Origin of the sequence: Ectothiorhodospira mobilis (assembly GCF_016584115.1) — a bacterium.
In the GTDB taxonomy this organism is placed as follows: Bacteria; Pseudomonadota; Gammaproteobacteria; order Ectothiorhodospirales; family Ectothiorhodospiraceae; genus Ectothiorhodospira; species Ectothiorhodospira mobilis.
This window is the reverse complement of record NZ_NRSK01000005.1, coordinates 1-111,177: the sequence shown is the minus strand read 5'-3', so window position 1 is coordinate 111,177 and position 111,177 is coordinate 1. Positions and strand designations below refer to the sequence as shown.

The 111,177-nt window shown below is 68.1% G+C and carries 108 protein-coding genes, 2 tRNA genes, 2 pseudogenes and 1 CRISPR repeat array (1 of these 113 only partly in view); of the genes and pseudogenes, 70 read left to right on the top strand and 42 right to left on the bottom strand.

The features are described from left to right. The 6 genes from clpB to CKO33_RS03715 form a co-directional block, all read left to right on the top strand. Window positions 1-182, top strand: partial view of an ATP-dependent chaperone ClpB gene (clpB, locus tag CKO33_RS03740; RefSeq protein ID WP_200179432.1) — the 3' portion only. The gene continues 2,407 nt to the left of window position 1, outside the view; 182 of the gene's 2,589 nt are visible here — the last part of the coding sequence; its start codon lies beyond the left edge, outside the window; the stop codon is at window positions 180-182. Window positions 183-239: 57 nt separating this feature from the next. After that, on the top strand, window positions 240-509 hold the full coding sequence (locus tag CKO33_RS03735) for a hypothetical protein (RefSeq protein ID WP_200179430.1): 270 nt from the start codon (window positions 240-242) through the stop codon (window positions 507-509). Between the two features lie 164 nt (window positions 510-673). Continuing rightward, window positions 674-1,597, top strand: a complete 924-nt coding sequence (locus CKO33_RS03730) for a LysR family transcriptional regulator (RefSeq protein ID WP_200179424.1) — start codon at window positions 674-676, stop codon at window positions 1,595-1,597. Window positions 1,598-1,629: 32 nt separating this feature from the next. Further along, entirely contained in the window at window positions 1,630-2,349 is a 720-nt protein-coding gene (locus CKO33_RS03725; protein WP_200179422.1) for a type 1 glutamine amidotransferase family protein, read from the top strand. Between the two features lie 9 nt (window positions 2,350-2,358). Then, on the top strand, window positions 2,359-2,727 hold the full coding sequence (locus tag CKO33_RS03720; protein ID WP_200179420.1) for a Crp/Fnr family transcriptional regulator: 369 nt from the start codon (window positions 2,359-2,361) through the stop codon (window positions 2,725-2,727). Further along, a complete protein-coding gene (locus tag CKO33_RS03715) occupies window positions 2,724-3,806 on the top strand; it encodes an AI-2E family transporter (RefSeq protein ID WP_200179418.1) in 1,083 nt (360 codons plus the stop codon). The genes CKO33_RS03720 and CKO33_RS03715 overlap by 4 nt, the downstream gene beginning before the upstream one ends. Window positions 3,807-3,810: 4 nt before the next feature. Here CKO33_RS03715 and CKO33_RS03710 read toward each other — a convergent pair whose 3' ends face one another. Continuing rightward, window positions 3,811-5,226: a PhoH family protein gene (locus CKO33_RS03710; protein ID WP_200179412.1), complete on the bottom strand. Its 1,416-nt coding sequence runs from the start codon at window positions 5,224-5,226 to the stop codon at window positions 3,811-3,813. 93 nt (window positions 5,227-5,319) lie between these two features. Between CKO33_RS03710 and CKO33_RS03705 the strand changes: the two are divergent. After that, window positions 5,320-5,643, top strand: a pseudogene (locus tag CKO33_RS03705) (AI-2E family transporter); the annotation flags it as partial. Window positions 5,644-5,647: 4 nt separating this feature from the next. On the opposite strand, the gene CKO33_RS03700 reads toward CKO33_RS03705, so the two are convergent. Genes CKO33_RS03700 through CKO33_RS03690 form a run of 3 tightly spaced genes read right to left on the bottom strand, consistent with a single transcriptional unit; the run spans window position 5,648 to window position 8,180 of the window. Further along, window positions 5,648-7,063: a PhoH family protein gene (locus tag CKO33_RS03700; RefSeq protein ID WP_200179412.1), complete on the bottom strand. Its 1,416-nt coding sequence runs from the start codon at window positions 7,061-7,063 to the stop codon at window positions 5,648-5,650. 36 nt (window positions 7,064-7,099) lie between these two features. Then, window positions 7,100-7,570, bottom strand: coding sequence for a peroxiredoxin (locus CKO33_RS03695; RefSeq protein ID WP_200179410.1), 471 nt, complete (start codon window positions 7,568-7,570; stop codon window positions 7,100-7,102). A 58-nt stretch (window positions 7,571-7,628) separates the two neighbouring features. Beyond that, window positions 7,629-8,180, bottom strand: a complete 552-nt coding sequence (locus tag CKO33_RS03690) for a glycine cleavage system transcriptional repressor (protein ID WP_200179408.1) — start codon at window positions 8,178-8,180, stop codon at window positions 7,629-7,631. A 168-nt stretch (window positions 8,181-8,348) separates the two neighbouring features. Between CKO33_RS03690 and dapA the strand changes: the two genes are divergently transcribed. Both dapA and bamC read left to right on the top strand, forming a co-directional pair. Continuing rightward, window positions 8,349-9,233 carry a 4-hydroxy-tetrahydrodipicolinate synthase gene (gene dapA, locus CKO33_RS03685; protein ID WP_200179406.1) on the top strand — a complete coding sequence of 295 codons (885 nt, stop codon included), beginning with the start codon at window positions 8,349-8,351 and terminating at the stop codon, window positions 9,231-9,233. A gap of 5 nt (window positions 9,234-9,238) precedes the next feature. Beyond that, window positions 9,239-10,363, top strand: a complete 1,125-nt coding sequence (gene bamC / locus CKO33_RS03680) for an NlpB/DapX family lipoprotein (protein WP_200179404.1) — start codon at window positions 9,239-9,241, stop codon at window positions 10,361-10,363. Window positions 10,364-10,383: 20 nt separating this feature from the next. On the opposite strand, the gene folE2 is transcribed toward bamC, so the two are convergent. From folE2 to CKO33_RS03655, 5 genes are all read right to left on the bottom strand, one after another. Further along, window positions 10,384-11,211 carry a GTP cyclohydrolase FolE2 gene (folE2, locus tag CKO33_RS03675; RefSeq protein WP_200179402.1) on the bottom strand — a complete coding sequence of 276 codons (828 nt, stop codon included), beginning with the start codon at window positions 11,209-11,211 and terminating at the stop codon, window positions 10,384-10,386. Between the two features lie 14 nt (window positions 11,212-11,225). Beyond that, window positions 11,226-11,606: a 6-carboxytetrahydropterin synthase QueD gene (queD, locus tag CKO33_RS03670; protein WP_200179401.1), complete on the bottom strand. Its 381-nt coding sequence runs from the start codon at window positions 11,604-11,606 to the stop codon at window positions 11,226-11,228. A gap of 20 nt (window positions 11,607-11,626) precedes the next feature. After that, a complete protein-coding gene (dxs, locus tag CKO33_RS03665; protein WP_200179399.1) occupies window positions 11,627-13,531 on the bottom strand; it encodes a 1-deoxy-D-xylulose-5-phosphate synthase in 1,905 nt (634 codons plus the stop codon). Between the two features lie 63 nt (window positions 13,532-13,594). Further along, window positions 13,595-14,479, bottom strand: a complete 885-nt coding sequence (ispA, locus tag CKO33_RS03660) for a (2E,6E)-farnesyl diphosphate synthase (RefSeq protein ID WP_200179397.1) — start codon at window positions 14,477-14,479, stop codon at window positions 13,595-13,597. Then, the gene (locus CKO33_RS03655) at window positions 14,480-14,755 is read right to left on the bottom strand and encodes an exodeoxyribonuclease VII small subunit (RefSeq protein WP_200179395.1); all 276 of its coding nucleotides are present in this window, start codon (window positions 14,753-14,755) and stop codon (window positions 14,480-14,482) included. A 147-nt stretch (window positions 14,756-14,902) separates the two neighbouring features. On the opposite strand from CKO33_RS03655, the gene CKO33_RS03650 reads away from it, so the two are divergent. Further along, window positions 14,903-15,205 carry an encapsulin-associated ferritin-like protein gene (locus CKO33_RS03650; RefSeq protein ID WP_200179394.1) on the top strand — a complete coding sequence of 101 codons (303 nt, stop codon included), beginning with the start codon at window positions 14,903-14,905 and terminating at the stop codon, window positions 15,203-15,205. A gap of 17 nt (window positions 15,206-15,222) precedes the next feature. Here CKO33_RS03650 and radA read toward each other — a convergent pair whose 3' ends face one another. The 3 genes from radA to CKO33_RS03635 all read right to left on the bottom strand — a co-directional run bounded on the left by radA (window position 15,223) and on the right by CKO33_RS03635 (window position 18,774). Further along, window positions 15,223-16,578, bottom strand: a complete 1,356-nt coding sequence (gene radA / locus CKO33_RS03645; RefSeq protein ID WP_200179392.1) for a DNA repair protein RadA — start codon at window positions 16,576-16,578, stop codon at window positions 15,223-15,225. Between the two features lie 5 nt (window positions 16,579-16,583). Next, a complete protein-coding gene (locus CKO33_RS03640; RefSeq protein ID WP_200179390.1) occupies window positions 16,584-17,870 on the bottom strand; it encodes an HlyC/CorC family transporter in 1,287 nt (428 codons plus the stop codon). A gap of 85 nt (window positions 17,871-17,955) precedes the next feature. Continuing rightward, entirely contained in the window at window positions 17,956-18,774 is an 819-nt protein-coding gene (locus tag CKO33_RS03635; protein ID WP_200179388.1) for a cytochrome C assembly family protein, read from the bottom strand. A 143-nt stretch (window positions 18,775-18,917) separates the two neighbouring features. Here CKO33_RS03635 and ffh point away from each other — a divergent pair, with 143 nt between their 5' ends. The 11 genes from ffh (at window position 18,918) to CKO33_RS03580 (ending at window position 29,969) form a co-directional block, all read left to right on the top strand. Beyond that, window positions 18,918-20,279 (top strand): signal recognition particle protein, encoded by a 1,362-nt coding sequence (ffh, locus tag CKO33_RS03630; RefSeq protein WP_200179380.1) that lies wholly within the window; start codon window positions 18,918-18,920, stop codon window positions 20,277-20,279. A gap of 110 nt (window positions 20,280-20,389) precedes the next feature. Next, complete coding sequence (gene rpsP, locus CKO33_RS03625) at window positions 20,390-20,647, top strand: 30S ribosomal protein S16 (RefSeq protein WP_090487033.1); 258 nt, start codon at window positions 20,390-20,392, stop codon at window positions 20,645-20,647. A 28-nt stretch (window positions 20,648-20,675) separates the two neighbouring features. Then, window positions 20,676-21,173, top strand: a complete 498-nt coding sequence (gene rimM / locus CKO33_RS03620) for a ribosome maturation factor RimM (protein ID WP_200179378.1) — start codon at window positions 20,676-20,678, stop codon at window positions 21,171-21,173. A gap of 2 nt (window positions 21,174-21,175) precedes the next feature. Further along, window positions 21,176-21,940, top strand: a complete 765-nt coding sequence (gene trmD / locus CKO33_RS03615; RefSeq protein ID WP_200179376.1) for a tRNA (guanosine(37)-N1)-methyltransferase TrmD — start codon at window positions 21,176-21,178, stop codon at window positions 21,938-21,940. A gap of 13 nt (window positions 21,941-21,953) precedes the next feature. Beyond that, window positions 21,954-22,301: a 50S ribosomal protein L19 gene (gene rplS, locus CKO33_RS03610; RefSeq protein WP_200179374.1), complete on the top strand. Its 348-nt coding sequence runs from the start codon at window positions 21,954-21,956 to the stop codon at window positions 22,299-22,301. A gap of 115 nt (window positions 22,302-22,416) precedes the next feature. Then, entirely contained in the window at window positions 22,417-22,923 is a 507-nt protein-coding gene (locus tag CKO33_RS03605; protein ID WP_200179372.1) for a methylated-DNA--[protein]-cysteine S-methyltransferase, read from the top strand. A gap of 193 nt (window positions 22,924-23,116) precedes the next feature. Continuing rightward, complete coding sequence (soxA, locus tag CKO33_RS03600; protein ID WP_200179370.1) at window positions 23,117-23,923, top strand: sulfur oxidation c-type cytochrome SoxA; 807 nt, start codon at window positions 23,117-23,119, stop codon at window positions 23,921-23,923. Window positions 23,924-23,963: 40 nt separating this feature from the next. Then, window positions 23,964-24,662 (top strand): sulfur oxidation c-type cytochrome SoxX, encoded by a 699-nt coding sequence (soxX, locus tag CKO33_RS03595; protein ID WP_200179473.1) that lies wholly within the window; start codon window positions 23,964-23,966, stop codon window positions 24,660-24,662. A gap of 108 nt (window positions 24,663-24,770) precedes the next feature. After that, window positions 24,771-26,699, top strand: a complete 1,929-nt coding sequence (gene htpG, locus CKO33_RS03590; RefSeq protein WP_439099416.1) for a molecular chaperone HtpG — start codon at window positions 24,771-24,773, stop codon at window positions 26,697-26,699. 343 nt (window positions 26,700-27,042) lie between these two features. Continuing rightward, window positions 27,043-29,199 (top strand): adenosylcobalamin-dependent ribonucleoside-diphosphate reductase, encoded by a 2,157-nt coding sequence (locus CKO33_RS03585; RefSeq protein WP_242472446.1) that lies wholly within the window; start codon window positions 27,043-27,045, stop codon window positions 29,197-29,199. Between the two features lie 17 nt (window positions 29,200-29,216). Beyond that, a complete protein-coding gene (locus tag CKO33_RS03580; RefSeq protein ID WP_200179367.1) occupies window positions 29,217-29,969 on the top strand; it encodes a TSCPD domain-containing protein in 753 nt (250 codons plus the stop codon). Between the two features lie 99 nt (window positions 29,970-30,068). Here the strand turns inward: CKO33_RS03580 and glk are convergent, their stop codons facing one another. The 8 genes from glk to CKO33_RS03540 form a co-directional block, all read right to left on the bottom strand. Continuing rightward, complete coding sequence (glk, locus tag CKO33_RS03575) at window positions 30,069-31,076, bottom strand: glucokinase (protein WP_200179366.1); 1,008 nt, start codon at window positions 31,074-31,076, stop codon at window positions 30,069-30,071. Between the two features lie 111 nt (window positions 31,077-31,187). After that, window positions 31,188-32,312, bottom strand: coding sequence for a transaldolase (gene tal, locus CKO33_RS03570; RefSeq protein WP_200179365.1), 1,125 nt, complete (start codon window positions 32,310-32,312; stop codon window positions 31,188-31,190). A 78-nt stretch (window positions 32,313-32,390) separates the two neighbouring features. Next, window positions 32,391-33,176 (bottom strand): 16S rRNA (adenine(1518)-N(6)/adenine(1519)-N(6))-dimethyltransferase RsmA, encoded by a 786-nt coding sequence (gene rsmA, locus CKO33_RS03565; protein WP_242472445.1) that lies wholly within the window; start codon window positions 33,174-33,176, stop codon window positions 32,391-32,393. A 10-nt stretch (window positions 33,177-33,186) separates the two neighbouring features. Then, window positions 33,187-33,507, bottom strand: a complete 321-nt coding sequence (locus CKO33_RS03560) for a DUF4156 domain-containing protein (RefSeq protein WP_200179363.1) — start codon at window positions 33,505-33,507, stop codon at window positions 33,187-33,189. Further along, the gene (gene pdxA / locus CKO33_RS03555) at window positions 33,504-34,535 is read right to left on the bottom strand and encodes a 4-hydroxythreonine-4-phosphate dehydrogenase PdxA (protein WP_200179362.1); all 1,032 of its coding nucleotides are present in this window, start codon (window positions 34,533-34,535) and stop codon (window positions 33,504-33,506) included. The genes CKO33_RS03560 and pdxA overlap by 4 nt, the downstream gene beginning before the upstream one ends. Before the next feature lie 5 nt (window positions 34,536-34,540). Then, window positions 34,541-35,866 (bottom strand): peptidylprolyl isomerase, encoded by a 1,326-nt coding sequence (locus CKO33_RS03550; RefSeq protein WP_200179360.1) that lies wholly within the window; start codon window positions 35,864-35,866, stop codon window positions 34,541-34,543. Next, window positions 35,850-38,030, bottom strand: coding sequence for an LPS-assembly protein LptD (locus tag CKO33_RS03545; protein WP_338081722.1), 2,181 nt, complete (start codon window positions 38,028-38,030; stop codon window positions 35,850-35,852). Before CKO33_RS03545 ends, CKO33_RS03550 begins: the two co-directional genes overlap by 17 nt. A gap of 101 nt (window positions 38,031-38,131) precedes the next feature. After that, the gene (locus CKO33_RS03540; RefSeq protein WP_200179358.1) at window positions 38,132-38,791 is read right to left on the bottom strand and encodes an adenylate kinase; all 660 of its coding nucleotides are present in this window, start codon (window positions 38,789-38,791) and stop codon (window positions 38,132-38,134) included. Window positions 38,792-38,968: 177 nt separating this feature from the next. Here CKO33_RS03540 and ppa point away from each other — a divergent pair, with 177 nt between their 5' ends. From ppa to lipB, 9 genes are all read left to right on the top strand, one after another. After that, window positions 38,969-39,502, top strand: coding sequence for an inorganic diphosphatase (gene ppa, locus CKO33_RS03535; protein WP_200179356.1), 534 nt, complete (start codon window positions 38,969-38,971; stop codon window positions 39,500-39,502). A 65-nt stretch (window positions 39,503-39,567) separates the two neighbouring features. Next, window positions 39,568-41,415, top strand: a complete 1,848-nt coding sequence (gene mrdA, locus CKO33_RS03530; protein ID WP_200179355.1) for a penicillin-binding protein 2 — start codon at window positions 39,568-39,570, stop codon at window positions 41,413-41,415. Then, a complete protein-coding gene (gene rodA / locus CKO33_RS03525) occupies window positions 41,415-42,536 on the top strand; it encodes a rod shape-determining protein RodA (protein WP_200179353.1) in 1,122 nt (373 codons plus the stop codon). Before mrdA ends, rodA begins: the two co-directional genes overlap by 1 nt. After that, window positions 42,533-43,585 (top strand): lytic murein transglycosylase B, encoded by a 1,053-nt coding sequence (mltB, locus tag CKO33_RS03520; protein ID WP_200179351.1) that lies wholly within the window; start codon window positions 42,533-42,535, stop codon window positions 43,583-43,585. Before rodA ends, mltB begins: the two co-directional genes overlap by 4 nt. Further along, the gene (locus tag CKO33_RS03515; RefSeq protein ID WP_200179349.1) at window positions 43,582-44,451 is read left to right on the top strand and encodes a septal ring lytic transglycosylase RlpA family protein; all 870 of its coding nucleotides are present in this window, start codon (window positions 43,582-43,584) and stop codon (window positions 44,449-44,451) included. The genes mltB and CKO33_RS03515 overlap by 4 nt, the downstream gene beginning before the upstream one ends. A gap of 81 nt (window positions 44,452-44,532) precedes the next feature. Next, window positions 44,533-45,705, top strand: a complete 1,173-nt coding sequence (locus CKO33_RS03510; RefSeq protein ID WP_200179347.1) for a D-alanyl-D-alanine carboxypeptidase family protein — start codon at window positions 44,533-44,535, stop codon at window positions 45,703-45,705. A 46-nt stretch (window positions 45,706-45,751) separates the two neighbouring features. Further along, window positions 45,752-46,621, top strand: a complete 870-nt coding sequence (locus CKO33_RS03505; protein ID WP_200179345.1) for a D-amino acid aminotransferase — start codon at window positions 45,752-45,754, stop codon at window positions 46,619-46,621. Further along, entirely contained in the window at window positions 46,618-46,887 is a 270-nt protein-coding gene (locus tag CKO33_RS03500) for a YbeD family protein (RefSeq protein WP_200179343.1), read from the top strand. The genes CKO33_RS03505 and CKO33_RS03500 overlap by 4 nt, the downstream gene beginning before the upstream one ends. 8 nt (window positions 46,888-46,895) lie before the next feature. Further along, window positions 46,896-47,594, top strand: coding sequence for a lipoyl(octanoyl) transferase LipB (gene lipB / locus CKO33_RS03495; protein WP_200179342.1), 699 nt, complete (start codon window positions 46,896-46,898; stop codon window positions 47,592-47,594). Here the strand turns inward: lipB and CKO33_RS03490 are convergent. From CKO33_RS03490 to hemA, 4 genes are all read right to left on the bottom strand, one after another. After that, complete coding sequence (locus CKO33_RS03490; protein WP_200179341.1) at window positions 47,561-47,977, bottom strand: hypothetical protein; 417 nt, start codon at window positions 47,975-47,977, stop codon at window positions 47,561-47,563. The two genes, lipB and CKO33_RS03490, sit on opposite strands and share 34 nt — an antisense overlap. Window positions 47,978-48,045: 68 nt before the next feature. Further along, window positions 48,046-48,879 (bottom strand): peptide chain release factor N(5)-glutamine methyltransferase, encoded by an 834-nt coding sequence (gene prmC, locus CKO33_RS03485; RefSeq protein WP_200179340.1) that lies wholly within the window; start codon window positions 48,877-48,879, stop codon window positions 48,046-48,048. Between the two features lie 34 nt (window positions 48,880-48,913). Then, a complete protein-coding gene (prfA, locus tag CKO33_RS03480; RefSeq protein WP_200179339.1) occupies window positions 48,914-50,002 on the bottom strand; it encodes a peptide chain release factor 1 in 1,089 nt (362 codons plus the stop codon). Then, window positions 49,999-51,282 (bottom strand): glutamyl-tRNA reductase, encoded by a 1,284-nt coding sequence (hemA, locus tag CKO33_RS03475; RefSeq protein ID WP_200179338.1) that lies wholly within the window; start codon window positions 51,280-51,282, stop codon window positions 49,999-50,001. Before hemA ends, prfA begins: the two co-directional genes overlap by 4 nt. A gap of 387 nt (window positions 51,283-51,669) precedes the next feature. Between hemA and CKO33_RS03470 the strand changes: the two genes are divergently transcribed. The 21 genes and pseudogenes from CKO33_RS03470 (at window position 51,670) to CKO33_RS13465 (ending at window position 72,300) form a co-directional block, all read left to right on the top strand. Next, window positions 51,670-53,391 carry a tetratricopeptide repeat protein gene (locus tag CKO33_RS03470; protein ID WP_200179336.1) on the top strand — a complete coding sequence of 574 codons (1,722 nt, stop codon included), beginning with the start codon at window positions 51,670-51,672 and terminating at the stop codon, window positions 53,389-53,391. Continuing rightward, the gene (lolB, locus tag CKO33_RS03465) at window positions 53,388-54,005 is read left to right on the top strand and encodes a lipoprotein insertase outer membrane protein LolB (RefSeq protein WP_200179334.1); all 618 of its coding nucleotides are present in this window, start codon (window positions 53,388-53,390) and stop codon (window positions 54,003-54,005) included. Before CKO33_RS03470 ends, lolB begins: the two co-directional genes overlap by 4 nt. Then, window positions 54,002-54,856, top strand: coding sequence for a 4-(cytidine 5'-diphospho)-2-C-methyl-D-erythritol kinase (gene ispE, locus CKO33_RS03460; protein WP_200179332.1), 855 nt, complete (start codon window positions 54,002-54,004; stop codon window positions 54,854-54,856). The genes lolB and ispE overlap by 4 nt, the downstream gene beginning before the upstream one ends. A 34-nt stretch (window positions 54,857-54,890) precedes the next feature. Beyond that, window positions 54,891-54,965: transfer RNA gene (locus CKO33_RS03455), tRNA-Gln, on the top strand. 207 nt (window positions 54,966-55,172) lie between these two features. Next, the gene (locus tag CKO33_RS03450) at window positions 55,173-56,129 is read left to right on the top strand and encodes a ribose-phosphate diphosphokinase (protein WP_090487481.1); all 957 of its coding nucleotides are present in this window, start codon (window positions 55,173-55,175) and stop codon (window positions 56,127-56,129) included. A 106-nt stretch (window positions 56,130-56,235) separates the two neighbouring features. After that, complete coding sequence (locus CKO33_RS03445; protein ID WP_200179330.1) at window positions 56,236-56,862, top strand: 50S ribosomal protein L25/general stress protein Ctc; 627 nt, start codon at window positions 56,236-56,238, stop codon at window positions 56,860-56,862. A 25-nt stretch (window positions 56,863-56,887) separates the two neighbouring features. Next, a complete protein-coding gene (gene pth / locus CKO33_RS03440) occupies window positions 56,888-57,466 on the top strand; it encodes an aminoacyl-tRNA hydrolase (protein ID WP_338081721.1) in 579 nt (192 codons plus the stop codon). Window positions 57,467-57,556: 90 nt separating this feature from the next. Further along, the gene (gene ychF, locus CKO33_RS03435) at window positions 57,557-58,648 is read left to right on the top strand and encodes a redox-regulated ATPase YchF (RefSeq protein ID WP_200179327.1); all 1,092 of its coding nucleotides are present in this window, start codon (window positions 57,557-57,559) and stop codon (window positions 58,646-58,648) included. A 59-nt stretch (window positions 58,649-58,707) separates the two neighbouring features. Continuing rightward, window positions 58,708-58,784: transfer RNA gene (locus CKO33_RS03430), tRNA-Met, on the top strand. A 306-nt stretch (window positions 58,785-59,090) separates the two neighbouring features. Next, a complete protein-coding gene (gene cas3 / locus CKO33_RS03425) occupies window positions 59,091-61,808 on the top strand; it encodes a CRISPR-associated helicase Cas3' (RefSeq protein ID WP_200179325.1) in 2,718 nt (905 codons plus the stop codon). A gap of 201 nt (window positions 61,809-62,009) precedes the next feature. Further along, window positions 62,010-63,605 carry a type I-E CRISPR-associated protein Cse1/CasA gene (casA, locus tag CKO33_RS03420; protein ID WP_200179318.1) on the top strand — a complete coding sequence of 532 codons (1,596 nt, stop codon included), beginning with the start codon at window positions 62,010-62,012 and terminating at the stop codon, window positions 63,603-63,605. Beyond that, window positions 63,602-64,201, top strand: a complete 600-nt coding sequence (gene casB / locus CKO33_RS03415) for a type I-E CRISPR-associated protein Cse2/CasB (protein WP_200179316.1) — start codon at window positions 63,602-63,604, stop codon at window positions 64,199-64,201. Before casA ends, casB begins: the two co-directional genes overlap by 4 nt. 58 nt (window positions 64,202-64,259) lie before the next feature. Next, the gene (cas7e, locus tag CKO33_RS03410; protein ID WP_200179309.1) at window positions 64,260-65,297 is read left to right on the top strand and encodes a type I-E CRISPR-associated protein Cas7/Cse4/CasC; all 1,038 of its coding nucleotides are present in this window, start codon (window positions 64,260-64,262) and stop codon (window positions 65,295-65,297) included. Window positions 65,298-65,311: 14 nt separating this feature from the next. Beyond that, window positions 65,312-66,046: a type I-E CRISPR-associated protein Cas5/CasD gene (cas5e, locus tag CKO33_RS03405; RefSeq protein ID WP_200179306.1), complete on the top strand. Its 735-nt coding sequence runs from the start codon at window positions 65,312-65,314 to the stop codon at window positions 66,044-66,046. Beyond that, window positions 66,046-66,750: a type I-E CRISPR-associated protein Cas6/Cse3/CasE gene (gene cas6e / locus CKO33_RS03400; protein WP_200179305.1), complete on the top strand. Its 705-nt coding sequence runs from the start codon at window positions 66,046-66,048 to the stop codon at window positions 66,748-66,750. The genes cas5e and cas6e overlap by 1 nt, the downstream gene beginning before the upstream one ends. Next, window positions 66,747-67,673 carry a type I-E CRISPR-associated endonuclease Cas1e gene (gene cas1e / locus CKO33_RS03395; RefSeq protein WP_200179303.1) on the top strand — a complete coding sequence of 309 codons (927 nt, stop codon included), beginning with the start codon at window positions 66,747-66,749 and terminating at the stop codon, window positions 67,671-67,673. Before cas6e ends, cas1e begins: the two co-directional genes overlap by 4 nt. Before the next feature lie 6 nt (window positions 67,674-67,679). Then, the gene (cas2e, locus tag CKO33_RS03390; RefSeq protein WP_369128161.1) at window positions 67,680-67,973 is read left to right on the top strand and encodes a type I-E CRISPR-associated endoribonuclease Cas2e; all 294 of its coding nucleotides are present in this window, start codon (window positions 67,680-67,682) and stop codon (window positions 67,971-67,973) included. A gap of 114 nt (window positions 67,974-68,087) precedes the next feature. Continuing rightward, window positions 68,088-71,044: direct repeats of the CRISPR family, unit length 29 nt; unit sequence CCGTTCCCCGCGCCCGCGGGGCTGAACCG. Window positions 71,045-71,077: 33 nt separating this feature from the next. Next, window positions 71,078-71,275 carry a PBECR2 nuclease fold domain-containing protein gene (locus tag CKO33_RS13985; protein WP_369128160.1) on the top strand — a complete coding sequence of 66 codons (198 nt, stop codon included), beginning with the start codon at window positions 71,078-71,080 and terminating at the stop codon, window positions 71,273-71,275. A gap of 22 nt (window positions 71,276-71,297) precedes the next feature. After that, complete coding sequence (locus CKO33_RS03380; RefSeq protein WP_200179298.1) at window positions 71,298-71,603, top strand: hypothetical protein; 306 nt, start codon at window positions 71,298-71,300, stop codon at window positions 71,601-71,603. Window positions 71,604-71,738: 135 nt separating this feature from the next. Continuing rightward, window positions 71,739-71,981: pseudogene (locus CKO33_RS13980) on the top strand (phage major tail tube protein); the annotation flags it as partial. A 28-nt stretch (window positions 71,982-72,009) separates the two neighbouring features. Further along, the gene (locus CKO33_RS13465) at window positions 72,010-72,300 is read left to right on the top strand and encodes a phage tail assembly protein (protein ID WP_242472444.1); all 291 of its coding nucleotides are present in this window, start codon (window positions 72,010-72,012) and stop codon (window positions 72,298-72,300) included. A gap of 124 nt (window positions 72,301-72,424) precedes the next feature. Here the strand turns inward: CKO33_RS13465 and CKO33_RS03370 are convergent, their stop codons facing one another. Further along, a complete protein-coding gene (locus CKO33_RS03370) occupies window positions 72,425-72,661 on the bottom strand; it encodes a hypothetical protein (protein ID WP_200179297.1) in 237 nt (78 codons plus the stop codon). Window positions 72,662-72,679: 18 nt separating this feature from the next. Between CKO33_RS03370 and CKO33_RS03365 the strand changes: the two genes are divergently transcribed. The 6 genes from CKO33_RS03365 to CKO33_RS03340 all read left to right on the top strand — a co-directional run bounded on the left by CKO33_RS03365 (window position 72,680) and on the right by CKO33_RS03340 (window position 77,983). After that, complete coding sequence (locus CKO33_RS03365) at window positions 72,680-72,844, top strand: hypothetical protein (RefSeq protein WP_200179295.1); 165 nt, start codon at window positions 72,680-72,682, stop codon at window positions 72,842-72,844. A gap of 674 nt (window positions 72,845-73,518) precedes the next feature. Continuing rightward, entirely contained in the window at window positions 73,519-73,797 is a 279-nt protein-coding gene (locus CKO33_RS03360; RefSeq protein WP_200179294.1) for a phage virion morphogenesis family protein, read from the top strand. Between the two features lie 278 nt (window positions 73,798-74,075). Further along, window positions 74,076-74,498 carry a hypothetical protein gene (locus tag CKO33_RS03355; RefSeq protein ID WP_200179292.1) on the top strand — a complete coding sequence of 141 codons (423 nt, stop codon included), beginning with the start codon at window positions 74,076-74,078 and terminating at the stop codon, window positions 74,496-74,498. Window positions 74,499-74,649: 151 nt separating this feature from the next. Next, on the top strand, window positions 74,650-75,804 hold the full coding sequence (locus CKO33_RS03350; protein WP_200179290.1) for an NAD(P)/FAD-dependent oxidoreductase: 1,155 nt from the start codon (window positions 74,650-74,652) through the stop codon (window positions 75,802-75,804). 99 nt (window positions 75,805-75,903) lie between these two features. Continuing rightward, window positions 75,904-76,803 (top strand): glycine betaine ABC transporter substrate-binding protein, encoded by a 900-nt coding sequence (locus tag CKO33_RS03345; protein ID WP_200179288.1) that lies wholly within the window; start codon window positions 75,904-75,906, stop codon window positions 76,801-76,803. Continuing rightward, complete coding sequence (locus tag CKO33_RS03340; RefSeq protein WP_200179286.1) at window positions 76,796-77,983, top strand: GGDEF domain-containing protein; 1,188 nt, start codon at window positions 76,796-76,798, stop codon at window positions 77,981-77,983. Before CKO33_RS03345 ends, CKO33_RS03340 begins: the two co-directional genes overlap by 8 nt. 27 nt (window positions 77,984-78,010) lie before the next feature. On the opposite strand, the gene CKO33_RS03335 is transcribed toward CKO33_RS03340, so the two are convergent. Together CKO33_RS03335 and CKO33_RS03330 are read right to left on the bottom strand one after the other, a co-directional pair. Beyond that, on the bottom strand, window positions 78,011-79,432 hold the full coding sequence (locus CKO33_RS03335; RefSeq protein WP_207146431.1) for an MATE family efflux transporter: 1,422 nt from the start codon (window positions 79,430-79,432) through the stop codon (window positions 78,011-78,013). 74 nt (window positions 79,433-79,506) lie between these two features. Further along, window positions 79,507-80,943 (bottom strand): aminotransferase-like domain-containing protein, encoded by a 1,437-nt coding sequence (locus CKO33_RS03330; protein WP_200179284.1) that lies wholly within the window; start codon window positions 80,941-80,943, stop codon window positions 79,507-79,509. 119 nt (window positions 80,944-81,062) lie between these two features. Between CKO33_RS03330 and CKO33_RS03325 the strand changes: the two genes are divergently transcribed. Next, on the top strand, window positions 81,063-81,839 hold the full coding sequence (locus CKO33_RS03325; RefSeq protein ID WP_200179282.1) for a class I SAM-dependent methyltransferase: 777 nt from the start codon (window positions 81,063-81,065) through the stop codon (window positions 81,837-81,839). Between the two features lie 226 nt (window positions 81,840-82,065). Then, the gene (locus CKO33_RS03320) at window positions 82,066-83,511 is read left to right on the top strand and encodes an OmpP1/FadL family transporter (RefSeq protein WP_200179280.1); all 1,446 of its coding nucleotides are present in this window, start codon (window positions 82,066-82,068) and stop codon (window positions 83,509-83,511) included. Window positions 83,512-83,544: 33 nt separating this feature from the next. Here the strand turns inward: CKO33_RS03320 and CKO33_RS03315 are convergent, their stop codons facing one another. Continuing rightward, a complete protein-coding gene (locus CKO33_RS03315; protein WP_200179273.1) occupies window positions 83,545-85,446 on the bottom strand; it encodes a polysaccharide biosynthesis protein in 1,902 nt (633 codons plus the stop codon). Between the two features lie 71 nt (window positions 85,447-85,517). Between CKO33_RS03315 and CKO33_RS03310 the strand changes: the two genes are divergently transcribed. Beyond that, complete coding sequence (locus CKO33_RS03310) at window positions 85,518-85,721, top strand: hypothetical protein (RefSeq protein ID WP_200179271.1); 204 nt, start codon at window positions 85,518-85,520, stop codon at window positions 85,719-85,721. Window positions 85,722-85,736: 15 nt separating this feature from the next. On the opposite strand, the gene CKO33_RS03305 is transcribed toward CKO33_RS03310, so the two are convergent. Together CKO33_RS03305 and CKO33_RS03300 are read right to left on the bottom strand one after the other, a co-directional pair. Beyond that, entirely contained in the window at window positions 85,737-86,771 is a 1,035-nt protein-coding gene (locus CKO33_RS03305; protein ID WP_200179269.1) for a M14 family metallopeptidase, read from the bottom strand. 10 nt (window positions 86,772-86,781) lie between these two features. Continuing rightward, window positions 86,782-88,230, bottom strand: coding sequence for a glutamate-cysteine ligase family protein (locus CKO33_RS03300; protein ID WP_200179267.1), 1,449 nt, complete (start codon window positions 88,228-88,230; stop codon window positions 86,782-86,784). A gap of 263 nt (window positions 88,231-88,493) precedes the next feature. Here CKO33_RS03300 and CKO33_RS03295 point away from each other — a divergent pair, with 263 nt between their 5' ends. Genes CKO33_RS03295 through CKO33_RS03270 form a run of 6 tightly spaced genes read left to right on the top strand, consistent with a single transcriptional unit; the run spans window position 88,494 to window position 94,486 of the window. Beyond that, window positions 88,494-91,352, top strand: coding sequence for a monovalent cation/H+ antiporter subunit A (locus CKO33_RS03295; protein ID WP_200179266.1), 2,859 nt, complete (start codon window positions 88,494-88,496; stop codon window positions 91,350-91,352). A 26-nt stretch (window positions 91,353-91,378) separates the two neighbouring features. Next, entirely contained in the window at window positions 91,379-91,732 is a 354-nt protein-coding gene (locus CKO33_RS03290) for a Na+/H+ antiporter subunit C (protein ID WP_200179264.1), read from the top strand. Next, entirely contained in the window at window positions 91,729-93,279 is a 1,551-nt protein-coding gene (locus CKO33_RS03285; RefSeq protein WP_200179262.1) for a monovalent cation/H+ antiporter subunit D, read from the top strand. Before CKO33_RS03290 ends, CKO33_RS03285 begins: the two co-directional genes overlap by 4 nt. Further along, the gene (locus CKO33_RS03280) at window positions 93,266-93,787 is read left to right on the top strand and encodes a Na+/H+ antiporter subunit E (RefSeq protein ID WP_200179260.1); all 522 of its coding nucleotides are present in this window, start codon (window positions 93,266-93,268) and stop codon (window positions 93,785-93,787) included. Before CKO33_RS03285 ends, CKO33_RS03280 begins: the two co-directional genes overlap by 14 nt. Next, the gene (locus CKO33_RS03275; RefSeq protein WP_090483719.1) at window positions 93,784-94,053 is read left to right on the top strand and encodes a K+/H+ antiporter subunit F; all 270 of its coding nucleotides are present in this window, start codon (window positions 93,784-93,786) and stop codon (window positions 94,051-94,053) included. Before CKO33_RS03280 ends, CKO33_RS03275 begins: the two co-directional genes overlap by 4 nt. A 19-nt stretch (window positions 94,054-94,072) precedes the next feature. Then, a complete protein-coding gene (locus CKO33_RS03270) occupies window positions 94,073-94,486 on the top strand; it encodes a Na+/H+ antiporter subunit G (RefSeq protein ID WP_200179258.1) in 414 nt (137 codons plus the stop codon). A gap of 40 nt (window positions 94,487-94,526) precedes the next feature. On the opposite strand, the gene fabA is transcribed toward CKO33_RS03270, so the two are convergent. Both fabA and CKO33_RS03260 read right to left on the bottom strand, forming a co-directional pair. Further along, on the bottom strand, window positions 94,527-95,039 hold the full coding sequence (fabA, locus tag CKO33_RS03265) for a 3-hydroxyacyl-[acyl-carrier-protein] dehydratase FabA (protein WP_200179256.1): 513 nt from the start codon (window positions 95,037-95,039) through the stop codon (window positions 94,527-94,529). A 99-nt stretch (window positions 95,040-95,138) separates the two neighbouring features. Beyond that, on the bottom strand, window positions 95,139-95,462 hold the full coding sequence (locus tag CKO33_RS03260; protein ID WP_200179254.1) for a hypothetical protein: 324 nt from the start codon (window positions 95,460-95,462) through the stop codon (window positions 95,139-95,141). 1,137 nt (window positions 95,463-96,599) lie between these two features. On the opposite strand from CKO33_RS03260, the gene CKO33_RS03255 reads away from it, so the two are divergent. Further along, on the top strand, window positions 96,600-97,106 hold the full coding sequence (locus CKO33_RS03255) for a hypothetical protein (protein ID WP_200179252.1): 507 nt from the start codon (window positions 96,600-96,602) through the stop codon (window positions 97,104-97,106). Here CKO33_RS03255 and CKO33_RS03250 read toward each other — a convergent pair whose 3' ends face one another. Further along, window positions 97,107-97,535, bottom strand: coding sequence for a rhodanese-like domain-containing protein (locus tag CKO33_RS03250; protein WP_200179250.1), 429 nt, complete (start codon window positions 97,533-97,535; stop codon window positions 97,107-97,109). It abuts the gene before it with no gap. Window positions 97,536-97,689: 154 nt separating this feature from the next. Between CKO33_RS03250 and CKO33_RS03245 the strand changes: the two genes are divergently transcribed. The 3 genes from CKO33_RS03245 (at window position 97,690) to mazG (ending at window position 99,828) form a co-directional block, all read left to right on the top strand. Continuing rightward, complete coding sequence (locus CKO33_RS03245) at window positions 97,690-98,382, top strand: TIGR04211 family SH3 domain-containing protein (protein ID WP_200179248.1); 693 nt, start codon at window positions 97,690-97,692, stop codon at window positions 98,380-98,382. 66 nt (window positions 98,383-98,448) lie between these two features. Further along, window positions 98,449-99,015 carry a YfaZ family outer membrane protein gene (locus tag CKO33_RS03240; protein ID WP_242472443.1) on the top strand — a complete coding sequence of 189 codons (567 nt, stop codon included), beginning with the start codon at window positions 98,449-98,451 and terminating at the stop codon, window positions 99,013-99,015. Between the two features lie 6 nt (window positions 99,016-99,021). Then, entirely contained in the window at window positions 99,022-99,828 is an 807-nt protein-coding gene (gene mazG / locus CKO33_RS03235; RefSeq protein ID WP_200179246.1) for a nucleoside triphosphate pyrophosphohydrolase, read from the top strand. A 45-nt stretch (window positions 99,829-99,873) separates the two neighbouring features. Here mazG and nadC read toward each other — a convergent pair whose 3' ends face one another. From nadC to CKO33_RS03190, 9 genes are all read right to left on the bottom strand, one after another. Further along, a complete protein-coding gene (nadC, locus tag CKO33_RS03230; RefSeq protein WP_200179245.1) occupies window positions 99,874-100,707 on the bottom strand; it encodes a carboxylating nicotinate-nucleotide diphosphorylase in 834 nt (277 codons plus the stop codon). A gap of 90 nt (window positions 100,708-100,797) precedes the next feature. Further along, entirely contained in the window at window positions 100,798-102,414 is a 1,617-nt protein-coding gene (locus CKO33_RS03225; protein WP_200179244.1) for a methyl-accepting chemotaxis protein, read from the bottom strand. 288 nt (window positions 102,415-102,702) lie between these two features. Then, complete coding sequence (locus CKO33_RS03220; RefSeq protein ID WP_200179243.1) at window positions 102,703-104,013, bottom strand: DUF3422 family protein; 1,311 nt, start codon at window positions 104,011-104,013, stop codon at window positions 102,703-102,705. A 17-nt stretch (window positions 104,014-104,030) separates the two neighbouring features. Next, on the bottom strand, window positions 104,031-104,468 hold the full coding sequence (locus tag CKO33_RS03215; RefSeq protein WP_200179242.1) for an ACT domain-containing protein: 438 nt from the start codon (window positions 104,466-104,468) through the stop codon (window positions 104,031-104,033). Window positions 104,469-104,501: 33 nt separating this feature from the next. Further along, entirely contained in the window at window positions 104,502-105,836 is a 1,335-nt protein-coding gene (locus CKO33_RS03210) for a phenylacetate--CoA ligase family protein (protein ID WP_200179241.1), read from the bottom strand. Then, complete coding sequence (locus CKO33_RS03205; RefSeq protein WP_200179240.1) at window positions 105,837-106,343, bottom strand: indolepyruvate oxidoreductase subunit beta; 507 nt, start codon at window positions 106,341-106,343, stop codon at window positions 105,837-105,839. Window positions 106,344-106,412: 69 nt separating this feature from the next. Beyond that, window positions 106,413-108,038, bottom strand: coding sequence for a thiamine pyrophosphate-dependent enzyme (locus tag CKO33_RS03200; RefSeq protein WP_200179239.1), 1,626 nt, complete (start codon window positions 108,036-108,038; stop codon window positions 106,413-106,415). A 237-nt stretch (window positions 108,039-108,275) separates the two neighbouring features. After that, complete coding sequence (locus tag CKO33_RS03195; protein ID WP_200179238.1) at window positions 108,276-108,611, bottom strand: high-potential iron-sulfur protein; 336 nt, start codon at window positions 108,609-108,611, stop codon at window positions 108,276-108,278. A 114-nt stretch (window positions 108,612-108,725) separates the two neighbouring features. Continuing rightward, window positions 108,726-110,996: a mechanosensitive ion channel domain-containing protein gene (locus CKO33_RS03190; RefSeq protein WP_200179234.1), complete on the bottom strand. Its 2,271-nt coding sequence runs from the start codon at window positions 110,994-110,996 to the stop codon at window positions 108,726-108,728. Between the last annotated feature and the right edge of the window lie 181 nt (window positions 110,997-111,177).

The following is a 111,177-nucleotide window of genomic DNA, read 5'->3' as shown; positions in this document are numbered from 1 at the left end:
TGGGCGAGGCCGGTTTCGATCCGGTCTACGGGGCACGGCCCCTCAAGCGGGCCATCCAGCAGCAGCTGGAGAACCCCCTGGCCCAGCGCCTGCTGCAGGGGGCATACGGTCCCGGCGACACCATCCGGGTGGACGCCGACGAGCAGGGGCTCACCTTCCCCGAGGCGGCCCGGGCCGCCTGAACGCGGCGGGCCGCCCGGCCTTGAGCCGGGTGGCCCGCCCCCTGTACCCTCACCCCCATGAGCGAGACACTGCAACTGACCGGGGAACTGGTCCAGAAACTCCAGGAAGTCCTGGTGGCCCACGACGAACGCTGCCACGATCCCCTCGTGGCCGTGCAGTACATGGCCGCCGTCACCGGCTATCTCCTGGCGGCGCAACCGGTACCCGAAGAGAAGCGTGCGGAATTCCTGGACCATCTGGACGCCTTCATGCGCCAGGTGCACGCGGACCTGCGCGCCCAGCAGGCGGCACCGTCCGGGGACGGCCAGGGACCCGGGGCCCCCTGAGGCGCCGCTCTCCCTCTCCGTCCGGGATCGTCTTCCCGTGGCGGGGGGGACGCAGGCGGGCCCCCGCCTGCGGCGGCATTTCAACCCCGCAGCCCCGCCCCCGCGGGGCCGCAGCATCCGGCAGCCCTCATTCCCCGGCCCCCGGGCCGGCTGGTTTCGGCATCATGGCAGATCGAAGACTGAAGGTGTTCTACACGGTGGCGCGGCTGCTGTCCTTCACCCGGGCGGCGGAGGCCCTGCACATGACCCAGCCGGCGGTCACCTTCCAGGTGCGCCAGCTGGAGGAGTATTTCAACACCCGCCTGTTCGACCGTGCCCACAACCGGGTGAGCCTCACCGAGGCGGGGCGCACCGCCTATTCCTATGCCGAACGCATCTTCGAGATCTACGAGGAGATGGAGAACGCCATCCGGGAGATCACCGGGGACGTCAGCGGTGCCCTGTCCCTGGGGGCCAGCACCACCATCGCCGAGTACATGCTCCCGGCCCTGCTGGGCCAGTTCAAGCGCAGGTATCCGGAGGTGAACGTGCGCCTGCGGGTCTCCAACTCCGAGGGCATCCTCTCCATGGTGGAGAACAATGTCATCGACCTGGGGGTGGTGGAGGGGCCGGTACAGAACCGCAACCTGCACGTGGAGCGCTGCCGTCTGGACCAGCTGGTGGCCATCGTGCCGCCGGGGCATCCTTTGGCCGACCGGTCGGTGCTCGGCGTTGCCGAACTCATGCCCCATCCCTTCATCTGCCGGGAGGAGGGGTCCGGGACCCGGGAGGTGATCGCGGACTATCTGCAGCAGCAGGGCCTGGGCCGCAACGCCCTGGCCGTCTGCCTGGAGCTGGGCAGCCCGGAGGCCATCAAGGGGGCCGTGGAGGCGGGCATGGGGGTCTCCATCCTCTCCCGCGCCACCCTGGACAAGGAGCTGGCCCTGGGGCGCCTGGTGGCCATCCCGCTGGATCCGCCCCTGACGCGGCAATTCTCCTTCGTGCATCAGCGCCAGAAGTTCCGCGTGCGGGCCATGGAGGAACTTCTGGGCTTTGCGCGCGACTACTGTGAGGGACAGACCGGGGCACCGCAACCGCCCGCCCCCTGAGGCCGGGGCCCCGAAGGACGCAGGAGCCGGTGATGAAGCAGTATGCGGTGGTGCAGCACAGCCATGCGGAGTTCCTGGGGCTGATCGAGACCCAGCTGGAGCAGCGGGACATCGGCTTTCGGTACTTCCGGCCCTTCGTGGGGCCGGACCTGCCCGGGGCGGCGGCCCAGTTCGATGGGTTGTGGCTCCTGGGCGGACCGCAATGGCCGGCCGACCTGGAGGAGGAACTGGGCCTGATCCAGGCCTTCCGCGCGGCTCGGCGCCCTGTGGTGGGACTGGGTCTGGGGGGGCTCCTGGTGGCCCGGGCGGCTGGCGGCCTCCCCCGGGAGGACGCGGGATCCACCTGCGGCTTTTGCACCGCCCGCCGTACCGAAGCCGGGGCGGGGGATGCCCTGGCCGAGGCCCTGGACGGCCGTGAGGTGCTGGTGCTGCGCCAGGGCGGGGTGGACCTGCCGCCGGGACTGGAACCCCTGCTGGTGGATGATCAGGGCCGCTGGCTGGCCATACGCCCCGATGCACTCACCTATGGCCTGTTGTGTCGGCCGGAGATGAAGCCGGGTATGCTGGAGGACTTGGTCATGGACCCGCACCATGAGCCGCCTGCGGACATCGGCGATTGCCTGGACCAGGCCCGGACCCGATGGCCCGCCATGCAGGAGACCACGGACAGGGTGGTGGCGGCCCTGGTGTCGGAGTTGCAGTTGATGCGGGAGCGCCGCAAGATGCCGGTCTTCAGCCTGAAGGTGGAGTGAATCCTGGTGATGTCCGCAAACCATGCCGCCCCCAGGGATCCGGAGACGCGCCTGCGACGGATCCTGCGGCGTCTCCCCCAGGCGCAGCGGGAGACCCTGGTCTCCTTCGCCGAGTTCCTGGCCCAACGCCATCCCCCAGAGGAGGCCCCGTTGCCGGAACCGGAGGCGATCCCGCGGCCCCGGGAGGAGACGGTGGTCAAGGCCATGAAACGACTCTCCGCCACCTATCCCATGCTGGACAAGTCCCGGCTGCTGAACGAGACCTCGGCACTCATGAGCCAGCACGTGATGCAGGGGCGCCCGGCGCAGGAGGTGATCGACGAACTGGAGACCCTCTTCGCCCGCCATTACCGCCGGTTGTGCGGGGAGGAAGAATGATGCATATCCTGCGGCGCTGGTATGACCGCCATTTCTCCGATCCCCAGGTGGTGATCCTGGCCTTCTTGCTGACGCTGGGGTTCGCCGTGGTCATCTTTGCCGGCCGGCTCCTGGCCCCGCTGCTGGCCAGCATCGTCTTCGCCTATCTGCTGGAGGGGGCCGTGCGTCATCTGCAGATGTGGCGCCTCCCGCGCATGGTGGCAGTGATCCTGGTGTTTCTGGTGTTCCTGGCCCTGCTGGTGGCCACCCTGCTGCTGGTGGTGCCCGTGCTCGGCCAGCAGATCACCCAGCTGGTGGAGGAACTGCCCAACATGGTGGCCCACGGCCAGAACCTGCTGCTGCAGCTGCCCGAGCGTTATCCCCAGATCGTCTCCGAGGAACAGGTGCGGGAGATCATGGGTGCGATCCGCGCCCAGACCATCGCCCTGGGGCAGCAGGTGGTGAACCTGACCCTGGCCTCGGCCATGCACATCGCCACCATCATGGTCTACCTGGTGATCGTGCCCCTGATGGTCTTCTTCCTGCTCAAGGACCGGGATGCCATCCTGGGCTGGATCACCGGTTTCCTGCCCCGGGACCGCGGCCTGGCCAACGAGGTGTGGGAGGAGGTGAACCTGAAGATCGCCAGCTACGTGCGCGGCAAGTTCATCGAGATCCTCATCGTTTGGGCCGCCAGTTACCTGACCTTCATCTTCCTGGATCTCAACTACGCCCTGCTGCTCTCCTTCATGGTGGGGATCTCGGTGATCATCCCCTATGTGGGGGCGGCGGTGGTCACCCTGCCGGTGGCCATGGTGGCCTACTTCCAGTGGGGGCTGGGCAACGAGTTCACCTACGTGCTGGTGGCCTATGCCATCATCCAGTTCCTGGACGGCAACGTGCTGGTGCCGCTGCTGTTCTCGGAGGTGGTAAATCTGCACCCCGTGGCCATCATCGCGGCGGTGATCCTCTTCGGCGGGCTGTGGGGGCTCTGGGGGGTCTTCTTCGCCATCCCCCTGGCCACCCTCATCCAGGCGGTGATCCGTTCCTGGCCCCGCTACGGCGACGAGGACCGGCCCCGGGAGGAGGGGCCCGTCTAGGCCCCTAGAGGGTCTCCGAGGCGTAGTCCGCCAGGCGGGAGCGTTCGCCCCGCAGCAGGGTGACGTGTCCGGCATGGGCCCAGGGGCGGAAGCGGTCCACCACGTAGGTGAGGCCCGAGGAGGTCTCGGTGAGATAGGGGGTGTCGATCTGGGCGATGTTGCCCAGGCAGATCACCTTGGTACCGGGGCCGGCCCGGGTGATGAGGGTCTTCATCTGCTTGGCGGTGAGGTTCTGGGCCTCGTCCAGGATGATGAAGCGGTTGAGGAAGGTGCGCCCGCGCATGAAATTCATGGAGCGGATCTTCACCCGGTTCATCAGCAGTTCGTTGGTGGCGGCGCGCCCCCAGTCGCCGCCGCTCTCCGAATGGGTAAGGACCTCCAGGTTGTCCATCAGGGCCCCCATCCAGGGGGTCATCTTCTCCTCCTCCGTCCCCGGCAAAAAGCCGATGTCCTCCCCCACCGGTACGGTCACCCGGGTCATGATGATCTCCCGGTAGCGGTTCTCCTCCAGGGTCTGGGCCAGGCCCGCCGCCAGGGTGAGCAGGGTCTTGCCGGTGCCGGCGGTCCCCACCAGGGTGACGAAGTCCACCTCCGGGTCCATGAGCAGGTTCAGGGCGAAGTTCTGCTCCCGGTTGCGGGCGTTGATCCCCCACACCGTGTGGCGTGCCCCGGTGTAGTCCCGGGCCATCTCCACCCGGGCGGTGTCCCCCTGGATCTCCCTTACCACCGCCACAAAGGCGGGGTCGTCAGGCCGGTAGAGGAACTGGTTGGGATGCCACTGCTCGGTGATGGGACCGCTGATGCGGTAGAAGGTGCGCCCCTCCTCCTGCCAGGAGTCCATGGTCTGCACGTGGCGGTCCCAGAAGTCCGCCGGCAACTCGCAGGTGCCGGTGTACAGCAGGTTGACGTCGTCCAGCACCTGGTCGTTGTAGTAGTCCTCGGCGTGGATCCCCAGGACCGCGGCCTTGATGCGCAGGTTGATGTCCTTGGACACCAGGGTGACGCACTGGTCGGGACGCTCCTTCTGCAGCGACAGGGCGGTGTTGAGGATGGTGTTGTCCGGAGTGGTGCCCGGCAGGGTGTCCGGCAGCTGGCCGGTGAGGCTTCGGGTCTGGAAGTGCAGATGCCCGCTGGCGCCGAAGGCGGCGGGACCTTCAAAGTGCCCGGCATCCAGGGGCAGCCCCCGGGCGATGTCCGAGTGGCTGGCCTCCTCCATGAGGTCGTCGATGAAGCGGCTCACCTGGCGTACGTTGCGCGCCACCTCGGAGACCCCCTTCTTGCCCCGGTCCAGCTCCTCCAGCACCACCATGGGCAGGTAGATGTCGTGTTCCTTGAAACGGAACAGGGCGGTGGGGTCGTGCATGAGCACATTGGTGTCCAGGACGAACAGGCGCCGGCCGTGGATGTCCTTCTTCACCATGTGGTTTCCACCATGGTCGGGGTCTCCGGGGTTGGGCTACAGGGTCTTCAGGGCCGCGAGCACCTGCTCCACGTGTCCCGGCACCTTCACCTTTATGTGGGGGCGGCGGTGGTCACCCTGCCGGTGGCCATGGTGGCCTACTTCCAGTGGGGGCTGGGCAACGAGTTCACCTACGTGCTGGTGGCCTATGCCATCATCCAGTTCCTGGACGGCAACGTGCTGGTGCCGCTGCTGTTCTCGGAGGTGGTAAATCTGCACCCCGTGGCCATCATCGCGGCGGTGATCCTCTTCGGCGGGCTGTGGGGGCTCTGGGGGGTCTTCTTCGCCATCCCCCTGGCCACCCTCATCCAGGCGGTGATCCGTTCCTGGCCCCGCTACGGCGACGAGGACCGGCCCCGGGAGGAGGGGCCCGTCTAGGCCCCTAGAGGGTCTCCGAGGCGTAGTCCGCCAGGCGGGAGCGTTCGCCCCGCAGCAGGGTGACGTGTCCGGCATGGGCCCAGGGGCGGAAGCGGTCCACCACGTAGGTGAGGCCCGAGGAGGTCTCGGTGAGATAGGGGGTGTCGATCTGGGCGATGTTGCCCAGGCAGATCACCTTGGTACCGGGGCCGGCCCGGGTGATGAGGGTCTTCATCTGCTTGGCGGTGAGGTTCTGGGCCTCGTCCAGGATGATGAAGCGGTTGAGGAAGGTGCGCCCGCGCATGAAATTCATGGAGCGGATCTTCACCCGGTTCATCAGCAGTTCGTTGGTGGCGGCGCGCCCCCAGTCGCCGCCGCTCTCCGAATGGGTAAGGACCTCCAGGTTGTCCATCAGGGCCCCCATCCAGGGGGTCATCTTCTCCTCCTCCGTCCCCGGCAAAAAGCCGATGTCCTCCCCCACCGGTACGGTCACCCGGGTCATGATGATCTCCCGGTAGCGGTTCTCCTCCAGGGTCTGGGCCAGGCCCGCCGCCAGGGTGAGCAGGGTCTTGCCGGTGCCGGCGGTCCCCACCAGGGTGACGAAGTCCACCTCCGGGTCCATGAGCAGGTTCAGGGCGAAGTTCTGCTCCCGGTTGCGGGCGTTGATCCCCCACACCGTGTGGCGTGCCCCGGTGTAGTCCCGGGCCATCTCCACCCGGGCGGTGTCCCCCTGGATCTCCCTTACCACCGCCACAAAGGCGGGGTCGTCAGGCCGGTAGAGGAACTGGTTGGGATGCCACTGCTCGGTGATGGGACCGCTGATGCGGTAGAAGGTGCGCCCCTCCTCCTGCCAGGAGTCCATGGTCTGCACGTGGCGGTCCCAGAAGTCCGCCGGCAACTCGCAGGTGCCGGTGTACAGCAGGTTGACGTCGTCCAGCACCTGGTCGTTGTAGTAGTCCTCGGCGTGGATCCCCAGGACCGCGGCCTTGATGCGCAGGTTGATGTCCTTGGACACCAGGGTGACGCACTGGTCGGGACGCTCCTTCTGCAGCGACAGGGCGGTGTTGAGGATGGTGTTGTCCGGAGTGGTGCCCGGCAGGGTGTCCGGCAGCTGGCCGGTGAGGCTTCGGGTCTGGAAGTGCAGATGCCCGCTGGCGCCGAAGGCGGCGGGACCTTCAAAGTGCCCGGCATCCAGGGGCAGCCCCCGGGCGATGTCCGAGTGGCTGGCCTCCTCCATGAGGTCGTCGATGAAGCGGCTCACCTGGCGTACGTTGCGCGCCACCTCGGAGACCCCCTTCTTGCCCCGGTCCAGCTCCTCCAGCACCACCATGGGCAGGTAGATGTCGTGTTCCTTGAAACGGAACAGGGCGGTGGGGTCGTGCATGAGCACATTGGTGTCCAGGACGAACAGGCGCCGGCCGTGGATGTCCTTCTTCACCATGTGGTTTCCACCATGGTCGGGGTCTCCGGGGTTGGGCTACAGGGTCTTCAGGGCCGCGAGCACCTGCTCCACGTGTCCCGGCACCTTCACCTTGCGCCATTCGTGTCGCAGGATGCCGTCCCGGTCCACCAGGAAGGTGCTGCGCTCGACGCCTCGCACCGGTTTACCGTACATGTTTTTCTGTTTCATGACGCCGAACAGCTCGCATACGGTCTCCTGCTCGTCGGAGAGCAACTGGAAGGGGAAGCCGTACTTGTCCTTGAAGCGTTCGTGGGAGCGGATGCCGTCCCGGGAGATGCCCAGCACCGTGGCCCCCGCCTCGGTGAGCCGGGCGTAGTGCTCGGTGAAGTCCCGGCCCTCGGTGGTGCATCCGGGGGTGTCGTCCCGGGGGTAGAAGTAGAGTACCAGGTGTTGCGACCCCAAAAGGTCCGAGAGACGGAGTTCGCCACCCCCCGTGGCCGGTAGGGTGAAATCGGGTACGGGCTTGCCCACTTCCACCTGAGACATGGTCCGAAGGCCTCCTCTTTGGGCTTGGCGGCCGCAGCCCGGGGCGGATCCCGGGGCTTCAGGCCTTGTAGGGTTCGATCACTCCGTCCAGGTTGAGTTCGTCGCACAGGTCGAGAAAGTCATCCCGCAGGGCGGCGATGTGCTCGCTGACGGGGATCTCCACCCCCAGGTGGGCCGTGAACATGGGGGTCCCGGAGGGGGCGGCGGTGTAGCTGCGGGTGTCCATCTCCTGCACGCTGACCCCGCGCGCGGAAAAGAAGGCCACCAGCTGGTGCAGGATGCCCGGCTGATCCAGGGCGATGACATCCACGGAATAGGGCAGGCTGTGGTTCTCCCGGGGCGGTGGCGCGGTGCGCCGCCACTGGATCTCCAGACCCTGGGAGCGCAGCCCCTCCAGGGCCCCTTCCAGCTTGCTCAGGGTGTTCCAGTTGCCCGAGACCAGGAGCGTGGCGGAGAAGGCGTCGTCCAGAAGGGCGCTGTGTCCGTCCCGGATGTGACAACCGGCCTCCATGACCGCCCGGGTCAGGCGGTCCAGCAGGCCGGGGCGGTAGTCCCCCATGACGTTGATGAGGAGGCGGTTGGCGCGGTGATGACGGGCGGCATGGGGCATGGGGGCTGAAGCGGGTTCCTTGCGGCTGGTGGGGGGGGACCGGCGGGGCATGTGCCGGCATCCGAGGTCAAGGGTAGCAGTTCGCCGGGGGACTGCCTACGGGGCGGCGCTTGATGGGGGCAGGGGGGCACTTTACTATGTGAGGCTGCTTTTGGTGCGGAGGTTTCGATGTTTCACGGCAGCATGGTGGCCCTGGTCACGCCCATGAACGAGGACGGTTCCCTGAACCGGGAGGCGCTGGAGGGGTTGGTGGAGTTCCACGTGGAGGGTGGCACGGATGCCATCGTCGCGGTGGGCACCACCGGTGAGTCGGCCACCCTGGACGTCTCCGAACATTGTGCCGTGGTGCGCCAGGTGGTGGCGTGTGCGCGCGGCCGTGTGCCGGTGATCGCCGGCACCGGGGCCAATGCCACCGCGGAGGCCGTGGAACTCACGCGCCTGGCCATGGAGGCCGGGGCCGATGCCTGCCTGTTGGTGACCCCGTATTACAACAAGCCCACCCAGGAGGGGCTCTACCGCCACTTCAAGACGGTGGCGGAGGCGGTGCCCATCCCCCAGATCCTGTACAACGTCCCCGGCCGCACGGGGGTGGATCTGTTGCCGGAGACGGTGGCGCGCCTGGCCCCCGTGTCCAACATCGTGGGCATCAAGGAGGCCACGGGGGATCTGGAGCGTGTCCCCCGTCTGTTGAAGTTGTGTGGTGATCGCCTGGATCTGTACAGCGGTGAGGATCCCACCTCCCGGGAATTCATGCTGGCCGGTGGACGGGGCAGCATCTCGGTGACGGCCAATGTGGCCCCCGCGGCCATGCATGCCATGTGCCGGGCGGCCGTGGCCGGGGACCGGGACGCCGCCGGGGCGGCGGAGGCCCCGATCCGGGATCTGCACCGGGCCCTGTTCGTGGAATCCAATCCCATCCCGGTGAAATGGGCACTGTACGAGATGGGCCGCATCCCCCCGGGCATCCGGCTGCCCCTGACCCCGCTCTCGGAAACACACCGTGAACCCCTGCGCCGCGCCCTGCAGGCGGCGGACATCCCCCTGACCCGTTGAGATTCATGAACGTATCCCCGCTGCTTGCAGTGTCCCGGCCCCTGTGGCCGGCATTGGCCGCTGCCCTCCTGGCATCCGGTTGTGGAACCCTGGGTGAACGCGACAGCGCCGGCCGGGAGGGACTCGATCCCGACCTGGTGGTGCCCCCGGATCTGGTCATGCCGCAGACGGATCCCGCCTTCCGCATCCCGGAGGTGGGCGGCGCCCCGGTGGCATCCGGCGGTGTGGACGAGGGCGACGGGAGCAGGCGGGTCCTGCCCGAGCCTGAGGGCATGACCCTGCACCGCGAGGGCAGTGTGCGCTGGCTGGAGGTGGAGGATCTGCCCCCCGAGGCCCTGTGGGGGCGTCTGGTGGCGTTCTTCGACTCCGAGGGGATTGAGTTGCAGCGCAATGACCCCCGTCGGGGGATCCTGGAGACCGTCTGGCTCGAGTCCGGCGCGGATGCCCCCGTGGAGGGTGGGTTGCGCCGGCTCTTCGCCGGGATCTTCGGCAACACCTACGACGCCGGTGTGCGTCATCGCTATCGCCTGCGGGTGGAACCCACGGGTGCCGGGGCCGCGGTCTTCGTCAGCCATCGCGGCCTCGTGGAGGTGGCCGAGCGGGAGGATCTGGTGCGCTGGGCCGTGGCCCCGCCGGACCCGGAGGCGGAGGCGCGCATGCTGGTGCGCATCATGGTATCCCTGGGCGAGGATCCGCAGCAGGCGGCCGAAGCGGTGACAGGGGCCGCCGACGGGGCACCGGAGGCGGTGCTGCGGGACGGGGAAGAGGGCACCGAGCTGTTGGTGCGCGGGGACTATGATCCGGTCTGGCGGCGCATGGGGGTGGTCCTGGACCGGGCATCCCTCCTGGTGCAGGACTACGACCGGGAGGCCGGGCGCTACGAGGTGATCTACCGCCCCGTGGAGCAGGAACGCCCGTCGGGCGGTTTCCTCTCCCGGCTCCTTGGGAACGGGGACGGCCCCGCCCTGGAGGACGGTGGCCGTTACCGGCTCCACCTGCAGCGTCAGGACGATGGGGTGGCGGTCTCCGCCCGTGGTGGCGACGGCGGGGCCCTGTCCGCGGAGATGTCCCGGGCCCTGCTGGAGCGGGTGCGGGATGCCTTCCGCGGCGAGGGGACGGCGACCCGCTGATCCCGGTCCCCGGGATGACCTCAGGCCGCCGGGGGATCGCTCTCCTTGTCCCGCTCGATGAGGGCGTAGGCCGAGTGATTGTGGATGGACTCGAAGTTCTCCGAGGCCACGGAATAGGCCGCGATGCGGTCATCGGCATTGAGACGCACGGCGATGTCCCGCACCAGGTCCTCCACGAACTTGGGGTTGTCGTAGGCGTGTTCGGTGACGTACTTCTCGTCGGGGCGTTTGAGCAGTCCCCAGAGCTCGCAGGAGCCTTCCTCCTCCACCAGATCGATGAGTTCCTCCACCCAGACGAAATCCCGGATGCGCGCCTCCACGGTGACGTGGGAGCGCTGGTTGTGTGCGCCGTAGTCGGAGATGCCCTTGGAGCAGGGGCAGAGGCTGGTGACCGGCACCAGCACCCGGATGGTCAGCTGCGGCTGGCCGTCACGGATCTCCCCGATGAAGGTCACGTCGTAGTCCATCAGGCTGCACACGCCGGAGACCGGGGCGGGCTTGTTGACGAAGTAGGGGAAGCTCATCTCGATGTGCCCCGCCTGTGCCTCCAGGCGCCGCGCCACCTCATGCAGCATGAGCTTGAAGGTCTCCACGGTGATCTCCCGCTCGTGGGCGTTGAGGATCTCCACGAAGCGGGACATGTGGGTCCCCTTGAAGTCATGGGGCAGGTTCACGTACATGGCGAAACGGGCCACGGTGTGCTGCTCCCCGCCACTGCGGTCGCGGACCCGCACCGGATGGCGGATGTCCTTGATGCCCACCTTGTTGATGGGGATGCGCCGGGTGTCGGCGCTGGACTGCACGTCCGGTATGGCGGACTGGATGACTTTGGGGACGAGGGTGCTCATATGGGGGCTTTTCCTCAGGAGTCTTCCGAGTAGCGGACGCAGGCGCGCTCCGTCTCCCAGAGGGTGACGGCGCTGACCTGCACCCCGGGGGCGTCCAGACGCCCGGCCATCTCCTGGAAGAACCACGCCGCGATATGCTCCGCGGTGGGGTTGATGTCCCGGAAGGGCTCCAGGTCGTTGAGGTAGCGGTGGTCCAGGTGGCCGGCGATCTCCCGGGCCAGGGCCTTGACGGTCTTGAAATCCACCGCCATGCCCAGGCGGTCCAGGCGTGTGGCCCGCACCTCCACCTCCACCTTCCAGTTGTGGCCGTGGAGCCGGGCGCAGTCACCGGGATAATCTCTTAGGGTGTGCGCCGAGGCAAAGTCGGTCAGCACCTTGAGGGTGTATGTGGGCACTGCAGGGATGCTTTAGTGTATTACTTGGATAATACGCGGCCGGCGGGGTGGGCACAAGCCCGGTCCGTCCCCAGTCGGGCGACGATGGCGGCCTCCACGTCGTCCGCGGTGAGGCCTGCATCCTGCAGGAGTTCCTCCCGCGTGCCCTGGCCCTGGAAGCGGTCCGGCAGGCCCAGTTGCAGCAGCGGCACGGAGAAGGCATGGGCGCTCAGGCACTCGGCCACGGCGCTGCCGGCGCCTCCGGCCACCACGTTGTCCTCCACGGTAACCAGGAGTTCGTGGTTTCGGGCCGCCTCCAGCACACGGGCCTCGTCCAAAGGCTTGACGAAGCGCATGTTGATCACCGTGGCATCCAGCCGTTCCCCCGCCTCCAGTGCCGCCGCCAGGGGGGTGCCGAAGGCCAGGATGGCCACCCGGCGCCCCTCGCGGCGTACCTGGGCCTGGCCCAGAGGCAGGGGGATGAGGCCCTCTTCCGGCAGGGCGCCCGGACCGCGGCCGCGGGGGTAGCGCACGGCGCAGGGGCGTTCCAGCAGGAAGCCGGTGGAGAGCATGCGCCGGCATTCCGCCTCGTCCGCCGGGGCCATGACCACCAGGTCCGGGATGCAGCGCAGGAAGGACAGGTCGAAGCTGCCGGCATGGGTGGGCCCGTCGGGGCCCACCACCCCGGCGCGGTCCACCCCCAGGACCACCGGCAGCCCCTGCAGGGCGATATCGTGCACCAGCTGGTCATAGGCTCGCTGCAGGAAGGAGGAGTAGATGGCCACCACCGGCCGCATCCCCTCGCAGGCCATGCCGGCCGCCAGGGTGAGGGCGTGCTGCTCGGCGATGCCCACGTCGATGTAGCGTTCGGGGAAGCGCCGGGCGAACTCGGTCATGCCCGAGCCCTCGCACATGGCGGGGGTGATCCCCACCAGGCGCTCGTCCGCGGCGGCCTGATCGCACAGCCACTGGCCGAAGACCTCGGTGTAGGTGGGGGCCGCGCTCCCCTTGCCGTTCTGGACCCCACGCTCGGGATCGAAGCGGCCCACGCCGTGGTAGGTGCACGGATCCTTCTCCGCCGGTTCATAGCCGTGACCCTTGTGGGTGACCACATGCAGCAGCTGCGGCCCCTCCATGGAATGGAGGTTGCGCAGCATCTTCACCAGCCCCTCCAGGTCGTGACCGTCCACGGGGCCGTAGTAGTTCAGTCCCAGTTCCTCGAACAGGGTGCCCGGGGTGATCATGCCCTTGACGTGCTCCTCGGCGCGGCGCATGAACTCGCGCATGGGGGGCAGCCGGTCCAGCACCCGCTTGCTGCCCTCGCGCATGGAGGAGTAGATGGGGCCGGAGAGCAGGCGCGCCAGGTAGCGGTTCATCGCCCCCACGTTGGGGGAGATGGACATCTTGTTGTCGTTGAGCACCACCAGCAGGTCGGCCTTCTCGTCGCCGGCGTGGTTCAGGGCCTCGAAGGCCATGCCCGCGGTCATGGCGCCATCGCCGATGATGGCCACCGCCTTGCGCCGTTCCCCCTGTTGGCGTGCCGCCAGGGCCATGCCCAGGGCGGCGCTGATGGAGGTGCTGGAATGGCCCACGCCGAAGGTGTCGTAGGGGCTCTCGTCGCGTTTGGGAAATCCGGAGAGACCGTCCTTCTGGCGCAGGGTGGGCATCCCCTCCCTGCGACCGGTGAGGATCTTGTGGGTGTAGCTCTGATGGCCCACGTCCCACACCAGCCGGTCGTGGGGGGTGTGGAAGGCGTAGTGCAGGGCGAGGGTCAGCTCCACCGTCCCCAGATTGGCCGCCAGGTGGCCCCCGGTGCGGGAGACGGATTCCAGCAGGAAGGCGCGCAGTTCATCCGCCAGGGCGGGCAGCTCGTCCACCGGCCAGTCGCGAAAGTCCTCCGGCGAGTGGATGCGGGAGAGCAGGGGGTAGGGATCCGTCGGGGTCATTGCTCTGCCATCGGGCGAAAACCTTCATTATCAGCGGGGGCGTGCGGGTGTGCAAGCAGCGGGTCAGTGGATGCGCTCGACAATGTAGCGGGCGATCCAGCGCAGCAGTTCCGCCTCGTCCCCCAGCGGGGAGACCGCCTCCAGGGCCCGGTCCACCAACTCCCGCGCCTGCGCCTTGGAATCCTCCAGGCCGATGAGGGCCGGATAGGTGGCCTTGTCCCGGGCCTGGTCGGAGCCCTGGGTCTTGCCCAGGGTCTGGGTGTCCCCTTCCACGTCCAGGATGTCGTCCTGGATCTGGAAGGCCAGGCCGATGCACTTGGCGAAGCGGTCCAGACCCTTCAGCACCTCCGGCGTCGTCTCCGGCTGGCTCAGGGCCCCCAGGGCGACGGCGGACCGGATGAGGGCGCCGGTCTTGTGGATGTGCATGTCCTCCAGCTCGGCGATGTCCAGCTGCCGCCCCGCCGAGACCAGATCGATCCCCTGGCCCCCCACCATGCCGCGGGAACCGGCGGCCTGGGCCAGTCGTCCGACCATGCGCAGGCGGGCCGCCGGGTCCGGCACCATGGCGGGGTCGGTGGCCAGGATCTGGAAGGCCAGGGCCTGCAGGGCATCCCCCACCAGGATGGCGGTGGCGTCGTCGTAGGCCTTGTGGCAGGTGGGTTTGCCGCGGCGCAGGTCGTCATCGTCCATGGCCGGGAGGTCGTCGTGCACCAGGGAATAGACATGGATCAGTTCCACGGCGCAGGCGGGCCCATCCAGCTGTTCCAGCGGGACCCCCAGCGCCATGCCGGTGGCATAGGTGAGCACGGGACGGATGCGCTTGCCCCCGTCCAGGGCGCTGTAGCGCATGGCCTCATGCAGGCGTCCGGGGAGGATGTGGCTTTCGGGAAGCCACCCCTCCAGGGTGTTCTCGAGCCGCTGTTGCAGTTCGGGGATGCGTGGATGCACTCAGTCTTCTCCGTCCGGGCCCGGCTGTGCGGGCGTGTCGAAATCGGTTTCCGCATCCTCCCCGGTGAGCTGGCGCACCTTCTGTTCCGCCTGCTGCAGTGCCTGCTGACAGCGCCGGGTGAGGGCGATCCCCCGCTCGAATTCCTGCAGGGCGGTCTCCAGGGGAAGTTCCCCCTGTTCCATGCGCTCCACCAACTGTTCCAGCGCCTCCAGGTCCTTCTCGAATCCGGCCAGATCGTCCGGCGGGGTGTCGCATGCGGTTGCGTCAGAGGTCATGCGGATCTCGTCTTGCAAAAGGATAATACGGTATCCAAATCGCCCCGCATCGAAAACCCCGCGCATGGAGGCGCCGGGTTGGTTGACGCCATGGCCGGAAATGGGTCTGAATGGCCTTTATCCATTCCGAACCCTGGAGGAGGCATCATGGCAAGCGAAGGGTACCACGAACCGGTGGAGGATCTGACGGCCCATACCCGGGACATGCACCGGGCGATCGTGTCCCTCATGGAGGAACTGGAAGCGGTGGACTGGTACCAGCAGCGGGTGGATGCCTGCACCGACTCGGAGCTGTCCGCTATCCTCGCCCACAACCGGGATGAGGAGAAGGAGCATGCCGCCATGCTGCTGGAGTGGATCCGCCGCCGGGATCCCGCCTTCGATCGCCATCTGCGGGACTACCTGTTCACGGACCGGCCCATCGCCGATCTGGAGAAGCACGCCGGGTAGGGATCGCCGCCAGGGGGTCAGATCACCTCCAGCACCTCCGCCAGGCGCCGGGCGGGGGTGATCTCCATGTCCCGGATGCCCTTGCGGGGCAGGTTGGCGGCCGGCACCACGGCCCGGGTGAAGCCGTGCTTGACCGCCTCCCGCAGCCGCTCCTCGCCATTGGGCACGGGGCGGATCTCCCCCGCCAGGCCCACTTCACCGAAACTGACCATATCGTGGGGCAGGGGCCGGTCGCGGAAGCTGGAGAGGGCGGCCAGGAGCATGGGCAGGTCGGCGGCGGTCTCGCTCACCCGCACCCCGCCCACCACGTTGACGAACACATCCTGGTCGAACAGGGCAAGGCCTCCATGGCGGTGCAGCACCGCCAGGAGCATGGCCAGCCGGTTCTGTTCCAGCCCCACGGTGATGCGCCGTGGCTGTGGTGCATGACTCTCCGCCACCAGGGCCTGCACCTCCACCATGAGGGGGCGGGTGCCTTCCCGGGTGACCATGATGACACTGCCCGGCACGGGTTCCTCGTGGCGGGAGAGGAAGATGGCCGAGGGGTTGGTCACCGGCTTGAGACCCGTCTCCAGCATGGCGAAGACCCCCAGTTCATTCACCGCCCCGAAGCGGTTCTTCACCGCCCGCAGGATGCGGTAGCGGCCGCCCGGGTCCCCCTCGAAATAGAGCACCGTGTCCACCATGTGCTCCAGCACCCGGGGTCCGGCGATCTGACCCTCCTTGGTGACGTGGCCGACGATGAACAGGGCGGTGCCGGTCTGCTTGGCGTGGCGCACCAGCACGGCGGCGCTCTCGCGTACCTGGGATACAGAGCCCGGCGCCGACTGCAGCTGTTCCGAGTACAGGGTCTGGATGGAATCCACCACCATGGCCCGGGGGGCTTCGCTGCGGGCGTGGGCCACGATGCGCTCGACGCAGGTCTCCGTGAGCAGGCGCAGGTCGTCGCAGGGCAATCCCAGACGGCGTCCCCGCAGGGAGACCTGCTCGGGGGATTCCTCGCCGGTGACATAGAGGCTGGACAGGTCAGGGAGGGTGGCCAGGGTCTGCAGCAGCAGGGTGGACTTGCCGATGCCCGGGTCGCCGCCGATGAGCACCACGGAGCCGGCCACCAGCCCGCCCCCCAGGGCCCGGTCCAGCTCGCTGATGCCCGTGGACAGGCGGGCCTGGCCGCCCCCCTGTACATCCCCCAGGCGCTGCACCCGGGAGGGGGCGTCGCCGGCGTAACCGGCAAAGCGTCCGCCGTCCCCGGCGGAGGTCTCCACCATCTCCTCCATGCGGTTCCAGGCGCCGCAGTCCGGGCACTGGCCGATCCACTTGGGGGATACGGCCCCGCAGGCGGTGCATTGATAGCGGGTGCGGGTGCGGGCCATGGGGATCAGGCGGTGTCCGTGTCCGCCGGCGGTTGCTTCAGCCGTGGCCCGATGCGGGCCGTCTTCACGGCATTGCTCTTCACGTGCACGATCTCCACGGGGTAGCCGTCGATGAGCACGCTGGTGCTGGCCTCGGGAATGGTCTCCAGGTATTCCAGCAGCAGCCCGTTGAGGGTGCGCGGACCGTCCAGACGGAAGGTGGTGCCCAGGACCCGGTTCAGTTCCCGTAGCTGGATGGAGGCATCCACCAGGTGGCTGCCATCCGCCTGGGGCGTGATCTCCGGGGAGACATCCGCCGGGTCGGTGGTGAATTCCCCCACCACCTCCTCCAGCAGATCCTCCAGGGTCACCAGGCCCTGGATGTCACCGTACTCGTCCACCACCAGGCCGATGCGCCGGCGTTCCCGCTGGAAGTTGAGCAGCTGGCGGTTCAGGTTGGTCCCTTCCGGGATGAAGTAGGGATCCCGCAGGTGGCGGCGGAGCTGTTCCCGGCCGAAATCCCCCTGGTGCACCAGGGGCAGCACACGGCGCAGGTGGATGAACCCCAGGATGTGGTCGATGCTCCCCTGGAAGACGGGCAGACGGGTGTACTGGCTGTGGATGATCTGGGCCTCGATCTCGTCCCAGTCGTCTTCCAGGTCGATGCCGACGATCTCGTTGCGCGGCACCATGATGTCCTCCACCGTGGCCTTCTCCAGGTCCAGCAGGTTCACCAGCATGCGCTGGTGGCGTGCCGGGATCAGGTTGCCCGCCTCGTTCACCGCCACCCGCAGTTCCTCGCTGGAGAGGGCGTGGTGCGATCCTTCCCGGGGCCGTACCCCCAGTGCCCGCAGCACCCCGTTGGCCACCATATTGACGGTCCACACCAGGGGGTAGGCCACCACCAGCAGGGGGGTATAGACATAGGAGGCGGGGTAGGCCACGCGGTCGGAATGGGTGGCCGCCAGGGTCTTGGGGGCCACCTCGGCGAAGACCAGCAGGGTCAGGGTGAGCAATCCGGTGGCGATGGCGACCCCGGCGTCCCCGTAGACCCGGTAGCCCATGTAGGTGGCCACCTGGGTGATGAGGATATTGACGAAGTTGTTGCCCAAAAGGATCAGGCCGATGAGCCGGTCGGGCTGATCCAGCAGTCTCTGGGCACGACGCGCCCCGCCATGGCCCGCCTGCGCCAGGTGGCGCATGCGGTAGCGGTTGAGGGACATGAGCGCCGTCTCCGACCCGGAGAAGAAGGCCGAGCAGAAGAACAGCGCCACCAGGACCAGGGCGAGGACGCTCAGGGGGATTTCGTTCAAGACGCGTTTATCCGCAGGGCGATGGGCGGTCCATGCAGGGCATTAGACGGATCGGGGCCGTGGCCTGTCAAGCACGCCATGGGGGTCAGGCGGGCATCATCATCTCGACGATGACCAGGCTGCCCACGTAGGCCACCACCAGCCAGGCGAAGCCGGCCAGGGTCCAGCGCACGGCCTTGCGCCCCCGCCAGCCAAAGCGGAAACGACCGAACAGCAGGATGGCGAAGACGAACCAGGCGATGACCGCGAACACGACCTTGTGCATGAGGGAGCGGGTCATCACGTCGTCCCAGACGAAGATGCCGGTGATCAGGGCCGCGGTGAGGAAGACGAACCCCCAGCCGATGATGTGAAAGAGCATGGAGTCCATCATGGACAAAGGGGGCAGGGCGCGGATGAGCCCGCCGGGACGGTGATTGTGCAGGCTGCGGTTCTGCACCGCCAGCAGCACCGCCTGGATGGCGGCAATGGTGAGCAGGCTGAAGGCGATCATGGACAGCAGGGTGTGGGCCCGCAGGCCGGGTTCCATCACGTCCACCATGGGCGTCGCCCCCGCCAGGGCCATCTCCAGGGCCACCGTCACCCCGGCGAAGGGCAGGAGCACGATGCCCAGGACATGGATGGGATGGTTCAGGGACCACAGGAACAGGAAGACGGCGATGATCCAGGCGGTCATGGAGACGATGCCGAAGACCCCCATGCCCGGCCCCCCGGGGGCGAAGCTGAAGCTGTAGATGATAAGGGCGTGCAGCAGGATGGCACCGCCCCAGACCGAGAACAGGGCGATGCGACTGCGTATGCTCGCGCTGCCGCCGGCGGCGGCCAGGCGCAGCCGCTGCATGAGCAGGGCCCCGCCGGTGAAGTAGAGCACGGTGGCGACAAAACCGATGGTGGCAAGCAGCATGGAGGGCACCAAACCTTGGAATCCAAAGGGGAATCATTGCACAAAACACCCCACCTTTGAAGGCGGTCGTGCGCCCTTGATCTCGGCAGCGGAAGCGTTTCCCGATACAATGCCCTTCAACACCGTCCCGTCAGTGATGCGTCATGTTCGATAGCCTATCCGAGCGCCTGCAAGGCACCCTCAAACGCCTCCGTGGCCAGTCCCGGCTCACCGAGGAGAATATCCAGGACACCGTGCGCGAGGTGCGCAAGGCCCTGCTGGAGGCGGACGTCGCCCTGCCGGTGGTGCGGGAGTTCATCTCCCGGGTCAAGGAACGGGCCGTGGGCCAGGAGGTGGTGGCCAGCATCACCCCCGGCCAGGCCCTGGTGAAGGTGGTGAACGACGAGCTGGTGCATGTCATGGGGGATGCCAACGACGGCATCAACCTCAATACCCAGCCCCCCGCCGTGATCCTCATGGCCGGGTTGCAGGGGGCCGGCAAGACCACCACGGTGGCCAAGCTGGCCCGCTGGCTGCGGGAGCGCCAGGACAAGAAGGTGGTGGTGGCCAGTTGCGACGTCTACCGCCCCGCAGCCATCCGCCAGCTGGAGACCCTGGCCGGGGAGGTGGGGGTGGAGTTCTTCCCCAGTGACGCCGGCGACGATCCCCTGGCCATCGCCGAGGCGGCCCTGGATCATGCCCGCCGCCAGTACCGCGACGTGCTCATCATCGACACCGCCGGGCGCCTGCACGTGGACGCCGAGATGATGGAGGAGATCCGCCGGCTGCACGAGGGCCTGAACCCGGTGGAGACCCTGTTCGTGGTGGACAGCATGACGGGGCAGGACGCCGCCAACACCGCCAAGGCCTTCAGCGACGCGCTGCCGCTCACCGGTGTGGTGCTCACCAAGGCGGACGGGGACGCCCGCGGCGGCGCCGCCCTGTCGGTGCGCCACATCACCGGCCGGCCCATCAAGTTCCTGGGGATGGGGGAGAAGCCCACGGCCCTGGAGCCCTTTCACCCCGAACGCGTGGCCTCCCGCATCCTGGGCATGGGTGATGTGGTCAGCTTGGTGGAGGAGGCCACGCGCCAGGTGGATCAGGACAAGGCGGAGAAGCTGGCCCGCAAGATCAAGAAGGGCAAGCGCTTTGACCTGGAGGACCTGCGCGACCAGCTCACGCAGATGTCCAAGATGGGCGGGGTCAACTCCCTCATCGAGAAGCTGCCCGGGGCGGGGGACCTGCCGGAGGCCGTGCGCAACAAGGCCCACGATAAGGACCTGAACCGCATGGTGGCCATCATCAATTCCATGACCCCCAAGGAACGGCGTCATCCGGAGCTCATCAAGGGGTCACGCAAACGCCGCATCGCCGCCGGTTCCGGTACCCAGGTGCAGGATGTCAACCGCCTGCTCAAGCAGCACATGCAGATGAGCAAGATGGTCAAGCAGTTCTCCAAGGGGGGCATGGGCAAGATGATGAAATCCCTCAAGGGGCAGATGCCCGGGGGGCGCCTGCCGTTCTGAGATGCGTGGCCCCGGGGCCACTTGTTCCCGGGCGCCGCGCGTGTATAATGCCCGGTTTCTCGGGGGGTCGCCCCCTGTCCAGATACCAGATCAAGCAGGGCTAAGCGCAGATGGTTACGATTCGACTCGCTCGCGGAGGCGCCAAGAAGGCGCCCTTCTATAAGATCGTGGTCACCGATTCCCGCAGTCGCCGGGACAGCGGTTACATCGAGCGGCTGGGATACTTCAATCCCGTCGCCCGCGGTCAGGAGGTGCGCCTGCACATGGACGCCGAGCGCGTGCAGCACTGGCTGTCCAAGGGGGCCCGTGCCTCCGAGCGCGTCTCCAAGCTGCTCAAGGAATTCCAGAAGCAGAACGCCGGCGCCTGAGGCGCCCGTAAGCGGGGGCGAGGGCCGGATGGACCGTATCGTCGTGGGGCACATCGCCGGTGTCTACGGCGTGCGGGGCTGGCTCAGGATCTTTTCGGAAACCGAGCCGCGCACCCAGCTGATCCGCTACAACCCGCTGTACATGGAGCGGAACGGCCAGTGGACGGAGGTGCACGTGGAAGCGGGCCGGAGCCATGGCAAGGGGCTGGTGGCCAAGTTCCAGGGGGTAGACGACCGGGATGCCGCTGGCGCCTGTATCGGCTGCCGTCTGGCCATCACCCGGGACCAGTTGCCGCCCCTGCCTGAGGATGAATACTACTGGGCCGACCTGGTGGGTCTGCGGGTGGTCAACCTCCAGGGGGTGGAACTGGGGCGGGTGGATCATCTCCTGCAAACCGGTGCCAACGACGTCCTGGTGGTGCACGGGGATCGGGAGCGGCTGATCCCCTATGTGCGGGAACAGGTGATCCGGAGCGTCCAGCTGGAGGCGGACGAGATCCGGGTGGACTGGGACCCGGACTTCTAGACGTGCGCTTCGATATCGTCAGCGTCTTTCCCCGCTGGGTTGCCTCGGTGGCCGAGTGGGGCGTCACCGGCCGGGCCCGGGAGCAGGGGCGGTTGTCCCTGCACTGCTGGGACCCCAGGGACTACACCCACGACCGCCATCGCACGGTGGACGACCGCCCCTACGGTGGCGGGCCCGGCATGGTGATGAAGGCGGAACCCCTGCGCCGGGCCATCCAAGCGGCCCGGGGGGCGGATTCCCGTCCCGCGCGGGTGCTGTACATGAGCCCCCAGGGGCGGGTGCTGGATCAGGAGGCGGTGCGCCGCCTGGCCGAGACCGAACGGCTGATCCTGCTGGCGGGCCGCTACGAGGGCATCGACGAGCGCCTGATCCAGCTGGAGGTGGACGAGGAATGGTCCATCGGGGACTACGTCCTCTCCGGCGGGGAACTGGCGGCCATGGTGATGGTGGATGCCTGCGCCCGGCTCCTGCCCGGGGTGCTGGGGGATGCGGAGTCGGCGGCGCAGGACTCCTTCTCCGAGGGCCTGCTGGACTGCCCGCACTACACCCGTCCCGAGGTGTATGCGGACAGGGCGGTGCCCCAGGTGCTGCTCAGCGGTGACCATGGCCGCATCGCCCGCTGGCGGCGACAGCAGGCCCTGGGGCGGACCTGGGAGCGGAGGCCCGATCTGCTGGACGGGATGCAGTTGAGCGAGGCGGACCGCCGCCTGCTGGAAGACTATCAACGCGACCGCGCGAGCACGCAGGCCGCGCCGAGCAGTGACTGACAGGGGTCGAAACATGAGCAACATCATCCAACAACTGGAAGCCGAGCAGATGAACCGCGAGGTGGCCGATTTCACGCCCGGCGATACCGTGGTCGTGCAGGTCAAGGTGACGGAAGGCAACCGCGAGCGTCTGCAGGCCTTCGAGGGCGTTTGCATCGCCAAGCGCAACCGCGGCATCAACTCCGCCTTCACCGTGCGCAAGATGTCCCACGGGGAAGGGGTGGAGCGGGTCTTCCAGACCTACAGCCCGTCCGTGGCGGATATCAAGGTCAAGCGCCGCGGCAAGGTGCGCCGGGCCAAGCTGTACTACCTGCGCGGCCGGACCGGCAAGGCGGCACGTATCAAGGAAGACGTCAAGTAACGTCTCTCCCCCGCAGGGAACCAGGTTGGTGTCCTTCACTGCCCGTCCGGGCCTTCGGGTCCGGACGGGCAGTGTTGTATGGTGCGCGATGCATCCGCACCGACGCCTCCCGCCCATGACCCACCCCCACAGCCCGCCCGCGGCCGCAACCATCCCCGGTGCCATCCTGGACACCCCGGTGGGGGCCATCGCCCTGTACGCCGACACCAGGACCCTGTACCGCGTCGAGTTCCTCCCCCCGCAGCACCCGCCCTTCGAGACCCGGGAGGCATCGCCCCCCATACAACGGGCGCTGGTGCAACTCAGCGACTACTTCCGGGATCCCACGTCTGCCTTTTCCCTGCCCCTCGCCTCTGGCGGCACCCCCTTCCAGCGCCGCGTCTGGTCCGCCCTGGAGCGGATTCCCCCGGGACAGGTGCGCACCTACGGTGAACTCGCCCGGGCGCTGGACACGGCCCCGCGGGCGGTGGCGGCGGCCTGCCGCGCCAATCCCCTGCCCATCATCGTTCCCTGCCATCGCGTCGTAGCCGCCGACGGGCCCGGCGGTTATGCCGGGGCCGTCGCTGGCCGTCCCCTGGCGGTGAAGCAGTGGTTACTGGAACACGAGGGCGCCCCCTGCTGATCCCATGCGCTCCGGTTATGATCTTATTCCTTTAGTGATTGACATTTTTCAATCATCCCCGCACCCTTGACCCCGGGTCTACCCGAATCCCGTCTGCCGGATGGGGCCGCGGCCAGCCGCAGTCCCGGTCCTTCCGGCGCCAGGGAGACCTCAGGGGGGCCACATGTCCATACATGTGCGGAGGATGACAAAAATGCTCAGGCGACTGCTGTGGTATTCGATCCTGCTGTCGGGACTGGCCTGTGTTCCGGCGGCGGCGTCCGACTCGCCGTATCTCACCAAGCGCCAGCAGCTCATGATGCTGGCGGAGAGCAATCCGGCGGAGTTGACCCTGTGGAAGGGGGAGGAACTGTTCCACGAGAAGCGCGGCCCGAAAAACGCTTCCCTGGAGGCGTGTGACTTCGGGTTGGGTCCCGGCGTTCTGGAAGGGGCCTACGTGCAGATGCCCCGCTATTTCGAGGACGCCGGCCGGGTCATGGACCTGGAGAGCCGCATCATCTACTGCATGAAGACCCTCCAGGGCTTCACGGAGGAGGATGCCCCCATCGCCCGCAAACACTCCTCCACCACCCACACCGCCGACCTGGTGGCCCTCTACACCTATATCGCCAGCCAGTCCGACGGCATGAAGTGGGATCCCCCCATGGATCACCCCATGGAGCGGCTCACCCGGGATGCGGGGGAGGTGCTGTTCTACCGCCGCGCCGGGAAGATGGATTTCGGCTGCGTCAGCTGCCACAGCGAGCAGCGCAAGCGCATCCGGCTCTCCTACCTGCCCTCGGTGCATCAGCCCGCGGAATGGGCCAAGGCCATCTCCTGGCCCGCTTACCGCATCGGTCACGGCGTGGTGCGCTCCTCGCAGCACCGCGTGCGGGGCTGCTACTGGCAGATGCGCCAGGCCGGCCTGAACTTCGGCTCGGAGGCCTCCATCGCCATCCTGTCCTTCTGGACGGACCAGGCCCGGGGGCATGTGGCCACCCTGCCGGATCTGAAGCGTTGAAGGGGGGAAGAGCATGTATCCATGGAATCATCGAACCGTGATGGTCACCGCTCTCCTGGCCCTGGCCGGGGTCGCCGGCTGCGCCCAGCAGGAGACACCGGAGCGGTCCCGGGGGCCCGATCCGTTGCAGATGACACCGGAGGCATACGCCGAGTATCTGGTCTTCGAATCCGGCAGTTTCCGTCTGGACCAGCCCGTGCAGGAGGGGGGCGATGCCCGCCAGCGCATGGAACAGGATGAGATCCAGCGGTTGTGCAGCGAGACCCGTAACCGGCCCCCGGCGGATGTGGCCGCGCGCATCGTGCGCATCGCCCGGGAGAGCATCCGCTATCCCGAGGGCGGCATCCAGCTGGGGGACTGGCGCAAGGGGGCGGAACTGGCGCGCAGCGGCTACGGCTACCGCGTGGGTCACCGCAACGACGATCCGGATCGCACCGCGGGGGGCAATTGCTACGCCTGCCATCAGATGGATCCTGACGAACTGGGCTACGGCAACCTGGGGCCGAGCCTCACCAACTACGGTGAACTGCGGGGCCAGGGCGAGTCGGTGCGCCGTTTCGTGTACGAGATGATCTACAATCCCCACGCCTACTTCCCGTGCACCAACATGCCGCGTTTCGGGGTCAACGACTTCCTCAGCGAGGAATCCATCTCCCATATCATGGCCTATCTCCTGGACCCGGAATCCCCGGTCAACCCCGGCATCGAACCCGGGGAAGGGGAGCGCAGGGGATTGTGAGCCCCGTTCCGCCCCCGGCGGATATCGCCACCAAGGCCATCGGGCCCGGGGATCCCCCGGGCCTTTTTGCATCGCCCCCTTGAAATCCCTGCCGTCATCCCCATGTCTCTGGCCGATACCCAAAACCCATCCCCATCCAGTGGAGCATCCATGAGCGTCGACACCCACAAGGAAACCCGATCCTTCCAGACCGAGGTGAGCCAGCTGCTGCACCTGATGATCAACGCGCTGTACTCCAACAAGGAGATCTTCCTGCGCGAGCTCATCTCCAACGCCAGCGATGCCTGTGACAAGCTGCGCTTCGAGGCCCTTTCCGACGATGCCCTCATGGAGGGGGAGGGGGAGCTCCAGATCCAGGTGTCCTATGACAAGGAGGCGCGCACCCTCACCGTCCGGGATAACGGCATCGGCATGAGCCGGGACGACGTGATCGAGAACATCGGCACCATCGCCCGTTCCGGCACCCGGGAATTCCTCGGCCAGCTCACCGGCGACCAGCAGAAGGACGCCCATCTCATCGGCCAGTTCGGGGTCGGTTTCTATTCCGCCTTCATCGTCGCCGACCGGGTCACCCTCACCACCCGCCGCGCCGGTATGGGGGCGGAACACGGCGTGTGCTGGAGCTCCGACGGCACCGGGGAGTTCACCGTGGAGACGGTGGAGCGGCCCGAACGGGGCACCGAGGTGGTGCTGCACCTGAAGGAAGGGGAGGACGAGTTCCTGGACGACTGGCGGCTGCGGCACATCATCACCCGCTACTCCGATCACATCCCCCTGCCCATCCGCATGCCGGGGCGGGATGATGAGGGCAACGCCACGGAGGAATGGGAGACCGTGAACCGGGCCTCGGCCCTGTGGACCCGGCCCAAGGGCGAGATCTCCGACGAGGAGTACCAGGCCTTCTACAAGCACGTGGCCCACGACTTCGAGGAGCCCCTGGCCTGGACCCACAACCGGGTGGAGGGCCGCCACGAGTACACCTCCCTGCTGTACATCCCCAAGCGGGCCCCCTTCGACCTCTGGGACCGGGACCGGCGCCACGGCATCAAGCTCTACGTGCAGCGGGTCTTCATCATGGACGACGCCGAGCAGCTCATGCCCACCTATCTGCGCTTTGTGCGCGGGGTGGTGGACTCCAACGACCTGCCGCTGAACATCTCCCGCGAGATCCTGCAGAACAACCGCATCATCGACGGCATCCGTTCCGGTTCGGTGAAGAAGGTCCTGGGGCTGCTGGAGGACATGGCGAAGAACGAGCCGGAGAAGTACCAGACCTTCTGGGATGCCTTCGGCCGTGTCCTCAAGGAGGGACCGGCAGAGGACTATGCCAACCGCGAGCAGATCGCCCGGCTGCTGCGCTTTGCCAGCACCCATACCGGCGAGGCGACGCAGAACGTCTCCCTAGCCGACTACGTGGCCCGCATGAAGGAGGGGCAGGACACCATCTACTACATCACCGCCGACAGCCATACGGCGGCCCTGCACAGCCCCCATCTGGAGGTCTTCCGCAAGCGGGGCATCGAGGTCCTGCTGCTTTCCGACCGGGTGGATGAATGGCTGGTGGCCCACCTGACGGAATTCGAGGGCAAGTCCCTCAAGTCCGTGGCCAAGGGGGACCTGGACCTGGGCGAGACCGGGACCGAGGAGGAGAAGAAGGCCCAGCAGGAAGCGGAGGAGCAGGTCAAGGAGCTGCTGCCGCGCATCCAGGAGGCCCTGGGCGAGCGGGTGCAGGAGGTGCGCTTCTCCCACCGGCTCACCGATTCCCCCGCCTGCATCGTCCTCTCGGAGAACGAGATGGCCCTGTACATGCAGCAACTGCTCAAGCAGGCGGGCCAGAACCTGCCCGACACCAAGCCGGTGCTGGAGGTGAACCCCGGACATCGCCTCATCCGGCGCATGGACGATGAGACCGACACGGAACGCTTCGGGGACTGGGCCCGGCTGCTGCTGGATCAGGCCATCCTGGCCGAGGGGGGGCAACTGGAGGACCCCGCCGGTTTTGTCCGGCGTCTCAACGCCCTCATCACCAGCGCCTGAAGCGGCCTCCCTGCGCTCCCCTTCCGGCCGGGAAGGGGAGGGGGCCTGTGTTCCGGGGCGCCCCTGAGGGGGCGTCCCCATTTCCCTCCCCGCCTTCGCTCCCTACCCCATGGGCGGGTCCATGACCGTTCGTCGGATTGCCCGGGCCGATGGTTTTTGGGAAACCCCTGAAAAGCCGGGATTCTCCCTTTGATCCGGATGTGCGGAACAGAAAAGGGGGGTTCTGTCCAGATTGAAATCTTCTCCTCCAGTCTCTAGCCTTCCCAGGTCCGATTTCCAGTATGTTGTGCCTTGGCTTCATGGAAGGCACAACAAGTGGTATCAATAGAGGACCCCCGCCATCATGAAACTCAAGGCCGTACAACCCCTTGCAGCACCCTTTTCGGGCGAGGTGGCCATGCAGCCCGCCTCCCTGGACATCTGGGACAAGAAATACCGTCTCAAGACCCGCACGGAGGAGGCGCTGGATGCCTCCCTGGACGACACCTGGAAGCGCGTGGCCCGTGCCCTGGCGGATGTGGAGCCGGACCCCACCGCACGGGAGACCTGGTACGAACGCTTCCTCTGGGCGTTGCGCCACGGGGCCATCCCCGCCGGACGCATCATCGCCAATGCCGGGGCCTGGGACCACAAACCCGCCACGTCCACCATCAACTGCACCGTCTCCGGCACCATCGGCGACTCCATGGACGACATCCTGGAGAAGCTGCACGAGGCGGGGCTGACGCTGAAGTCGGGTGCCGGCATCGGCTACGACTTCTCCACCCTGCGCCCCCGGGGGGCCTACGTTTCCGGAGCCGGCGCCTACACCTCCGGGCCCCTGTCGTTCATGGAGATCTACGACAAGATGTGCTTCACCGTCTCCTCGGCGGGGGGGCGCCGCGGGGCGCAGATGGGCACCTTCGACATCGGTCATCCGGACGTGATGGACTTCATCCGGGCCAAACGCAGTGACGGCAGCCTGCGCCAGTTCAACCTCTCCCTGCTCATCACCGCCGATTTCATGGAGGCGGTGCAGAACGATGCCCAGTGGCCCCTGGCCTTCCCCCTGGGGCCCCAGGAGGCGGAACAGGACGGCATCGATCTGGATGACCCCGAACAGGTGCTGTGGCGCGAATGGCCCCTGAAGGAGGGGTACATCACCAATGACGCAGGCCTGGTGGCCTGCCGCATCTACAAGCGGATCCCGGCGCGCAACCTGTGGAACATGGTGATGACCTCCACCTATGACTATGCCGAACCGGGCTTCATCCTCATCGACAAGGTCAACGAGATGAACAACAACTGGTGGTGCGAGCAGATCCGCGCCACCAATCCCTGCGGCGAGCAGCCCCTCCCGCCCTACGGGGCCTGCCTGCTGGGCTCCATCAACCTGACCCGCTTCGTGCAGGACCCGTTCACCGACCAGGCCCGCTTCGACATGGAGACCTTCCGCGAGGTGGTGGCGGTGTTCACCCGCATGCTGGACAACGTGGTGGAGATCAACGGCCTGCCCCTGGGCCCGCAGCGGGAGGAGATCCTCCGCAAGCGCCGCCACGGCATGGGCTACCTGGGACTGGGCTCGGCCATCACCATGCTGCGCATGCAGTACGGCGATGCGGACTCCCTGGCCTTCACCGAGGAGGTGACCCGGGAGATGGCCCTGGCGGGCTGGCGGGCCGGCCTGGAACTGGCCCGGGAGAAGGGCCCCGCCCCCATCATGGAGGAGGAGTTCGAGGTCACCCCGGCGATGATGCGTCTGCGTCCGGAGATGGCCGAGGACGGCATCCAGGTGGGGGATCGCATCCAGGGGCGGGTGCTGCACGCCCGCTACAGCCGCTACATGCGTCGCATGGCCGGGGTGGAGCCGGAACTGGTGGAGGCCCTGGCCCAGGAGGGGTGCCGCTTCACCCACCACAGCTCCATCGCCCCCACGGGGACCATCTCCCTTTCCCTGGCCAATAATGCCAGCAACGGGATCGAGCCCTCGTTCGCGCACCACTACGCCCGCAACATCATCCGTTCCGGGCGCAAGACCAAGGAAAAGGTGGATGTCTTCTCCTATGAACTGCTGGCCTACCGCACCCTGGTGAATGAAAACGCCATGCCCTATTCGGAGGACCCCGAGGCACAGTTGCCGGATTATTTCATCACCGCCGATGACATCACCCCCAAGGCCCATGTGGATGTGCAGGCGGCGGCGCAGAAATGGATCGACTCCTCCATCTCCAAGACCGCCAATGTCCCCTCGGATTATCCCTTTGAGGACTTCAAGGACATCTATGTCTATGCCTGGCAACAGGGACTCAAGGGATGCACCACCTTCCGCTTCAATCCGGAGGCCTTTCAGGGGGTGCTGGTGAAGGAAAAGGACCTGGAGAACACCACCTACCGCTTCGTGCTGGAGGATGGCAGCGTGGTGCTGGCCAAGGGCAATGAACAGATCGAATACGACGGCGAGATGCACAACGCCGCCAATCTCTACGAGGCCCTCAAGGAAGGGTACTACGGCAAATTCTGAAACCGGGGCGAACCGAGATGAGCATCAAGATTGACAAACCCATCGTGGATTTCGGAATCTACAAGGATGAAAACCCGCAGGAGGAGGCCCCGAAGCCAACCGCCGGGGATGCGGGGGAGGAAAAGGGGCAGAAGCCGGAGCAGGCGGCGGAACGGGAGGCCGCCCCCAAGGTGATTCATATGCACGAGAAGCTGGAACGGCCGGAGATGCTCCTGGGCTCCACGTATAAGCTCAAGACCCCCCTGTCTGAGCACGCCCTGTACGTGACCATCAACGACATCATCCTCAATCCGGGTACGGAATACGAGCTGCGCCGTCCCTTCGAGATCTTCATCAACTCGAAGAACATGGACCATTTCCAGTGGATCGTGGCCCTCACCCGCATCATCTCCGCCGTGTTCCGCAAGGGTGGGGATGTCACCTTCCTGGTGGAGGAGATGCGCTCCGTGTTCGATCCCCGCGGGGGCTATTTCAAGAAGGGGGGCAAGTACATGCCCTCTCTGGTGGCGGAGATCGGGGACGCCATCGAGAGCCACATGCGCATGATCGGACTCATCAAGGACGACGGCCTAGACGAGCACCAGCGCCGCCTGGTGGAGGAGAAGCGGGCCCAGTACGAGACCGCCATGGAGCAGGCAGGCCAGACCCCGGAGGGGCAGGACGGCTTCCCCGCCGGCGCCCAGCTCTGCAGCAAGTGCCATACCCGCGCGGTGGTGATGATGGACAACTGCCTCACCTGCCTCAACTGCGGGGAGAGCAAGTGCGGGTGATTCGTTCGGTAGCGCTCAAACGGTGAAGTATCCTGTAAGCGCCCCGGGGATGGACACGTCGTCCCCGGGGCGCTTTGTTTTCGTCTCTCCCGTCGGCGGTCAGTAGCCTTCGGCCAGTTCCGCCGCCAGGCGGGCGGCGCCCAGGAGTCCGGCATCGGTGTTGCCGATCACCTGCACCGGCATGCGTTCCAGCAGGCGGGACATGGGGGGCTTGTCGGCAAAGGCGCGCATGAAGGCCCCGGAGCGCAGGACCGGCAGGAGGCGGGGGGCGATGCCGCCGGCGATGTAGACGCCGCCGAAGGGCAGGCAGGTGAGGGCCAGGTCCCCGGTCTGGCCGCCGTAGACGCTGGCGAACAGGGCCAGGGTCTCCTGCGCCACCGGGTCCTTTCCCTCCAGGCCCAGCCGGGTGATCTCCGGGGCCGGGTCCTCCGAGGCCAGGGCCGCGGCCAGTTCATCGCCGGGGCGGATCTCCTCCATCTCCACCAGGAAGCGTGCGATGCGCCCCAGGCCGCGGCCGCTGAGCAGGTGTTCCCGGGTGCAGCGTCCTTCGTTGCGGGTGATGTATTCCCACAGCCGGCTCTGGCGGGCGTCGGCCGGGGCGAAACCGGCGTGTCCCCCCTCTGAGGGGAGGATGCGTGTGGGGCGTCCGGGGGCGACGATGCAGACCCCGAGGCCGGTGCCGGCCCCCACCACCAGGCGCGTGCCCTGGATCTGGGCGGGCGCGGACTGCAGGGGATGCAGGTGCTCGGGGGCCAGGTCGTCCAGGCTGTGGGCGATGCCCTCGAAGTCATTGAGCAGGCCCACCCGGGGGATGCCCAGGGAACGTTTGAGCCCTTCGGAATCCAGTTGCCAGGGGAGATTGGTGAGCCGGGCGTGTTCGCGGCCGTCGTCCCGCTCCACGGGGCCGGCCAGGGCGAAGCCGGCGGCGGCGATGCGGATCCCCTCGGCCTGATGGGTGGCCAGGAATTCCCGCACCATGGGGGCCAGATCGCCGTAGGCAGCGCTTTCAAAGCGTTGCCGTGCCACGGGGACCAGGCAGTCCCGCTCCACCCGTGCCAGCAGGAGCAGGGTCTTGGTGCCGCCGATATCGCCTGCCAGGACCTCCATGAGGTGTCCTCCCCGGATCGATTGAAGGGGCCGCCCTGATGCGCGCCTGGGGTTATTGTCGCATATCCCCGGAGCCTGCCAAGCGCCCCGGTGGGGCGCTTGGCAGGCGGGTCAGGGGGCGAGGCGGGCGCGCTTGGCCTCCAGGCCCTCCAAGAGGTGGCGGAAGGCGTCGGAGAAGGCCTCGATGCCCTCGCTCTCCAGCCGGTCGGTGACACTCTCCAGGTCGATGCCCAGATCCGGCAGGCCCTGGATCAGGGCACGGGCCTGTTCCAGGTCCTGTTCCAGGGTGGCCTCGGCGTGGCCGTGGTCCTTGAAGGCGGCGTAGGTGGCGGGGGGCAGGGTGTTCACCGTGTCCGCGCCGATGAGGGATTCCACGTAGAGGACGTCGCTGTAGGCCGGGTCCTTGGTGCCGGTGCTGGCCCAGAGCAGGCGCTGGGGCCGGGCCCCGGCGGCGGCCAGGTGCTGCCAGCGCGTACCCCGGACCACATCGGTGAAATGGGCATAGGCCAGACGGGCGTTGGCGATGGCCAGGCGGCCGCGCATGTGTTCCACCGGCCGGCCTTCGCGGATGCGTTCGTCCAGCATCCGGTCCAGGGCGGTGTCCACGCGGCTGACGAAGAAGCTGGCCACGGAGGCGATGTGGTCCACGGGCTGCCCCTGCTGGAGGCGGGTCTCCAGGCCCTTGAGGTAGGCCTCCAGCACGGCCTCGTAGCGGGCCACGGAGAAGAGCAGGGTGACGTTGACGTTCACCCCCCGGGCGGTGAGGGTCTCCACCGCCCGCAGTCCCGGCAGGGTGCCGGGGACCTTGATCATCAGGTTGGGCCGGTCCACCCGTGCCGCCAGTTCCAGGGCCTCCGCCACCGTGCCGTCGGTGTCGAAGGCCAGCTCCGGGGAGACCTCCAGGCTGACAAACCCGTCCCGGCCTCCGGTGTGCCGGTGGGTGTCGGCGAAGGCATCGGCGGCCGCGCGCAGGTCCTCCACGGCCAGGCGGTAGAAGAGGTCCTGGGTGGAACGCTCCGGGACCTCGGCCAGGGCCTTTCGGATGCGGTCGTCATAGAGATCGCTGCCGGTGATGGCCTTGTCGAAGATGGCCGGATTGGAGGTGAGGCCCCCCAGACTATCCTCGCGGATGAGGCGGTCCAGTTCCCCCGATTCCATCAGGTCCCTGCGGATGTAGTCGTACCAGACGCTTTGGCCCAGTTCGCGCAGGCGAAGCAGTGGGTTGTGTGCGGCCATGTGTTCGATTCCTCGCCGAGGGCGGAAAAAAGAATCAGTATATCGCGCCGGCAGGGCGGGGTTCGACCCCCGGCCGCTTCAGCAGGCGGCCGTCAGGCGGTTGGCCAGGGTGACGAACGCCTCCACGGACACCGTCTCGGGACGCCGTACCGGGTCGATGCCGGCCGCCTCCAGTTGCTCGGCGGTGGCCAGGCCCTTGAGGGCGTTGCGCAGGGTCTTGCGCCGCCGGGTGAAGGCCTGGTGCACCAGACGGGCCAGCAGGGCCTCGTCCCGGGCCGGATGGGGGGGCGTGTCGTAAGGGGTCAGGCGCACCACGGCGGAGTCCACCCTGGGCGGGGGGCGGAAGGCCCCGGGGCCCACGGGGAACAGGGCCTCGGCCCGGCAGCGGTACTGCACCATGATCCCCAGACGGCCGTAGGCGCCGGTGCCGGGGCGGGCGGTGAGGCGCTCCACCACCTCCTTCTGCAGCAGGAAGTGCATATCCCGGATGTGCCCCGCCTGTTCCAGCAAATGGAAGATCAGGGGGGTGGAGATGTTGTAGGGCAGGTTGCCCACCACCCGCAGGGGGCCGGGGTGGCCCAGGCTGGCCAGGTCCAGCTCCAGGGCGTCCAGGGCGTGGATGTGCAGTTCGCCCAGCCCCCGGCAGCGGGCCTCCAGTCGGGGGATCACGTCCCGATCCAGTTCCACCACGTCCAGGCGGCCCAGGCGCTGCAGCAGGGGCAGGGTGAGGGCGCCCAGGCCGGGGCCGATCTCCACCATGGGGGGGCCTTCGGGCCGTGGGGCGATGGCCTCCACCAGGCGCTGAAGGACGCCGGGGTCATGGAGGAAATGCTGTCCAAAACGCTTGCGTGGGAGGTGTTCCAAGTGGGGGCCCTCAGGGGCGGCAGCGGTGGACGTCGTAGGTGCGGTGTCCTTCGCGTACCGGGCCCCGGGGGGTGATGGTGTTCCCGCCCATCTCCGCGGCGGCATTGCGGGCGGCGTGTTCCAGCTCCTCTTCGAGGGATTCCGGGGGACGCCGGAAGGGGCCGATCCGGTCCGCCTGGGTGGCGGTGGTGCTGCCCAGATGCTCGCAGTCCGTGACGGCGTCGGCGGGGACCACGCGCACGGCCTCCCCTTCGGGGGTCAGGGGCACGAAGGTGCAGCCGGCCATGAAGAGCATGAGCAGGACGGCAGGGAGAGGATGCCGGGGGATCATGGAGAGCCTCCATCGCTATGGGGATCTTGGTTGTCATCTCCGGGGGCCATGGTCAGGCGTACGGCCAGGTCCAGGGCCTCGCGCAGGCTGCTCGGGTCGGCCCGCCCGCTGCCCGCCAGGTCCAGGGCGGTGCCGTGGTCCACGGAGGTGCGCAGGATGGGCAGCCCCAGGGTAATGTTGACGGCGCGGCCGAAGCCGGCATGCTTGAGCACCGGCAGGCCCTGGTCGTGGTACATGGCCAGGACCGCGTCGCCCCCTTCCAGGGCGCGGGGGGTGAACGCGGTGTCCGCGGGCACAGGACCGATGAGGGACATCCCCTCGGCCCGCAGCCGTTGCAGCACGGGGTCGATGACCCGGATCTCCTCGTCCCCCAGATGCCCGCCCTCGCCGGCATGGGGGTTGAGGCCGCACACCAGGATGCGGGGGTGGGCCAGGCCAAAGTGGGTGCGCAGGTCCCGGTCCAGGATGCGCAGCACCGTCTCCAGGCGTTCGGGCGTGATCTGCTCCGCCACCCGGGCCAGGGGCAGATGGGTGGTCACCAGGGCCACACGCAGCCCGCCAGCCACCAGCATCATCACCGGCAGGGGGGCCTGGCAGCGCTGGGCCAGGAATTCCGTGTGCCCGGTGAAGGGGATACCCGCCTCGTTGATGACCCCCTTGTGCACCGGGCCGGTGACCAGGGCCTGGAAGGTCCCGTCCAGGCAGCCGTCTGCTGCCTGGGTCAGGGTCTGCAGGACATGGCCGGCGTTGCCCGGGTCCGGGCGACCGGCGGTGACCGGGTGCGGGGCCGTGCAGCCGGGCCAGACGTGCAGCGTCCCGGCCGGGTCCGGGCGGGGCGCGGTGGTGGGGTCCAGGGGCGTCAGGTGCAGGGGCAGGCCCAGTTGCCGGGCCCGGTCCCTGAGTACCTGGGGATCGCCCACCACCACCCGCTGCGCGGCGCAGGGTTCGGCGGCAAGACGCACCACCAGATCCGGGCCGATGCCCGCCGGTTCCCCCGGGGTGAGGGCGATGCGCGGGGTCCAGGTCATGGTCCTCAGGCCCCTTCCCCGGTGGTGCGGGCCTGCCCGCCTTCCGGGCCGAGGCGGTATTCCACATGGGACTCATCCCGCAGGCGCCGCAGCCACAACTCCAGCTGTTCCTCCCGCTTGCGCTTGTGGATCATGCGCCTTGCCTGGGCGCGCATGCGCTCCCGGGAACTGTCGTGGTTGCGCCGTTCGTGCACCTTGAGGATATGCCAGCCGAAACGGGTGGAGAAGGGCCGGCTCACCTGGCCGGGCGGGGTCTCGTTCATCACCTCCTCGAAGCGGGGGACCATCTCTCCGGGATTGACCCATCCCAGATCGCCCCCCTCCAGGGCGCTGCCCCGGTCGTCGGAGTGGGCCCGGGCCAGTTCGGCGAAGTCCGCGCCGTTGTCCAGGCGTTCCCGCAGGGAGATCAGGCGCTGACGGGCCTCCTCGTCGGTGACGATCTCATTGGGGGTGATGAGGATGTGGCGGACATGGGTCTGGCGCACCTGGGTGTCCTCGCCGCCGCGCCGGTCCACCAGCTGGACGATATGGAAGCCGGAGGCGGAGCGGATCACGGGGCTTACCTCGCCCTCGCGCATCGCCACCACATGGCGGGCGAACAGGGTGGGCACCTCCCCCGCGGCGCGCCAGCCCAGGTCGCCCCCTTCCAGGGCGAAGCGTCCCTCGGAGGATTGCAACGCCAGGCGCGTGAAGTCGGCCCCGGAGGCGGCTTCTTCGCGCAGGGCCTCGGCGCGGCGCCGGGCCTGTTCGATCTCCTCGGGGCCGGCGTCCTCGGGGGTGGAGACGAGCAGGTGGCGCAGGTGGTACTCCACCCCGGCGTCGATGCGTCCGCTCTCGCTGGCCAGGAACTGGTCGATCTCCTGTTCACTCACGTGGATGCGGCTGTCCACCCGGCGCTGGTGGAGCAGGGACAGGGTCATCTCGTTGCGGATCTGTTCGCGGAAATCGGCGAAGTCGATGCCGTCCGCCACCAGGCGCTCGCGGAAGGCCGCCAGGCTCAGGCCGTTTTCCCGGGCGATGTCCTCCATGGCGTTGTTGAGGCGGATGTCGTCCACGCGGATGCCCATGCGTTCGGCCTCCTGCAGCTGCAGGCGTTCCATCACCAGACGTTCCAGCACAGGACGCATGAGGGCCTCCCGGGGGGGTGCCTGTTCTTCCCGGGCCTCCAGTTGCCGTTGCACGGTATGCACCCGGGCCAGGAGCTGGCGCTGGGTGATGACCTCCTCCTCCGCCACCGCCACGATGCGGTCCAGGGGGCGCGGTGTATCGGTGGCGGCCGCCACGGTGCCCCAGATCAGGCACAGGAGGAGCAGACTAGTCGCTGTTTTCATAACCCAGGATCCCTTCACTCAGCAGTTCATCCACACCGGACCCGAGGCTGGTCAGACCCTTGAGGATGAGCTGGAAATAGATGCCGTTGCTGTATTTGTTCTCCACGCCGTCGGCGAGGTAGCGGCGGGAGACGATGCGTGCCCCCCAGCAGCAGGACTGGTATTCCAGGCCCGCCAATTCTTCCAGTTCCCGTTCGTCCCGCAGGCTGTAGGCCCAGCGTCCCACGGCGCTCCAGCGCTCCGACAGGGGCCAGGCGAAGGAGAGGTCCCCCTGGCGCAGGATGTCTTCGCGATAGCGGTGGCTCAGATTCAGGATGCGGCCCTCGTTGCGGTACCGTATCTGGACGTTGCCGCGCTCGGTTCGTTCCCGCTGCGGATCCCATTGCGCGGTGCCATCCAGGCGCCAGCCTGGGGCGGGACGCCAGGCGAACTCCCCCACCAGGGAGGAACGGGCGCGGTCGATGGGCGCCAGCCCCGGGGTCAGGCGCACCCGCTGGTCCGCCAGATAGTGGATCTGCCCCAGGCTGGCACGCAAGAGTTCCTCAGCGGTGGCCGGGTCGATGATGCGGGTGGTGATGGCCGTGGTGAGGCGATGGCCGTCGGCCACCCGGTCGGGACCGCTGAAGCGGGCGCTGCGAAAGAGTTGGTCGAAACCGAAGTCGTAGGCCGAGGTGTCGAAGCGGGGAATCGCGTCCTGATCCCGGTAGGGGGTGTAGGTGTAGAAGATGCGCGGCTCCAGGAGCTGCAGGTGTTCCCCGCCCAGGCTGCGTTCGAAGAAGAGCCCCCCGTCCAGGCTGAAGGTCGGCAGCTCCCGCTGCAGGTGGTCGCCGGTCTCTGCGGGGGCGTCCTCCAGGGTATAGTGGGTGAAGCGGTAGGACAGCTTCGGTGTGAGGAACCACGCGGGGCCGCGCAGGGGCAGGCTCAGGGTGGGCTCCAGATCGGTGCGCCGCGCGGTGACGCTGTCGTCCCGTTCGAAGGCCACCCACTCGGCCTGCAGGTCCAGGCGGGCCTGGCCGGGCAGGTCGGACCAGTTCCCCCGATAGAGCAGCTGCGGCAGGCGCTGGTAGGGTTTTCTGTTCGGGGTCAGGTACTCATCCAGGGACTGGAAGTCCTCCACCCGGGCGGTCAGATTCCAGTTCCCCCCGCGGTAGCGCAGATCCGCCCGCCGCTGCAGATGGGTGTTGCTGGTGTCGTTCAGGGAGCTGCCCAGGTCGTCGAAGTAGCTGGGGTCGGAGACATCGGCCCCCTCGGTGTGGAAGCGCAGCCGGGGTGTGAGGGCCCAGTCGTGCTCCCAGGAGACGCGACTGCGGTCGTCCCCTTCGAGACGGTCCTGCGGGAGGTAGTCCACCTGCATCCCGCCGGACCCGTCGGGCTCCAGATAGCGGAATTCCGTCTTGAGCATGGTGCCGCGGCGGCCGATAAAGCGGGGGGCGATGGTGGCGTCCCGGTTGGGGGCCAGGTTGAGATAGTAGGGGATCACCAGATCCAGGCCGGTATTGTTGGCGTTGCCGAAGCTGGGCAGGAGCAGGCCGGACTGGCGCCGGTCATCGATGGGGAAGTCGATCCAGGGGGTGTAGAGCAGGGGGACGTGGTGAAAGCGCAGGAGTACGTTGCGGGCGGTGCCGCGTCCGCTTTTCCGGTCCAGGTCCACCTCGCCGGCGCTCAGCAGCCAGTCCTGTCGCCCGGGGTCGCAGGTGGTGAAGGTGGCCCCCTCCAGGTGGAAGCGGTGGTCCCCCCGGGGGGAGATCACCCGGGCCGTGCCCCGGGCATGACGGGGCAGGTAGCGATAGCGCCCCTGCTCGAAACGCCCGCTTTGGTCCTCCAGGTTCAGGTGGCCCCCGGGACTCTCCAGCAGGAAACCGTCGGCGTCGCTGAATCGCACCCCGCCCCGGGCGGTGGCGATGCCACTGCTGCGATCATAGGTCACCTGGTCCGCCCACAGGCTGCGTCGCCCCTGGTGGATCTCCACCTCACCTTCGAGATGCGTGCGCCCCTGCTGGTCCGATCGGGCCTGATCGGCGAGGAAGCGGACGCGTTCTTCGGCCCCTTCGGGGGGGCGCGATTGCGGAAGGGGGGGTGGCGGTTCGCACAGGGCCCAGGGGTCTGCGGCCGCCGGGAGGGCGAGCCCCGTCAGACAGGGCAGGAGCAGCAAGTGTCGGTACACCGTGGCCAGTCCGGGATCCGCGTTGGCTGGAGGCCGCCTTGCGCGGCAGGGTGCAGGGAGGCGGGGGGTTCGTGGAACCCCCCGCGGGGTGGGGCGGTGTCTCAGGCCTCGCCGCCGCTCTCCTGCAGGATGCGGGAGACGGCGTTGAAGATGTCTTCGATTTCGCCCTCGCCCTTGACGCTCTTGAGCAGCCCCTTGTCCTGGTAGTATTCCACCAGGGGCTGGGTCTGGGTCTCGTAGACCTTGAGGCGGTTGCCGATGGTCTCTTCGTTGTCGTCGGCACGGTGTTGGAGCTCGCCGCCGCAGAGGTCGCAGACGTTCTCCTGGCGCGGGGGGTGGGTGAACTTATTGAAGACGGCGCCGCAGGAGGCACAGGTGAGCCGGCCGGTGAGGCGCTGCATGAGGACCTCGAAGTCCACGTCGATGAGCAGGGCCACATCCAGCGGCTGGTTCAGGTCCGCCAGCATGTCGTCCAGGCTCCGGGCCTGGTTGAGGTTGCGGGGGAATCCATCCAGGATGTAGCCGCGCTCCGTGTCCGGCATGGCCAGGCGCTCGCGGATCATGCCCAGGACGATGTCGTCGGGTACCAGCTGTCCCGCATCCATGGCGGCCTTGGCCTGCTGCCCCAGGGGGGTCTCGGCGGCGACGGCGGCGCGCAGGAGGTCGCCGGTGGAGATCTGCGGGATCTTGTATCGCTCCATGATCAGCTTGGACTGGGTGCCCTTGCCGGACCCCGGTGCGCCCAGAAGCACGATGCGCATGGTAGGTTCCCCTTGGATTTGGCTTTGAATTTGAGGGCTTGAAGGCAATAGGCGGAGACTTATACCCGCTCAGCGGCGGCGCACGCAAGCGCCGCTGCCCGCTCCCGGCCTTTTCGCGCCGTCTCACGTCGGTATAATGCCGCCTTCCGATTCATCCACTTACGGAGCCGTTGCCCCATGAATATAGACAAGATTCCCGCCGGAAAGGATGTGCCCAACGACATCAACGTGATCATCGAGATCCCGGCCCAGGCTTCGCCCGTGAAGTACGAGGTGGACAAGGACAGCGGGGCGCTGCTGGTGGACCGGTTCATGGCCACGCCCATGTTCTATCCCTGCAACTACGGCTTCGTACCCCATACCCTGTCCGATGACGGCGATCCGGTGGACGTGCTGGTGATGAGCCCACACCCGCTGCTCAGCGGCAGCGTCATCCGCTGCCGTCCCGTAGGCATGCTCCACATGACCGACGAGGCGGGCGAGGACGCCAAGCTGCTGGCCGTGCCGGTGTCCAAGCTCTCCCCCGAGTACGACGGCATCCAGGGTCCGGATGATGTCTCCCCGCTGCTGCTGGAGCAGATCCGTCATTTCTTTGAGCACTACAAGGAACTCGAGCCCAACAAATGGGTCAAGGTGCAGGGATGGGACGGCGCCGATGCCGCCCGTGCCGAGATCGAGTCTTCCATCCGCAGGTTCCAGGAAAAGGGCTGAAGCCGGAGCAGCCGCCGTGGGGCCGGACGGTCTCGCGGCGTCCCCTTTGCTGAATCCGAATCCCCATGTCCCTGCGCCAGCCCCTCAAGAATCACCATCAAGAACAGCGTCTCTTCCTGACCCGGGTGGTGATCGTGGCGATCGGGGTGGTGCTGCTCTTTGGCGTGCTGGCGGTGCGCATGGGGCTTTTGCAGGTGGTGGGGCACAGCCATTTCGCCACCCTGTCGCAGAACAACCGGGTGCGTCTGGAGGTGTTGCCGCCGCCCCGGGGGCTGATCTATGACCGTCATGGCCGCCTGCTGGCCGAGAACCGTCCTGCCTACCAGCTGGAGGTGATCCCCGAGCAGGTGGACGACATGGACGATACCCTGGAGCGCCTCTCCCGCATCATCCCCCTGAGCGATGTCGAGATCCGGCGTTTCCGCAGCCTGCTGGAGCGCAAGCGCGCCTTCCAGTCGGTGCCCCTCAAGCTCAACCTGGATGAGGATGCCCTGGCGGACTTCGCCGTAAACCGGCATCGCTTCCCGGGAGTGGATGTGCATGCCCGGGTGGCCCGCCATTATCCCCAGGGGGCCGTCATGGCCCATGTGGTGGGCTATGTGGGGCGCATCAACGAACGGGAACTGGCCGAGGTGGACGCCGACCGCTATGCCGGCACCACCCATATCGGCAAGACGGGCGTGGAGCGCCACTACGAGTCGGTGCTCCACGGGGAACCCGGTTATCAGAAGGTGGAGGTGAATGCCCAGGGCCGGGTGCTGCGGGTGCTGGAACGCCATCCGCCCAGGCCCGGGCGGGACCTGGTGCTTGGCATCGATGTGCGCCTGCAGCGGGTGGCCCAGGAGGCCCTCTCCGGCCACGCGGGGGCGGTCGTGGCCATGGATCCCCACAGCGGTGAGGTGCTGGCCATGGTGAGCCTGCCCGGCTTTGATCCGAACCGCTTCGTTCATGGGATCTCCTTCTCCGCCTACGACGCCCTGCGCACCGACCGACGGCAGCCGCTGTTCAACCGGGCCCTGTCGGGGCAGTATCCCCCGGGGTCCACCCTCAAGCCGGTGATTGCCCTGGCGGGGCTGGAACACGAGGTCATCCGCGCCGGCGAGGTGATGCACACCCACGGCTACTACACCCTGCCCAATCACTCCCGCCGTTACCGCGACTGGAAGAACCACGGGGCCGTGGATATGGACAAGGCCATCACCCAGTCCTCGGACGTCTATTTCTATGATCTGGGCCATGAACTGGGCATCGATCGCCTGTCCGGTTTCCTGGCCCGCTTCGGGCTGGGCAAACGCACCGGCATCGACAGCACCGGGGAGCGGCCGGGGATCCTGCCTTCCCGGGAGTGGAAACAGGCCACCCACGATCAGCCCTGGTATCCCGGCGAGACCCTCATCACGGCCATCGGTCAGGGGTACATGCTGACCACCCCGATGCAGATGGCCTCCGTGGCCGCCACCCTGGCCACCCGCGGAGAGCGGGTGCAGCCCCGCCTGCTGCGGCGTTATGCCGACCCCGATGGGGGTAGCGCGCATCCCCTTCATCCCGTGCCCCTGACCGAAGTGGAACTGAACGATCCCGGGAACTGGGCGCCGGTGCTGGAATCCATGGAACATGTGGTGCATCAGCGCAACGGTACCGCCCACGGCGCCATCGGCAGCGACCTGGGCTATCGCATGGCGGGCAAGACCGGGACCTCCCAGGTCTTCAGCCTGGCGGACGGTGAGGAGTACGATGCCGAGGAGCTGGCCTTCTATCTGCGGGACCATGCCCTGTTCATCGGTTTCGCCCCGGCGAAGGATCCGCGCATCGCCGTGGCGGTGGTGGTGGAGCACGGTGGCAGCGGCGGGGCCGTGGCCGCGCCGGTGGCCCGTCGCGTGATGGACGCCTATCTGCTGGAGGAGGCCTCCTGATGTATGACGCCGCAGCCGGTGAGGAGGGTGCGGCGGGGCGTCTGCTGCAGCGGCTCCTGGGTCTGGACCTCCTGCTCGCTGCGGGGCTGCTGCTGGTGCTCGCCCTGGGATTCGTGGTGCTCTACAGTGCCAGCGGCGGCAATCCCGACATGCTCTACCGCCAGGGGCTGCGCGCCGCGCTGGGACTGACGGTGATGCTGGTGCTGGCCCGTTTCCCCCATCCCCATCTGTGCCAGGGATCCCCCTGGATCTACTTCCTGGTGGTGCTCTCCCTCCTGGCGGTGATGTTCTTCGGCCAGGTGAGCAACGGGGCGCAGCGCTGGCTGGATCTGGGGCTGTTCCGCTTCCAGCCCTCGGAGCTGATGAAGCTGGCCATGCCCATGATGCTGGCCTGGTACTTCGCCGAGCGACCCCTCCCGCCCCGTCCGCGGGAGCTGGCGGTGGCCGGTGTCATCCTGGCCGTACCGGTGGTGCTCATCGCCCGTCAGCCGGATCTGGGCACGGCCCTGCTGGTGGCCGGTTCCGGTCTGGTGGTGATCTTCCTGGCGGGGATCCGCTGGCGGATCCTCATGGGCCTGGCGGCCGCGGGGCTGGCGATGGTGCCGCTGCTGTGGCACTTCATGCACGACTATCAGCGCCAGCGCGTGCTCACCCTGCTCAACCCCGAGAGCGATCCCCTGGGGGCCGGCTATCACATCATCCAGTCCAAGATCGCCATCGGCTCCGGCGGGGTCTACGGCAAGGGCTGGCTCAACGGCACCCAGTCCCAGCTGGAGTTCCTGCCGGAACGCTCCACCGACTTCATCTTCGCGGTCTTCGCCGAGGAATTCGGTCTGTTCGGTGTCCTGGTGCTGCTGGCGCTGTACCTGTTCATCATCCTGCGGGGCCTGGTGATCGCCGTGCGCGCCCAGGACACCTACGCCCGTCTGCTGGCGGGAAGCCTGAGTTGTACCTTCTTCATCTATGTCTTCGTCAATATGGGCATGGTCTCGGGGCTGTTGCCGGTGGTGGGGGTGCCGCTGCCCCTGGTGAGCTACGGCGGCACCTCCATGGTGACCCTGATGGCGGCATTCGGTATGCTCATGTCCATCCAGTCCCATCGCAGACTCCTGGCCCGATGAAGCCCCGCCCTGTCCCGCGAACCGCCCTCCGCCTTCGTCTGATGGCCCCGCTGCTGCCTTTGCTGCTGGCCATGGTCGCAGGAGGCGCATCCCTGGCGCAGGAGGCACCGCAGGCCGGTGATCCCCCCTACCTGGAGCGGGACGAGGTGCAGGCCTTCGTGGGCACCCTGGCCGGGGAGGGCCTGGACCCGGACTGGGTGCGGTCCGTGCTGGCCTCGGCTGAGCCCCGGCAGCGGGTCCTGGAGCTCATCTCCGCACCGGCGGAGGGCAAGCCCTGGCACCAATACCGGCCCATCTTCGTCACCCCCCGACGCATCGCGGCGGGTGTGGCGTTCTGGGAGGCGCACGAGCGCACCCTGCTGCGGGCCCAGGAGCGCTACCGGGTGAATGCGGAGATCCTCGTGGCCATCATCGGCGTGGAGACCTTCTATGGCCGTCACCAGGGCGGCATCCCGGTGCTGGACGCCCTGGTGACCCTGGGCTTCGATTACCCGCCCCGGGCCCGCTTCTTCCGCTCCGAGCTGGGGCATTTCCTGCACCTGGTGCGGGAGGAGGGGCTGGATCCGCGGGAGACCCTGGGTTCCTACGCCGGCGCCATGGGGCGCGGCCAGTTCATCTCCTCCAGCTACCGGGAGTACGCCGTGGATTTCGACGGGGACGGGCGGCGTGACCTCATGCACTCCTGGCCCGACGCCATCGGCAGCGTGGCCCACTACTTCCGTCGTCATGGCTGGACCATGGGGGCCCCCGTGGCGATCCCGGCGCGGGTGGAGGGGGAGGACTACAAGGCCCTCCTGGGGGGCGGCTATCGCCCGCGTCATACCCTGGAGGCATTGCGCGAGCACGGGGTGCGACCCGCCAAGAGCGTGGATCCCCAGGCCCGCTTCTCCCTCATCCAGCTGGAGACGGCCGAGGGGCCCGAGTTCTGGCTTGGGCTGGAAAACTTCTACGTCATCACCCGCTACAACCGCAGCCCGCTGTACGCCATGGCGGTGCTGCAGCTCTCCAGGGAGATCCTCCGTGCCCGGGAGGAAGGGGAGGGGGCATGAACGGGCCACGTTGCGGGTTCGGTGTCCTGGTGTCCCTGCTCCTGGCCGGTTGCGCCGGTGCGCCCATCGGCGGCGACGGCCCCCCGCATCCGGAGCGGATCCCGGACCTTTCCGCGGTGCCCGAGCCCACGCCCCGGGCCGAGCCCCGCAGCCGCTACGGCAATCCGGACCGCTATGAGGTCTTCGGCCGGGTCTACCATACCCTGGATACGGCCCGGGGCTATCGGCAGCGGGGGACCGCCTCCTGGTATGGCACCAAGTTTCACGGGCGGCGCACCTCCAGTGGTGAGCCCTACGATATGTACGCCATGACCGCCGCCCATACCACCCTGCCCCTGCCCACCTATGTACGGGTGACCCACCTGGAAAACGGGCGCAGCGTGGTGGTCCGGGTCAATGACCGGGGGCCCTTTGTGGACGATCGCATCATCGACCTGTCCTACGCCGCAGCCCATCGCCTGGGCATGCTGGAGGAGGGTACGGCGCCCGTGCTGCTGGAGGCCATCGATCCCGCACCCCGCACCCCGGCCGCGGGGGAGGGGGAGTCTGCACCGGTCACGGCAGAAGAGGGGCACAACCCGCCATTCGGGCCCGGTGCCGGGGCCGCTTCCCCTGTGGAAGGGGGGGATCAGGACGGTCACCTCATCCAGGTGGGGGCCTTCGCCAGCCGTGACAACGCCCGCCGCCTGCAGGCACGCCTCCAGGCCCGTGGCCTGGGGCCGGTGTCCGTCACCGAACATGCCGCGTCCGGGCAGGCCCTGTACCGGGTTCGTATCGGGCCCGAACCGGACGGAGCGCGGGTCCTGCGCATGGTGCGCACCCTGGAGGCCATGGGGCTTGGCCGCTACCACGTGATCGCCGACTGAGTCCCGGCGCATGCACCGGGGGCCTGGTATCATGACGATCCCCAACGACTCCGAAACCCCATCGAGAACCCCTGAAGGACCATGATGAAACGCCTGACGCCCATCCTGTTCCTGTTGTCCCTGCTCTGGCCCGCCTTGTCCGGGGCCGCCGCCCTGCAGGTGCCGCCGCCGTCGGACCTGACGGCGCGAAACTATGTGGTGATGGAGGCCGCCAGCGGCAGCGTCCTGGCCGAGCGGGACCCGGATCAGCGGGTACCTCCGGCGAGCCTCACCAAGCTCATGACCGCCTACCTGGTGTTCAAGGAACTGGAAAAGGGCAGCCTGACCCTGGATACCCCCATCGAGGTGAGTGAGAACGCCTGGCGCACCGGCATGACCGGGGCCTCACGCATGTTCATCGAAGTGGGGGACCGGGTCCGTGTGGAGGATCTGCTCAAGGGGGTCATCGTGCAGTCCGGTAACGATGCCTGTGTGGCCCTGGCGGAACGGGTGGCCGGTACCGAGGGGGCCTTCGTGGACCTGATGAACGCCCAGGCCCGGGCCCTGGGCATGGAGAACTCCCGGTTTGCCAACAGCCATGGTCTGCCCTCGGAGGCGGAGCAGTACACCTCGGCGCGGGACATGGCCCGGCTCATGCGCGCCCTGATCCGGGAGTTCCCGGAGTACTACCGCTTCTATTCCCAGCGCAGCTTCAGCTACAACGGCATCAGCCAGAACAACCGCAACCTGCTGCTGTGGCGGGATGAGTCCGTGGACGGCGGCAAGACGGGATGGACCGAGGAGGCCGGCTACAACCTGGTTTCCTCCGCAAAGCGCGACGGCATGCGCCTGATCGTCGTGGTCATGGGCATCGACGCCCCGGACCACCCCCAGGGCGGTCGCTTGCGGGCCAGCGAGTCCCAGGCCCTGTATAACTGGGCCTTCCGGCAGTTCGAGTCCCACAGGGTCTACGAGGCCGGACAGGCCCTGACCCGGGCCCGGGTCTGGAAGGGGGCCGCCAAGGAGGTGTCCCTGGGGCTGACCGAGCCCCTGTACGTGACCATCCCCAAGGGCCGCTATGAAGACCTGCAGGCCCAGACGGAGCTGGCGGGGCGGCTCATGGCCCCGGTGCAGGAGGGCCGGCGCTATGGCCGGGTGCGCGTCACCCTGGACGGGACCTCGGTGGCCGACCGGCCGCTGGTGGCCCTGGAGCCGGTGGAGGAGGGGGGCTGGTTCCGGCGCATGCTGGACACCGCCTGGCTCTGGGTCTTCTGATGCCGCCCATGGCCCAACCTTCCCATCCGCATCCCAAGGACAGAACATGACTGCCCACAAGACCCTCTTTCTCAACGGCCGCTATCTCCCCGAGGGGGAGGCCAGCGTGCCGGTCCTGGACCGGGGATTCCTCTTCGGGGATGGGGTCTACGAGGTCATCCCCGTCTTCGGCGGCCATCCCTTCCGCCTGGATCAGCACATGGATCGCCTCGCCCGCAGCCTGGCGGAGGTGCGCATCCCCGATCCCTACGACCGGGAGGACTGGACGGCGGTGTTCCGGCGCCTGCTGGAGGCCAACCCCGGCGGTGACCGCAGCCTCTACATCCAGGTGACCCGGGGGGTGATGGCACGCCGGGACCATGCCTTCTCCGAAGGGCTTTCCCCCACGGTACTGGTGATGGTCAATCCCATCAGCCCGCCGGACCCGGCGGTCCTGGAGCAGGGGGTGTCCGCCGTGGTCCTGGAGGACCACCGCTGGTCCCGCTGTGATATCAAGGCCATCACCCTGCTGCCCAACGTCCTCGCCCGGCAGCAGGCGGTGGAGTGGGGGGCCACGGAGGCCATCCTGGTGCGCAATGGCCAGGCCATCGAGGGCGCCGCCAGCAATCTGTTTCTCGTCGTGGATGGGGTGGTGGTGACTCCGCCCAAGGACCGTCAGCTGCTGGCCGGGATCACCCGGGATCTGGTGCTGGAACTGGCCGGGGATGCCGGTATGCCGGTGATGGAGGCCCCCATCCCCGCCGACCGCCTGCGTGAGGCCAGCGAGATCTGGCTCACCAGTTCCACCCGCGAGATCCTGCCCGTGACCCGTCTCGACGGGGCCGCCGTGGGGGACGGTCGTCCCGGACCGCTCTGGGGGCGGATGCACGCCCTCTACCAGGACTACAAGGCACGGCTCAGGGAGGGCGGGGCATGAGCGGTGAAAACCCGATGGAAGACCTCTTCCCCTGCGCGTTCCCGGTGAAGGTGATGGGGGCGGCGGTGCCCGAGTTCCAGCAGCGGGTGCAGGAGATCGTGCGCCGTCACGCCCCGGAGGTGCAGGAGGCGGATTTCACCACCCGCAGTTCCCGGGGGGGTCGCTACTGCGCCCTCACCGTGGTGGTGCAGGCCCGCAGCCGCGAGCACATGGATGCCCTCTACCGGGAGCTGAGCGCCTGTGAACTGGTGACCATGACCCTGTGAGCCAGGGGATGCAACACGATCCCGGGGCGCTGCGGGTGCGCCAGCTGGGACGGGCGGACTACCTGCCCGTGTGGCGGCGCATGCAGGCCTTCAACCAGGAGCGGGGCGCCGCCACCGCGGACGAGCTCTGGCAGGTGGAGCATCCGCCGGTGTTCACCCTGGGGCTCAATGGCCGCCGGGAGCACCTGCTGGATCCGGGGGAGATCCCGGTGCTGGCGGTGGACCGGGGGGGGCAGGTGACCTATCACGGTCCGGGGCAGGTGGTGCTCTATCTCTTGCTGGATCTGCGTCGCCAGGGGCTGGGGGTGCGGGCCCTGGTCACCGCCCTGGAGGGGGCGGTGATCGACTACCTGGCAGGATGGGGGATCGCCGCCGAGGCCCGTGCCGATGCCCCGGGGGTGTATGTGGAGGGGGCGAAGATCGCGGCCCTGGGGCTGCGGGTGCGCCGCGGTGGCAGCTATCACGGCCTGGCCTTCAATCTGGACCCGGACCTGTCCGCCTTTCAGCGCATCAATCCCTGCGGCCACCGCGGCCTGGCCACCACCTCCCTGCGGCTCCTGACGGGGGAGACGCCCCCCTGGTCCACGGTGGCGGATGCGCTCACCCATTGCCTGGCGGCGCGGCTGGGGCGGACGCTGGCCTGGGAAGGGGGGGGCGGACGCAGGACGGATCGTTACAGGTATTCCCGCCAGTGGCGGGGCCGGTGATCCCGGCAGCCATGGTTTTGATGGCGGTACAGGTTGACGAAGATGCGCTGCGCGGCCCCCTGTAGGGTCTCGGGGTGGGCCTCCAGACCCAGGTTGGCCCGGATGGTGTCCTCGTGGTACTGGTACAGGGCGCGGCGGAGCTTGGCCAGCAGGCTGTTGTCCAGCTGGAAGCCCACTTCCGTCAGGGCCTGTTCCAGTTCCACGTAGGTGATCTCGCGCACATCGTAGGTGACCACGAGGCGATGGCCGTCAGGGGTATGCACATCGCGGATGTGGGGCACCTCCCGCAGCATGAGCCAGGCCCCCTCCGCCTGTGCCTGGGGGTCCTGGGGCCCGCGGAACGCCAGTTCCCGCCGGCGGATGTAGGCGGTATCGGATTCCATGGTTTCATGGTAGCGGGCCGTCGGGATGATGCAAGATAAAATGTAGGGTCTTTTCCCGCTGATGTCGCCTACAGCGGCAGGCGGCCCCGGCAAACCCGCTCCCGCCCCCCCAGGTCCCGCAGGCTGGACACCGCCGTGAAACCGGCCCCTTCCAGCAGGGCCCGTACCGCCGCCCCCTGGTCCGCACCGTGTTCCACCAGCAGCCATCCCCCGGGCAGGAGATGGGCGGGGGCCCCCGCCGCCAGGATGCGCAGGTCCGTCAGGCCATCCTCCCCGGCGATGAGGGCTTCGGCGGGTTCGTGGCGCAGCGCCGCCAGGTGGGGATCCCCCCGGGCCACGTAGGGCGGGTTGGAGACCAGGACATGGAAGCGCGTCTTCCCCAGCGCCCCGAACCAGTCCCCCTGCAGGAAGCGGATCCGTTGTGCAAGGCCCAGGCGACGGGCATTGTCCCGGGCCCGCTCCAGGGCCCGCGGGCTGCGGTCGGTGGCGGTGATGGTGGCCCGCGGGCGTTCCCGGGCCAGGGCCAGGGCGATGGCCCCGGAGCCGGTGCCCAGGTCGGCCACGCTCCGGACCTCCCCTTCGGGGATGCACTCCAGGGCCGCCTCCACCAGGGTCTCGGTGTCCGGCCGCGGTACCAGCACCCCCGGCCCCACCGTCAGGGGCAGGGACCAGAATTCCCGCGTTCCCAGAAGATAGGCCAGCGGTTCCCCGGCGGCGCGGCGCCGGGCCCAGGTCCGGGCCTGCTGCGCGGCCGCGTCGGGGACCGGGTCGCCGCCATGGGCATAGAGCCAGGCCCGGTCCCGGTCCAGGGCGGCGGCCAGCAGCAGGCGGGCCTCCGTCGCCGGGGCCTCGGTGTCGGCCAGGGTGTGGCGGGTCTCGGCCAGCAGTTCGTCGACGGTCATGGGGGGCTTCGCGGGCGGGTTCCACCCGGCGGGGTCAGTCCTCTGCGGCCAGGGCGGCCAGTTGCTCGGTCTGGTATTCCTGCAGCAGGGGCTCGATCACCGGGTCCAGGTCCCCGGCCAGGATGGTCTCCAGCTTGTACAGGGTGAGGTTGATGCGGTGATCCGTCACCCGCCCCTGGGGGAAGTTGTAGGTGCGGATGCGTTCCGAGCGGTCGCCGCTGCCCACCAGGCTCCTGCGGGTGGCGGACTGTTCCGACTGGCGCCTGTGCTCCTCCATCTCCAGCAGCCGTGCGGCGAGAAAGCTCATGGCCCGGGCCCGGTTCTTGTGCTGGGAGCGTTCCTCCTGGCATTCCACCACCAGGCCGGTGGGCAGGTGGGTGATGCGCACGGCGGAGTCGGTGCGGTTCACGTGCTGGCCGCCGGCGCCGCTGGCGCGGTAGGTGTCCACCCGCAGATCCGCCGGGTTGATCTCCGGAACCTCCATGGCGTCCGGTTCCGGCATCACCGCCACCGTGGCGGCGGAGGTGTGGATGCGGCCCTGGGATTCCGTCTCCGGCACCCGCTGCACCCGGTGGGCGCCGGACTCGAACTTGAGCCGGCCGTAGACCCCCGCGCCGCTGATGCGGGCGATGATCTCGCGGTAGCCGCCGTGTTCCCCCTCGCTGGCGGAGAGGACCTCCATCCCCCAGCCCCGGGCCTCGGCGTAGCGGCTGTACATGCGAAAGAGATCCCCGGCAAAGAGGGCGGCCTCATCGCCGCCGGTCCCGGCGCGGATCTCCAGGAAGGTGTTGCTGCCGTCGTGGGGGTCCCGGGGGATGAGCAGGCGTTGCAGATCCGCCTCCAGGGCCTCAAGCCTGGCCTCGGCGGCGTCGGCCTCCTCCCGGGCCATGGTGCGCAGTTCCGGGTCCGGGTCCCGGGCCATCTCCCGCGCCGCCTCCAGGTCCCCCAGGGCCGCATGATAGTCGTTCCAGGCCACCACGGTGGGCTCCAGGTGGCTGTACTCCACCGAGTAGCGGCGGAAGCGATCCGGGTCGGCGATGATCTCGGGGTCGGCCAGCAGGCCCCCCAGTTCCTGGAAGCGTTCCGCGATGCCTTCCAGTTTGCGGCGGATGGCGTCTTTCACGAATCGGACGAGCGGCCGCCGTCCTCGGCCTCCGGCAGGTTGAACAGGGCGTGGGCCGCGTCGATGAGCTCCAGCTTACCCTCGCGGGCGGCCTGGTTCATGTTGTGGCAGGGCTCGTGCAGAAGCTTGTTGGTGAGGGTATGGGCCAGAAAGCCCAGGGCCTCCTCGGCGGATTTGCCGGCGGCCACCATCTGCAGGGCCTTGTCCAGGACCTCCAGCTGGATGCTGTGGGCCTTGCCGCGGTAGGCGCGGATGGTGCCCACCGCGTCCTGGGCGCGCAGCCAGCCCATGAAGGAGCTCACCTGGGATTCGATGATCTCCTCGGCCTGCTGTGCCGCCTCGCGGCGGGACTGCAGGTTGTCCTGGATCACCTCCTCCAGGTCGTCCACGGTATACAGATAGACATCGTCCAGACGTCCCACCTCGGGTTCAATGTCCCGGGGGACGGCGATGTCCACCATGAACATGGGGCGGTGCTTGCGGGCCTTGAGGGCCCGTTCCGCGGCCCCCTTGCCCAGGATGGGCAGCGGGCTGGCGGTGGAGGAGATGAGGATGTCCGCTTCCGGCAGCCGGGAGGGGATCTCCGGCAGGGTGATGATCTCGGCGTCGAATTCCTCCGCCAGGGGCCGGGCGCGTTCCACGGTGCGGTTGGCCACGATGATGCGGCCGATCTGGTGGGTCTTGAGATGGCGGGCGGCCAGTTCGATGGTCTCGCCGGCGCCGATCATCATTGCCGTGAGGGGCTTCATGTCCCCCCAGATCTGGCGGGCCAGGGAGACGGCGGCGAAGGCCACGGAGACGGGGCTGGAGCCGATGGCCGTGGAGGTGCGCACGTTCTTGGCCACGGAGAAGGCATGCTGGAACAGCCGGCCCAGCTGGCGGCCCACGGTGCCGGCGGAGCCGGCGGTCTGGTAGGCCCCCTTGAGCTGTCCCAGGATCTGGGGCTCCCCGAGCACCAGGGAATCCAGGCCGCAGGCCACGCGCAGCAGGTGGCGCACGGCGGCGTCGTCCTGGTGGCGGTAGATGTAGGGCTGGATCTCGCTGGGCTTGAGGCGGTGGAAATCGCTCAGCCAGTGCAGGACGCGATCCGCCGGCTGATGGTCCTCCGAACGGAAATAGATCTCCGTGCGGTTGCAGGTGGAGAGGATGGCGGCCTCCTCCACGGGGGTGGACTGGGTCAGCCCGCTCAGGGCCTCCTCCATCCGGTCGGGCGAGAAGACGACGCGTTCGCGGATCCCGACGGGGGCCGACTTGTGGTTGACTCCGAGAGTAAAAAGCATCGCTCGTGAAGACCTGGTGAATAGCGTATTCTGCGCCAGCATTGAAGTCATGACAAGTTGCCCCGGATTTCAACCCTTTGAGTCCGCTTGGAAAACTGTCCAGCTTGCGCCCGCAGCCAAGATCTCGGGAACTGATCACCCCCTAAGGGGGCCAAAAGGGTGAGGCGGGCCTTGCGGCAAACCTGACACCCGCGGCACCGGGCGCTGTCACAACGAGTTTACACCGACCCGGGGGGGCGGCGCGCCCCCTTTTTTTCTGCGCTGCGCGATGAATTGATCCGTGACGGGTTTGCCGGCCCCCTGTCAATTTCGTCCCATGGGTTTATAGTCTCCCCGATGAAGCCTCGGACACGTTTCCTTCTCCTTGCTGCGCCCCGGCGCCCTCTGATGTCGCCCCTCATCGGGCTTTGGGTCGTGGCCCTCTCCCTGGGAGGGTGTGCCGGCCTGTCCCGGGATGCCGGTCCGGCCCCTGCCCCCCCTTTGGCCGTGGTCGAGTCGGCACCGCCCACCCCGGAGGAGACTGCCCGGACGGATCTCATGTACCAGTTGCTGGTGGGGGAGATTGCAGGTCATATGGGGCAACTGCAAGCCTCCCTGGAGCACTACCTGCGGGCGGCCCGGCTCAGCGATGACCCCTCCGTGGCCGAGCGGGCCACCCGTATCGGCCTCTTTGCCGAGGACCCCGGGGCGGCCCTGCCGGCGGCCGAGCGCTGGGTGGCCCTGGATCCGGAGAGCCTGGATGCGCGTCAGGTGCTGGCCGGTCTGCTGGTCAACGCCGGTCGTTCCGAAGAGGCGGTGCCCCACCTGTTGCAGGTGCTGGAGCGGATGGAGTCCATGGAGGGGAATGGGCTGGGCCTGCTGGTGAATGTCCTGTCCCGGGCGGGGGATGCCGACGCCGCCGTGGCGGCCATGGAGCAGGTGGTGCGCCGGCGGGAGGATGACCCACGGGCCCACCTGGCCCTGGCCCATCTGGCCCTGGGTCAGGAACGGCTGCGCGTGGCGGCCCGGGCGGCGGCCCGGGCCCTGGAACTGGACCCCCATCTACAGGAGGCACGGCTGCTGCGGGCCCGTGCCCTGCAGTCGGCCGGGGATACAAAGGCCGCCCTGGAGACTCTGGAGGAGGCGGTGCGCCAGGATCCGTCGGATCCGGATCTGCGCACCCAGTACGGCCGCGCCCTGGTGCAGGCCGGCCGCTTTGACCAAGCCCGGGAACAGTTCGAGGCGGTGCTCAAGGCCCGGCCCGGGGATGCGGATACCCTCTATACCCTGGGTCTGATCCATATCGAACTGCAGCACCTCGACCGTGCCCGCGCCTATCTGGAGCAGGTGGCGGAGACCGGGGAGCGCAGTGCCGAGGCCCATTACTACCTGGGCCGGATCGCGGAGCAGCAGGGGGACGAAGAAGCGGCGGTCGCCCATTACCGCCGCGTGGGGGAGGGTCGGCGCGCTGCGGAATCCCTGATCCGCATCGCACGCCTGCGGGCGGAGCAGGGGGACGTGGAGGAGGCGCGGCAGGCCCTGCAGCTGCTGCGCCGGCAGGCGGAGGACCCCCGGATGCAGGTGCAGGCCTATCTCGGCGAGGCCGATATCCTGCAGGACGCGGGGCGTCCCGGGGTCGCCATGACGGTGCTGGACGCCGCCCTGGAGGCCCATCCCGAAGAGCCGGATCTGCTCTACAGCCGGGCCCTGCTGGCCGAGCGCCTGGATCGCATCGACCGGGCCGTGGCGGACCTGGAGCGCATCCTGGCCCAGGACCCGGACAACGCCTCAGCCCTCAATGCCCTGGGCTACACCCTGGCGGATCGCACCGACCGTTACGAGGAGGCCCTGGAGTACATCCGCCGTGCCCTGGAGCAGCGACCGGAGGATCCCGCCATCCTGGACAGCATGGGCTGGGTGCTCTACCGCCTCGGCCGCCTGCAGGAGGCGGAGGACTACCTGCGCCGGGCCTACGAGCGCCTCCAGGATGCCGAGGTGGCCGGACATCTGGCCGTCGTCCTCTGGGAGCGGGATCGGCGCGATGAGGCACGGGAGATCCTGCGCCGTGCCCTGGAGCGGGACCCCGACGACGAGGCCCTGCGGCGTCTGCAGCAGCGGTGGATGCCGTGAGGCCGGGGCTGCGCCTGCTGGCCGGGCTGCTGCCCCTGTGGCTGGTGGCCTGTGCCGTGAGCCCGCCGCAGCCGCCGGTGGCCGACGCCGAGCGTGCCTGGCGCGATCGGGTGGCGGAGTTGTCCGGCCGGGACGAATGGCGGTTGCAGGGGCGTCTGGCCCTGGCCGTGGGGGAGGAGCGCTGGAATGCCCACATGCGCTGGGATCAGCGTGACACGGCCTACGATATCCGTGTGTTCGGCCCCTTCGGCCGCCAGGCCGCGCGGCTGCAGGGGGACAAGGACGGGGTCGTGCTGCACACCCGCGGGGGGGAGACGCACCGTGCCCGGGATGTGGACGGCCTGGTGTATCATGCCCTGGGCTGGCGCCTGCCCGTGTCCGGGCTGCGGTACTGGGTCCTCGGCATCCCGGCGCCCCGCAGCGAACCCGAGGATCGGGTCCTGGATGCCGCCGGCCGGGCCAGCCGCCTGCGCCAGGCTGGCTGGACCGTACGCTACCAAGGCTACGATGAGGCCCGCCGCCCGGCTTTGCCGGAGCGCATGACCCTGGAATATGAGGAGATCCGCCTGCGCCTGGTGATGGACGACTGGCGGATGGACCACCAAAAGCCATGACTGAAGACCGCTGGAAGGACTGGCCGGCCCCGGCCAAGCTCAACCTGTTCCTGCATATCACCGGCCGCCGGGCGGACGGATATCATGAGTTGCAGACCCTGTTCCAGTTCCTGGACCATGGGGATACCCTGGATTTTGCCCCCCTGTCCGACGGCCGCGTGGAAACCGCCCGCGCCCTGGAGGGGGTGGATCCGGGAAAGGATCTGACCCTGCGGGCCGCGCGCCGGCTGCGGGAGGTCACCGGCCATCCCGGTGGCGTGCGCATCCATGTGCACAAGCGCCTGCCCATGGGCGGTGGTGTGGGTGGGGGCAGTTCGGACGCGGCCACCACCCTGGTGGCCCTGAACGCCCTCTGGGGTACGGGGCTGGACACGGCGTCCCTGGCCCGGCTGGGCCTGGAACTGGGGGCGGATGTGCCCGTGTTCGTGCACGGCACAGCCGCCTGGGCCGAGGGGGTGGGCGAGCGCATCACCGCAGTGGCCCCGCCGGAGCCCTGCTACCTGGTGATCCACCCCGGGGTGCATATCTCCACGGCGTCGGTCTTCACCGACCCTGGATTGACACGCGACTGCCCGCCCATCACAATAGCCGACTTTCTCGCGGGGCAGGCCGGGAACGTCTGTGAAGCAGTGGTGCGCCCGCGCTATCCCGAGGTGGATCAGGCCATGGGCTGGCTGGGTAAGCAGGGGGTGATCCCCCGTCTCACCGGTACGGGCGCCTGTGTCTTTGGCGCCTTTGATTCGGCCCCCGCGGCCCGGGAGGCACTGAACCGGCTGCCGGGTCGATGGCAGGGCTTCGTGGCCCGGGGGCGCAATCGCTCGCCCCTGCTAGATCGCCTCGACAGGGGTTAGTCTGCGTCCCCCGGTTCGGGACGCACTGTTCATTTGGGCCGTCGCCAAGCGGTAAGGCACCGGGTTTTGATCCCGGCATGCGCAGGTTCGAATCCTGCCGGCCCAGCCATTTCCGCCACCCCCTGCCCGTCGGGGTCAGGGGGTGGAGTTGTTGTTGCAGGACCTGCGCATCCGGCGGGGATGCCCTGGCAAAGGGAGTGCGCCCGTGAATGGACCGTTGCCGGCAGTGCGATGCGTCCTCCGGGGCAGGGTGGCCCGCGCGCCCCGATTCTCACGCAACCCAAAGTACCCTCCAGCCATGCTCCCGAGATCCACTGTGGTCGACAAAAGCAAGATGATGATCTTTGCCGGGAACGCCACCCCGAACCTGGCACAGAGCGTCGTCCATCACCTGAACCTGCCCCTGGGCAAGGCCGTGGTCGGCCGCTTCAGCGATGGCGAGGTCCAGGTGGAGATCCTCGAGAACGTCCGCGGACGGGACGTGTTCATCATCCAGTCCACCGGCGCCCCCACCAACGACAACCTCATGGAACTGCTGATCATGGTGGATGCCCTGCGGCGGGCCTCGGCCGGCCGCATCACCGCGGTGATCCCCTATTTCGGGTATTCCCGCCAGGATCGCCGGGTGCGCTCGGCGCGGGTGCCCATCTCCGCCAAGGTGGTGGCCAACATGCTGGAGGCCGTGGGCATCGACCGGGTGCTTACCGTGGATGTTCACGCCGACCAGGTGCAGGGCTTCTTCAACGTCCCGGTGGACAACGTCTACGCCTCTCCGGTGCTGCTGGGGCACATCTGGCGCCAGAAGATCCCCAACCTGATGGTGGTCTCGCCCGACGTGGGCGGGGTGGTGCGCGCCCGCGCCCTGGCCAAGCGCCTGGATGATGCGGAACTGGCCATCATCGACAAGCGCCGGCCCAAGGCCAACGAATCCCAGGTGATGCACATCATCGGGAACGTGCAGGACAAGACCTGCATCATCATCGACGATCTGGTGGACACGGCGGGCACCCTCTGCCAGGCCGCCGCGGCCCTGAAGGACCACGGCGCCTCCAAGGTGATGGCCTATGCCACCCACCCGGTGCTTTCCGGGCCCGCCATCGACAACATCAGCCACTCCCAGCTGGACGAGCTGGTGGTCACCGATACCCTGCCGCTGCGTCCCGAGGCCCAGGCCTGCGAGCGTATCAAGCAGCTGTCCGTGGCCGGGATGCTGGCCGAGACCATCCGCCGCATCAACCGGGAGGAGTCGGTGAGTTCGCTGTTCGTGGACTGATCGGGACACCCCGGACCGCCGATGCAAACGAGTCAAGGGGCCATGCCCCGGGTACCCCTCCTGGTCGCGGGAGGGGATTTTTGTCCGTCATGCCGGAGATTGACCAATGACACTGCAGTTTGAATTCGAAGCCGAGCCGCGCGTGGAGCAGGGCAAGGGTGCGAGCCGCCGCCTGCGCCGCGAAGGCAAGATGCCCGCCATCATCTACGGCGGGGGCAAGGAGCCCCAGAGCATCACGCTCAACCACAAGGACATCTGGCAGAGCCAGGAGTACGATGCCTTCTATTCCCACATCCTCACCATCCGCATCAACGGTCAGAGCGAGCGCGCCATCCTGCGCGACCTGCAGCGCCACCCCTATCGCCCCTGGGTGCTGCACCTGGACCTGCAGCGGGTGAACGAGAGCGAGGCCCTGCGCGTGCACGTGCCCCTGCACTTCCTCAACGAGGAGACCTGCGTGGGGGTGAAGAAGGGCGGCGGCATGCTCAGCCACCAGGCCGTTGAAGTGGAAGTGGAGTGCCTGCCCAAGGATCTGCCCGAATATATCGAAGTGGATGTGGGCAACATGAAGGTGGGGGATTCCATCCATCTGTCCCAGTTGACCCTGCCCGCGGGGGTGACCCTGACGGCCCTGGCCCAGGGCGAGGACCATGACCTGCCCGTGGTGAGCGTGCTCAAGACCCGCGGCACCCCCACCGGCGACGAGGAGTCCGGCGAGGAGGCTGCGGACTGATCCTGGCGGTGCATGGGCCAAAGCCGTGAGCGAGACGCCGACCATCCGCCTGATCGCGGGTCTGGGCAACCCCGGCCCCAAGTACGACCGGACCCGGCACAATGCCGGGTTCTGGTTCGTGGATGCCCTGGCCCGGCGCCACGGCGGGCATTTCAAGTCCGAGCGCCGCTTCGGCGGCGATGTGGCGCGGGTGCAGCTGGAGGGGCAGGAGGTCTGGCTGCTCAAGCCCATGAGCTTCATGAACCACAGCGGCCAGCCCATCCGCCTGCTGGCGGATTTCTACAAGATCCCCGCCGAGGCCATCCTCGTGGTCCACGACGAGATCGACCTGCCTCCGGGAGCCGCACGCCTCAAGCGCGGCGGCGGTCACGGTGGGCACAACGGTCTGCGTCACATCATGGCCCATATGGGCCAGGACTTCCTGCGCCTGCGCCTCGGGGTGGGACACCCCGGTCACCGGGATGATGTGGTCCCCTTCGTCCTCAGCCGCCCCCCCGGGGCAGAGGAGGAGGCCGTCACCGAGGCCATTGAACGTGCCCTGGAGGTCGTCCCCGAGGTGGTCTCCGGTGCCCTGCAACAGGCCATGAACCGGCTCCACAGTTGATCCCGCCCGGTCCCTTCGGTGCCGCGGTGGCCCCGCCATCGCCGGGGCCGTATCATTTCCCATTTCCAGAACAGCTTCCCGGAACGCCCCATGAGCCTCAAGTGCGGTATCGTCGGTCTCCCCAACGTGGGCAAGTCCACCCTGTTCAACGCCCTCACCAAGGCGGGCATCCAGGCGGAGAACTATCCCTTCTGCACCATCGACCCCAACGTGGGGGTGGTGCCGGTGCCGGACCCGCGGCTGGAGGAGTTGGCCCGCATCGTCCGCCCCGAACGGGTGCTGCCCACCACGGTGGAGTTCGTGGATATCGCCGGCCTGGTGGCCGGGGCATCCAAGGGGGAAGGGCTGGGCAACCAGTTCCTGGCCCATATCCGCGAGACCGACGCCGTCGCCCACGTGGTGCGCTGCTTCGAGAACGATGACGTGGTCCACGTGGCCGGGCGGGTGGACCCGGTGGCCGATATCGAGACCATCCACACCGAGCTGGCCCTGGCGGACCTGGAGACGGTGGAAAAGGCCCTCAACCGGCTGGTGCGCAACGCCAAGTCCGGCAACAAGGAGGCCATCGCCCGCAAGGCCGTGGCCGAAAAGGTGCAGGCCGTGCTGGCCGAGGGCCGCCCCGCCCGGGTGGCGGAGCTCAGTGAGGAGGAGGCGCCGCTGCTGCGGGAGTTGCAGCTGATCACCGCCAAACCGGCCATGTTCATCGCCAACGTCAACGAGGACGGCTTTGCCGGCAATCCCCTGCTGGACCGGGTGCGCGCCCTGGCCGAGGCGGAAGGGGCCAACGTGGTCCCCGTCTGCGCCGCCATGGAAGCGGAGATCGCCCAGCTGGAGGACGAGGAGCGGGCCGATTTCCTGGCGGAGATGGGGCTGGAGGAACCGGGACTGGACCGGGTCATCCGCGGCGCCTACACCCTGCTGGGCCTGCAGACCTTCTTCACCGCCGGCGTCAAGGAGGTCCGGGCCTGGACCGTACGCCACGGCGCCACCGCCCCCCAGGGGGCCGGGGCCATCCACACCGACTTCCAGAAGGGCTTCATCCGTGCCGAGGTGGTGGCCTACGATGACTTCGTCGCCTGTGGCGGCGAACAGGGGGCCAAGGATGCCGGCAAATGGCGCCTGGAGGGCAAGGATTACATCCTGCAGGAAGGGGACGTGGTGCACTTCCGCTTCAACGTATGACCACCCCCTCGGGTGCTTGACAGCAGGCCCCGAGCGCCTCAGAATAACGCGCTTTCGATGGCTACGTAGCTCAGCTGGTTAGAGCACCGCACTCATAATGCGGGGGTCGGTGGTTCGAATCCACCCGTAGCCACCATTACCCCTTCCCAAGTCCCCCCATAAGTTTCAGAACCCGTTGATCCTCCAAGGATTTACGTCTCCTGTCGTTCCCGGCCGCACCTCGACATTCCGCCGCGTTCTCGCGTTGGTTGCGGGTACATGACGACCAGGTCGGGAGATGTACCCATACTGGCGCAGATCAATCGCCTGACTGCGACGCAGCTGTGTGCGGCAAAGCGTAACGGAAAGGATCGGCAGCGGTCCGGCCGTGGTTCCCTGGCTTAATTTCTGCCGGACACGTTACGCTGACGAAAAAACGCGACGGCAGGGAGGCGTAGTTCGGGTGGCGGATCGAGAGCGCTATTTACGCTACTGGGGAAAAGCCAGGGATGGTGCCACCGGGCAGGCGCCATGTCACCTGCTGGCCTACCATGCCCTCGACGTGGCTGCTGTCGGCGAGATTCTGCTGGGATACGACCGGCAGCGCAACACGCGCCTGGCGTCCGCTCTGGGGCTGGAACTGGGGGCCTTCCAGCGTCTCTTCGTCTTCTCATTGATGCTGCACGACCTGGGTAAGTTTGCCCGCTCCTTCCAGGGGCAGGCTACGCCGGCAGGATGTGATCTCGTGCCCCCTGACCCCGGCATGGTCTACGACGGCAGGCAGCGCAGGCATGATCGGCTGGGTGCGGAGCTCTGGCGCGAGGTGTTGTACCCAAATCGTCTGGTTCTGAGCGCGGCGGATCCGATGGTTGCCATGGATCTTGAGCAGGGTGTCGATCTCTGGCTGGGTTGTTTCTTCGGCCATCATGGCCAGCCAGCGGCGGCCCCCTGGGCCCCTCTGAGTGTGGATTTCCGGGAAGAGGACTATTCGGCTGCCGAAGATTTTGTGACCGCCTTGGAAGCCCAATGGGGGGCACCCTGGCCTTGCGAGACCTTGAAGGACGAGGACTGGCAGGAATGCAGGTTGGCCCCCATGACCTGGGAGCTGGCGGGTCTGGCGACCCTGTCGGATTGGTTGGGCTCCAATGATGCATTCTTTCCCTACTGCGCCGAGCCCATGCCGCTGGCGGATTATTGGGAACGCCGGGCCCTGCCCGGCGCGCGGCAAGTCCTGAAGCAGACCGGTCTGTTGGAGGCTCCTGTAGCGGTTGCTTTTCCCGGTTTCCGGGAGGCCTTCAGCCTTTGCCCGACCCCGCTCCAGGCATGGGCCGAATCTGCAGGTCTGGCCGACGGGCCACAACTGTTGATCCTTGAAGACATCACCGGCTCCGGCAAGACAGAGGCGGCCCTTACGCTCGCGCATCGTCTTTTGGCTGCGGGGCAGGGGCGGGGACTCTACTTCGGCCTGCCGACCATGGCCACCTCAAATGCCATGTACCACCGGCTTGGGCCGTTCTATCGGACCCTTTTCCCTGTGGAGACCCGTCCCTCACTGGTCCTGGCCCACGGGGCCCGTCATCTGGAAGATGCGTTCATGGAGTCAGTGGTGCCCGAGCCCAAGGCCGATCGCAATTACACCCGGGAGGATCGCACGGCCAGCGCCGAATGTCGTGCCTGGCTGGCGGACAGTCGCAAGACGGCGCTGCTGGCGGAGGTCGGTGTCGGCACGATCGACCAGGCCCTCCTGGGGGTGCTGCCCCGCCGCCATCAATCCCTGAGGCTGCTCGGTCTGGCCGACAAGATCCTGGTGGTCGATGAGGTCCATGCATATGACCCCTACACCACCGGACTCCTGAAGACTCTGCTCGCGGGTCACGCACGCCAGGGTGGCAGCGCGGTCCTCCTGTCGGCAACGCTGCCTCACAGCCTGCGGCGTGCACTGGTCCTGTCCTGGCAGAAGGGCCGGGATATCCATGGGGAGGAGCCCGCTGCGGACCATTTCCCCCTGGCGACCCAGGTGCACGATGAGGGGGTCAATGAATACAAGATTTCCGCCGGGATGAGTCGCTCCCGTTCACTGCCCGTGCATTTCCTGCATGGTGAGGCCGAAGTGCAAAAGGCCGTGATCGAAACCGCCCGGCAGGGGGGGTGCGCCTGCTGGATTCGCAACACGGTGGACGAGGCCATCAGCGCTTTCGAGGCGATTCGGGGGCAGCTGGCAGAGCCGGAACGGGCCATCCTCTTCCATGCCCGGTTCACCATGGCGGATCGACAGCGCCTCGAGGCCCGTGTACTGCAGGCTTTCGGCAAGGACTCAACGGCGACGGAACGCGCCGGCCGGGTCCTCATTGCCACCCAGGTGGTGGAGCAGAGCCTGGACCTGGATTTCGATTGCCTCGTCAGCGACCTGGCGCCGGTGGATCTGCTGATCCAGCGCGCCGGGCGTCTGCACCGTCATTGCCGAAACGCCGATGGAAACCGTCTCTGCGAAGCGGGGGCAAGGGATGGTCGCAGCCGTCCTGCGCTCCGGATACTCGCGCCGGAGTGGGCGGACGATCCCGCCCCCGACTGGATCCGCAGTCTTTTGCCCGGGACGGCTGCAGTCTATGGGAATCCGGTCCAGCTCTGGCGCACCATGGGCGTGCTCAGGGAGGAAGGGAAGATCGATTTGCCCGGCCGGGCCCGCGTGCTGATGGAGGCCGTCTATGGGGATGGGCTGGAGGCTCCGGCCGGACTCCAGCAGGCCGAGGCCGAGCATTGGGCCGGTGAACGGGTGGCGGCCGCAAGTGCCCGCTTTAACGCCCTCGATCTGGAACTGGGCTATGGGCGTTCGGCCGAGGGGGCGGGCTGGGACGATGACCAGGAGATCGGTACCCGCCTGTCCGCGGAGCGTACCGTGCCCGTGGTCCTGGTGCGGCGGGGCGGGGAGGGCAAGCTGGAGCCCTGGCACGCCGACTGCCGCCATCCCTGGCCCATGAGTACGGTCAGCCTTCGCGAGGGGTTGGCCGGGAGGTTGCCGCCGCTGCCTTCCGATCTGGAGGGGCAGGCCCAAGCGTTGTACGAGGCGCATCCCGGACTTCGCAGGAGCCGATTCTGGTTGGTGGAGCACGGGATGCCGGTTCGATATGACAGCACTTTGGGTGCCGTGATTCCCCGCCATAGCGAGGAACGTTCTTCCTAGGGCATCCGGATTGCACTGCTACACGGGTCAGCCCCGTGACACGGGGAACAGCGGGTATGGTAACCGATCTCCGAGGGTGAATTGCACTTCTACACTTATTGATCACTTCTGATGCAAGGTGTAAGGTAAAACCTCAAGTGCTTATGGCGCCCCAACCAACCGGGGCACCGTGAGACCAGCCACTCTCGCAAGGAAGAGCGTATGAACCTCATTGATGAGCCCTGGCTGCCTTTCCGCCGCCGTGATGGGGAAAGGGTCTATGCCCCACCGTCTGCGGTCACGGACCCTGATCTGGTGGACCTCGCCTTCCCCCGGGCCGACTTCACCGGGGCGGGCTGGCAGCTTCTTATCGCACTGCTCCAGACCGTCCTGGCTCCCGCGAACCGCAAGGACTGGTTCAGGCTATGGCAGGAACCTCCATCGCGGCAGGCGTTGGAGACGGACCTCGCCCCCTGGCGGGATGCCTTCGGGCTTCTTGGGGAGGGGCCCTGCTTCCTGCAGGATCTGGACCCCCTTGAGGAAGCCCGGGATGCCCCTATCGCTTCCCTGCTCATCGAATCCCCCGGCGTGCAGGGCCTCAAGCTGAACACCGACCATTTCGTGAAGCGCGGGATTGGAGAGGCCATGTGTCCGGCCTGCGCGGCGGTGGCCCTGTACAATTTCCAGGCAACCGGGCCGGCTGGTGGTACGGGCTACCGGGTCGGTATCCGTGGTGGCGGTCCGCTGACCACGCTGGTTCTGCCCCACGATCCGGAGGTGCCGCTGTGGCACAAGTTGCTTCTCAATATCCTTCCCCGGGATCACCGGCGCTTCCGCTACCCTGACCCCCGTCCCACGGACGGGCGAATCTTCCCCTGGCTGGTGCCGACCCGAACCAGCGAGAAGGGTTCAAGCACACAGGTGACGACCCCCGAGGAAGTCCATCCGCTGCACCTCTATTGGGCCATGCCCAACCGCATCCGCCTGGGAAGCCCCGAGGGGCCTGGGACCTGCCAGGTCTGCGGCCGGGAAACCTCCCAGTTGCTTCGAAGCCTGCGGATGACCAACCTCGGCTACAACTACGATGGTCCCTTCCGCCATCCACTCACCCCCTATCGTTTCGATCCGAAGAAGCCGGACGAGACCCCCTATTCCCTGAAGGGGCAACAGGGCGGGCTCGGGTATCGGCACTGGGAATCCCTTGCCCTGGAGGATCCCGAGCGAGGGCATCTGCCGGCCCTGGTGGTGCAGGACTACCTGGAGACGAAACGGCGGCTCCTCCAGGGGGGAAGGCAGCCCAGGCTCTGGGTCTTCGGCTATGACCTCAAGCAGAACAAGCCAAGGGGGTGGTACAGCACCGAGATGCCCCTGGTCACGGTCCCGGAGGATCGGCGTGATCTTTTCCTCCACGGGATCCGCCAGTTGGATCAGGCCGCGGTGAAGGCCGCCAAGCGCACCCAGGATGCGGTGAAGGAAGCCTGGTTCTCCCGCCCCCGGGACGCCAAGGGGGATTTCGGTTTCATTCAGCATCGTTTCTGGGAGGCGACCACCGGTGATTTCTATGCCTGCCTGCCGCAGCTGGCGGAGGCGGTCGAGGCCGGCCGTACAGGCCTGCCTCCGGCCGTTGCCCGTCGCTGGCTGGAGGTGGTGAGCAGGGCGGCGAACGAGGTGTTTGAGTCCCTTGCGCTGACTGCCGATGAACAGGGCATGGATCTCAGACGGGTCATCGCAGCTAGAAATGGGCTCCGCTCGTGGTTGAGCGGGGGACGGGAGATGAAGCGCCTGCGCCAGCAGGCGGAGCAGGAGGCGGCAGCATGAGCGAAAAGCGATTCAGTCCCCAGGTCCTGCGGGATCGTGAGGGGGAAGAAGGTGTAGCGGAAGGCCTGCGGGAGTGGTGGGCACGCCTGCATGGTGTGCAGAAAGAGGGGGTTTCCCCGTATTCGAGCGGTGCGCGCGCCGTGCTACGTCGGGCAACGGGCCCTGACGATGCCCTCCTCAGCGAAGGCTTTCGCCATCTCTGGTTCGCACTTCCGCAGGGACGCCGGACTTCCCGGGACATGCGTGCCTGGGGCGCCGTTGCCATCCTGCTGGCCGAGGTGGATGAGCACGTGCCTGATCGAACCTTCGCCGCCGCCATGGCTGCAGAACGCGAACCGGCGGGCAGCAGTAGCCCGGTGGTGAGTGAGCTGCGTTTTCGACAACTCCTGCAGAGCCGGGATCTGGACGAGTTTGTACGCCGGGCGCGGCGCGCCGTTCATCTGATCGATCAACGCGTGGATGTTCGATCACTGGCCGACGATCTCCTGCTCTGGCACCGGGAAAAGAGCGGGTACTTCGCGGCCCGGCCGGATCATCGCCTGGCGGTTCGCTGGGCCGACGCCTACTTCACCCGTCTCGCCTGCTACCAGCACTAGGCCATCATACCGTCTGACCATTTCACTCCGATCTGCACTCGACGAGGGAGCCGTCTCCATGACTCATTTCATTCAGCTGCACATGCTGACCTCTTACCCCCCGGCCAATCTCAATCGGGATGACCTGGGCCGACCCAAGACCGCCACCATGGGCGGAGCCGAGCGTCTGCGCGTCTCCTCCCAGAGCCTCAAACGCAACTGGCGCGTCTCCCGGGTGTTTCAGCAAGCCCTGGCCGGGCATCTGGGGACCCGGACCAAGCGCTTGGGCCCGGAGATCCATGAACGCCTTGTTGCAGGCGGCATCCCGGAAAAGAAGGCCGTTGCCTGGGCCGGGAAGATCGCCCACGTCTTCGGCAAGCTGCAAAAGGATGGCCTGCATATCGAGCAACTCGCCCATATCAGCCCCGAGGAGCGCCGGGCCGTGGATGAACTCACCGAGACGCTGATCCGTGAGCAGCGCGAGCCCACCGAGAAGGAACTCGATCTCCTTCGGCACACCCCATCTGCGGCGGATATCGCGCTGTTTGGCCGCATGCTGGCCGCCGATCCCGGCTACAACGTCGAGGCGGCCTGCCAGGTGGCGCATGCGATCACGACCCACCGGGTCGTGGTGGAGGATGACTACTTTACCGCCGTGGACGATCTGAACACGGGGGAGGAGGACAGGGGGGCCGGCCATATCGGTGAAAACGGCTTTGCCGCCGGTCTGTTCTACAGCTATCTCTGCATCGACCGCGAGCAACTGGTGGATAACTTTGGCGGGGATACTGAACTCGCCGATCGCGCCGTCGAGGCGCTGACCGAGGCGGCGGTGAAGGTTGCACCCCGCGGCAAACAGAACAGCTTCGGATCCCACGCCTATGCATCCTATGTCCGGGCAGAGCGGGGGGGACAGCAGCCGCGCTCCCTCTCCGTGGCCTTCCTCAAGCCCGTTCAGGACCACGACTATGGTGAGGCCTCCATCCGTGTCCTGGAACAGCAGGCCGAGAACTTCGATCAGGTCTATGGGGCATGCGCCGATTCCGTCTATACCCTCAATGCCCTGAAAGGTACGGGCAGCCTGGACGAATTGAAGCGTTTTGTCGTCGGCGCTTAAGGAGAAATACAGCCATGGACTACCTGGTATTCCAGCTCTACGGATCGCTGGCCAGTTGGGGCGTACCCGCAACCGGAGAGATCCGGCGAAGCGCCACCCATCCCGGCCGCTCAGCGCTTCTGGGATTATTGGCGGCGGCGCTGGGGATCCCACGCAGTGACGAGTCCGCGTTGACCACCTTGGGGGCAGCGGTGCGTTTTGGCGTCAAGCAGGTGAGTCCGGGAGTGCTGGTCCAGGATTACCATACCGCTCAGGTGCCATCCCACGACCGCAAGGCCCGCCGCCGGACACGGAAGGATGAACTTGCAGCGCCCCGGGACCGCCTGAATACCATCCTCTCGACCCGTGATTACCGGTGTGACGGCTACTGGAAAGTGGCCATCCCCGAGACTGACGACCCCGGCTTGGATCTGGCGACCCTGCAAGCGGCGCTGGAGCGTCCCCGTTTCCCGCTCGCACTGGGGCGCAAGGCCTGCCCGCCGGCCGCCCCCCTGGCACCACGGATCGTCCAGGCACCAGGCTTCCGGGCTGCGCTGGATACCCCCTTCCCGGCGATGACACCCTGGGGTGAGTCATATGAACGACGTTTGCTGAGGATGGCCCCGGAAGTTGTCTATGTCTGGGAGGGAGACGGCGGCGATATCGAACCCCAGGAGATCCGCCACCCGTACGATGATCCTTTGCACCGCGGACGCTGGCAGTTTGCCCCCCGACCGGAGTATTGGCATCAAAGCAGGGAGGAGACCTGATGTATCTCAGTCGAGTGCGGGTAGCCACCGCAGGATTCGATGCCCATACCCTGTCTCAACTCATGGCAGGGCATGCCTATGGTATTCACCAACTTCTGTGGCGGCTCTTTCCTGATAACACCGACCGCCCCTTTCTTTTCCGGCAGGAACTGGAGCACGACGCCGGGCTTCATGGAGGCGCGCGTGGCATGCCGATGTTCTATGTCCTCTCCCAGGTAGAACCCATCCCCGTGCCCGGACTGCTGGAATGCGAGAGCAAGCCCTTTGCCCCAAAGCTGGAGACGGGGCAGCGAATCGCCTTCCGGCTGCGAGCCAATCCGGTCGTGGCCCGTGCGGTGGAGGGGCGGCAGCGTTCACGGCGCCATGATGTGCTCATGGATGCCAAAAAGGCTGCAAAAGAGGAAGGCATCAAGGATCGGATCATGATCAGGGAACGCATGGAGGACGCCGCCCGGTCCTGGCTGGGTGACTCCGAACGGGCTGCGCGCCACGGCTACCGGCTCCCTGTAGATCCACAAACCAGCGGCTACCGGCAGCACACCTACCGGCGCAAGGGCGGTGAAATCCGTTTCAGCAGCATCGACTTCGAGGGTCGGCTTGAAGTGACCGATCCCGAGCGTTTCCGCCAGACCCTGGAGGAGGGGATCGGTCGCAGCCGTGCCTTTGGCTGTGGGATGTGGATGATACGCCGCCTCGAGTCATGAGCGAGTCATTCGTACCCCTGAAGCCCATCCCCCTCAAGGATCGGGTCTCCATGGTCTTCGTGGGGCGGGGACAGCTCGACGTGCGGGATGGGGCCTTCGTCGTGGTGGACGAGATCAACGGCGAACGCATGCATATCCCGGTTGGGTCGGTGGTCTGCCTCCTGCTGGAGCCCGGGGCCCGCATCTCTCATGCCGCCGTGAAACTGGCGGCCACCGTCGGCACGCTGCTCATCTGGGTGGGTGAGGGTGGCGTTCGGCTGTATTCCGCAGGCCAGCCCGGGGGAGCCCGTTCCGACAAATTGCTGTACCAGGCCCGGCTTGCCCTTGAAGAGGATCTGCGACTCAAGGTCGTTCGGCGGATGTATGCCCTGCGTTTCCAGGAGGAACCGCCCTCACGACGTTCCGTGGATCAGCTTCGCGGGATCGAAGGCGCGCGAGTGCGCAAGACCTACCAGCAACTCGCCCGACAGTACGGCATCGAGTGGAAGGGTCGCCGTTACGACCCCGAGCAATGGGATCGCTCCGATCCGGTCAATCAGTGCCTCTCTGCTGCCACCTCCTGCCTCTACGGGGTCTGTGAGGCAGCAATCCTGGCAGCGGGGTATGCGCCCGCCATCGGGTTTCTCCACACGGGCAAGCCCCGGAGTTTTGTGTACGACATTGCCGATATCGTGAAATTCGAAACCGTCGTCCCGGTGGCCTTCCAGATCGCGGCCAAGGGAGCAGCCCAGCCCGAGCGTGCGGTGCGCATCGCCTGTCGGGAGTCCTTCCGCAAAACGAAGCTGCTGCAGCGAATGATCCCTCTCATTGAGGAAGTCCTTGCCGCAGGGGGGATCGAGCCCCCGCCCCCTGCGCCAGAGGCGCAACCACCGGCCATCCCCGAGGCGCAATCCATAGGCGACGTGGGACACAGGAGTCAGTAAATGGCCATGCTGGTCGTCGTCACCGAGGCCGTCCCGCCCCGCCTACGGGGAAGGCTGGCCATCTGGCTTCTGGAAATCCGGGCCGGTGTCTATATCGGGGATGTATCGCGTCGGGTCCGGGAACTGATCTGGGAACAGGTCAACGCCCTGGTCGATGATGGGAACGTGGTTATGGCCTGGGCGAGTCAACACGAATCCGGCTTCGAGTTCCAGACATGCGGGAAAAATCGCCGCATACCAGTGGATTACGAGGGACTGCAGCTGGTGCGGTTCGCCCCGTCTCCGGAAGAGGAAACGTAAGTTGTTGATCTGAAGGTGTTCTTTAACAAAATGAAAATTCGTCTTGGGGGTATTCTCGCTGGTGGCTCATGGCTTTCCCTGTAAAGCCTTTTCATTCAGTATATTAGATGAAGTCCGTTCCCCGCGCCCGCGGGGCTGAACCGTCGTCGTCGCTGTCGCGCGTCTCGCTCCACTCCCGTTCCCCGCGCCCGCGGGGCTGAACCGTGTCTACGTCGAGCGCGCCGCCCAGGTGCCGGCCGTTCCCCGCGCCCGCGGGGCTGAACCGCCAGGGCGAGCAGGTCCACCGCGCCCGGCTACCCGTTCCCCGCGCCCGCGGGGCTGAACCGTGCGCGAGGCGCTGGGCGAGTACCAACTGCCGCCGTTCCCCGCGCCCGCGGGGCTGAACCGGCTGGACGGCCATATACCCCAGCGCCGCCGTCCCGTTCCCCGCGCCCGCGGGGCTGAACCGTGTGAGCGCCATGACGCGCATGCAGATGATCGCCGTTCCCCGCGCCCGCGGGGCTGAACCGCTGCCTGACCGCGACGAAGCGCGCATCCTATACCGTTCCCCGCGCCCGCGGGGCTGAACCGCCCCATTTCGGAATCGCTTATTCGCCATTTCGCCGTTCCCCGCGCCCGCGGGGCTGAACCGTCCCACCCAGCCGTTACCATCCTGCTCCAGGTCCGTTCCCCGCGCCCGCGGGGCTGAACCCTGAGAGTCAGCGGCCACGTCTTCCAGGACGGCCCGTTCCCCGCGCCCGCGGGGCTGAACCGCCGATAGAGCTGCTGCAGGTTCCCGTCTTCGTCCGTTCCCCGCGCCCGCGGGGCTGAACCGGTGTGGCGGATGGTCACGGGCTGGGTGACGCCCCGTTCCCCGCGCCCGCGGGGCTGAACCGCCCGCACTTGACGCGCCCGACTTTTCAGAGCCCCGTTCCCCGCGCCCGCGGGGCTGAACCGCCCTAATCCACGGGTCCACGGGTTAATCTGCCCCGTTCCCCGCGCCCGCGGGGCTGAACCGTGATCGGGTCCAGCCCCGGGTCTTCCGGTTCCCCGTTCCCCGCGCCCGCGGGGCTGAACCGGCTTGCGCGTCGTAGGGGTCGACGCTCTCAAGCCGTTCCCCGCGCCCGCGGGGCTGAACCGAACCGGTACCCGTCCCCCTTCTTCATGCGGGCCCGTTCCCCGCGCCCGCGGGGCTGAACCGTTCTGGTGAGGGTGCCCCGGGCTGCACCCGGGCCGTTCCCCGCGCCCGCGGGGCTGAACCGTGCAGTTTACAACTAGGTGCGCCTGGGCTTCGCCGTTCCCCGCGCCCGCGGGGCTGAACCGTACCCGCAGTGTGAGGGATGCGAGTACCGGGACCGTTCCCCGCGCCCGCGGGGCTGAACCCCCTGCTGGAAAACCGCGGCGAGCGCCCCATCCCCGTTCCCCGCGCCCGCGGGGCTGAACCGTCGATGCCCGCAAACTCGCAGATCAGCTTCCACCGTTCCCCGCGCCCGCGGGGCTGAACCGCGTCGTCGGGCAGTCCACGGGCCGATGGGTTCCCGTTCCCCGCGCCCGCGGGGCTGAACCGCACATCAATTTGGTCACGCAGGCCACCGGCGGCCGTTCCCCGCGCCCGCGGGGCTGAACCGGCCACTGGGGTCCAGGCCGGCTACTACAACAACCGTTCCCCGCGCCCGCGGGGCTGAACCGCTGCAGATCCGTGCCCCCCGAGACCGGGACCGCCGTTCCCCGCGCCCGCGGGGCTGAACCGATCACCGACGCGCAGATCACGGGCCACCTCACCCGTTCCCCGCGCCCGCGGGGCTGAACCGAGCGCCTGGATCTGGAGGATATCGGCCCCGGCCCGTTCCCCGCGCCCGCGGGGCTGAACCGTGGCCATTGCGATACAGCCATCGGTAGAAGCCCCGTTCCCCGCGCCCGCGGGGCTGAACCGCCGACAGCCACGCATGCGCCACCTGGGCAGTGCCGTTCCCCGCGCCCGCGGGGCTGAACCGGCCACGCCCAAAGAGCGCGAGTTGCTGAAACACCGTTCCCCGCGCCCGCGGGGCTGAACCGGCCGCCACCGGCAGCGCCTCCGAGGGGATTGACCGTTCCCCGCGCCCGCGGGGCTGAACCGGCACTGAAAGCCAGCCTGCTACGCATGTCGAACCGTTCCCCGCGCCCGCGGGGCTGAACCGTTCCTGCAGCTCAAGGCAACGACTCGCACGCCCCGTTCCCCGCGCCCGCGGGGCTGAACCGGATCGGATCCCGCATCTCCGTGGTACGAGTTCCCGTTCCCCGCGCCCGCGGGGCTGAACCGACGCCAGCAGGAAATTCGTACCGCCTTGGGACCCGTTCCCCGCGCCCGCGGGGCTGAACCGCAGGCCCGCGGCATCCTGATCCCCGACGACGTCCGTTCCCCGCGCCCGCGGGGCTGAACCGCAGCAACGGGCGCTTAATCGTCGCCTTTGCAGCCGTTCCCCGCGCCCGCGGGGCTGAACCCCCATCCTGCTGGGGGCGGACCGTCCGGTGCACCCGTTCCCCGCGCCCGCGGGGCTGAACCGAACAGCTACCTCGGCATCTGCCAGCACGCCAACCGTTCCCCGCGCCCGCGGGGCTGAACCGCCGACGGCTATTGCGACATCACCCTCGACCGACCGTTCCCCGCGCCCGCGGGGCTGAACCGGCGGCAGCTTCGCCACGCCGCTGTACGAGGGCCCGTTCCCCGCGCCCGCGGGGCTGAACCGGCCGCGACGGCTTGGGCGTGGCTCAAGGGATTCCGTTCCCCGCGCCCGCGGGGCTGAACCGACACCGCGCAGCTGTTCAGCGCGGTGCGCGACCCGTTCCCCGCGCCCGCGGGGCTGAACCGCCGGTCTTTTCCGCCAGCTTCGTGGCGCCCCCCCGTTCCCCGCGCCCGCGGGGCTGAACCGCCGTGATAATAGATTGGACGATCGGTCACGCTCCGTTCCCCGCGCCCGCGGGGCTGAACCGGGGCATGGGTTGATTCAGGTGGTATCCCGTCCCCGTTCCCCGCGCCCGCGGGGCTGAACCGGACGATCACGTCATCGACTCGGTACGGGAGATCCGTTCCCCGCGCCCGCGGGGCTGAACTGGTCGGGGGCGATCGCCGCGCCTATGTCGAGCGTATCCTGGGCGCGCCGCAGAAGGTGGTCGATCTGCCGGATGGTACAAAGCTGGCGGTCACCGCAAAGGCTCTGGCCGATCATGTCCCGGCGGACCGGCTGCCTTACCTCAGCCACCTCGACGATGTTCTGACGGACCCGAGCGAGATCTGGCTCAGCTTCGAACGCCACCAAGGCACGGGGCAAGGTCCACCTGCGTAAACGATTGGCCAAGGGATTGCCGATGGATAAGGACCGCTTCGTCGTGCTGAGCGCTCAGGCGGTGGAAGGGCGCTTCGAGGCCTGGACGGTGGTGCTGACCAGCAAGGCCAGCTACGCACAGGGGCAGCGCGTCGGGCGCTTGATCTATGGCTGGGAAGTAATGATGGATAGGGGACTCGCCGGCAGCGGCGCCGGCAGTCGACTGGCAAAGGCTTCCGGGGCCGCTCCCAGCCTCCAACTAGTCGATGCCTATGGTAGGCACCGTATGGTCGCCGGACAACCTGCCCGGAAAGAGTCGTCCGAGAAGAGCGCCAAAGAGGCCTTATAGGCCTCAGAATGTGCGGCACAGGGCTCGATCAGGCGGACTGCAATCGCGCGACGCTGAGAGATCGCAGAACGGGCGGTTACCGCATACCCGCTATAAGCAATCATCGGGAAAAGTTTTGCGGCACTTATTCTGTGAATTCAGGACGCCAACGTCTATCTCGACGGCACCAATAACCTGATCGGCCGGGCCGGAGAGGTGACGCTGCCCGAGATCAGCCCGGCCATGAGCGAGCATTCCGGTCTCGGCATGCTCGGCACCCTGGAGCTGCCGGCCGGGCTGGAGGCGCTGTCCATGTCCACCAAGTGGACCGGCTTCTACGCCGACCACCTGCGCGCCGGGGCCACCCCGTTCAGGGCCCACCAGTTCCAGATCTGCGCCAGCCAAGCACATCGGGGGCTGATAGATCATGACCGACACCAAGAAGACCGATCTGCCGGAGATCACCCTGGGCGACGGCCGCAAGGCCGCCATCCGCAAGGGCAAGGGCCGCGACCTGCTGACCGCCTCGCGCATGGCCGGGGGCACCAACGAGCCCATGAAGATCGCCTACGGCCTGATCGCCGCGCTGGCCACCGTGGACGGCAAGCCGCTGACCATCGAGGACGTGGAGGACATGGACCTTGGCGACGTGCTCAAGCTCCAGGGCGAAGTCATGGGAAACGGCGGCTCGTTACCCGGCATCACCTCGCCCAGCTGAAGGCGGAGGGCGTGGTCGGCCACGCCGACCTGATGGAGATGAGCTGGGATGATGTGCTGGGCGAGCTGGAGGACTACGCCGACTACGTGAGGCGGAAGAACGAGGCGATGAAGGCGGGGCAGCGTTAGCGCTTCGCCTTCCGCTCCTGCCTCTCACGGTCTCGCCGACCGCCTTCTTCCCAGCCTTCCTTGATCGCGCACCAGAAGGTCCGGGGCATGGTGACGGTCTCCTTCGCCAGCCCCCAGACCAGCAGGAGAAGCTCCCGCGCCGTCACGCTGACGGCCGCGATGATGGTCAGCAGCGCGGCGATGCCGGCGCCGATACCGAAGGCGATGAAGAAGGGGGCGAGAAAGCCAGTCATGGTTAGAGGATAGGGCCTGTGGACAATCTCTTCAACATGGCAGTGATCCTGTCCGCGATCGACAAGGCCTCCGGCCCGATCGGGAAGGTGACCAATGCCATGGGGGACCTGACCAGCAAGGCCCACCGCATGGCCGAGGTCGGCCAGCAGATGACGCGCTCGGCGCTACCTTCCTGTCCTTGAAAATGTCGCAGGAGGTGGCCGCCACCGGCATGAACGCCCAGGACCTGAAGGTCGCCCTGAGGGACTGTTCTCCGCGCCCGCGGGGCTAAACCGCAGGGAATGCCTACAGGGATGCGGGATCACCTGGCCCGCAGCTACCGGCCCTGCCTTCCGTGGCGGATGATGTGCGCCGCTATGCCCAGCGTGTACTGGAGGGGCGGGACCAGGCGCTGGATACGCCCCCGTACTGGACTCTGGGGCTACTGACCGAGGCCGACCGGCGCGCCATCGGCGATCTTGCGGAGGCGGATGTGTCCGGCTATGACTTCGCCCTGGACGCCATGGCCGTGCGCCACATTGCTGATACTCACGGAAGCGACGCCACGGAGCGGCCACGAGGTCAGCGTGCCGTGTCTGCTCGCGATTATGCTGTGCTGGGGCGGCTGCTGAATGAAGGGAAGGCTGGCAGGACGCCGGCAGCGCGAAGCGCATCGGGCATCCATTGGTCAAGCAGCGCCTGGAGCGCGACGGGGATATCTATGAGGCGGTGTTTGAGGTGCGCAGGAAACGCAAGATGCTGGCACTGGAAACGTTTTATATCAGGCCGCAAGGCACCCCTGCCACAACGTCCGCAACTTTTCGTGGTATGAGCACGACGGTCCGATGCGCTCGCCAAGTCTTATAGGAGTATAGCCGTGATCGAAGTGCAGATCGACAGCCGCGAGGTTACCGCCGCCCTGGAGCGCCTGGCAGGTACGGGCGGCGATCTGCGCGCGGTCTTCCAGGAGGCCGGCGAGCTCCTGGTGCAGAGCACCCGGCGCCGCTTCCGGGACAAGGAGGGGCCGGACGGCACACCCTGGCCGGGCAACGCGGCGTACTGGCCAGAGCTGGATGCCGGCAGCCGCTTGGCCAGCGCATGTCTGGTGGGATTCGGGTTGTCGGCGTTCTGCATGTCCTCCTTCCTGAATCCGTGACGAATTCTCGCCAAGTGGCCACCGCCGGGGCGGGATTTCCGTATTCCCGGCAAGGGGAGCCACGGATGCAGGATGAAGCGATATCCCGGGAGCACCGACTCCTAACTTGGCATCGATAAAGGGGGCCGAGCTGGGGCTCGGCGCTCCCAGGAGTGGGTGCGGGTCTTGAAGCTCCTGCGGAAGACCCCGGCGCACTTCCCGGACTCTGCCTCGGCGGGTCTGTGTGTTCATCTATGGCATACTCTTCCATGACTCCATCTCCACAGGGAGAGACCCCGATGGCCCTGGCTGAAAGTGACCTTGAGCTTATCCGGAACGACATCAAGGAGCATCTGGGCGAGTGGCTGGCCGAGCAAAGCCTGGGCAAGCCGCCGGCTGTCTATGAGATCGAGTTGCGGGAACGCATGGTGCGGGTGGAAGAGGAACTCAAGCATCAGCGGGAACTGATGCGCGAGGGGTTTGCGCAAATGGATAGGCGCTTCGAGGCCATGCGCGAGGACATGGACAAACGTTTCGAACAGGTGGAAAGGCGCTTTGAGCAGGTGGATCAGCGTTTTGAACAGATGGAAAGGCGTTTTGACAGGAACGATGTGCGTTTCGATATGCTGATCAAGCGTCAGGATCGTCAGTTCTATTGGGTGCTGGGTTTCATCGCCACCTCGTTGGGGCTGACATTGGCCGCCCTGCGTTTCATGGTGTAAACCTTGTGTCCGGTCCGTTGGATGATGCCTGATCCCAACGGTGCATCAATCCCTGGGGCGGGGCTGTTGTTCTCCCGCATCTCCCGTCCATATCGCCAGACCTGATCCTGCGGGTCTATCCTCTGGGAAGTCCCATTCCCGGAGCTTTCCCATGTCAGGGGTCCTCATCATCGGTACCGGATTGGCCGGGTATACCCTGGCGCGGGAGTGGCGTGCCCGGGATCCGCACACAGCATTGACCCTGGTGACCCGGGACGATGGGGCGTACTACACCAAGCCCATGCTTTCCGGGGCCCTGGGACGGGGGCAGTCGCCCGGGGATCTGGTGCAGCGCACCGCCGAGGCGATGGCGGAGGAACTGGACGCCCGCATCCTGACCCAGACCCCGGTGAGTGCCCTGATCCCCGATGAGCGCCGGGTGCGGCTGCAGGATGGCCGTACCCTGGACTATGACGCCCTGGTACTGGCCCTGGGGGCGGAACCCATCCATTTCTCCTATGCGGGGGACGCGGCCGATGCCGTCCTGATGGTGAACGACCTGACGGATTATGTGCGATTCCGTCAGGCCATCGAGGAGGTGGAACGGGTGGCCCTCATCGGGCCGGGACTGATCGGCTGCGAGTTCGCCAATGACCTTGCCGCCAGCGGGCGGGCCGTGGAGGTCATCGGCCCCGATGCCTGGCCCCTGGGGCGGCTTGTGCCCGAGGCTGCGGGACAGGCCGTGCAGCGGGGCCTGGAGGGCGCCGGGGTCCGTTTCCATCTTGGCACTGTGGTGCAACGCATCGACCGCTGTGGGTCGGGCTATCGTCTTTCCCTGAAGGATGGGACCGACCTGGAGGCGGGGGCCGTTCTCTCCGCGGTGGGGGTGCGCCCCCGTGTCGATCTGGCCCGGGGGGCGGGCCTTGCCGTGCAGCAGGGTATCTGCGTGGACCGCCATCTGGCCACCTCCGCTGCGGGTGTGTATGCCCTGGGGGATTGTGCCCAGGTGGAGGGACGGGTATTGCCCTATGTGGCCCCCATCCGCCATGCCGCCAAGGCCCTGGCCCGGACCCTGGCGGGGGAGGTCACCCCCGTCCGGTATCCGGCGATGCCCGTGCAGGTGAAGACCACCCTTCATCCCGTGGTGGTGGCGCCGCCGGATCCACAGGCGGAGGGGGCCTGGGATGTGGTGCCGGTGGGGGAGGGGGTCAAGGCCCGCTTCCTGGACCCCGGGGGACGGTTGCTGGGCTTTGCCCTCACGGGGACTGAGGCGGTGAAGGCGCGTCAGGAGCTCACCCGGGACCTGCCGCCGATCCTGGATGAGTGATCCTGCTGGGAAAGGCGACGGGGCATCCGATACCATGGATGTACTGTGGCCTTGTGTTGTGCCCGTTTCCGGAGAGGTCCGTTGCAAGGACGTGTTGGCATGAGAACGCAGCGCATGTTCTGGCGGGGACGCCGGACCGCGGGTTGTATCCTGCTCCTCCTGTTCCTCCTGGCCGGGTGTGCTCCGGAGGATCCGGCACCGCATCAGGAAACGGAGGCGGATGAGGGGGTGGTGCGGCTGGTGTATGTGGAATGGGACTCGGAGATCGCCAGCACCCATGTGGTGAAGGCGGTGATCGAGGACCGGCTGGGCCTCGAATGCCAACTCCTGCCGGTGACCCTCACGGCCCTCTGGGCCTCTGTGGCGGCGGGGGATCAGGATGCCACGGTGGCCGCCTGGCTGCCCCTGCAGGCGGATCAACAGGCCCGTTACGGCGACCGGGTGGTGGACCTGGGGCCGCATCTGGAGGGTACCCGCATCGGACTGGCGGTGCCGGCCCATCTGCCGGTGGAGTCCATCCCGGAACTGGCCGGGGTCGCCGGTCGCCTGGATGGGAAGATCATCGGCATCGAGCCGGATGCCGGGATCATGCGGCGCACCCGGCGGGCCCTGGAGGCCTATGCCCTGGATGGGCTGCGGCTGATCTCCGGCAGCGACTCCACCATGACCACCATCCTGGAAGGGGCCGTGGCGGAGGATCGCTGGATCGTCGTCACCGCCTGGACGCCCCACTGGATGTTCCAGCGCTGGGATCTGCGCTATCTGCAGGATCCCCGTGGGGTCTATGGCGAGGGCGGGGCCATCCACACCCTGGTGCGCCGCGGGCTGGAGGAGGACCGCCCCCGGGTATACGATTTTCTTTCCCGTTTCCGCTGGACGGTCCGGGACATGGAGCAGGTGATGCTGTGGATGCAGGAAGAGGGTACCTCCCCTGAGGAGGCCGCCCGGCGCTGGATTGCAGCGAATGAGGCCTTGGTGGACCGCTGGCTTGATGAGTGAACCGATATCACGGGAGCCTCCCTGGGAGGAATCGCCCCGGGAGGCCCGCATGCCCCGGGATCCCTGGTTCTGGGTGGCCGCCCTGTCCAGTACCCTGCTGTTGTGCATCCTGGTGTGGAGTCTGCTCTATTCCTTCGATGTGGTGGATACCTTTGCCGAGGAGAAGCTGGCCCTGGAACACGCCTCCGGTGGCCTGCTCTATCACATCAAGCGCCGCGAGATGGCGGTGCAACTGGCGGTGGCCACCGGGGATCTGCGCTGGCAGGAGCGGCATCGTCAGAGCCAGCAGGAGCTCACCGCCCTGGCCGGGCAGGTGGCCCGGCTCAGTGATACTCCGGTGGTGGCGGAGCAGGTGGCGGTTCTGGAACGCCATATCGCCGCCACCCGGGATATGGCCCGGCAGGCCTTCCATCATGTCAGCCGGGGGGAGCTGGAGGCGGCCAACGATCTGGTGAAGGGCTGGACCTATCTCAAGGCGGAGCTGGACCTGGAGGAGACCGCCCAGGCCCTCACCGATACCCTGCGTCACAGGGTACGCACCCGGGCCACCCTGGAGAAGACCACCATCGCCGGTGTGCTGGTGCTGGTGATGATGCTCATCGCCGTGGCCGTCTCCGCCTGGGCCGTGGCCATCCGTGGCTGGCTCTCGCGCCAGCAGCGCCGTCAGGAGCGGGAGGCCCGCCACCGTTACCTGAGCTATCACGATCCCCTCACGGGTCTGCCCAACCGCCGCTATTTCAAGGAATGCTTCGCCAGCGCCCTGGCCCTGGCCCGTCGTCATCGCCATGACACCGCCGTGATGATGGTGGACGTGGATCGCTTCAAGCAGCTCAACGACACCCAGGGTCACGCCGTGGGGGATCAGGTACTGGTGCACCTGGCGGCAGCCCTGCAGGAGGACCTGCGTCAGTCGGACCTGCCGGCGCGTCTCGGGGGGGAGGAGTTCGGCATCCTGCTGCCCGAGACGGGGCGGCAGGAGGCCGTCAAGATCGCAGAGCGGGTACGGCGGCGGGTGGTGGAGCGGCCGCCCCAGGCGCAGGGGATCCGCCTGCCGGTCACCGTGAGCATCGGGGTGGCCGCCGTCCGCGGCCATGTGGATCCGGAGGCCCTGCTGGAACGGGCCGACCGGGCCCTCTATCAGGCCAAGCAGGAAGGGCGCAACCGGGTGGTCTGCCACTGACGTGCGCTCGCCCCGGGGAGGGGGGTTTCATCCCCGGGCATCCTGCCACCTGTGGCTCAACCGTTGCAGCCGCACCCCCAGCAGCAGGGCCGCCACCGTCAGGCCGCAGATCAGCCCCAGCCAGTAGCCGTGCACCCCCAGTGGTGGGAGCAGGTCAGGCAGTCCCCGGGTGGCCAGCAGATGCCCCCCCATCAGCCCCACCCCCCAGTAGGCCAGCAGGGTGATGCCCATGAGCACGCGGGTGTCCTTATAGCCCCGCAGGGCCCCGGCCATGCTCAACTGCAGGGCGTCTGAGATCTGGAACAGGATGGCCAGGCTGATGAGGGAGACCGCCAGCCGCTGCACCTGGGGGTCGTGGCTGTAGAGGCCGATGACGGGGTCGGCCCAGAGGCCCAGCACCAGGGCATTGCAAGCCGCTGCCAGCAGTGAGACCAGCACACCGTTCCAGGCCACGAAACGGGCGCTCCCGGACTGTCCCGTGCCCAGGGCATGGCTGACGCGCACGGTGAGGGCCATGCCCAGGGACAAGGGCAGCATGAAGACGAAGGAGGTGAGGTTCAGGGCCACCTGGTGGGCCGCCACGGTGATCTCTCCCAGGCTGGCCACCAGCAGGGCGATGAGGGTGAACAGGGTCACCTCCACGAAGATGGCCACGCCGATGGGTACCCCCACATAAAGCAGTTCTCCCAGCAGGGCCGGGCGCGGCGGGGTCAGCCGTGTCCACAGGGCGATGGCGTCGTAGACGCGGCAGCGGCGGGTGTAGAGCAGCATGGCCAGGCCCATGCTCCAGAAGGCCAGGGCCGTGGCCAGGCCACAGCCGGTGGCCCCCAGGGCGGGGAGGCCGGCCAGGGGCGCCGGCAGGGGCACGGGGAACAGGGCCTCCAGGCCCGGGCCGCCGTAGATCAGCAGGTAGTTGGCCGGCACGTTCACCCCCAGTCCCACCAGGCCGATCCACAGGGCGGGGCGGGTGTGCCCCAGGCCATCGGAGAAGGCCCGCAGGGCCAGAAACAGGCCCATGCCGGGCATCCCCAGCCCCAGGGCCCGGAGGTAATCCACCCCCAGCCCGGCTGCCGCCCCGGGTACATCCATGAGCCGGAACAGGGGGGCGGGCAGGATCCAGAGGGCCAAAGCGATCAGGCCCCCCAGGCCGAGGGCCAGCCACACCCCCTGGTGGGTGCGTTCCCGGATGGCCTGCATGCCGCCGCTGCCCAGCAACTGGCCCACCACCGGGGTCAGGCCCATGAGGGTGCCGGTCATGAAGAGCATCAGGGGCATCCACAGGCTGGAGCCCACGGAGACGGCGGCCAGATCCGTTGCCCCCAGACGGCCGGTCATGATCACGTCCGCCACGCCCATGCCCGCCTGGGTGAACTGTGCCCCCAGGATGGGTAGGGCCAAAAGGGCCAGACGGCGGGTCTCGCCCAGGCTGCGTTGGAGGATGGGAGGCAAGGGGCGCTCCGGCCGTGGGGCATGGAGGGAGGCGGGGTTGATACGCCAAATCCGCTGTGTCTGTCAAACCCGCCTCAGGGGAGCCCGGGTTCTGATTCGGCCCCGCACGCCAGGGCCCCGAGGCGGGCCAGGGCGGCCTCCACATCCACCGAGCCGGGCAGGGCGCAGTTCAGCCGCAGGCAGCGCCCATAGCGACCCGTAGGGGAGAAGATGGGCCCCGGGGCGATGCTGATCCCCGCCGCCAGGGCGCGATGCTGCAGCGCCAGGGCATCCCCGCCCTCGGGCAGCACCACCCAGAGCACGAATCCGCCCCGGGGGCGGGTGAGACGGGTCCCGGCGGGGAAGTGGCGGCGCACGGCGTCGGCCATGCGCCGCACCTGGCGTTCGTGGTGGCGCCGCACCCGCCGCAGGAAGCGGTCGTACCCCCCCTGTTCCAGGTAGTCCGCCACCGCCAGGGTGGGCAGGGTGGCGGTGGCCTGGGCAGTGGCGTATTTCAGGTAGGTCATCCGCTCCCGATAGCGGCCCGGGGCCGCCCAGCCCACCCGCAGTCCGGCTCCCAGGGTCTTGGAGAAGGAGCCGCAGTAGAGCACCTCGCCGCGGGTGTCCCAGGCCTTGGCGGCCCAGGGGCGGGGGCCGTGGAAGGCCAATTCGCCGTAGACATCGTCCTCGATCAGCGGTATCCCGCGGCCTCCCAGCAGGTCCACCAACCGGGCCTTGCGCGCATCGGGGGTCAGGTGCCCCAGGGGGTTACCGAAGCTGGGCATCATCACACAGGCCCGGATAGGCCAGGTCTCCAGGGCCCGTTCCAGGGCCTCGGGGCGCATGCCCGAGGCGGGATCGGTGGCGATCTCCAGGGCCCGCATACCCTGGGACTCGATGGCCTGCAGGATGCCGTAGAAGGTGGGGGACTCGATGGCGATCACATCCCCCGGACGGGCCACCGCCCGCAGGCTCAGGGTGAGAGCCTCCTGGCAGCCCTGGGTGAGCACGATGTCGTCCGGGCCCAGGCTGCAGCCGGCGTCGGCCATGCGACGGGCGATCTGGGTGCGCAGCTCCGGGCTGCCCGGCGGAAAGTCGTAGGCCCCGATGCGGGCCCGCTGGGTGCGGCGTACCCGGGCGAAGCTGCGGTCCAGGGCCGCCTCGGGCAGACATTCCGCCGGCGGGGCCGCGGCCCCCAGGGAGATGATCCCCGGGACGTTGTGGGACTGTACCAGTTCCAGCACCCGTTCCTGTCCGGAGACCAGGCTGGGACCTTCGGGTTCGGTGGAGGACTCCGCCGGTGCCGGCAGATGATCGGGGCGTTCGCGTACATAGAATCCGGAGCGCGGCCGCGCCTCCAGGATCTCCCGCTGTTCCAGCAGTTCGCAGGCGGCCACCATCGTGGCAATGCTCACCCCGAACTGGCGCCGCAGGCGGCGCACGCCGGGCAGCCGGTCCCCGGGGGCGTAGGTGCCCTGTTCGATCTGCTGCTCGATGCCGGCGGCGACGCGTTCGTAGAGATGCTCCCCCATGTCCCCAGGATAGCGAAACTGTACCGCTTTGAAATCCCGTGAACTGCATCTGTATCGGTTTGGGGACGGTCCCCACAATACGGGCTCCCTTCGCAAGCAGACAACACAGGAGTTCAGAGATGAGCCAGGAGCAAGCACTCAACGCCGATACCGGCAATCATTACAAGCAGTATACCCGCAGCTTTGCGGAATACTGGGATGACCTGGTGGGTTGGGAGACCCGTCTGGAGCGGGAGGGGGCCTTCTACAACCGGCTGCTCAAGGCCCATGGAGTGAAGGATGTCATCGACATCGCCAGCGGCACAGGGGTCAACGCCGTCTCCCTGGCCAAGGCCGGTTTCAACGTCACCGCCGCCGACGGCTCCGAGAACATGCTCGCCAAGGCCAAGGAAAATGCAGACCATCACGGCGTACAGTTCGCCAATTCCCGCGTGGTGGACTGGCGCGTGCTGGACGACACCCTGGGCACAGAGCGTTTCGACGCCGCCGTCTGCCTGGGCAATTCCTTCACCCATCTGTTTGATCATGAAGACCGGCGCACGGCCCTGCGGGCCATCTTCCGCGTGCTGCGCCCCGGTGGCATGCTGGTGATCGACCAGCGCAACTACGATGCCATGTTGGACGAGGGCTACAGCTCCAAGCACGCCTACTGCTACACCGGCGAGGGCGTGGACGTGGGTCCGGTGGAACTGCATCGCACCATGGCCCGGTTCGAGTATGTCTTCTCCGACGGCGCCCGTTTCGAGTTGAAGATGTACCCCCTGCGCCAGGACTATCTCAGCCATCTGCTGGAGGATGCGGGTTTTGTGAACGTGGAGCGCTTCGGCGATCTGCGCCGCCCCTATGACTTTCATGACGTGGATTTCGTGCAGCAGGTGGCCTTCCGTCCCGCCTGATCCCCGATCCGGGAGGATCCCTCCGGCATCGCCGGACACACACCCGCCGCGGTATCGGTCCGCGGCGGGTGTGTGCGTTGCAGGCAACAGCGGAATCGATGCCCCCATCAAATCCTTTTGTGTTCTAAGTATATTCATTTTTGATATATTTCAATTTGCCGCCGCAGGCAGATCCATACCGAGCGGGGCGTAAAAAAGAACAAGGATTCCAAGGGAGGCTTAGAGGATGACCATGAGACTGGCACGGGCCCTGACGGCCCTCTCCGTGCCCGGAGCGCTGTTGACCCCGCTGGCGGCCCAGGCCACCAATGCCATGAACATGGATGCCTTTGGTGCCATCGCCGGGGGCATGGGTGGGGCCAGTCTGGCCCATGAGACAGGGAACTCCGCCGTGATGAACAACCCGGCGACCCTGGGCCTGCGCGCCCCCGGGCAGGACGTGTTGGGGCTGGGCTACACCCTGCTGGCCCCCCGGGTGGAGGTCCGCGCCCCGGGTACGGAGCAGACGGATGAGAGCCGGGGGCGCTGGTATCACATGCCCTCCCTCTCCCTGGTGCGCAAGCAGGGCCGGGTGAGCTACGGGGCCGCCGTCATGGCCCAGGGGGGGATGGGCACCGATTACCGCTCGGATTCCCTCCTGTTCTCCCAGGGGCGGACCCTGATGGGGGGCATGGCCCCCCTCTCGGGTCAGTCCATCCGTTCCGAGCTGAGCCTCGGGCGGGTCATGTTCCCCCTGGCCTTCGAGGTGAACGACCGGGTCTCCCTGGCGGTGCAGCTGGACTACATCTGGGCGGGTCTGGACCTGCAGATGGACCTGGACGGGGCCACCTTCGGCCGAATGGCCCGGCCCGGGGGCACCCCGGGTCTGGGTTCGGCCCAGGGTTCCATGGTGGATGGGTTCAATACCCTGTTGGGGAACGGCACGATCCAGGACGTGAGCTATACCCGCTTTGACTTCAGCAACGACGACCGTTTCACCGGCGAGGCCTCGGCCAACGGACTGGCGGGCAAGCTGGGGGTGTTGCTGCAGATGACGGATCGCCTGGCCGTGGGGGCCACCTACCACAGCGAGACCCGGCTGGACGATCTCAGCAGCGGGGATGCCCGCCTCGCCTTCGGTGCGGATTTCGGGGACGGATTCCAGGATGTGCCGGTGACGGGGCGGATCCGGGTGCGGGATTTCCAGTGGCCGGAGAGCTTCGGCCTGGGGATGGCCTACCGTGCCAGCGACCGCCTGCTGCTGGCGGCGGATCTGCGCCATCTGAACTGGTCCGAGGCCATGGAGGGGCTGGAGATGACCTTCACCGCCGATGCCTCTGCCAGCAACGGAGCCTTCGCCGGGACGCGTCTGGATGCCGAACTGGAGCAGCGCTGGCAGGACCAGACGGTGATCTCCGTGGGGGCCGCCTATCGCCTGAACAACCGCTGGACCCTGCGGGGGGGCACCAATTACGCCAGCAACCCCATCCCCGACGAAACGGTGAACCCCCTCTTCCCCGCCATCGTGCAGCACCATCTGAGCGGCGGCTTCAGCTACCGCTTCACCCCCCGCAGCCAACTCCACGCCTCGGCCACTTACGCCCCGGAGGTGCGCGTCACCCAGGCCGCCTCCGGGGTGGAGATGCGCCATAGCCAGACCGTCTGGCGGATGAACTACGGTTACCGCTTCTGAAACACCAGGTCGGCAACCGGAAAGGGGCCGGGGTCAGGCCCCGGTGCCCTGCAGGGCCTGCTGCAGGGGGACCGGGCCGGCGGGCCGGTCCTGTGAAGTGAACTCGGGCACGATCTCCCGCAGGGCCGCGCGCACCTCCACCTCGTCCTGCCGCCGGCAGGCGGCGGTGACCCGGGTCAGCTGGGTCTCCAGCCGGTCCGGGTCCACCCCGCGGGTGCGCGCCCGCAGGATCTTGCTGTGGCGGGTGGGGACCAGGTCCTCCTCGGCGTGGAAGAGTTCCTCGTAGAGCTTCTCCCCGGGGCGCAGGCCCACATACTCCACGGCGATGTCCCGGTCCGGCTCCCGGCCGTAGAGCTGGATCATCTGCCGGGCCAGGTCGTCGATGCGCACCGGTTCGCCCATGTCCAGGACGAAGACCTCCCCCCCTTCGCCCATGGCCGCTGCCTGCAGGATCAGGCTCACCGCCTCGGGGATGGTCATGAAGAAGCGGGTGATCTCCGGATGGGTGACCGTCACCGGTCCGCCGGCCTCGATCTGCCGGCGGAACAGGGGGACCACCGATCCGGCCGACCCCAGGACATTGCCGAAACGGGTGACCATGAAGGCGGTGCCCGGGTGGGCGTGCAGGCCCTGGCAATAGATCTCCGCCGCGCGTTTCGTGGCCCCCATGACGTTGGTGGGGTTGACCGCCTTGTCGGTGGAGACCAGGAGGAACTTCTCGGCGGCGAATTCCACCGCCAGGTCGGCGGTGTTGCGTGTGCCCAGCAGGTTGCTGCTCACCCCCTCCACCGCATTCTGCTCCACCAGGGGCACGTGCTTGTAGGCGGCGGCATGGAGCACGATCTGGGGCCGGAAGCGCTGGAAGATGCGGCGCAGCCGGGGCTTGTCGCGCACGTCCGCCAGCAGGGGGGTGAAGCGGTCGGGGGCGAGCAGGGGGTGGATGTCCTGGTCCACGCTGTAGAGATTGAACTCCGAGTGGTCCACCATGACCAGATGCGCCGGATCGTGCAGGGCCACCTGCCGGCACAGTTCCGATCCGATGGATCCCCCCGCCCCCGTGATGAGCACGCGCCGCCCCTGCAGAAAGCGCCGCAGGCTGGCGTCGTCCAGGGTCACCGCCTCCCGTCCCAGCAGGTCCTCAATGCGGATCTCCCGCAGCTGGCCGGCGCGGGAGTGTCCGCCGGCGATTTCGTAGATGGAGGGGAGGGTGCCGCAGGCCTTGCCCCGCTGCCGGCACAGGTGGGTCACCTGGCGCACCAGAGAGGCCGATGCCGAGGGCATGGCCAGCAGGACCACATCCACCCCCAGGGTGTCCAGCAGCCGTTCCAGCTCCGCCACCGGGCCCAGGATGCGCACCCCGTGCAGTTCCCGCCCCCATTTCCCCGGGGCATCGTCCAGCAGTCCCACGGGGAGGTAGCGGTGGTCCTTGAGCAGGTCACGCACCAGCATCTCCCCGGAACGCCCGGCGCCGATGACCAGGGCCCGCTGGGCATCGCCCCGGGTCAGACCCAGACGGTGGTCCTTGAACCAGCGGTAGAGGAGCCGCGGGCCGGTGAGACCCATGGTGAGGAAGATGGGGTAGAGCACCATGACGGTGCGCGGCACCCCCTGCAGCTTCAGCAGGAAGACCAGGGCGGCGATCCCCAGGGTGCCCCCGGCCACGGCCTTGAGGATGCGCACTAGGTCCGGTAAGGAGGCGAAGCGCCAGATGCCGCGGTAGAGCCCGAACCCCCAGAGGGCGCCCCCCTGCACCGCCACCACCAGGGGCAGGAGATCGGCGTAGCCGGCATAGTCCGGTGGGGCCATGAGGCGGAAATTGGCGTGGGTCCAGTAGCCCATGAACAGGGCTGTGGGCACCCACAGCAGGTCATGGACGAGGGCCGCCCAGCGCTTGAGGGGAAATTCGCGCAGCTTGTGCAGCATCACCATCGGCATTCAAGGTCCCTTTGGGGGTGCTATAGTACGCCTCCCATCATCCCCGTTCCATGCACCGGGAGACCGATTCCGTGAAGCGTTACGGTATTCGCATGACCCTGCCCGAGGGGGACACCTTCCGCGCACCCCACCTGCTGGGACCGCACTGGGAGGAGATCCAGTGGTTTGACTCCGCCCGGGCCCGGGACGAGGCCCTGGAGCGCATGCGCAACCCACCAGCGTACTATCGCCGGGGCGATGCCGCGACCCTGGTGTATGAGAAGGTGGAGCGCTGACCGTTCCGGGGCGGTTCACGCCTCGTTCACGATCGCCGGGGGTGCCCCCGGTGGGGCCATGCGCTCCATGAGGTAGCACAGGCAGTCCTGGCGCACGATGGTGGCGTCCAGGGTGAGCATGGAGGGCATGGCCGGGCGGGTGAGTACCAGCCGGTCCCCGTCCACGCCGAAATAGCGTCCCGTCACCTCCCTGCCGGTCTCGTCCCGGGCCGTCACCCGGGCCCCGCTTCCGGGCCGCACCCGGGCCAGGACCGTGCCCGCCGGCAATTCCTGGAAATTCATCCGGTCCAGGTCACCATCAAAGACCAGATCCGCTTCGTCGGGGGCGAAGGCGATCGCCACCCCGGGGGGGACCTGTACCCGCGCCGCGGTATGGAACAGGTCCAGGTCGTGCTGTGGTACCGGGGTGTCCGGCAGGGTGGAGAGGTTCAGGCAGGCCCGCAGATAGTCCCGGGCGTGCGCCACGCCGTGGGGGTCGCCGGGGCGGCCGCATTCCAGGGTGACGGCGGGGCAGAGGGGGGCCATGGCCAGGGACTGCACCCCCCGGGGGCTGGTGAAATGGACCACGGTGCGTGTGAACAGGGCCGCCAGGTGCAGGTAGGGGGGGTCCAGACGGTTGACGCAGCCGTAGTGGGGGTTCAGCCCGGTGTTGTTGTGCAGATCCACGCTGGCGAAGATCCCCCGCTCCGCCATCCGGTCCACCACCGCCTGCATGCGCCGGGCCTCGGGGCCATGGGTGTGCTCGCCCCCGGGCCAGATGCGGTTGAAGTCGGGTTGACCCTCCAGTACCCGGGCCCCCCGGGCCGCCGCCTGCACGTTGCCCACGAACAGGGACAGGGCCCGGGGCAGGGGGGCAGGCATCTCCCGCAACAGGGCCTGCACCGCCTCCAGGCCCACCGGCTCGTTGCCGTGCAGCAGCACGCAGACGAACAGCGGTGGTTCCCGGCGACCCGGCAGGTGGAAGAGGGTGGGCTCCGGCACGAGGCGGTGGATCTGTTGCGCCGGGGTCTCCAGGAACCCCTCGGGGAGGTGATCGCACTCTCTGAGCATGATCCCCATGCTACGCCCTTTCCCCGCCCACGTCCCAGGTGTGCACGGGGTGGTCACTGGCCTGATGTTCGCGGCAGGCATGCACCAGGGCCGTGCCATCCCGCCCATGGGCGGCGGCGAAGTCCCGCTGCCAGCGGGCGCCGTTTTGGCCGCTGTGCACCCGTGCGGCGATGATACCCAGATAGTCATGCCGGTCGGCGGCGTTCAGCCCCAGGCGTTCCAGCCCCCGCCGCGCCCGGGGGAGGAGACGGTCCAGGATCAGTTCCCTCGCCCTGATGGGGGTCTCCCCCTGCCAGCGGAGGGGGGCTTCCAGGCCGAGACGGGCCGCTTGATAGAAGTTGTCCCGGGCGGTGGCAAAGGCCATGACCCCTTCGGGGCCTCCGGGGAGGGTGAGCAGATCCTCCACCAGACCATGGAAGAAAGCGGCGTTGGCCAGGCTGTCCGCCAGGGTGGGGCCGGCGGGCAATCCCCGATGCTCGATGCGGATGTGGGGCCGGCCGTCGGCGCTGAAACCGATGAGAGGCCGGTTCCAGCGCCAGAGGGTACCGTTGTGCAGGCGCAGATGGATGAAGCGCTCCGCTGGGGCGTCCTCGCACAGGGGCAGCAGGGGCGGGAAGTGCTCCAGGTTCTCCTCAAAGCACTCCAGGATGGATTCCCGTGCGAACCCCGAGCCGAAGCTCACCCGCCGCAGGGGGCCCCGGGCCACATCCCCGTATCCCCCCGTCTCCACCGCCTGCTCGAACAGGGGGATGCGGGTCTCGTCCCACAGGTCCCGCCCGAAGAGGAAGGGGGCGTTGGCCGCTGCGGCCACCAGGGGGGCGGAGGCCAGGATGGCGGCGTTGTAGACCCGGTGGGCCGTGTCCACAGGGGTTTGCAGGTGGATCTGAAACGAGGTGGTGGCCGCCTCCAGCATGACGTCGCGCTGGTCCATGACCAGGTGTTCCCGCCCCTTGATGTCCAGATGGATGGGGCGGCCCTGGCGGGCCCGCAGGACCTGTCGGTTGAGGGCACGGTAGCGCTTCATATCGGACATGCAGCCCAGGCGCAGGTGCTGCGGCTCCAGGGTGGGCAGGATGCCTGTCATGAACGCATGGCAGCCCAGGGATTCGGCGGCTGCCTGCGCCCGCCGCCAGGTGGCGGTCAGTTCCCGGTGCAGGGACGAGAGCACCGGCCCCTCCAGGGGATGGGGATGGGTGTTGAGTTCCACGTTGAAGCGGGCCAGTTCCAGGGTGGCCAGGGGGTCGTTCATGCGTTCCAGGAAGGCCGCGTTCACCGGTGCGGGGGCCTCCTGCGCATCCAGCAGGCAGACCTCAATCTCAAAGCCGGTCACGGGAGGGCCCGCATCGAAGACGCCGCCGGCGGCCATCTCCCGGGCGAGGCGGGTCTCCGCCACCAGCCGCTGCCGGAACCGGGCGAAGTCCCGGGGCGAAAAACGGATCTTCTGGATTTCCTGGCCCATGGGATGCCCCATCCGGCTGCCTTCTCGCCCTGATCCTGCGCCCCCGGCGTAGGCCGGTCAACGATCGATACGCCCCATGTGCCGGGGTGGCGGTGACCGGCCGGTTCGATTAGCATCTGGGGCGCTGTCTTCCCGAGTCGGCCCCCGCGCCCGTGCCCGGCGCATGGGTTGGGGGCCGTGTGCCGACCCCGCAGGGTCGTCCCGCCCCGCCGCACGGAGGGATCCCGGCGGGGTTTCGTGTGTCCAGGTCTTCGGGTGATTCCATGAGTCTTGCGCTGATCGTCTTGTTGCCGTTTCTGGGGGCGCTGCTGCCGGGTCTGCTGATCCGGTCGGGCCGTAATGCCTGCGCCACCGCCACGGCCTCGGTGACCGTCCTCGCCCTGGCCCTGCTGCTGGTGCACACCCCGGCGGTGCTGCGGGGGGAGGTGGTGCAGGCGGGCTGGGACTGGCTGCCGGGACTGGGGCTGAACGCCAACTTCTTCCTGGATGGCCTGGGACTGCTGTTCGCCGGACTGATCCTGGGAATCGGGCTGCTGATCATCATCTATGCCCGGTTCTATCTGTCCGAGAAGGACCCCATGGGGCTGTTCTACACCTACCTGCTGCTCTTCCAGGGGGCCATGGTGGGGGTGGTGCTGTCGGACAACATCCTGCTGCTGCTGGTCTTCTGGGAACTCACCAGCCTGTCCTCCTTCCTGCTCATCGGCTACTGGCGGCACCTGCCGGCGGGGCGCCAGGGGGCGCGTATGGCCCTGGCGGTCACCGGCGGGGGCGGGCTGGCCATGATCGCCGGCATGCTGCTGCTGGGGCAGATGGCCGGTTCCTATGACCTGTCGGTGATCCTGGAGCGGGGCGAGCAGATCCAGGCCTCCCCCCTGTATCTGCCGGCCCTGCTGCTGATCCTGGTGGGCTGCTTTTCCAAGAGCGCCCAGTTCCCGTTCCACTTCTGGCTGCCCCATGCCATGGCGGCGCCCACCCCCGTGTCCGCCTACCTGCACTCGGCCACCATGGTGAAGGCGGGGATCTTCCTCCTGGCCCGGCTCTGGCCGGTGCTGGCGGGCACCGATGCCTGGTTCTATCTGGTGGCCACCACCGGCCTGTTCACCATGGTGCTGGCGGCGGGCATCGCCCTGTTCAAGGATGACCTCAAGGGGCTGCTGGCCTATTCCACGGTGAGCCACCTGGGGCTGGTGACCTTCCTCCTCGGCCTGGGCTCCCCCATGGCGGCGGCGGCCGGGGTGTTCCATATCATCAACCACGCCACCTTCAAGGCGGCCCTGTTCATGAGCGCGGGGATCGTGGATCACGAGACCGGCACGCGCCAGATCCCGCGGCTGGGGGGGCTGATGCACCTGATGCCGGTGACCGCCACCCTGGCCATGGTGGCGGCCGCCTCCATGGCCGGGATCCCCCCCTTCAACGGCTTCATCTCCAAGGAGATGATGCTGGAGCAGGCGGCCCATACCCCCTGGGCCGGTCTGCCCTGGCTGGTGCCGGCGGCGGCCACCCTGGGGGCGGTGTTCTCCGTGGCCTATGCCCTGCGCTATGCCGTCCATGTCTTCTGGGGACCGCCCCGGGGGGACTATCCCCTGAAGCCCCATGATCCGGCGGCCGGTTTCTGGCTGCCGCCGGCGGTGCTGGTGGCCCTGGTGGTGGTCATCGGCCTGTTCCCGGACCAGACGGCGGGCCCCCTGGTGCGGTCCGCCGCGGATGCGGTCACCGGGGGTGCGCTGCCCGATCTGCACCTGTATCTGTGGCACGGGCTCACACCGGCCCTGGGGATGTCCGTGGTGGCCCTGCTGGGTGGGTCGGCCCTCCTGTGGCGTTACCACGATGCCTGGGCACGCTGGCGGGCGGGGCCCCATCCCGAGGCCAAGGCCATGTACGACGCGGCCATGGCCCGTCTGGTGGCCATCAGCCAGTACATCATCCATACCCTGCATAACGGGTCCCTGCAGCGTTATATGGCGGTGATGCTGGCCACTGCCCTGGTCATGGGCTATGTCGCCTTCACCGGTGCCGGGCATCTGCCCGGTACGCAGGAGACCCTGGAGGTCTCCCCCGTGGCCGGGGTGCTGTGGCTGCTCATGGCCGGTGGCTGCTGGCTGGCGGTGGTGCGTCATCGCCAGCGGCTGCTGGCGGTGGTGGCGGTGAGCGTGGTGGGCCTGACGGTGTCCCTGGGCTTTCTCTATCTCTCCGCCCCGGACCTGGCCCTGACGCAGATCTCCGTGGAGGTGGTCACCACCGTGCTCATGCTCCTGGCCCTGTACTTCCTGCCCAAGCGCAGCCCCGAGGAGAGTTCCGGGGCACGCAAGGTGCGGGACGGGGCCCTGTCGGTGCTGGCGGGCCTCGGTGTGGGCGGCCTGTGCTGGGCCGTGCTGACCCGGGACTTCTCCACCATCTCCGGCTACTACCTGGACCAGGCGGTGCCGGGCGGGGGCGGCACCAATGTGGTGAACGTGATCCTGGTGGACTTCCGCGGCTTCGATACCTTCGGTGAGATCATCGTCCTGGGTATCGCCGGCCTGGCCATCTATGCCCTCCTGGAGGGGGCCCTGCGCGGTCCCGCGGCGGCACACCTGGCCGCATGGAAGGGGGACATGCCCCGGGCCGCCGACCGCCATCCCATCATGATGGTGGTGGCCACCCGGGTGATGCTGCCCCTGGCCCTGCTGGTGGGGGTGTATATCCTGCTGCGGGGCCACAACATGCCCGGCGGCGGCTTCATCGCCGGTCTGGTGGTGTCCATCGCCCTGATCATGCAGTACATGGCCAGCGGCTTTCAGTGGGCGGCCAGGCGCATGGCCGTGGACTACGATGCCCTCATCGGGCTGGGGGTGCTGGTGGCCGGGGCCACCGGCGTGGCCGCCATGGTGGGCGGCCATCCCTTCCTCACCTCGGCCCACGACTATGTGCATTTTCCCCTGGTGGGCAAGGTGGAACTGGCCAGCGCCATGGTCTTTGATGTGGGGGTCTTCCTCACGGTGGTGGGGGCGGTGATGCTGGCCCTGGCCCAGGTCTCGCGCCTGGGGCTGGCGGCCAGTCACGAACCGGCCAATGAAGACCCCATGGACTTCGACCCGTCGACGCCGCCGCCCGCTGCCCGGCGGGATCATCCCTGAGCCGAACCCAAGAGAGAGGACGATCCATGGAATTGCTCGTGGCCAGTGCCGTGGGGATCATGACCGCCGCCGGGGTGTACCTGGTGCTGCGGGCCCGGACCTTTCCCGTGGTCCTGGGGCTTGCCCTGATGACCTATGGCGTGAATGTCTTCCTGTTCGCCATGGGCCGGCTGACCGTCAACCTGCCGCCGGTGCTCACGGCGGATGCCGCCGGCTACACCGATCCGCTGCCCCAGGCCCTGGTGCTCACCGCCATCGTCATCTCCTTCGGCATGACCGCCGTGGTGGTGGTGATGGCCCTGCGGGCCTATCTGGAGTCGGACACCGACCACGTGGATCTGGCCCGTTCCGAACCCATTGAGAAGGCGGATCGCCCATGAATCACTGGATCATCCTGCCGATCCTCCTCCCGGCCCTGGTGGCGCCCATGCTGGTGCTGGCCGTGCGTCATGACGTGGCGCTGGCCCGGGTCTTTTCCGTGGCCTCCACCGTATTGCTGCTGGGGGTGGCCGGGGGACTGCTGGCCATGGCCTCCGGCGGGGAGCCCCAGGTCTATGCCCTGGGCCACTGGCCGCCGCCTTTCGGCATCGTCCTGGTGCTGGACCGCCTCTCGGCCCTGATGCTCCTGCTCACGGCCCTCTTGGCCCTGTGGGTGCTGCTGTTCGCCATCGACGGGGCCGATGCCCGGGGGCGTCACTTCCACGCCCTGTTCCAGCTGCAGCTCATGGGGGTGAACGGGGCCTTCCTCACCGGCGACCTGTTCAACCTGTTCGTCTTCTTCGAGGTGCTGCTCATCGCCTCCTACGGGTTGATGGTGCATGGCGGCGGGGCCGCCCGCCTGCGGGCCGGTGTGCAGTACGTGGCGGTGAACCTGGTGGGGTCCTCCCTGTTCCTCATCGCCGTGGGGCTGATCTACGGGGTCACCGGGACCCTGAACATGGCGGATCTGGCGGCCAGGGTGCCCATGGTGCCCCCCGGCGACCAGGCCCTGTTGCAGACCGGTGCCCTGCTGCTGCTGCTGGTCTTCGCCGTGAAGGCGGCCCTGGTGCCGGTGCAGTTCTGGCTGCCGGGGACCTATGCCCTGGCCCCGGCGCCGGTGGCGGCCCTGTTTGCCATCATGACCAAGGTGGGGGCCTACGCCATCCTGCGGGTGCACGGCCTGATCTTCGGCGAGGGGATGGGGGAGGCCGCCCACCTGATCCAGGACTGGCTGCTGCCGGCGGCCCTGGTCACCCTGGCCACGGGCATGACCGGGGTGCTTGCCGCCCGCAGCCTGGGGCAGATGGTGAGCTTCGCCGTGATCGGCTCCATGGGCACGGTCATGATCCCCGTGGCCCTGTATACCCACCAGACCCTGGCCGCCGGCCTGTACTACCTGGTGCACTCCACCCTGGCGGCGGGGGCCCTGTTCCTGCTTGTGGGGCTGGTGGCGGAACGCCGCTCCGGTCCTGGCGACCGCCTGGTGGTGGCCCCCGCCTTCGCCCAGTCGGGCCTGATCGCCGCCTTCTTCTTCCTGGCGGCCCTGGCCATGGCGGGCCTGCCGCCCCTGTCGGGCTTTATCGGCAAGCTGCTCATCCTGGACGCGGTCCGGGAGGGGGAGGCCGCGGTCTGGATCTGGACCGGCATCCTGGTCACCTCCTTTTTGGCCATCATCGGTTTTGCCCGGGGGGGCAGCACCCTGTTCTGGAAGAGCACCGCCCAGGAGGGACGCCTTCAGGCGGAGCCGGGGGCGGACTCCGGGGCCCTGTCTTTTGTTGCGGTGGGCGGTCTGCTGGCGGGATTGCTGCTGTGGACGGCCCTGGCAGGGCAGGTGACCCCCTACCTGGAGGCCACCGCCCACCAGTTGCTGGACCGCGAAGGGTACGTGGACACCGTGCTGGAGACGCCCGGAAGGGTGATCGAGGAGAAGGGCCATGGCACACACTGAACAGCGCAGACCCAGTCTGCAGGAACGCTGGCTGCCGCATCCCCTGATGACCCTCACCCTGATCGTGGTCTGGATGCTGCTGCTCAACGGTTTCAGCCTGGGGGGGCTGCTCCTGGGCGGGGTGCTGGGAGTGGTGATCCCCATGGTCACCAGCCACTTCTGGCCGGGCCGGCCGCCCCTGCAGGCCTGGGACCGGGCGGCCGCCTTCACCGCCCTGGCCCTGTGGGACGTGATCGTGGCCAACGTGATCGTGGCCCGGCTGATCCTGTTCCGTGATCCTGCCACCCTGGCCAGCCGCTGGGTGCGCCTGCCCCTGGAGCTGCGCTCCCCCGAGGCCATCACCATCCTGGCAGGGACCATCTCCCTGACGCCGGGGACGGTGAGTTGTGATCTTTCCGCCGACGGCCGCGCCCTGCTGGTGCACTGCCTGGACGCCCCGGATGCGGAGGCGGCGGTGCGGGAGATGAAGACCCGCTACGAGGCCCGTCTCAAGGAGATCTTCCCATGATCGAGTACGCCCTGATCTTCGGCTTCGTCGCCGTCTCCCTGGCCCTGGTGATGAACCTCTGGCGCCTGCTCCAGGGCCCGTCGGTGGTGGACCGGGTGCTGGCGGTGGATACCATGGTGATCAACACCATCGCCCTGATCATCCTCCAGGGGATGTACCAGGGCACCACCCTCTATTTCGAGGCGGCGCTGCTGCTGGCGATGTTCGGTTTCATCTCCACGGTGGCCTTCTGCCGCTTCCTGTTGCGCGGCAACGTGATCGAGTGAACCCGAGGAGCTGAACCCTATGGCAACCTGGCTGGAAGCGCTGATCGCCCTGCTGATCGTGGTGTCCGGGATCTTCATCCTGGTGGGCTCCCTGGGGCTGCTCAAACTGCCCACCCTGATGATGCGTCTGCACGCCCCCACCAAGGCCACCACCCTGGGGGTGGGCGGGGCCCTGCTGGCTTCCATGGGCTTTTTCTGGGCGGTGGAGGGGACCGTCTCGGTGCACGAACTGCTGGTGACCGCCTTCCTCTTCCTGACGGCTCCGGTGACGGCCCATTTCATCGCCAAGGCCCACCTGCACCTGGAACGAAAGCGGGACGGCGGCGAACGGGAACGGCTGCCGGAGACGGGGACCGGCAGCGGCTGGAGCACCTACGATGCCGCGCCGCAGGCCGGGCAGGGGGAGGAGGGCGGCGCCCCGCGGGAAGGCTGAGCCCCGCGGGATATACGCCTCGTACAGCCCTTTCGGGGGCTCAGAAGCCCTCGGTGGAGGTGAACAGCCCCACCCGCAGGTCCTTGGCGGTGTAGATCAGACGGCCGTCCACGAACACCTGTCCGTCGGCGATCCCCAGCACCAGCTTGCGGGTGATGACACGCTTGACGTCCACCTGGTAGGTGACCCGCTCGGCGCTGGGCAGCACCTGACCGGTGAACTTCACTTCACCCACCCCCAGGGCGCGGCCGCGTCCGGGGTTGCCGATCCAGGCCAGGTAGAACCCCACCAGCTGCCACATGGCGTCCAGCCCCAGGCAACCCGGCATCACCGGGTCACCGGGGAAGTGGCAGTCGAAGAACCACAGGTCGGGCTGGATGTCCAGTTCCGCCCGCATCTCCCCCTTGTCGTAGGCCCCACCCTGGTCGCTGATGTGGGTGATGCGGTCCATCATCAGCATGTTGGGCACGGGCAGCTGGGCGTTGCCGGGGCCGAACATCTCCCCGTAGCCGCATTGCAGGAGTTCGTCGCGTTCGTAGCTGTTCTTTTGCATGGAGGCAGGGCGGTCCGAGTCGGAAAGCCGCCTATTGGACCGGATTCCGTATCCGGGCACAAGGGGCCGGGGCCCGATGCCGCCCGGAGGCGGCCCGGCCTAGGCGTCCCAGCGCAGCTGCGCCAGCTGGGACCGGGTATAGAAGTGCCCCTGGCGCATGAAGCCGGCCACGATGCCCTCCTTCAGGGCGGTGATGCGGCCGTGTTCATCCCGCTCCACCACCCAATGATCCGGCAGGCCGTCCAGCAGATGGATCAGGGCCGGGGATCCGTCCTCGTTGATGGAGAGATGGGTCTCGTGGGTCTGGGTGTCCATGAATGCCGGGAGGAACCCCAGTACCGCACCGGCGGTTTTCATCTCCGGAAACTCGCGGTAGGGGGCCCACAGCGCCCCGGAGGCATGTTCGAGTTGGCTTCGGTTCATGGGAGGTTCCCTTGATCTTTCGTCAGGCGAGGCGTGTCATCTTTCATAGCGGCGACCCTGGGGAGAACTTGAGGGCATTGCCAGGGATGCGGTCCTCTGGGCCATAATCGGGGTCTTCGACCTTCAGGCCCGCCACTGCGGCGGGCGCCGGAGCATTCATGACCGTTGAGGCCCTGTCCGGCCCCTGGGCCGGCCAACCGTTCCTGTCTGCCATCACCTGGCTGGTGATCCTCATGGGGCTGGCCTATGCCGCCCGTCCCTGGAGTCACCGACTCATCCACCGGGGCACGCGGGCCCTGACCTTGCTGCTGCGCCATGCGGCCCGCGCGGTGCGCCAGGCCCGGGATCGCCTGCGCCGGGGCCATCTGCGCTATCTGCGCGGGGTGGAGCTGCGCCGTGTGGAAGGCCGTTTCGACCGGGCCTATCGCGGCATCCACCTGCGGGTGAACCGGGATCTGGGGGGGTTCCCCGCCCTGGAGCGGCGCATCCTGCAACAGATCGAGAACCTGGAAGCGGATTATCACAGCGCCCGGGACCAGGTGCCCGAGGAACCGGCCTGGGTGCGCACTGCCAATGCCCTGGCCACCGCGCCGCCCAAGGCCGATCCGAGGGTGGGGCAGATCCTGGAGGAGATCCACGACTCCATGGCCCGGGCCGGCCGCGAGGCCCTGGAGGAATACCGCCGCGCCAGCCAGTCCCGCCTGGAGACCCTGAAGGGACTCCTGCCCGCCTGGAGGGAGTTGGGGGAACGGCTGCATCAGCTGGAACATGCGGTGCGGGCCCTGAGCGAGCAGACCCGGCATCTGGACACCGTGCTGGGGCGCTACCGCAGGCTCCGGCGGGGCGCGGTGCCCGCCCGCGGCATCTTTCTGGCCTCCACCGGGCTGCTGGCCGTGAGCGCCGCCATCCTGGCCCTGCAGGGGGTGGCCGCCGGGGTGTTGTTCTTCCTCGTGGAGCCCGCCATGGGGCGTGCGCTGGGGGAGGGGACGGCGATGCAGGGCATGGCCCTGGCCCCCTGGGCGGTGGGGTCCGTGATCCTCGCCGTGGTGCTGGGGGGCGGCCTGGTAAGTGAGTCACGCCGGGCCAGCCGGCTCATTCCTGCCTTCACCGTTCTGGAACCCCGGTTGCGGCGGCGCAGTGCAATCCTTGGGGGGGGGGCTGGTGCTGCTGGGGATCGTGCTCCTGGCCCTGCTGGCGGCCAGCCGGGATCTTCAGGCCGTCTCCGGGGAGACCCTGGTCCCGCTCCTGCAGGGGGGGGCGGAAGGCGGGGTGGGGACGATGGCGTGGTTGTCCACGTTGACCCGCCTGACCCTGGGGGTCCTCCTGCCCCTGCCCCTGGCCCTGGTGGCCCTGCCGCTGCAGGTCTTTCTGCAGTCCCTGGGGGTGGTGACCGGGGGGCTGGCGGTGACCGCCCTGGCCGTCCTCGCCGCCCTGCTGTCCTGGCTGGGCCTGGCGGTATACCTCCTGGGAGCCGTGCTACGGACCTTCTACGAGTTCTTCATCTTCATCCCCCTGCTCCTGGAGCGGGGGTACCGGGCCTGGCAGCGGCGCCGCACGGTGGCCCGAGAGGCCCCGGCGACGCTGCTCTCCCAGCCCACGACCCCGCCCCCCGGGGACGGTGGCACGGGGCGCGGATCGTCCTGATCAGCACTGCTCCCAGGGCAGGCCGTGATGGCGCCAGCCGTTGATGCTGGAGCGGTGGTGCTGTTCGTCCAGATCCCCCTCGAAGCCCTCGGCCACGTGGTAGACCCGGGGGATGCCGGCCGCGATGAGTTCGCGTCCGGCATCCAGGGAGCGCTTGCCGCTGCGGCAGATGAGGATGACCGAGGCCCCGTGGTCTTCGCCGTCCTGGCCGGCCCCGCCCAAAAGCAGCTTGCGCACCTCAGGGACGAAGCGGGGATTGCGGGTCCAGTCGGGCTCATCCATCCAGGGGATGTGCAGGGCCCCCTTGGGGTGGCCCACGAACAGGTATTCCATGCTGGAGCGGATGTCCACCAGCAGGGTGCGCTGGTCGGACTGGAGCATTTCAAAGGCCTCCCTGGGGGAGAGGTCGATGGGATCGTGTTTGGACATGAGACCTGTGTGTCCTCCGTGGCCGGACGGGTTCTGATAGAGTGTGGCAGCGTGGTGGCCGGTCCCCGCAGCAGGGCCGTGTCCGCCGTAAGCGCGCCGGGGGCGCACCCGGCATTCTCGCCCATCCGGGAATTTTTGATAAAGGACAATATTCGTGGAACGCGTGCTGATCATCCTCCTGGGGCTGATGTTGGGGCCGGGTCTGCTCCTGTCCGCCTGGAGTCCCCCCGCCGGGGCACAGGCCACCGCCTATGTCAGTGACGAACTGGAGATCGCGGTGCGCCGGGGCAAGACCTTCCAGCACCGTATCCTCACCTTCCTCGACAGCGGCGACCCCGTGACCGTGCTGGAGGATGATGGCGAGGGCTATACCCGCATCCGCACCCAGGGGGGGACCGAGGGTTGGGTCCAGACCCGCCATCTCATGGACCGCCCCCATGCCCGGGTGCTGCTGGAGGAGGCCCGTTCCCGCATCGAGTCCCTGGAGGCGACGCGCGACGCCCTCCGGGAGGAGACGGCCGAACTGGAGGCGGACCGGGACCGGCAGGCGCAGCGGGCGTCCACCCTCTCCGACCGGGTGGCAGAACTGGAAAAGGCCTTGCAGGACCTGCGCACCCTGGCGGCCGATCCCCTGGAAAAGGCCCGGGAAAACGAGGAACTCACCGCACGCCTGGCCCAGGAACAGGAACGGGTACGGCAGTTGCTGGAGGAGAACCGTCGCCTGCGGGACGATGACCGCAAGGACTGGTTCCTCTATGGTGCGGGGGTCTCCATCGGCTGCCTGCTGCTGGGGATCCTGCTCACCCGGGTGCGGCTGCGCCGACGTGCCTCCGGCTGGATCGACTGATCCCGAAAATCCCGGATTTCCATACCAAAGGTCCCTCTGGGGGCCGATACTGCAGAAGGAGAGATCATGTATAGACGTGCCTTGGCGATGGCCTTCCTGATGGGTGCGATGACCCCCGCGGCGGCGGATACCCTGGATGCCTATCTGAGCCAGGAGACGGCCCAGTTCACCTACCTGACCGGTTCCGAGCGCATCGGGTTCGGCGGGGCGGAGATGTCCCTGGGGGTATTCTTCGACGATGAGGACGACCTGATGCTGAGCACGGGCCTGAGCGTGGCCGGCGTCCCCGCCGGGGAGCGGCCCCTCACCTTCGGTGTCGGTGCGAAGGCCTATTTCGGCTTCCTGGACGAGCCGGACCGGGATTTCCAGTCCATCGGCCTGGGGGGCGAGGTGCGCTACACCATTCCCGCCAACACCCCCATGTACCTCTCCGCCAGCGCCCATTACGCCCCCAAGGTGACCACCTTCGGCGATGCGGACGATTTCTACGACCTGGGTCTGCGTTACGAACTGGAGGTGACCCCGGGGGCCCGCGGTTTCATCGGTTACCGCCTGATGGAGGCGGACCTGGAGCGGGGTGGGGATTTCGAGCTGGATGACAATATCCACTTCGGCGTCCGCCTGGACTTCTGAGGGGCCATGACGGGACAAGAACCCATGGGCCGGGTGCTGGAGATCATGGCCCGGCTGCGGGATCCGGAGCACGGCTGCCCCTGGGACCTGAAACAGCGCATGGACACCCTGGTCCCCCACACCCTGGAGGAGGCCTACGAGGTGGCCGATGCCGTGCAGCGGGGGGACATGGAGGAGCTGCGCGCCGAACTGGGTGACCTGCTGTTGCAGGTGGTGTTCTACGCCCGCCTGGCGCAGGAGCAGGGGACCTTCGATTTCAACGATGTGGCCGCCACCCTGGCGGAGAAGCTGGTGCGCCGTCATCCGCATATCTTCGCCGGGGAGCGCTTTGACTCCGAGGCGGAGCAGCATGCCGCCTGGGAGGCGGAGAAGGCCCGGGAACGGGCGGCGCGCCGGGGACAGGCGCAGGATCCGCCCGGCCTGCTGGATGGCGTCGCCCAGGCCCTGCCGGCCCTGACCCGGGCCGCAAAGCTGCAGAGGCGGGCGGCCCGGGCGGGGTTCGACTGGGATGCCCCCGGGCCCGTACTGGACAAGATCCGCGAGGAGCTGGATGAGGTCCATGCCGAGATGACCGCCGGCGGCGCCCAGGACCGCATGGAGGAGGAGGTGGGGGATCTGCTGTTTGCAGTGGCCAATCTGGCCCGGCACCTGGAGGTGGATCCGGAGGCCGCCCTGCGCCGGGGCAATGCCAAGTTCGAACGCCGTTTCCGCCACATGGAGGCCGCCCTGGCGCGGCAGGGACAGCGACCGGAGGAGCAGACCCTGGAGGCCCTGGAGGGGCTGTGGCAGGAGGCCAAGCGGGCGGGGGCGTGAGGCCTGAACGGGCCCGTCCGGGTCCGATGGCCGCAGGGCGGTTTCCTAATCCAGCCGCAGGGACAGGTCCACCGCGCGCACGTGCTTGGTCAGGGCCCCCACGGAGATGCGGTCCACCCCGGTGAGGGCGATGGCCCGTACCTGCTCCAGGTCCACCCCGCCGGAGGCCTCCAGGGGGCAGCGGCCTGCTACCCGGGCCACCGCCTGGCCCATCCCCGCCAGGTCGAAATCATCCAGCATGATGATATCGGCCCCCGCCTCCAGGGCCTGGTCCACCTCGTCCAGGTTCTCCGTCTCCACCTCCACCGTCACCCCGGGGGCCCGCTGCCGCGCAGCGGCCACGGCAGCGGCGATGGACCCTGCAGCCAGGATGTGGTTCTCCTTGATCAGGATGGCGTCGTACAGGCCCATGCGGTGATTGTGGCCGCCACCGCAGGTGACGGCATACTTCTGCGCCCGGCGCAGCCCCGGCAGGGTCTTGCGCGTGTCCAGGATGCGGGCACCGGTACCGGCCACCGCCTCCACGTAACGGCGTGTGAGGGTGGCGGTGGCGGACAGGGTCTGCAGGAAGTTGAGCGCGGTACGCTCACCGCTGAGGACGGCCCGGGTGGGGCCTTCCAGCTGGAGCAGGCGGGTTCCGGGGGGGACGGCTTCCCCCTCCGCCACGGCCCAGTGGATCGCCACGGCGGGGTCCAGCCGGGCGAAGACGGCATCGAACCAGGGGCGACCGCAGATCACCGCCGCCTCCTTGCAGACCACCTGGCCCCGGCAACGGGCCGTCTCCGGGATCAATCCGGCGGTGATATCGCCGCTGCCCAGGTCCTCCTCCAGGGCGGCGCGGATACAGGCATCATGGTCGGGGGGGATGGTTGCGGTCATGCTGAGGGCCTCGGAAAAGGGGCGACAGCATACCGCAAACCCGCGGCGGGCTCATCCGTGCCTTCCCGCCGCGGGCCCGTGTGCCGGCTGCTACACCTTGAAGCGGCCCACCAGGTCCTGGAGTTCCCGGGCCAGGCGCGAGAGCTGTTCCGAGGCCTCGGTGGTCTGGCGGGCCCCCTGGGCGTTTTGCTCGGCCGCATCGGAGATGCTGGTGACGTTGCGGTTCATCTCCTCGGCCACGGCGCTCTGTTCCTCCGCCGCGCTGGCCACCTGACTGTTCACGTCGTTGATGGTGGCCACGGCGCTGTTGATGGCGTCCAGGGCCTGGTCCGCCTCCGCGGCGCTGTCACGGCTGGACTGGGCCGATTCCTTGCTCTCCTCCATGACGGTCACCGCCCTGCGGCTGGCCTGCTGCAGGCGTTCGATCATCTCCTGGATCTCCTCCGTGGAACTCTGGGTGCGGTTGGCCAGGGAGCGCACCTCGTCCGCCACCACGGCAAAGCCGCGGCCCGCCTCACCGGCCCGGGCCGCCTCGATGGCGGCGTTCAGGGCCAGCAGGTTGGTCTGCTCGGCGATACCCCGGATCACGTCCAGCACCTTGCCGATCTCATCGCTGTCCTTGTCCAGCTCCCGGATGACGTCGGCCGCCTGCTGTACCTCGTCGGCCAGCTGACCGATGCGGGCCATGGTGCCGGAGACCACTTCCTTGCCCCCCTGGGCCGCGGACTGGGCCTCACCCGTGGCGTCCGCCCCCTGCTGGGCGTTGCGCGCCACCTCCTGGGCCGTGGCGTTCATCTCGTTCATGGCCGTGGCCAACTGGTCCACCTCCGAGCGCTGCTTGCTGACGCCGGCATCCGTGCGCTCGGTGATGTCGGCCAGATCGCTGGCGGCCTGGGCCAGGTGGGCGGTGGAGTCCAGGACCCGGGCGATCAGGTCCCGGAAGTTGTCCATCATGGCGTTGAAGGCCTGGGCCGACTGACCGATCTCGTCGTTCCCCTTCACCTCCAGGCGGTGGGAGAGGTCGCCATCCCCCTGGGCAATGCCCCTGAGGCCCCGGGTCATCTGCTGCATGGGATGGGTCACCACCCGCGCGGTGAACAGGTACATCACCAGGAGTACGGGAATACTCACCAGGAAGGCGATGCTGGTGATGCTGAGGCCGAAGCGCCCCACGGCGGCGTTGACGTCCTCCAGGCTGACACGCATGCTCACCGCACCCAGGATGTCGCCTTCCTGGGCCATGGCATGGCAGCTGGTGCAGTTCTTGCCCAGGTAGTCGCTCTGGTTTTGTACCGGCATGACGGCCCGCAGTTCGCTGCGGTCCCCGGAGAGGGCGATATGGGGTTCCCCCGTCTCCAGTACGCGACGCTCCACGGCATCCCGGGGGATTTCGTTCTCCTCCCCCTCGCCGTACTGCCGGCTGACGGGCTCTCCCCGCAGCACCCGCAGATCGCGCACATTGTGCAGTTCCACGATCTGGTCCAGGAACTCGTCGCGGCGATGGGTGGTGCCGGTGATCATGAGGGTGGTGAGCCCCGCCATGGTCATCTCATGCAGCGTGCCGGTGAAGGTCTCGGCCTGCTCGATGGCGGTCTGGCGTTGTTCGTGCACGGCCCACCAGATCATGCCGGCCCAGGCCGGGAGCAGGATCAGGCCCAGGGCCGCCACCAGGCGGACCCAGATGGGCAGATCAGTGATACGTCGCATGTCGGTTCCCCGCAGGATACGTGTTTTCGAGCGCGTTCAGGACGCCCCGGCGGCCCGTACGGGCTCCCCCTCAACTCCTGCCCCACCACCGTGGTGTGCGGGCCGGTCCGCCGCTTGCTTATCCCGTATCGGCCGCGCGCGCCCGATCTTGAAACCCGCGTGCCTTGCCATGGTGCCGGCCCGTGCACTGCGCCGGTGCGAAGTGCCCCCCGGGCCGGTACCCAGCCTGCCAGGGACCCGCGGGGGGAGGGATGACCCGGATCAAGGGCGGGGCATCCACCGCCGGGATCAATCCAGTTTCTCGTCCCGCAGGATGCGGCGTTTCACCTTCTGCAGGAAGAGCCAGGCGCTGAAGGCCACCAGCGGCGTGGCCAGCCCCATACCCAGGGCGGGGTTCACTGGTAGGCCTATGCCTTCCAGGCCCTTGAGGGCGTAGCCCGCCAGGCCCACGCCGTAGTAGCTGATGGCGATTACCGACAGTCCTTCCACCGTATCCTGCAGGCGCAACTGCAGGCGGGCGCGGCGGTCCATGGACTCCAGCAGATTGCGGTTCTGTGCCTGCAGGTCCACCTCCACCCGGGCCCGCAGCAGGGCGGTGAGGCGGGCGGCCCGCTCCGCCAGGTTGCGCTGACGCTCCCCCACGGATTCGCAGGTGGCCACCGCCGGGGCCAGGCGGGCCTCGAGGAATTCGGTGAAGGTCTGCAGGCCCTCGATGCGCCGCTGGCGGAGCTGTTCCAGGCGCTGCTTGACCACCCGGTAGTAGGCCCGGGAGGCCTCGAACCGGTAGGTGGTCTGGGCGGCCACCGCCTCGATCTGCGAGGCCAGGTGGCTCAGATCCGACAACAGCTCGCTCTGGGAATGGCCGCATTCCTGGGCCTCGGGGTCGGCCATGCGGGCCGCCAGGTCCGACAGCCGGCGGTCTGCGGTGCTCAGGGAGCGGCTGGCCTTGCGCGCCATGGGCAGGCCCAGGAGGGTCATGATGCGGTAGGCGTTCACCTCCAGGATGCGCTTCACCAGCCGCCCGGCCTGGGCTTCGGAGAGGCCGTCGTTGCGCAGCAGGATCCAGGCAAGGCCGTCGTCGTGGATGCGCAGATCGGACCAGGCCCGGCCCTTGCCGCCCACCACCTCGGAACCGATGACGATGTTGCCCTCGAAGAGCCGCGACAGTTCCGGCAGGTCCCGTTCGGGCATGTCCCCGGACTCCATGGCCAGGGAGACGGCGGTCACCAGTTCCCCGGGGCAGTCCTGCAGCCAGTCCTGGGGGATGCGCCGGATCACCGGGTCCCGGAACGGGTGATCGAAGGGGGCCGAGCGGGTGAAGGTGTAGGTGACGAACTCGGTGTGCCGCTCCCAGTGCAGGCGGATGTCCCCCAGGTCCGCCATGTAATACTGCCCCAGCTCCTCCGGCACCGGCGCGCCGAAGTGCTCCAGCAGGCGGCACAGGTGGCGGTTGTTCACCCCCGTGCCCCGCTCGCCGCAGAGGAAGGCCATGTGGGAGACCTGGGCCGGGGCCCGGATGGGCTCGAAGGTGCGGGCGTGGAGTTCGCCGGTGAGCACCCGTCGCAGGGTGTGTTCCTTCACGGGCAGGGACGTGGTCATGGCCGGAACTTCCTCCGTCATTCCACGGCGGCGAGCAGGGGTTCCGCCTCCAGCACCCGGAAACCGGCCCGGGTCAGGTGGGCCACGGCCCGGTCGGGTTCGGCGAAGCGGAAGATGAGGGCGGCCCGGCCCGGGTGGCGCAGGGAGAAGGCATACATGTATTCGATCTTCAGGTCCGCCTCGCCCGCGCTGCGCAGCACCGCCGCCAGGCCGCCGGGATGATCCTCCACGTCCACGGGGACCACCTCGGTGAGCTTGACCACCCACCCGGCCTCCCGCAGCAGGGATTCCGCGCGGCCCCAGTCGCGCACGATCAGGCGCAGGATGCCGAATTCCGCCGTGTCCGCCAGGGACAGGCCGAGGATGTTGATACCCTCCCGGGCCAGCAGGTCCAGGGGTTCGGCCAGGTGCCCGGAGCGGTTTTCCAGGAATACGGAGATCTGTTGCAGTTTCATGGGTCTCGATGCTCCCGTGCAGGCCCTTGGGTGTCAGATATCGCGCCGGTCGATGACGCGCCTGGCCTTGCCCTCGCTGCGGGCCAGGCTGCGGGGCTCCACCAGACGCAGCCCCACGCGGATGCCCAGGATGTGTTCGATGGCCTTGGCCAGGGCGGCGCGCACGTCCTCCAGGGCCCGCACCTGGTCGCTGAAGACCTCGGGGGTGACCTCCACCTCCACGGTCATCTGGTCCAGCCCGTTGTCGCGGGTGAGGATGATCTGGTAGTGGGGCAGGGTGCCCTCCACCTGCAGCAGCGCCGCTTCCACCTGGGACGGGAAGACGTTCACCCCGCGGATGATGAACATGTCGTCGGAACGGCGGCCCACCCGCTGGAAACGCCGTGTGGTGCGGCCGCAGGCACAGGTCTCGGGGATGATGCGGGTGATGTCCCGGGTGCGGTAACGCAGGATGGGCATGGCCTGCTTGCTCAGGGTGGTGAGTACCAGCTCCCCCTCCACGCCGTCGGGCAGGGGTTCGCCGGTGTCCGGATCGATGACCTCGGGATAGAAGTGGTCCTCGAAGATGTGCAGGCCGTGCTGTTCGCTGCACTCGCTGGCCACGCCGGGGCCGATGATCTCCGACAGGCCATAGATGTCGTAGGCGCGGATGCCCGCCTCCATCTCGATGCGCCGGCGCATGGCGTCGCTCCAGGGCTCGGCGCCGAAGACCCCGGTGTGCAGGGGCAGGTCGCGCAGGTCGATGCCCATGTCCGCGGCCCGGTCCAGGATGTGCAGGAAGTAGCTGGGGGTGGCGCACATGGCGGTAACGTTGAAGTCCTGCATCACCATGAGCTGGCGTTCGGTGTTGCCGCCGGAGACGGGGATGACCGTGGCCCCCAGGGCCTCGGCGCCGTAGTGGGCCCCCAGGCCGCCGGTGAACAGGCCGTAGCCGAAGGCGTTCTGCACGATGTCCCCCCGGTGCAGGCCGCAGGAGGCGAAGGTGCGGGTCATCACCTCGGCCCAGACCTCCAGGTCCTCCCGGGTATAGGCTACGACGATGGGCTTTCCTGTGGTGCCGGAGGAGGCGTGCAGGCGCACGATCTCCCCCATGGGGCTGGCGAACAGGCCAAAGGGGTAGGTGTCGCGCAGGTCCGCCTTGGTGGTGAAGGGCAGGTGGGCGATGTCCGAAAGGTCGCGGATGTCCTGGGGTGTGATGTCCTTCTCCTGCATCCGCTGGCGCACCAGGTCCACATGGTCGTAGGCCCGCTGCACCACGGCCCGCAGGCGCCGCAGCTGCACCTCCCGCAACCGCTCCAGCGGGAGGAAGTCCGGGGCGCTGGCCGGATGGAACCCCCCGGCCGCATCGTTCCAGCGTTCTTTGAGCATCTACACCCCCTCGGTCTGTGTCTCGCGGCCGAGCCGCTCACCGGCCCCGCGCCCGATGGCGAAGGCCTGTTCGTTGATGGCATGGATCTTTGCGGGCAGGCGGCTGCGGATGGCCTGCATCCAGGTGGCCTCATCGAACTCCAGTTGCACCGAAAGCGCCCCCAGCAGGGCCACGTTCAGGCTCTTGCGGTTGCGCAGGCTGCCCTCGGGAATGTCGTCGGGGGTGATCAGCATGCCCCCGGGACGGAGCCAGTGCCGGTTGATCTCCACCTGGGAGGGTTCGAACACCAGCAGGAAGTCCGCCTCCCCGTCGGGCACCATGGGGCTGAACACCTCCTCCCCGAAGCGCACGTCGCTGGTCACCGAGCCGCCGCGCTGGCTCATGCCGTGGACCTCGCTCTTTTTTACCTGCAGGCCGGTGGAGAAGGCGGCGGTGGACAACAGGTCCGAGGCCGTGACCACCCCCTGGCCCCCCAGGCCGGCCAGCACGATATTGGTTACCGCCATGGCGGATCCTCCCGATATGGATAAGGAATGGCGGCCCCGCCGCGGGGCCGCCGTGGCAGGCATGTGCCCTCAGGGCGTGGGGGCCTGCGCATGATCCGCGGCACCCTCGCGGGCGGCCTGCTCGTAGCGCCGGATCATGGGGGCCGCCAGCACACAGGGGCGGCGGGCGATGAGCACCGAGAGTTCGTCCCGCTCCATGAGGGCCTTGAGCGCCCCTTCGAAGTCGTCCTCCGGTTTCTGCGGGTCCACCACCTGCACGTTCTTCACCCCCATGGCGCGGCAGACCTCGGCCAGGTCCATCCTCTGGGTGGGGGCGTGGTTCAGGGAACGGCCCGTGCCGGGGTGTTCCTGGCGGCCGGTCATGGCCGTGGTGTCGTTGTCCACGATGAGGACCACATGGCCGGTGGGCGGCGGATTGTAGACCATCTCCGCGATGCCGGTGAGGCCGGAGTGCACGAAGGTGGAGTCGCCGATGACGCTCACCACCCGCCGTGCCTCCTCCGGCGGCAGGGTGTGGCGCAGCCCCAGGCCCACGCCGATGGCGGCGCCCATGTCCACGCAGGTGTCCATGGCCTCGAAGGGGGGCAGCACCCCCAGGGTGTAGCAGCCGATGTCCCCGGCCACGATGTACTTCAGGCGTCCGAGCACCTCGAACACCTCCCGGTGGGAACAGCCCTTGCAGAGCTCCGGGGGCTTGCCGGCGGGGGGGGCGGCCTCGGGGGAGGTGTCCCCGGCCAGGATGCGGCGCACCCGGGGCACGTTCAGTTCGCCGAAGCGGTACATCTCCGGCTTGCCCTCCACCGCCAGACCATCGGCGCGCAGGGCCTCGTACACCAGGTGGTCCCCCTCCTCGATGACGATGCAGCGGTCCACCCCGCCCACGAAGCGGCGCAGGGTCTCCATGGGCAGGGGCCAGGTGAGCCCCAGGGACAGGACCCGGGCCCCGGGGGCGGCCTCCCGGGCGTGCATCACCGATACCCCCGAGGCGATGATGCCCAGGCGGCGGTCGCCGTCGTACACCCGGTTCGGGCCCTCGGAGTCGTTCCAGCGGGCGATCTGCTCCAGCTTGCCCCGCAGCTTGCGATGGGCGGGGCGGGCGTGGGTGGGCACCATGACCCGTCCGGGGATGTCGCGCTGGAAGCCGGGTTGCAGGGATCCGGGGCGGGCCGGGCCGGGGCACACCTGGGTGCGGGCATGGCAGATGCGGGTGGTCATGCGCAGGATCACCGGGATGCCCCAGCGCTCGGAGAGCTCAAAGGCGGTCAGGGTGAAGTCGTAGGCCTCCTGGGCGTCCGCCGGTTCCAGCATGGGCACCCCCGCGGCGCGGGCGTAGTGGCGGTTGTCCTGTTCGTTCTGGCTGGAGGCCATGCCCGGGTCGTCCGCAGAGATCAGCACCAGTCCACCCACCAGGTCCATGTAGGCGGCGGTGAACAGCGGGTCGGCGGCCACGTTGACGCCCACGTGCTTCATGGTCGCCAGGGTGCGCCCCCGGGCGAGGGACACCCCCAGGGCCACTTCCAGGGCCACCTTCTCGTTGGGGGCCCACTGGGCGCGGCCACCCAGTTGGTCCAGGGCCTCCAGGATCTCCGTGGAAGGGGTGCCGGGGTAGCCGGTGCCCAGGTGCGTGCCGGCGTGCAGGGCGGCCAGGGCCACCGCCTCATTGCCGCTGAGAAGCATTCGTTCGTTGGTCGCCATCAGTCGATGCCCGATTCGGATGAACAAGCCCGGCACAGGCGCATGGACTAGCCCGGGCGGCAGCCCGCAAGTCTACATGATTCGCGCCTCGGGACCAGTCCCCCGAACGGGGCGTCGTGAAATGGGGGGATGGGGCAGGGTGGGGGAGGGGGTGTCCCTCCCCGCGAAGGAGGGTGCCGGGGCCTCCCTGCCCCGGTGCGCTGCGGCCGTGTCCTTCCGGCCGGATAGGGGGGCGCCTCAGCCGCGGCCCACCCAGGCGGTGCACCAGCCGCCTTCCGCCACCAGATGCTTGGGGAAGACGGAGCAGGGACCCCAATCCTTGGCATCGGGATTGGAGTACAGCAGGCAGTTGCTGCAGCGGCTGCCCTCCTGGTAGCTGTCGTGGGTCACGCCGCTGGCGTCGTGGGTATAGCTCAGGGCCTGGGCCGTGGCATCGTCCTCGGAGAGGCGTTCCAGCTCGGCGGCCTGGGCCGCCGTGGTCCAGCCCAGTCCGGCCAGGGGCACGGCCACCAGGCCACCGGCCCCCAGCTGCAGGAAACGGCGGCGGCTGACGTGGGTATCGCGGGTGTTCATGATGTCCTCCTTCTCGCCGCGGGGGCGAATGTTCTTCAGGTTTCCGGGCCCGTTTTCCGGACCTCGGGGCCAGTATCCGCCCCGTTCCCTGAACGCCCCATGAACGGCGCCGCGTCAGCCGGCCGGTTCCTCCTCGTCGAAGTCCCCCCTGAATTGCGGATTGGCCTCCACGGGCGCGGCGCTGGGCGGTCCCCCGGAAGCCGGGGCCGGCGGCGTGCCCTGCATCTGCACCCGGGCCGGCGGGGCCCGGCCGTCCTTGCCCTCGCCGAAGTAGAGGGTCATGTGGGGGAAGGGGATCTCGATGCCGGCGGCGTCGAAGTGGCGTTTCACCAGGCGGTTGTACTCCCGGCCCACGGCCCATTGCATGCCGGGGCGGGTCTTGATGCGCACGCGCACGTTCACGGCGCTGTCCGCCAGGGCGGTGACCCCGTGCACCTCCAGATCCCCGAGGATATAGGGCCCCATCTCCGGCATCTGCCGCAGCTCCTCGAAGGCCTCGTTCATACGCTGCAACACCTCGTCGGTGTCCTCGCGGTAGGCCACGCCGTACTCGCCCACGTGATAACCGAAGTCGCGCATGTAGTTGGACACCGTGTCCACTGAGGAGAAGGGCAGCAGGTGATAGGTGCCCGACAGATCGCGCATGCCCATGGAACGGATGGTGAGGCGTTCCACGGTGCCGGTGATGCCGCCGGCGGTGACCACGTCCCCCACGTTGAAGGCGTTCTCCAGCTGGATGAAGACCCCGGTGATCACATCCTGCACCAGCTTCTGGGCGCCGAAACCGATGGCCAGGCCCAGGACCCCGGCGCCGGCGATGAGGGGGCCGATGTTGATGCCCACCTGGGCCAGCACCACCATCAGGGTCATGACCACAAGGGTGATGGCCGCGGCGTTGCGGAAGATGGTGAGCAGGGTACGCACCCGGGCGTTGGGCTCGCCGTCCCCGGTGGCGGGGCTGAGCCGGTATTCGATCCAGCTGGTCAGGCCCAGCCACACCAGCATCGCCCCGGCCAGGATCAGGGCCACGGCCACGGCGTTGCCGATGAAGCGCCCGCCCGCGTCGGAGGCCGCCCAGGCGGGCAGGCTGAAGGGGGTCCAGGCATCCAGAATCAAAGCGGCCACCACGGCCAGCAGGGTGAAGCGCAGGACCTTGAGCACCCCCGGGATATAGGCGTTGAGCCGTTCCTCCAGCAGGGGGATGCGCTCGCGGGTCTCCTGGGGCAGGCGGATGCGCTTGAGGATCACGCGGCCCAGCAGCAGGGACAACAGGATCCCCGCCGCACTGGCTAGCAGGGTCTGCGCCGTGGCGGTGAGCATGAAGGGCAGGGCCTGGCCGGGGAAGACCAGGGCCACCACCAGGATGGCCGTCAGATAGGCCAGGGCGATCCCATGCCAGATGCGTCCCGCACCCTGCAGGGCCACCCGGCCGAAGCCGGAATCCATGCGTTCCGCGAGTTTCATCAGACGGCCCTGCACCCGCTTGCGGTTGCGCAACACCAGGGCCACCGCCCGGTAGTAGGCCACCGCCAGGATGAGCAGCGCCAGGATACGGGCCGGTTCGGGGGCCACCAGCAGGGCGGTCACCGGCACCACGAAGAGCAGGCCGTAGCCCAGAAAGGCGGTCATGCCGGAGGTCCAGCGGGTGCTGGCGGAGGCCTCGGCATCGGACAGGGGCAGCAGGCGCAGACCCGGCCAGCGGTGGGATAGGAACAGGCGCAGGGCCGCCCGCGTCAGCTCCACCAGAAGGAAGGCATTGAGGAAGAGGCTGTCCCGGGCCGTCATCTGTCCGGCCTCGCCGGTGACGAACAGGGCCAGGGCGTGGCCCGCCGCCCAGGCCAGGGCCACGCTGGCCAGGTCCAGCAGCAGGGCGGTGGTGGTGCCCGTCACCCGGCGCACCACCCCGGCGGGACCGGTGCGGGCGCGGGCGTGGTGGTCCAGGCGACGGTAGGCCAGCCGGGCCAGGCGGGAGAGGAGCCACAGCACGGCCAGGGTGGCCACGATCAGTCCCGCCAGTTCCAGGGTGTTCACCGTCAGGTCCACGGGGTCGGCGGCCCGCATCCCGTCCCAGGCCGCCTGCGTGGCCCGGATTGCGGTGTTGAACTGCTCCACCGCCCCCTCGGCCAGGGACTGGGTCCACTGTGCCACCTGCCGGGTCGGCGGCACATCGCCGGTCTCCCCGGCGGCCGTGTCCTCCTCCGCCGCCGTACGGCGCAACTCTTTGATGAGGACCTCCCGGGCCGCCTCATCCTCCAGCAGGTCGGCGAGACGGCTGTCCCCCGGCGCGGCCTCCTGGGCCTGCAGGGGAAGGGCGGTGCAAAGGAGTGCCAGCAGGGCGGCGATCCAGGGCAGGATGCCCCGGCGGGATGATGCGGGCTGTCTCAACCTGAACTCCTTGGCCGAGTGGCGATGATGGATCTGGATGGGCCGCTGGCGGGGGGGGCATTCGGGCCAGCGGCATTTCGTATGCGTGTCACTTTGCATGAACACCGGCGAGGGCTTCAAGGAAAGGCGGAGGCGACGAACGGTCTGTGGGCGGGTATGGAGGGGGTACCCCCGGGAGGTG

What these genes read in the sequence shown, in the direction of transcription:
- CKO33_RS03735 (WP_200179430.1), top strand. Translation starts at nt 240, where the DNA reads ATGAGCGAGACACTGCAACTGACCGGGGAACTGGTCCAGAAACTCCAG.
- CKO33_RS03730 (WP_200179424.1), top strand. Translation starts at nt 674, where the DNA reads ATGGCAGATCGAAGACTGAAGGTGTTCTACACGGTGGCGCGGCTGCTG.
- CKO33_RS03725 (WP_200179422.1), top strand. Translation starts at nt 1,630, where the DNA reads ATGAAGCAGTATGCGGTGGTGCAGCACAGCCATGCGGAGTTCCTGGGG.
- CKO33_RS03720 (WP_200179420.1), top strand. Translation starts at nt 2,359, where the DNA reads ATGTCCGCAAACCATGCCGCCCCCAGGGATCCGGAGACGCGCCTGCGA.
- CKO33_RS03715 (WP_200179418.1), top strand. Translation starts at nt 2,724, where the DNA reads ATGATGCATATCCTGCGGCGCTGGTATGACCGCCATTTCTCCGATCCC.
- CKO33_RS03710 (WP_200179412.1), bottom strand. Translation starts at nt 5,226, where the DNA reads ATGGTGAAGAAGGACATCCACGGCCGGCGCCTGTTCGTCCTGGACACC.
- CKO33_RS03700 (WP_200179412.1), bottom strand. Translation starts at nt 7,063, where the DNA reads ATGGTGAAGAAGGACATCCACGGCCGGCGCCTGTTCGTCCTGGACACC.
- CKO33_RS03695 (WP_200179410.1), bottom strand. Translation starts at nt 7,570, where the DNA reads ATGTCTCAGGTGGAAGTGGGCAAGCCCGTACCCGATTTCACCCTACCG.
- CKO33_RS03690 (WP_200179408.1), bottom strand. Translation starts at nt 8,180, where the DNA reads ATGCCCCATGCCGCCCGTCATCACCGCGCCAACCGCCTCCTCATCAAC.
- dapA (WP_200179406.1), top strand. Translation starts at nt 8,349, where the DNA reads ATGTTTCACGGCAGCATGGTGGCCCTGGTCACGCCCATGAACGAGGAC.
- bamC (WP_200179404.1), top strand. Translation starts at nt 9,239, where the DNA reads ATGAACGTATCCCCGCTGCTTGCAGTGTCCCGGCCCCTGTGGCCGGCA.
- folE2 (WP_200179402.1), bottom strand. Translation starts at nt 11,211, where the DNA reads ATGAGCACCCTCGTCCCCAAAGTCATCCAGTCCGCCATACCGGACGTG.
- dxs (WP_200179399.1), bottom strand. Translation starts at nt 13,531, where the DNA reads ATGACCCCGACGGATCCCTACCCCCTGCTCTCCCGCATCCACTCGCCG.
- CKO33_RS03655 (WP_200179395.1), bottom strand. Translation starts at nt 14,755, where the DNA reads ATGACCTCTGACGCAACCGCATGCGACACCCCGCCGGACGATCTGGCC.
- CKO33_RS03650 (WP_200179394.1), top strand. Translation starts at nt 14,903, where the DNA reads ATGGCAAGCGAAGGGTACCACGAACCGGTGGAGGATCTGACGGCCCAT.
- radA (WP_200179392.1), bottom strand. Translation starts at nt 16,578, where the DNA reads ATGGCCCGCACCCGCACCCGCTATCAATGCACCGCCTGCGGGGCCGTA.
- CKO33_RS03635 (WP_200179388.1), bottom strand. Translation starts at nt 18,774, where the DNA reads ATGCTGCTTGCCACCATCGGTTTTGTCGCCACCGTGCTCTACTTCACC.
- ffh (WP_200179380.1), top strand. Translation starts at nt 18,918, where the DNA reads ATGTTCGATAGCCTATCCGAGCGCCTGCAAGGCACCCTCAAACGCCTC.
- rpsP (WP_090487033.1), top strand. Translation starts at nt 20,390, where the DNA reads ATGGTTACGATTCGACTCGCTCGCGGAGGCGCCAAGAAGGCGCCCTTC.
- rimM (WP_200179378.1), top strand. Translation starts at nt 20,676, where the DNA reads ATGGACCGTATCGTCGTGGGGCACATCGCCGGTGTCTACGGCGTGCGG.
- rplS (WP_200179374.1), top strand. Translation starts at nt 21,954, where the DNA reads ATGAGCAACATCATCCAACAACTGGAAGCCGAGCAGATGAACCGCGAG.
- CKO33_RS03605 (WP_200179372.1), top strand. Translation starts at nt 22,417, where the DNA reads ATGACCCACCCCCACAGCCCGCCCGCGGCCGCAACCATCCCCGGTGCC.
- soxA (WP_200179370.1), top strand. Translation starts at nt 23,117, where the DNA reads ATGCTCAGGCGACTGCTGTGGTATTCGATCCTGCTGTCGGGACTGGCC.
- soxX (WP_200179473.1), top strand. Translation starts at nt 23,964, where the DNA reads ATGGTCACCGCTCTCCTGGCCCTGGCCGGGGTCGCCGGCTGCGCCCAG.
- CKO33_RS03585 (WP_242472446.1), top strand. Translation starts at nt 27,043, where the DNA reads ATGAAACTCAAGGCCGTACAACCCCTTGCAGCACCCTTTTCGGGCGAG.
- CKO33_RS03580 (WP_200179367.1), top strand. Translation starts at nt 29,217, where the DNA reads ATGAGCATCAAGATTGACAAACCCATCGTGGATTTCGGAATCTACAAG.
- glk (WP_200179366.1), bottom strand. Translation starts at nt 31,076, where the DNA reads ATGGAGGTCCTGGCAGGCGATATCGGCGGCACCAAGACCCTGCTCCTG.
- tal (WP_200179365.1), bottom strand. Translation starts at nt 32,312, where the DNA reads ATGGCCGCACACAACCCACTGCTTCGCCTGCGCGAACTGGGCCAAAGC.
- CKO33_RS03560 (WP_200179363.1), bottom strand. Translation starts at nt 33,507, where the DNA reads ATGATCCCCCGGCATCCTCTCCCTGCCGTCCTGCTCATGCTCTTCATG.
- pdxA (WP_200179362.1), bottom strand. Translation starts at nt 34,535, where the DNA reads ATGACCTGGACCCCGCGCATCGCCCTCACCCCGGGGGAACCGGCGGGC.
- CKO33_RS03550 (WP_200179360.1), bottom strand. Translation starts at nt 35,866, where the DNA reads ATGAAAACAGCGACTAGTCTGCTCCTCCTGTGCCTGATCTGGGGCACC.
- CKO33_RS03540 (WP_200179358.1), bottom strand. Translation starts at nt 38,791, where the DNA reads ATGCGCATCGTGCTTCTGGGCGCACCGGGGTCCGGCAAGGGCACCCAG.
- ppa (WP_200179356.1), top strand. Translation starts at nt 38,969, where the DNA reads ATGAATATAGACAAGATTCCCGCCGGAAAGGATGTGCCCAACGACATC.
- mrdA (WP_200179355.1), top strand. Translation starts at nt 39,568, where the DNA reads ATGTCCCTGCGCCAGCCCCTCAAGAATCACCATCAAGAACAGCGTCTC.
- rodA (WP_200179353.1), top strand. Translation starts at nt 41,415, where the DNA reads ATGTATGACGCCGCAGCCGGTGAGGAGGGTGCGGCGGGGCGTCTGCTG.
- mltB (WP_200179351.1), top strand. Translation starts at nt 42,533, where the DNA reads ATGAAGCCCCGCCCTGTCCCGCGAACCGCCCTCCGCCTTCGTCTGATG.
- CKO33_RS03515 (WP_200179349.1), top strand. Translation starts at nt 43,582, where the DNA reads ATGAACGGGCCACGTTGCGGGTTCGGTGTCCTGGTGTCCCTGCTCCTG.
- CKO33_RS03510 (WP_200179347.1), top strand. Translation starts at nt 44,533, where the DNA reads ATGATGAAACGCCTGACGCCCATCCTGTTCCTGTTGTCCCTGCTCTGG.
- CKO33_RS03505 (WP_200179345.1), top strand. Translation starts at nt 45,752, where the DNA reads ATGACTGCCCACAAGACCCTCTTTCTCAACGGCCGCTATCTCCCCGAG.
- CKO33_RS03500 (WP_200179343.1), top strand. Translation starts at nt 46,618, where the DNA reads ATGAGCGGTGAAAACCCGATGGAAGACCTCTTCCCCTGCGCGTTCCCG.
- lipB (WP_200179342.1), top strand. Translation starts at nt 46,896, where the DNA reads ATGCAACACGATCCCGGGGCGCTGCGGGTGCGCCAGCTGGGACGGGCG.
- CKO33_RS03490 (WP_200179341.1), bottom strand. Translation starts at nt 47,977, where the DNA reads ATGGAATCCGATACCGCCTACATCCGCCGGCGGGAACTGGCGTTCCGC.
- prmC (WP_200179340.1), bottom strand. Translation starts at nt 48,879, where the DNA reads ATGACCGTCGACGAACTGCTGGCCGAGACCCGCCACACCCTGGCCGAC.
- hemA (WP_200179338.1), bottom strand. Translation starts at nt 51,282, where the DNA reads ATGCTTTTTACTCTCGGAGTCAACCACAAGTCGGCCCCCGTCGGGATC.
- CKO33_RS03470 (WP_200179336.1), top strand. Translation starts at nt 51,670, where the DNA reads ATGTCGCCCCTCATCGGGCTTTGGGTCGTGGCCCTCTCCCTGGGAGGG.
- ispE (WP_200179332.1), top strand. Translation starts at nt 54,002, where the DNA reads ATGACTGAAGACCGCTGGAAGGACTGGCCGGCCCCGGCCAAGCTCAAC.
- CKO33_RS03445 (WP_200179330.1), top strand. Translation starts at nt 56,236, where the DNA reads ATGACACTGCAGTTTGAATTCGAAGCCGAGCCGCGCGTGGAGCAGGGC.
- ychF (WP_200179327.1), top strand. Translation starts at nt 57,557, where the DNA reads ATGAGCCTCAAGTGCGGTATCGTCGGTCTCCCCAACGTGGGCAAGTCC.
- casA (WP_200179318.1), top strand. Translation starts at nt 62,010, where the DNA reads ATGAACCTCATTGATGAGCCCTGGCTGCCTTTCCGCCGCCGTGATGGG.
- casB (WP_200179316.1), top strand. Translation starts at nt 63,602, where the DNA reads ATGAGCGAAAAGCGATTCAGTCCCCAGGTCCTGCGGGATCGTGAGGGG.
- cas7e (WP_200179309.1), top strand. Translation starts at nt 64,260, where the DNA reads ATGACTCATTTCATTCAGCTGCACATGCTGACCTCTTACCCCCCGGCC.
- cas5e (WP_200179306.1), top strand. Translation starts at nt 65,312, where the DNA reads ATGGACTACCTGGTATTCCAGCTCTACGGATCGCTGGCCAGTTGGGGC.
- cas6e (WP_200179305.1), top strand. Translation starts at nt 66,046, where the DNA reads ATGTATCTCAGTCGAGTGCGGGTAGCCACCGCAGGATTCGATGCCCAT.
- cas1e (WP_200179303.1), top strand. Translation starts at nt 66,747, where the DNA reads ATGAGCGAGTCATTCGTACCCCTGAAGCCCATCCCCCTCAAGGATCGG.
- cas2e (WP_369128161.1), top strand. Translation starts at nt 67,680, where the DNA reads ATGCTGGTCGTCGTCACCGAGGCCGTCCCGCCCCGCCTACGGGGAAGG.
- CKO33_RS03380 (WP_200179298.1), top strand. Translation starts at nt 71,298, where the DNA reads ATGGATAAGGACCGCTTCGTCGTGCTGAGCGCTCAGGCGGTGGAAGGG.
- CKO33_RS13465 (WP_242472444.1), top strand. Translation starts at nt 72,010, where the DNA reads ATGACCGACACCAAGAAGACCGATCTGCCGGAGATCACCCTGGGCGAC.
- CKO33_RS03370 (WP_200179297.1), bottom strand. Translation starts at nt 72,661, where the DNA reads ATGACTGGCTTTCTCGCCCCCTTCTTCATCGCCTTCGGTATCGGCGCC.
- CKO33_RS03355 (WP_200179292.1), top strand. Translation starts at nt 74,076, where the DNA reads ATGGCCCTGGCTGAAAGTGACCTTGAGCTTATCCGGAACGACATCAAG.
- CKO33_RS03350 (WP_200179290.1), top strand. Translation starts at nt 74,650, where the DNA reads ATGTCAGGGGTCCTCATCATCGGTACCGGATTGGCCGGGTATACCCTG.
- CKO33_RS03345 (WP_200179288.1), top strand. Translation starts at nt 75,904, where the DNA reads ATGAGAACGCAGCGCATGTTCTGGCGGGGACGCCGGACCGCGGGTTGT.
- CKO33_RS03340 (WP_200179286.1), top strand. Translation starts at nt 76,796, where the DNA reads ATGAGTGAACCGATATCACGGGAGCCTCCCTGGGAGGAATCGCCCCGG.
- CKO33_RS03330 (WP_200179284.1), bottom strand. Translation starts at nt 80,943, where the DNA reads ATGGGGGAGCATCTCTACGAACGCGTCGCCGCCGGCATCGAGCAGCAG.
- CKO33_RS03325 (WP_200179282.1), top strand. Translation starts at nt 81,063, where the DNA reads ATGAGCCAGGAGCAAGCACTCAACGCCGATACCGGCAATCATTACAAG.
- CKO33_RS03320 (WP_200179280.1), top strand. Translation starts at nt 82,066, where the DNA reads ATGACCATGAGACTGGCACGGGCCCTGACGGCCCTCTCCGTGCCCGGA.
- CKO33_RS03315 (WP_200179273.1), bottom strand. Translation starts at nt 85,446, where the DNA reads ATGCCGATGGTGATGCTGCACAAGCTGCGCGAATTTCCCCTCAAGCGC.
- CKO33_RS03305 (WP_200179269.1), bottom strand. Translation starts at nt 86,771, where the DNA reads ATGCTCAGAGAGTGCGATCACCTCCCCGAGGGGTTCCTGGAGACCCCG.
- CKO33_RS03300 (WP_200179267.1), bottom strand. Translation starts at nt 88,230, where the DNA reads ATGGGCCAGGAAATCCAGAAGATCCGTTTTTCGCCCCGGGACTTCGCC.
- CKO33_RS03295 (WP_200179266.1), top strand. Translation starts at nt 88,494, where the DNA reads ATGAGTCTTGCGCTGATCGTCTTGTTGCCGTTTCTGGGGGCGCTGCTG.
- CKO33_RS03290 (WP_200179264.1), top strand. Translation starts at nt 91,379, where the DNA reads ATGGAATTGCTCGTGGCCAGTGCCGTGGGGATCATGACCGCCGCCGGG.
- CKO33_RS03285 (WP_200179262.1), top strand. Translation starts at nt 91,729, where the DNA reads ATGAATCACTGGATCATCCTGCCGATCCTCCTCCCGGCCCTGGTGGCG.
- CKO33_RS03280 (WP_200179260.1), top strand. Translation starts at nt 93,266, where the DNA reads ATGGCACACACTGAACAGCGCAGACCCAGTCTGCAGGAACGCTGGCTG.
- CKO33_RS03275 (WP_090483719.1), top strand. Translation starts at nt 93,784, where the DNA reads ATGATCGAGTACGCCCTGATCTTCGGCTTCGTCGCCGTCTCCCTGGCC.
- CKO33_RS03270 (WP_200179258.1), top strand. Translation starts at nt 94,073, where the DNA reads ATGGCAACCTGGCTGGAAGCGCTGATCGCCCTGCTGATCGTGGTGTCC.
- fabA (WP_200179256.1), bottom strand. Translation starts at nt 95,039, where the DNA reads ATGCAAAAGAACAGCTACGAACGCGACGAACTCCTGCAATGCGGCTAC.
- CKO33_RS03260 (WP_200179254.1), bottom strand. Translation starts at nt 95,462, where the DNA reads ATGAACCGAAGCCAACTCGAACATGCCTCCGGGGCGCTGTGGGCCCCC.
- CKO33_RS03250 (WP_200179250.1), bottom strand. Translation starts at nt 97,535, where the DNA reads ATGTCCAAACACGATCCCATCGACCTCTCCCCCAGGGAGGCCTTTGAA.
- CKO33_RS03240 (WP_242472443.1), top strand. Translation starts at nt 98,449, where the DNA reads ATGTATAGACGTGCCTTGGCGATGGCCTTCCTGATGGGTGCGATGACC.
- mazG (WP_200179246.1), top strand. Translation starts at nt 99,022, where the DNA reads ATGACGGGACAAGAACCCATGGGCCGGGTGCTGGAGATCATGGCCCGG.
- nadC (WP_200179245.1), bottom strand. Translation starts at nt 100,707, where the DNA reads ATGACCGCAACCATCCCCCCCGACCATGATGCCTGTATCCGCGCCGCC.
- CKO33_RS03225 (WP_200179244.1), bottom strand. Translation starts at nt 102,414, where the DNA reads ATGCGACGTATCACTGATCTGCCCATCTGGGTCCGCCTGGTGGCGGCC.
- CKO33_RS03220 (WP_200179243.1), bottom strand. Translation starts at nt 104,013, where the DNA reads ATGACCACGTCCCTGCCCGTGAAGGAACACACCCTGCGACGGGTGCTC.
- CKO33_RS03215 (WP_200179242.1), bottom strand. Translation starts at nt 104,468, where the DNA reads ATGAAACTGCAACAGATCTCCGTATTCCTGGAAAACCGCTCCGGGCAC.
- CKO33_RS03210 (WP_200179241.1), bottom strand. Translation starts at nt 105,836, where the DNA reads ATGCTCAAAGAACGCTGGAACGATGCGGCCGGGGGGTTCCATCCGGCC.
- CKO33_RS03205 (WP_200179240.1), bottom strand. Translation starts at nt 106,343, where the DNA reads ATGGCGGTAACCAATATCGTGCTGGCCGGCCTGGGGGGCCAGGGGGTG.
- CKO33_RS03200 (WP_200179239.1), bottom strand. Translation starts at nt 108,038, where the DNA reads ATGGCGACCAACGAACGAATGCTTCTCAGCGGCAATGAGGCGGTGGCC.
- CKO33_RS03195 (WP_200179238.1), bottom strand. Translation starts at nt 108,611, where the DNA reads ATGAACACCCGCGATACCCACGTCAGCCGCCGCCGTTTCCTGCAGCTG.